Origin of the sequence: Pseudomonas edaphica (genome assembly GCF_965277385.1) — a bacterium.
GTDB classification, from domain to species: Bacteria; Pseudomonadota; Gammaproteobacteria; order Pseudomonadales; family Pseudomonadaceae; genus Aquipseudomonas; species Aquipseudomonas edaphica.
This window is the reverse complement of record NZ_OZ255725.1, coordinates 2,267,154-2,378,749: the sequence shown is the minus strand read 5'-3', so window position 1 is coordinate 2,378,749 and position 111,596 is coordinate 2,267,154. Positions and strand designations below refer to the sequence as shown.

Here is a 111,596-nt window from a genome sequence, read left to right as displayed (position 1 = left end):
GCCAGGCGGCTGTTGCCGGCCAGGGGTGATAGGCCGAGCACTTCGTCTTGTTCGCTCAAGTCCAGGTACAGCAGGCCGATGCGGTAGCGAAAGGCGTGGGCCTTGGGCGCAAACCGGCGATGGGCGATCCAGCCGCTGTACAGGGCGCTGTTCATAGGGTTTCGCCAAAGGCCTGGGCCACGCGTAATGCGCTGCTCACGCCGTCTTCATGAAAACCGTTGGCCCAGTAGGCGCCGCAGTAAAAGGTGTGCCGCGCGCCGTGCAATTCTTCCCAGCGGTTTTGTGCGGCCACTGCCGCCAGGCTGTATTGCGGATGCGCATAGGTGTAGCGCGCGAGGATCTTCAGCGGGTTGATCATCGGCGTCTGGTTGAGGCTGACGCAAAAGGTGGTGTCGCTGTGGATGCCTTGCAGGATGTTCATGTCGTAAGTGACGGCCGCCTGGGTTTGCGCGCTGCCGCTCAGGCGATAATTCCAGCTGGCCCAGGCCAGTTTGCGATCGGGCAGCAGGCGCGTGTCGGTGTGCAGCACCACGTCATTGTCGGCGTAGGGCAGGGCACCAAGAATGTCCTGCTCAGCCTGGCTCGGGTCGGCCAGCAACGCCAGGGCCTGGTCGCTGTGACAGGCGAACACCACGCGGTCAAAGGTCTCGCTGCCGGCAAGGCTGTGGATAACCACGCCGTCGCCTGTGCGTTCGACTTTATCCACAGGGCAGTTCAGGCGGATCTGCTCGCGAAAACTGCGGGTCAAAGGTTCGATATAACTGCTGGAACCACCTTCGATCACGCACCATTGCGGCCGATTGTTCACCGACAGCAACCCGTGGTTCTTGAAGAACCGCACAAAGAACTGCAACGGAAAACCGAGCATGTCCGCCAGCGACATCGACCAGATCGCCGCGCCCATCGGCACGATGTAATGGCGGATAAAGCGTGGGCCATAACCCCCGGCCTCGAGGTAGTCGCCCAGGGTCATATCGGCACTGATGCGTTGCTCTTGCAGGTCCAGCGGTGCCTGGCGGTTAAAGCGCAGAATGTCGCGCAACATGCCCCAGAATCCCGGCGAGAGAATATTGCGGCGCTGGGCAAACAGGCTGTTGAGGTTATTACCGTTGTACTCGAAACCTGCGTTCTGGTCGCACACCGAAAAGCTCATTTCGGTGGGCTTGAAGGTCACGCCAATCTGCCCGAGCAGACGGATGAAATTAGGGTAGGTCCAGTCGTTGAAAACGATAAAACCGGTGTCCACGGCATAGGGTTTACCTTTGACCGTGACGTTGACCGTGTGGGTGTGCCCGCCAATGCGCTCGCCCGCCTCAAACAGCGTGATGTCGTGGCGCCGACTGAGCAGGTAAGCGCTGGTCAGCCCGGCGATACCGCTGCCGATGATGGCGATCTTCACAGGTCGTCCTTCTTCGGTGGCGGGCTGCGCAGCATGCGTTTGCCGATAATCAGTTGCGCGCGGTTGGGCAGCTTCGACAGTGGCCACAAGGTGGCGATAAACATCGCGGGGAAGGCGATTTCCAGCGGGCGCTTTTCCAATTTGGCGAAGATATGCCTGGCAGCCTTTTCGGCGGACCAGCTCAGCGGCATCGGGAAATCATTGCGTTCGGTCAGCGGGGTGTCGACAAAGCCCGGGCTGATCACCGTGACGTCGATGTTCTCCGGCGACAGGCTGATGCGCAGCGATTCGAACAGGTAACGCAGCCCGGCCTTGGACGCGCCATAGGCTTCGGCGCGTGGCATTGGCAGGTAGGTCACGGCGCTCGCAACGCCGACCAGATGTGGGGTGAGCCCTTTGCGCAACAGCGGCAGTGCAGCTTCGATGCAATAGCTGCTGGCAAGCAGGTTGGTGCGCACCACATGCTCGACGATGGAGGAGTCGAATTGCCGGGCGTCGACATACTCACAGGTGCCGGCGTTGAGGATCACCGTGTCCAATGAACCCCAGACCTCGCCGATGCGTTCGCCGATCTCGCGCACGGTCTGGCTGTTGGTCAGGTCGCCGGCTACCACCAGCACTTGGCCTGGATAACGCTGGGCGAACGCTTCCAGCGGGCCTTTGCTGCGCGAGCTGAGCGCCACATGCGCGCCACTGTTGAGCAGTTCGACGGCCAGTGCGGCACCGATGCCACTGCTGGCGCCGGTCAACCAATAACGGCGGGGCGGTACAAGGCTCATCCCATTCTCCTTTTTAGCCAACTGACCACACGGCCGACTACCGGTAAGTGTTCATAGAGCAACGCGCCCGCGTCGAAATAATCGCGATGGCGGTAGACCTTGTCGCGCCACATCAGGTGCGAGCAACCTTCCACCCGGATTACCTTGCCATTGGCCAGGCGTGGGTGGCAAAAACTCATTTTCCAGCGCAGGTAGCCTTCACCTTCGGCGACCTGGTCGAAGCCATGGAAGTCAAAACGCAACTGGCTGATGTTGCTGTACATCTCGGTGAAGTAACCGCGCAAAGCGGGCAGCCCATGCACTTCGTGCAGCGGATCGGTGAAGGCAATGTCCTGGCTGTACAAGCTGTCGAGCAGGTGCAGGTTGTGCTTGTCCAGCGTGGTAAAGGCTTGGGCGAACCGGTGCAGGAAGTCACTCATGTTCGGCGACCTCCTGGCGTGAAGGCAGGTTGCGGAAGGCGGCGAGGGCGCGCTCGCGGGATTTTTTCAGGTCGACAATCGAGCGTGGGTAATCTGCCGCGCCGAACAGGCCACCGGCGGCTTCGGGGTTGTGCACTTCTTTTTTGTTCAGCGCCGCCAACTCTGGCAGCCAGTGCTTGATGAACACCCCTTCGCTGTCGAACTTTTCCGACTGGCTCAACGGGCTGAAAATCCGGAAATACGGCGCCGCGTCGGTGCCGGTGGACGAACTCCACTGCCAGCCGCCGTTATTGGCGGCCAGGTCGCCGTCGATCAAGTGGCGCATAAAGAAGCGCTCGCCTTCGCGCCAGTCGATCAGCAGGTTCTTGGTCAAAAACATCGCCACCACCATGCGCAGGCGGTTGTGCATCCAACCGGTTTCCAGCAGTTGGCGCATGGCTGCGTCAATGATCGGCAGGCCGGTGCGCGCTTGCTGCCAGGCGGCCAAGTCCTTGGGCGCATCGCGCCAGGCCAGCGCCTCGGTTTCGGGGCGGAACGCACGGTGGCGTGAGACCCGTGGGTAACCGACCAGAATGTGTTTATAGAACTCGCGCCACAGCAACTCGTTGATCCAGGTGATGGCGCCGATATCGCCGCTTTCGAACTCGCCCTGGTTGGTTTGCAGGGCGGCGTGCAGGCACTGGCGCGGCGAAACCACCCCGGCGGCGAGGTAGGCCGAGAGCTGGCTGGTGCCGGGTTTGGCCGGGAAGTCGCGTTCGTCTTTGTAGTAGCTGATCTGTTGGTCGGCGAAGGCGTCGAGGCGGCGCCGGGCTTCTTCTTCACCGGCCGGCCAGAGGGCGCGCAAGGTCTCGCTGGGTGGCGCGAAACCGTCGACCTGATCCGGGATGGCGTCGCTGTGCACATCCTGCGGTGCCTGTTGTTGCGGCGTGGCCACCAGGCGCGGCAAGGCGCTGTGCAGGCGGTTGTAGCAGACCTTGCGGAACTGACTGAACACCTGAAAGTAAGTGCCGGTTTTGGTCAGCACGCTGCCGGGTTGGAAAAACAGTTGGTCGAGGTAGCTGTGGAACGTCACACCGTCAGCCTCCAGGGCGTTGGCCACGGCCACATCGCGACGGCTCTCGTGGATGCCGTATTCCTCGTTGACGTGCACCGACTCCACTGACAGTTCCCGGCACAGTTTGCCCAGCACGGCGGGCGCCTGGTCCCAGGTGTCGGCGGTGCGAATCAGCAAGGGAATGTTCAGTTCGCCAAGGGCCTGGCTCAGGTGCTTGAGGTTACGCAGCCAGAAATCGACTTTGCAGGGTGCATCATCATGGGCCAGCCATTGCTGCGGCGTGATCAGGTACACGGCGGCAACCGGGCCGCGCTGGCAGGCGGCGGCGAGGGCGGTGTTGTCGTGTAGGCGCAAGTCGGTGCGCAGCCAGATCAAATGCATTTAGACAATTCCACGCTGGATCAGTAACTGGTGGGCTGACAAGGGGTCTTCGGCCACGAACAATTCAGGAGTGTCACGGGTTAATACGGCTAACTCGTCCTGGTGGATGCATACCGTTGGTCCGGCAATCAAAATTGGGCAACTGATGCCGCCCAACAGTTTGCCGAGTGCCGACAAGTGGAGGGCTTTGCTTGAGTACAGCAGCACCGCACGCGGTTGCAGGTGTTCCACGGCCAGGGCCAGTTCGCCGGTCGGCAAAGGCCAATCAAAAACCTCCACGGGGCAGTCGGCGCTGCTGGCCAGCCAGGCGCTAAGCCACAGGTGTGGCTCCATGGGCACGTCTGACTGGTTGACCAGCAGCAACGGCGCGCCCTGGAGCTGGCGGTTGTTGTGGTAAATGCGCGCGCCGAACTTGCTGCGCAGCCAGGACAGAAAAAACACTCGCTCCATTTGCGCGCCGAACTGGCCCTGCCAGCGTTGCTCCAGCGCGTTGAGCAGCGGCAGCATCAATTGCTCACACAAGGTGCGCGGCGGGTACAGCGCCATGGCCTGGTTGAACAGGTCGTCGACCCGGCGTTCGGCCAATTCGCTGATTGCGGTGAGCAGTTTATGACGCAGCACATGCCATTCATTTTCGACGCTGTCGGGGCTGGCCTGGGCGGAATCGATCAAGCCTTTGACCTGGCTGACCGGCACGCCACGGTTGAGCCAGGTCAGAATGGTATGGATGCGTTGTACATGTTCGGCGCTGAACAACCGATGGCCCTTGGGCGTGCGCTGGGGCACGATCAGGCCATAACGGCGCTCCCAGGCGCGCAGGGTCACGGCGTTGACGCCGGTCTGGCGCGCCACTTCGCGAATCGGCAGCCAGCCGTCTTCGATGGCTTGGGCGATGTCTTCGACAGGGTCGTCTTGCAGGGCAGGTGTCATGGTCTAGATCGCATTACGCAGGCTGAGGTTTTCCGGGTGCGGCTGCAGGTACGCCTGCTGCGCGATGTAGCGGTCCGGGTGTTGGCGAAAGTGATGTTTGAGCAAGGTCAGCGGCACCACCAGCGGCACGATGCCGGTGCGGTATTGGCCGATGACGGTTTGCATTTCCTGCTTGTCATCGGCGCTGATGGCTTGTTTGAGGTAGCCGCTGATGTGTTGCAGCACATTGGTGTGGGTGCCGCGTGTGGCGCACTTTTTCAGGCCGGTCATCAACTCGCTGAAATAGCCGGCGGCCAGTTCATCCAGGTTGATGCTTTTGCCCATGCTGCCCAGCAGGTGGCCAAGGCTTTTGTAATGCACAGGGCTGTGGGCCATCAGCAGGTATTTGTAGCGCGCGTGGAACGCCAAAAGGCGGTGACGGGTGATGCCCTCAGCCAGCAATTCTTGCCAGCTGGCGTACACGAACACGCGGGTGAGGAAGTTCTCGCGCAGCACCGGGTCATTCAACCGGCCGTCTTCTTCCACCGGCAGGTTGGGGTGGCGTGCGCAAAACGCCTGGGCATAAATGCCGCGCCCGCCGCCATCAACGGGCGTGCCGTTGTCGCGGTAGACCTTGACCCGCTCCAGCCCGCACGACGGCGACTTCTGCATGAAGATGTAGCCGCACAGGTCTGTGTGTTCCACAGCCATCTGCTGGCCGTAATCATCCAATGGCTGCGTCACATTGAGGTCACGGTGCACGGTGCCGACAGCCTGCGGGTGGGCAGGGTCGCCCACCAGGCGAATCGGTTCGCGGGGGATGCCCAGGCCGATCGCCACTTCGGGGCACAACGGCACGAAGTCGAAATAGTCGGCGAGCGTTTGGCTGCACAGCAGGGATTGTTTGTGTCCGCCGTTAAAGCGCACGTTCTCGCCGAGCAGGCAGGCACTGATGGCGATCTTCGGTTTTGCGCTGCTGGACATGCTCAACCCTCTGCGAAATTCCTATACAGATTTATAACTCTGTACAACTAAATCTCATCATAGGTTTGATGCTGTACAAGTCAAATTGTTTGTATAAGTATTTTCAGCGCCCGCTATTTCCAACCCATGCGCCAGTCTTCGGCATTTTGCAGGGTTTGCCACGGGAGGCGTTCGGCGCGGCGGGTCATGACCGCTTGCAGCTCGATTTCGAGCACGGTGCCTTCGTCATCACGGAACAGTTCGGTGACGAGGAAGTGTTTTTCCTTGTTGCGCGGGCGTGCTGCTGTCCACTTCGACAACAGCAATTTCGTCGGGTTGAGACGGTTCATTGCAGGTGTTCGATCAGGCGGCGTGCGGCCTCCTGGCCGCTGAGCCACGCGCCTTCGACCCGCCCGGACAGGCACCAGTCACCACACACATACAAGCCCAGGTCGGCGTCGGCCAGCACGCCAAATTCATGCCGCTCCGACGGCCTGGCGTAAAGCCAGCGATGGGCCAGGCTAAAGGACGGTGCGGGCATGGCGCTGTGCAGCAGTTCGGCGAAGGCGCCGTGCAGGTGTTCGATCACCGCCTCTTTGGGCAAGTCGAGATTGGCCTTGCTCCAGGCGCTGGTGGCGTGCAGCACCCAGGTGTCGAGGGTGGCGTCACGCCCGGGTTTACTGCGGTTGCGCGCCAGCCAGTCGAGCGGGCTGTCTTGCACAAAGCAGCCTTGCATCGGCGTATCCAGCGGCGTGTCAAAGGCCAGCGCGACGGCCCAGGTGGGGTCCATCTTCACCCCGGCGGCGGCACTTGCAAGCTTGGGCGCGGCGGCCAGCAGGGCGGTGGCCTGGGGCGCCGGCGTGGCAATGACTACGTGGCTGAACGGGCCATGATTGCCGCCGTCGGCGTCCAGCAGGTTCCAGTGCTGCTTGCCTTGGAACACTTCGGTGATGCGGCAACCGAACTCAACCGGCAAGTCGTCAAGCAGTGCGCGGGTAATGGCGCTCATGCGCGGCGTGCCGACCCAGCGGATCTGCTCGTCGGGGGAGGGCGTGAGCTGGCCGGACTTGAAGTTGTACAGCTGCGGTTTCCACTGTTCGGCCCAGCCGTTGCTTTGCCAGCGCTGTACTTCGTTGACGAAGCGCCGGTCGCGGGCGGTGAAGTATTGTGCGCCCATGTCCAACGCGCCGGCATCGCTGCGCTTGCTGGACATGCGGCCACCACTGCCACGGCTTTTATCAAAGAGTTGTACAACGTGCCCCGCGTCTCGTAACGCTCGGGCGGCGGAAAGACCGGCGATGCCGGTGCCGATGATCGCGATGGGAACAGTCATTGGGGGCCTCGTTTTACCTTTGGGTACAGACTACGCCGACACCCATAGCTGTACAATATTGTTTTTTGGTATAAGTTTTGGCGTACCTGTTCTAACGGCGTGACCTAAGGTTAAGGGTGAGGGGTTAAGAAGGAGGCCTGAACCGGCCTCTGAAACCAACGTAACGCCCACTTACAAAAGATCCATGCTTATAAAATAGACTAGCGATGGGCGGCAAACGTTACATGAGGAGAAACCCATGCATATTTTGCTGACCGGCGGTACGGGCTTGATCGGTCGTCAACTCTGTCTGCACTGGCTTGCCCAAGGGCATCGCCTGACCGTGTGGAGCCGCGAGCCGGATACCGTGGCCAAATGGTGCGGTGCCGAGGTGCTCGGTGTTGGCCGCTTGCAAAACGTGATCGGCACGGTGGATGCGGTGGTCAACCTGGCGGGCGCGCCGATTGCCGATCGCCCATGGACCAAAAAGCGCAAGGCATTGCTGTGGAGCAGCCGCATCGGCCACACCGAAACCTTGCTGGCTTGGATGCAAGGCCTGGCGCAAAAGCCGGCGGTGTTGATTTCCGGCTCTGCAGTGGGCTGGTATGGCGACGGCGGCGAGCGCGAACTGACCGAAGCCAGTGGCCCGGTGCAGGATGATTTCCCCAGCCAACTGTGCATCGCCTGGGAAGAAACCGCGTTGCGCGCCGAAGCCTTCGGCACCCGCGTGGTGCTGGTGCGCACTGGCCTGGTGTTGGCGGCCAAGGGCGGCTTTTTGTCGCGCCTGCTGCTGCCGTTCAAACTGGGGCTGGGCGGGCCGATCGGCAATGGTCGGCAGTGGATGCCGTGGGTCCATATCAAAGATCAAATCGCCCTGATTGATTTTCTTCTGCACAACGACGACGCCAGCGGTCCTTATAATGCCTGCGCGCCACACCCGGTACGTAATCGCGAGTTTGCCAACACCTTGGGCCAGGTGCTGCACCGCCCAGCGTTCATGCCGATGCCGGCGTTTGCCTTGAAGGTCGGCCTGGGCGAGTTGTCCGGGTTGTTGCTGGGCGGGCAGAAGGCCGTCCCCGAACGGTTGCTGGCCGCCGGTTTCACTTTTCAGTTCACTGAGTTGCACGCGGCACTGGAAGACTTGTCCAGCCGCCTCTAGCCATAGGATGTTGCATGACGGATCACGCGTTGTTACTGGTCAACCTGGGTTCACCGGCGTCCACTTCGGTGGCCGATGTGCGCAGCTACCTTAATCAGTTCCTGATGGACCCTTATGTGATCGACCTGCCGTGGCCGGTGCGGCGCTTGCTGGTGTCGCTGATCCTGATCAAGCGCCCTGAGCAATCGGCGCATGCCTACGCCTCGATCTGGTGGGAAGAGGGTTCGCCGCTTGTGGTCCTGAGCCGTCGCTTGCAAGCGCAAATGACCCAGCAGTGGACCCACGGCCCGGTGGAGCTGGCGATGCGCTACGGCGAGCCGTCGCTTGAAACCACCCTCACGCGCCTCGCGGCTCAAGGCATTCAAAAAGTCACCCTGGCGCCGTTGTATCCGCAGTTCGCTGACAGCACCGTGACCACGGTGATCGAAGAAGCCAAGCGTGTGGTCCGCGACAAGAAGCTCAACGTGCAGTTTTCTATCTTGCAGCCGTTCTACGATCAGCCGGAATACCTCGACGCCTTGGTCGCCAGCGCCCGGCCGTACGTGGCACAGGAATTCGATCATTTGTTGCTGAGCTTCCATGGGTTGCCTGAGCGCCATCTGAAAAAACTCGACCCCACAGGCCAGTATTGCTTCAAGGATGCTGACTGCTGCAAGAACGCTTCGCCCGAGGTGCTTGCCACCTGCTACCGCGCCCAGTGCTTCAGCGTGGCGCGCGACTTTGCCGCGCGCATGGGCTTGCCGGAGGGCAAGTGGTCGGTGGCGTTCCAGTCACGGCTGGGCCGCGCCAAGTGGATCGAACCCTACACCGAGGCCCGCCTGGAGACCTTGGCCCAGCAAGGCGTGAAAAAACTGCTGGTGATGTGCCCGGCGTTTGTCGCCGATTGCATCGAGACCCTGGAGGAGATTGGTGATCGCGGGCTGGAGCAGTTCCGCGAGGCAGGGGGCGAGGAGTTGGTGTTGGTGCCGTGCTTGAACGATGAGCCGCAGTGGGCGGTGGCGCTTAATACGCTGTGCGAGCGGGCGCCAGTAGCGCTGTAGTCCGAGTGTCGAAACGATAGAGATCAACTGTGGGAGCCGGGCTTGCCCGCGATGGCGGTTTGTCAGTCGACATATTTGGTGACTGATAGGCCGCCATCGCGGGCAAGCCCGCTCCCACAGTGTTTTTCAGGGTTTATTCGTGGTGCGGTTCACCGAGGAAGGTCAACGAAGTAAACAGCCCGCGGGTGGCCACGTCGGCGTTGTCCTTGAGCGGAATCTCCACCTGCGCGGCAATCACATTCAACCCTTCATTACGCACCAGCACCTGGGCGCGGCCGTCCTTGTCGGTCTCAGTGCTCAAGGTGTTCGGCGCATTGCGATAATCGCCCACCAGCTTGATCCCCGCCGCCGGTTTGCCGTCCAGCAGTACCCGCACCGGCAGTGACTTGCCTGGCCCTACGGTCAGCGGGTCGACTTCCGGCAGGATCAGCAGCTTGATCTGGTCCAGCTTGGGCAGCTTCGCCCCAGGCTGGTAAATCGCCAGGCTGTACTTGAAGGTCTGGGTCGAACCAATCGCGCCTGGCACTTGGCTACGGCCCTGGTTGATCCACTTCTTGTCCGGCGTCTGCGACCACATCCCGTTATCCAACGCCACGGCTAAAACGGCGGGCGATTTGAGTGGCTTGAGGCGTGCGTGGTCGGCCAGGGGCTCCACGGTGACCGGGATCATTTTGCCGCTGGCGTCATACGCCCAGGCGCCGCTGATTTTTTGCGCCTTGAAGGCATTGTCTTCGGCGCCGTGGCCGTAGATCACTTCGATATTGCCGCGTCGTTGTTCGGTCCACAGGCCGTGGGCGGAGACTTGGCTGGCAAACAGCAGGCCGATCACGGCCAGGGATTTGAAGGCTTGCATGGGGCATCCTTTTACAGGTTAAGGGTCAGGCTGACGGTGAAGTTGCGCGGCTCGCCGGGAGTGACCCAGTAATTGCTGTAGGAGCGCTCGTAGTACTTTTCGTCGAATAGGTTGTTGAGGTTCAGGCCCACCGTGACGCTATCGCTGGCCTTGTAATGCGCCAGCAGGTCGACGGTGTGGTAGGCGGGCAGTTCGAACTGGCTGCCGGCCTCGCCGGAGCGATCACCGACGTAGGTAAACGCCGCGCCCAGGTCCGAGCCACGCAGCGCGCCATTCTGGAATTCATACACACCCAGCAGACTGCCGCTGCGCTTGGCTACGCCCAGAATCCGGCTGCCGGTGGGGATGGATTTGTCGCCCTTGGTCACTTCGGCGTCGATGTAGGCAAAGGCGCCGATCACGCGTACCGCGTCCGTCACTTGCCCGCTCAGTTGCAGGTCAAAGCCCTGGCTGCGCGCCTTGCCTATGGCGCGGCTGTTGTTGAGGGTGGCCGGGTCCTGGGTCAGAACATTTTCTTTTTCGATATGGAAGGCGGCGAGCGTGGTGCTCAAACGGTCGTCGAACAGCTCGCTCTTGATCCCCACTTCATAGCCCACGCCTTCTTCGGGCTTGAAGGATTTGCCGCCGGCATCCACACCGTTGTTGGGTTTGAACGAGGTTGACGCGTTGGCGAACACCCCGACTTGCGGCGTTAGCTGATAGAGCAGACCGGCGCGTTGAGTCAGGGCATCGTGGGTTTGCCGGCTCTTGGCGTGGTTGCGGGTGAAGTCGTCGGTGCGTTGTTCGACATGCTCGAAGCGCGCACCGAGCATGCCGCGCAGGCGGTCGGTGAAGATGATCTGGTCTTGCAGGTTCAGCGCCTGGCTTTTCGTCTGTTCGAAGACGTCGGTGCCGGTGCGTGCGCCGTTGGGTTTGGTCTGGCCGTAGATCGGGTTATAGATGTCGATGGGGTAGAGGCTGCCGGCAACCGCCGACACGCGTTCCTTCTTGCGGTAGTCCTCGTATTCGCCGCCGATCAACAGTTCGTGCTGCCAGCTGCCGATGTCGAACTGGCCGCGCAGTTCCAGCTGGGTGATGCTGTCGTGCCAACCGGTGGAGCGTTCGCGCAGGCGGCGGTTAACGGTATGGCCGTTGGCATTCAGCGCACGACTTTCCGAGGCGTCACCCCACAGGCTGCCCTGTTTGTAGTGGCTGGCCAGGCGCAGTTTCCAGGCGTCATTAAGGTGATGTTCCAACGCGGCCTGGATGCGATTGTTGTGGTTGCGGATATTGCCGTCGTTGGGTTCGCCGAGGAAGGTCGAGCGGGACATGCCATGGTTGGCGACGATGCCCCGGTCGAAGGTGGAGCTGTGGCGCACGAACTCGCTTTCTACGAGAAGACTGGTGTCGGGGTCCAACTGCCAACTGAATGATGGCGCGACGAATACGCGCTGGGCGTCGACGTGATCGCGGAAGCTGTGGTTGTCTTCCACGGCCAGGTTGACCCGCGACAGCACGCGGCCTTCGCTGTCCAGCGGGGTGTTCACATCCAGTGCGGTGCGATAGCGGTCCCAGCTGCCAGCACTGGTTTGCACGGTGGTAAAGGCTTCGGGCTGCGGCTTCTTGGTGACAATGTTCACGGTGCCGCCGGGATCGCCACGGCCGTACAGGCTGGCTGCGGGGCCTTTGAGCACTTCAATGCGCTCGATGTTGGCCGCGTCCGGGGTGCTCGGGTAGCCACGGTTGGCGCTGAAACCGTCCTGGTAGAACTCCGACGTGGTGAAGCCGCGCACGCTGTACTCGTAAAGCGTCAGGCCGCCGAAGTTGTTTTGCTTGGACACGCCGCCGGCAAACTCCAGAGCACGTTCCACGCTGGTGCTGCCCAGGTCCTTGAGCACCGTGGCAGGAATCACGCTGATTGATTGTGGGATGTCGCGCAGATCGGTGTCAGTTTTGGTCGCGCTGGCGGAACGGGTGGCGCGGTAGCCTTTGACGGGGCCGGTGGCGGATTCATAGGCGTCGGAGGTGACGCTGATGGTGTCCAGTTCGACAGTGTTGTCATCGGCGTAGGCGGGGTCCAGCAGCAAACCCAAGGCCAGGCCAGCCACGGGGGCGAATCTTTGAGACGGCATGATAGAGCGTTCCAATAGCGATATTGAAACAATATAACATGACCATTGAGAATGAATTTCTTTTGAAATATTCGGTAACAGGAGCCCGCGAACGGGCTCCCGTAGCCGTTATTCCTCTTCTTTCACCGGGGCGGGTGGCGGGCGCAGGCCGATCTCTGCCGACAGCTTGATCTCTTTGCCGTTGCGCATTACCAGGATCGACACCTTATCGGTCGGCTTGATCCGCGCCACCTGGTTCATCGACTTGCGGCCATCACCGGCCGGTTCGCCATCGATGCTCAGGATCACATCGCCCAATTGCAGGCCGGCTTTCTGCGCCGGGCCGTCGCGGAAGATCCCGGCCACCACGATGCCCGGGCGCCCGGTCAAGCCGAACGACTCGGCCAGTTCCTTGGTCAACGGCTGTACTTCGATACCCAGCCAGCCACGGATTACCTGGCCGTGCTCGATGATCGACTTCATCACTTCCATTGCCAGCTTCACCGGGATCGCAAAGCCGATGCCCTGGGAACCGCCGGACTTGGAGAAAATCGCCGTGTTGATACCGGTCAGGTTGCCATTGGCATCCACCAATGCGCCGCCAGAGTTCCCCGGATTGATCGCCGCGTCAGTCTGGATAAAGTCTTCGTAGCTGTTGAGCCCCAACTGGTTACGCCCGGTGGCGCTGATGATGCCCATGGTCACGGTCTGGCCGACGCCGAACGGGTTGCCGATGGCCAGCGCGACATCACCGACGCGTAGCCCTTCGGAGCGGCCGATGGTGATCGAGGGCAGGCTCTTGAGGTCGATCTTCAGCACCGCAAGGTCGGTTTCCGGGTCGCTGCCGACCACGCGGGCCAGGGTTTCACGGCCGTCGCGCAGGGCCACCACAATCTGGTCGGCGCCGGTGGTCACGTGGTTGTTGGTGAGGATGTAACCTTCCGGGCTCATGATCACCCCGGAACCGAGGCTGGATTCCATCCGGCGCTGCTTGGGCCCGTTGTCGCCGAAATAGCGGCGAAACTGCGGGTCTTCAAACAACGGATGCGCCGGTTTATTGATGACCTTGGTGGTGTACAGGTTGACCACTGCAGGCGCGGCGATGACCACCGCGTCGGCGTAGGTCACCGGGCCTTGTACCACCGAGCTGCTTTGTGGGGCCTGTTGCAGGTTCACATCAAGGCTGGGTAAGCCCACCCATTGGGGATAACGCTGAATAATCAGCATCGCGATCAGCACGCCAGCCAACAATGGCCATCCAAAAAAACGCAGTGCCTTGAGCATCAAGTAAGTCCTGACAGGTTGCAGGGGGCGGGATAGCGCCCATAATGTCGCGCATTATACGAGGCTGCGAGCGCCTCGGAACGGGATATTTAGGAGTCTTTTATGGCTGTCCCCCTTAGCACCCTGGTCGAGGAAGCGGACCGCTACCTTGGCAGCGCAAAAATTGCCGATTATTGCCCCAATGGCTTGCAGGTCGAGGGGCGCCCGCAGGTGATGCGCATTGTCAGCGGCGTCACGGCCAGCCAAGCGTTGCTGGACGCCGCCGTCGAAGCCCAGGCCGACCTGGTGCTGGTGCACCATGGTTATTTCTGGAAGGGCGAAAACCCGTGCATCACCGGCATGAAGCAACGCCGCCTGAAAACCCTGCTCAAGCACGACATCAGCCTGCTGGCCTACCACCTGCCGCTGGACCTGCACCCGGAGGTGGGCAACAACGTGCAACTCGCCCGTCAGTTGGACATCACCGTCGAAGGCCCGCTGGATCCGAACAACCCGAAAATCGTCGGCCTGGTCGGCTCCCTGGCCGAACCCTTGTCGCCGCGTGATTTTGCCCGACGCGTGCAGGATGTAATGGGTCGCGAGCCACTGTTGATCGAAGGCAGCGAGATGATCCGCCGGGTGGGTTGGTGCACGGGCGGCGGGCAAGGTTACATCGACGATGCGATTGCCGCCGGCGTCGACCTGTACTTGAGTGGCGAAGCGTCCGAGCAGACCTTCCACAGCGCGCGGGAAAACGACGTCAGCTTTATTGCAGCGGGCCATCACGCTACTGAGCGTTATGGCGTGCAGGCACTGGGTGACTATCTGGCACGGCGTTTCGCGCTGGAACATCTGTTCATCGATTGCCCCAACCCAATCTAAAGAACACCAAGGCTCAAATGTGGGAGCTGGCTTGCCTGCGATTGCATCACCTCGGTTTGCCTGAATGACCGAAGTGCCTGTATCGCAGGCAAGCCAGCTCCCACACAAGCCAGCTCCCACAAGCCTGCTCCTGCAGCCAAACTCGGGGGCATATTCATATACCGTTTCGATCTAGCTGGCTCCCTGAATAGAAGAAGGTGCTGTGCTAGCATGCCCCGCTCGAACACGGCCCGCTGGCCGTCCATAAGATCGTTTTTCCGTGAGTAGCCATGGTCGACAAACTGACGCATCTGAAACAGCTGGAGGCGGAAAGCATCCACATCATCCGCGAGGTCGCCGCCGAGTTCGACAACCCGGTGATGCTCTACTCGATCGGTAAAGACTCCGCCGTGATGCTGCATCTGGCGCGCAAGGCCTTCTTCCCGGGCAAATTGCCGTTCCCGGTGATGCACGTCGACACCCGCTGGAAATTCCAGGAGATGTACAAGTTCCGCGACAAAATGGTCGAAGAACTGGGCCTGGACCTGATCACCCACGTCAACCCTGATGGTGTGGCGCAGGGCATCAACCCGTTCACCCACGGCAGCGCCAAGCACACCGACATCATGAAGACCGAAGGCCTCAAGCAGGCCTTGGACAAGCATGGTTTCGACGCAGCCTTCGGCGGTGCCCGTCGCGATGAAGAGAAGTCCCGCGCCAAAGAGCGTGTGTACTCGTTCCGTGACAGCAAACACCGCTGGGACCCGAAGAACCAGCGCCCGGAACTGTGGAACGTCTACAACGGCAACGTCAACAAAGGCGAGTCGATCCGTGTGTTCCCGCTGTCCAACTGGACCGAGCTGGACATCTGGCAGTACATCTACCTGGAAGGCATCCCGATTGTGCCGCTGTACTTCGCCGCCGAGCGCGACGTGATCGAGAAGAACGGCACGTTGATCATGATCGACGACGACCGCATCCTCGAGCACTTGTCCGACGAAGACAAAGCCCGAATCGTCAAAAAGAAAGTACGTTTCCGTACCCTTGGCTGCTACCCGTTGACGGGCGCGGTGGAGTCCGAAGCCGAGACGCTGACGGACATCATTCAGGAAATGCTCCTGACGCGAACTTCCGAGCGCCAGGGCCGGGTCATCGACCACGATGGCGCAGGCTCGATGGAAGATAAAAAACGTCAAGGGTACTTTTAAGCTTCGAGTTACAAGCGGCAAGCTGCAAGTTAAAGGCGGTACGCGTAATTTTGCAGCTTGGTGCTTGCAGCCGGTTGTTGCGAGCCGCTATTGAGTGACTCGTAATGGATTTCGAGAAATTGGTTGTCTGGCAGAGAAGTAAGTGTTTGGCGGTGGGGATCTATAGAGCGTTTGCGCAGTGCGGGGATTTTGGCTTCAAGGATCAAATCACCCGGTCTGCACTTTCGGTGCCTTCCAATATTGCTGAAGGCATGGAACGTCGTGGCAGCAAAGAGAAAGCTCACTTTCTTTGGATTGCGAAAGCTTCTTGTGGAGAGCTACGAACTCAGATTCTCATCGGTCGTGACATCGCTTACATCGCCCGCCCGCTGGCTGAAAACTGGATTACAGAAACTCGCGAGCTCTCAAAAATGCTCTGCGGCTTGATCAACAAAATTTCTGACTAGCTGTACGCCGACAAGCTTGCCGCTTGAAGCTTACAGCTTGGAGCTTGAACGCAATGAGCCATCAATCTGATTTGATCAGCGAGGACATCCTCGCCTACCTGGGCCAGCACGAGCGCAAAGAGATGTTGCGCTTCCTGACCTGCGGCAACGTCGACGACGGCAAGAGCACCCTGATCGGGCGCCTGCTGCACGACTCCAAGATGATCTACGAAGATCACCTGGAAGCCATTACCCGTGATTCGAAAAAATCCGGCACCACGGGCGATGATATCGACCTGGCCTTGCTGGTTGACGGCCTGCAGGCCGAGCGTGAACAGGGCATCACCATTGATGTTGCCTACCGCTACTTCTCCACCGCCAAGCGCAAATTCATCATCGCCGATACCCCTGGCCATGAGCAGTACACCCGCAACATGGCCACCGGTGCGTCCACCTGTGACCTGGCGATCATTCTGATCGACGCCCGCTACGGCGTGCAGACCCAGACCCGCCGCCACAGCTATATCGCCTCGTTACTGGGCATCAAGCACATCGTGATTGCCGTCAACAAGATGGACATCAATGGCTTTGACCAAAGCGTGTTCGAGTCGATCAAGGCCGATTACCTGAAGTTTGCCGAGGGCATTGCGTTCAAGCCGAGCACCATGGCGTTTGTACCGATGTCGGCGCTCAAGGGCGACAACGTGGTGAACAAGAGCGAGCGCTCGCCCTGGTACACCGGCCAGTCGTTGATGGAGATTCTTGAAACCGTCGAGATCGCCAACGACCGCAACTACACCGACCTGCGTTTCCCGGTGCAGTACGTCAACCGTCCGAACCTGAACTTCCGCGGTTTCGCCGGCACCCTCGCCAGCGGCATCGTGCACAAGGGCGATGAAGTCGTGGTGCTGCCGTCGGGCAAGAGCAGCCGCGTCAAATCCATCGTCACCTTCGAGGGCGAGCTGGAACACGCAGGCCCAGGCCAGGCCGTGACCCTGACCATGGAAGACGAGATCGACATCTCCCGTGGCGACCTGTTGGTGCATGCCGACAACGTGCCGCAAGTCACCGATGCTTTCGACGCCATGCTGGTCTGGATGGCCGAAGAGCCGATGCTGCCGGGCAAGAAATACGACATCAAGCGCGCCACCAGCTACGTGCCGGGTTCGATCACCAGCATCGTGCACCGCGTGGACGTGAACACCCTGGCCGAAGGCCCGGCAAGTTCGCTGCAACTGAACGAGATTGGCCGGGTCAAGGTCAGCCTCGACGCCGCCATTGCGTTGGATGGCTATGACAGCAACCGCACCACTGGTGCGTTTATCGTCATCGACCGTTTGACCAACGGTACTGTGGCTGCGGGCATGATTATTGCGCCGCCGGTGGGCCATGGTGGCGCTGCGCAACACGGCCGCCTTGCTCATGTAGCCACCGAAGAGCGCGCCCAACGCTTCGGCCAGCAACCGGCTACCGTGTTGTTCAGCGGCCTGTCCGGCGCCGGCAAAAGCACCTTGGCCTACGCGGTTGAGCGCAAGCTGTTTGACATGGGCCGTGCGGTATTCGTACTGGATGGCCAGAACCTGCGCCGCGACTTGAACAAGGGCTTGCCGCAGGACCGCGTCGGGCGTACCGAAAACTGGCGCCGTGCTGCTCACGTGGCGCGTCAGTTCAACGAAGCCGGCCTGCTGACCCTGGCCGCGTTTGTTGCCCCGGATGCCGAAGGCCGTGAACAGGCCAAGGCGTTAATCGGCAGCGACCGCTTGCTCACCGTCTACGTGCAGGCCTCGCCGCTGGTGTGCGCCGAGCGTGATCCGCAAGGCCTGTACGCGGCGGGCGGGGACAACATCCCAGGCGAGTCCTTCCCGTACGACGTGCCGTTGAATGCCGACTTGGTGATCGACACCCAGGCCACGTCGCTGGAAGACAGCGTCAAGCAAGTGCTGGAGCTGTTGCGCCAGCGCGGCGCGATCTAAACCTCGCCGCCACAAAAAAGCCCGCCACCGATCATTCGGTGGCGGGCTTTTTACTTTCTCAAGGTCTGGCGCGGTCACTGTGGGAGCTGGCTTGCCTGCGATAGCGGTGGGTCAGCAACATACCCATCAACTGACACTCAGCTATCGCAGGCAAGCCAGCTCCCACATTAGATTGCATTCACAGGTCGGTCAGTGGCGGCCTGGGTATTCCGTGTGAAGCTTATCCAGCAGCGCATCCTTGTCTTCCCACAGCTGGTTGATCCACCCCTGGAACGCCAACCGATACTCCCCATCCTGCTCATAATTCTTGCCGATAAACCCGGCTGGAATCTGCACTTCCTCAAAGCGCACCACCACGTCTTTCACATTCCCGCACAACAAATCCCAATACCCTGGACGCCCGGCCGGGTAGTGGATGGTCACGTTCACCAATGACTTGAGCTGCTCGCCCATGGCATCCAGCACAAACGCAATGCCACCGGCCTTGGGCTTGAGCAGGTAACGGAACGGCGATTTCTGCTGTGCGTGCTTGCCCGGCGTAAACCGCGTGCCTTCGGCAAAGTTGAAAATACCCACCGGGTTGTCGCGAAACTTCGCGCAGGTCTTGCGCGTGGTTTCCAGGTCTTTGCCTTTCTTCTCCGGGTGCTTCTCCAGGTAAGCCTTGGTGTAGCGCTTCATAAACGGGAAGCCCAGCGCCCACCATGCCAGGCCAATCACCGGCACCCAGATCAGTTCCTGCTTGAGGAAGAACTTCAGCGGCCGAATCCGGCGATTGAGCACGTATTGCAGCACCATGATGTCGACCCAACTCTGGTGGTTACTGGTCACCAGATACGAGTGCTGGTAGTCCAGGCCTTCAAGGCCAGTCAGGTGCCAGCGTGTGCGTCGCACCAGGTTCATCCAGCCCTTGTTGTTGGTCACCCAGGCTTCGTGGGTGTGGTTCATCAGCCATTCGCTGAAGCGTTTGGCAAATGGCAGCGCCTTGAACAGCGCGACAACAAACAGGAACGAACACAGCAGGATCGTGTTCAGCGCCAACAACAAGGACGCGATTACCCCGCGTACGGCGGCAGGTAGAAAATCCAGCATTTAGATATCCATAGGTCGGTTGGCGGCTTGAATCGCCGTCAGGGCGATGGTGTACACGATGTCGTCCACTTGTGCACCGCGCGGCAGGTCGTTCACCGGTTTGCGCAAGCCTTGCAGCATGGGGCCCAGGCTTACGCAGTCGGCGCTGCGCTGCACGGCCTTGTGCGTGGTATTGCCAGTGTTCAGGTCCGGGAACACAAACACCGTGGCTTTACCGGCGACCTGGCTGTTGGGCGCCAACTGCCGGGCGACGGTTTCATTGGCGGCGGCGTCGTATTGCAACGGCCCATCGATCAGCAGCGAGCTTTGCTGTTCGTGGGCGAGCAAGGTGGCTTCGCGGACTTTCTCCACTTCTTCGCCGCTGGCCGAATCACCGCTGGAATAGCTGATCATCGCCACCCGTGGCGTAATGCCGAAGGCAGCGGCGGAGTCGGCACTTTGCAGGGCGATTTCCGCCAGTTCCACGGCGCTTGGGTGCGGGTTCATCACGCAGTCGCCGTACACCAGCACCTGCTCGGGGAACAGCATAAAAAACACCGACGACACCAAGGTGCAGCCCGGCGCCGTTTTAATCAGCTGCAGGGCAGGGCGGATGGTGTTGGCGGTGGAGTGAATAACCCCGGAAACCAGGCCGTCCACTTCATCCAGCGCGAGCATCATGGTGGCGATCACCACCGTATCTTCCAATTGTTGCTCGGCCATCGGCGCGTTGAGGCTCTTGCTCTTGCGCAGTGCGACCATTGGCTCGACATAGCGCTGGCGAATCAGGTCCGGGTCGAGAATCTCCAGGCCTTCGGGCAATTCGATGCCGTGGGCGCGGGCGACGGCTTCCACGTCGGCAGGTTTGGCCAGCAGCACGCAGCGCGCAATGCCCCGGGCCTGGCAGATGGCGGCGGCCTGCACGGTCAACGGCTCGCTGCCCTCGGGCAACACGATGCGTTTGTTGGCGGCCTGGGCGCGCTGGATCAACTGATAGCGGAACACCGCGGGCGACAGGCGCATTTCCCGTGGCGTGCCGCAGCGTTGGTGCAGCCAGCGTGCATCGAGGTGGCTGGCGACGAAATCGGTGATGATCTCCGCGCGCTCGCGGTCATCAATCGGGATTTCTTTGTTCAGGCTGTTGAGCTGGTTGGCCGTGTCGTAGGAACCGGTGCTCACGGAAAGGACTGGCAGCCCGGCCTGGAAGGCGCCACGGCACAGGTCCATGATGCGCGGGTCGGGCAGGGTGTCGCTGGTCAGCAACAGGCCGGCCAAGGGGACGCCGTTGATCGCGGCGAGGCTGACGGCCAGGATGATGTCGTCACGGTCGCCCGGCGTTACCACCAGCACGCCCGGCTTTAGCAGCTCCACGGTGTTACGCATGGTGCGCGCGCAAATGATGATCTTGGTCATGCGCCGGGTTTCGTAGTCGCCGGCGTTGAGGATCTGTGCGCCCATCAGGTCGGCCACGTCGCGGGTGCGCGGGGCGTTGAGTTCGGGCTGGTAAGGGATGCAGCCGAGCAGGCGGAAATCGCCGCTGCGCAACAGGGGCGAATGCTCTTTTAGGCGCGCCGAGAAGGCTTCCATGCTTTCGTCGGTGCGCACTTTGTTGAGGATCACGCCCAGCACTTTCGGGTCTTTGGGGCCGCCGAACAGTTGGGCCTGCAATTCCACGCGGCCCGATAGCTCGGTGAGCACTTCGTTTTCCGGTGCCGACACCAGGATCACTTCTGCGTCGAGGCTCTTGGCCAGGTGCAGGTTGACCCGGGCCGCATAGCTGGCGCTGCGGGTCGGCACCATGCCTTCGACGATCAGCACGTCTTTGCCCACGGCGGCTTGCTGGTACAGGGTGATGATTTCTTCGAGCAGCTCGTCGAGCTGGCCGTCACCGAGCATGCGTTCCACATGGGCCAGGCCCAAGGGTTGTGGTGGCTTAAGGCCGTGGGTGCGCGCCACCAGTTCGGTGGAGCGCTCGGGGCCGGTGTCACCCGGATGTGGCTGGGCAATCGGTTTGAAGAAGCCGACTTTCAGCCCGGCCCGCTCAAGGGTGCGCACCAGCCCAAGGCTGATGGAGGTCAGACCCACACCAAAATCGGTGGGCGCGATAAAAAAAGTCTGCATGCGAATTCTCTGGAGGTGCATGGCTTCGGTGGCGCTCTATGGCTGAGCGCCTACCGGGAATCAGGCACCAAGGTTATCGTTATTCAGGCGCTTGCGCACACCAGCCGCACGTAAAGGGTTGGCCTACTTTTTCAAGACGTTGCGCGGTATCGAGTACCCAGGCGCGCGACTGCCATGGCGGCTGGTGGCGCAGGTGCTGGGTGTGGCCGCAAGACAGCTCGGCCACCCAATGGTTGTCCTCATCCTGATGGAAACCGATGATGAAGGATGCCGTTGATCGGTTCCGTCTGTCCGGGTTCTGTTCGCTTTCGGGCAAATCCTTGTTTAGACTTGTCCGTTCTTCATTCTTATGCAAAAGGTCTCGCCCCATGACGATCGCCGCTAACAAGGCTGTCTCCATCGACTATACCCTGACCAACGACGCTGGTGAGGTCATCGACAGCTCCGCCGGCGGCGCGCCGCTGGTCTACCTGCAAGGTGCAGGTAACATCATCCCGGGCCTGGAGAAGGCTCTGGAAGGCAAGAACGTCGGTGACGAACTGACTGTCGCCGTAGAACCTGAAGATGCTTACGGCGAATACTCCGCCGAACTGGTCAGCACCCTGAGCCGCAGCATGTTCGAAGGCGTTGATGAGCTGGAAGTGGGCATGCAGTTCCACGCATCCGCTCCGGACGGCCAGATGCAGATCGTCACCATCCGCGATCTGGACGGCGACGACGTGACTGTCGACGGCAACCACCCTCTGGCTGGTCAGCGCCTGAACTTCCAAGTGAAGATCGTTGCCATCCGCGACGCCTCCCAGGAAGAAGTGGCCCACGGCCACGTCCACGGTGAAGGCGGTCATCACCATTGATTGTGGTTTGATCAATAGGTAGCAAAAACGCCCCGACTGGTTCGGGGCGTTTTTTTTGCGCCCGAAAATACACTGCAGTTCAAGTGTGGGAGCGGGCTTGCCCGCGATGAGGGCGTGTCAGCCGCCTTATACATCACTGACCCACCGCAATCGCGGGCAAGCCCGCTCCCACATTTTTGATCTTATCGCGCACAAACAAAAATGCCCCGGACCTTTCGGTTCGGGGCATTTCTTAACTGTTACGTAACCTGAGTTACGCGGCAGTTGTTACCACTTAGGCTGCTGCAGCGACGTTCAGAGCCTTGATGTGGCCATTCAGGCGGCTCTTATGACGAGCGGCTTTGTTCTTGTGGATGATGCCTTTATCGGCCATACGGTCGATAACAGGCACAGCCATGTGGGAGCGGGCTTGCCCGCGATGGGGGCGTGTCAGCTGGCCTGTTCACCACTGACCCACCGCAATCGCGGGCAAGCCCGCTCCCACATTTTGATCCGTGCGCCCAAGTTATTGGGCACAAACAAAAATGCCCCGGACCTTTCGGTTCGGGGCATTTCTTAACTGTTACGCAACCTGAGTTACGCGGCAGTTGTTACCACTTAGGCTGCTGCAGCGACGTTCAGAGCCTTGATGTGGCCATTCAGGCGGCTCTTATGACGAGCAGCTTTGTTCTTGTGGATGATGCCTTTATCGGCCATACGGTCGATAACAGGCACAGCCATGTGGGAGCGGGCTTGCCCGCGATGGGGGCGTGTCAGCTGGCCTGTTCACCACTGACCCACCGCAATCGCGGGCAAGCCCGCTCCCACATTTTGATCCGTGCGCCCAAGTTATTGGGCACAAACAAAAATGCCCCGGACCTTTCGGTTCGGGGCATTTCTTAACTGTTACGCAACCTGAGTTACGCGGCAGTTGTTACCACTTAGGCTGCTGCAGCGACGTTCAGAGCCTTGATGTGGCCATTCAGGCGGCTCTTATGACGAGCAGCTTTGTTCTTGTGGATGATGCCTTTATCGGCCATACGGTCGATAACAGGCACAGCCAGAACGTAAGCAGCTTGAGCTTTTTCAGCGTCTTTGGTGTCGATGGCTTTAACTACATTCTTGATGTAGGTACGAACCATGGAACGCAGGCTGGCGTTGTGGCTGCGACGCTTCTCAGCCTGTTTTGCACGTTTTTTGGCGGAAGGTGTGTTGGCCACCGTCGAGCTCCTCGAAAGACTTTTTAGGAAATAGCAAACAAAATAGGCCGCGAATCATGCCGATGACTTGATGGGTTGTCAAGGGCGGCTGATGCGAACTGCTGAGTGGTCGATCTGAAGAGGCGGGTGATTTATTTCCGGCGCTTGACCTGTAAACTCGCGAGCTTTGGCTCTGTGCTGTTGCAGGCGCGCAGTATCGCATAAGTGGGCGCTTTGTTCGCCTGCTCTTTATCTAAAGGCGCAAACTCTTTCAATGAATCTGCTCAAATCGTTGGCTGCCGTCAGCTCTATCACGATGATCTCCCGGGTTTTAGGGTTTGTGCGTGACACCCTGCTGGCACGCATTTTCGGCGCCAGCATGGCCACGGATGCGTTCTTTATTGCCTTTAAACTGCCCAACCTGTTGCGGCGGATCTTCGCCGAGGGCGCATTCTCCCAGGCTTTCGTGCCGATCCTGGCCGAATACAAAACCCAGCAGGGTGAAGAGGCGACCCGTACCTTTATTGCCTATGTCTCGGGCTTGCTGACCCTGGTACTGATGCTGGTAACCCTCGTCGGCATGCTTGCCGCGCCCTGGGTGATCTGGGCCACGGCCCCCGGTTTTGCCAATACCCCGGAAAAATTCGCGCTGACCACTGACCTGTTGCGGGTGACCTTTCCTTATATATTGCTGATTTCGCTGTCTTCCCTGGCCGGGGCGATCCTCAATACCTGGAACCGTTTCTCGGTGCCGGCCTTCGTGCCGACATTACTGAACGTCAGCATGATTATTTTTGCGCTGTTCCTGACGCCGTACTTCGACCCGCCGGTTATGGCCCTGGGCTGGGCGGTACTGGCCGGCGGCCTGGCGCAGCTGCTGTACCAACTGCCGCACCTGAAAAAAATCGGCATGCTGGTGCTGCCGCGGCTGAACCTCAAGGACACCGGCGTATGGCGCGTGATGCGCAATATGCTGCCGGCGATCCTGGGCGTGTCGGTGAGCCAGATTTCCCTGATCATCAACACTGCGTTCGCGTCCTTGCTGGTGTCCGGTTCGGTCTCCTGGATGTACTACGCCGATCGCTTGATGGAGTTGCCGTCCGGCGTACTGGGTGTAGCCTTGGGCACAATCTTGCTGCCGACGCTGTCGCGCACCTATGCCAGCAAGGACCGCCAGGAGTACTCGCGCATCCTCGACTGGGGCCTGCGCCTGTGCTTTATGCTGGTGTTGCCGTGTTCCCTGGCCCTGGGCATTCTGGCTGAGCCGTTGACCGTGTCGCTGTTCCAATACGGCCAGTTCAGCGCGTTTGACGCGTCAATGACCCAGCGCGCACTGGTCGCCTACTCCGTCGGTCTGCTCGGCATTATCGTGATCAAAGTGCTGGCGCCGGGCTTCTACGCCCAGCAAAACATCCGCACGCCGGTCAAGATCGCAATCTTCACCCTGATCGTCACGCAACTGCTCAACCTGGTGTTTATCGGCCCGTTGGCCCATGCCGGCCTGGCCCTGGCCATCAGCGCGGGTGCCTGCATCAACGCGGGCCTGCTGTTTTATCAACTGCGCAAGCAGCAGATGTATCAGCCGCAGCCGGGCTGGGGCCTGTTTGCCCTCAAGCTGCTGGTGGCGGTGGCGATGATGTCGGCGGTGTTGTTGGGCCTGATGCACTTCATGCCCGCCTGGGATCAAGGCCATATGCTTGAACGCTTCATGCGCCTGGGTGTTCTGGTCGTGGCAGGTGTGGTGGTGTACTTCGGGATGTTGCTGTTGCAAGGCTTCCGTCTGCGTGATTTCAATCGAAAGTCGCTTGGCTAGAGACTTTGCCGTGATAAAACGGTTGTTTTATCGATTCGATCCATTTGGCCTGCGCTGTTGCCTGTCGTCCGGGGCCGGGTGTGGTTATAATCGACCACTTTATGAGCAAGAAGCGCGTTATGCAGCTGGTTCGAGGTCTCCACAACCTGCGCCCCGAGCATCGGGGCTGCGTCGCCACTATTGGCAACTTTGACGGTGTTCACCGTGGCCACCAGGCTATCCTGGGCCGGCTGCGTGAACGTGCGGTCGAGTTGGGCGTGCCCAGCTGCGTGGTGATTTTTGAGCCACAGCCGCGGGAATACTTTACCCCCGAGACGGCTCCGGCGCGCTTGGCCCGCCTGCGCGACAAGCTGCAACTGCTGGCTGAAGAGGGCGTGGACCGTGTGCTGTGCCTGGCCTTCAATCAGCGTTTGCAAAGCCTCAGCGCCGCCGAGTTCGTTGACCGTATCCTGGTAGATGGCCTGGGCGTGCAGCACCTGGAGGTCGGCGACGACTTCCGTTTCGGCTGCGACCGCGTCGGCGATTTCGACTTCCTGCAACACGCTGGTGTGAATCAAGGTTTTACCGTCGAAGCCGCGCAAACCGTCGAACTGGACGGCCTGCGCGTGAGCAGTACCCAGGTGCGTAACGCACTGGCGGCTGCCGACTTCGCCTTGGCCGAGCGTTTGCTCGGTCGCCCGTTCCGCATTGCCGGACGGGTATTGCACGGCCAGAAGCTGGCGCGCCAACTGGGTACGCCAACCGCCAACGTGCAGCTCAAACGTCGTCGTGTGCCACTCACCGGGGTTTACCTGGTAAGTGTCGACATCGACGGCCAATCGTGGCCGGGAGTCGCCAACATAGGCGTCAGGCCCACGGTTGCAGGTGATGGCAAGGCCCACCTGGAAGTTCACCTTTTGGATTTTGCCGGTGATTTGTATGACCGGCGTTTAACGGTGGTTTTCCACCAGAAGCTGCGTGAAGAGCAGCGTTTCGCCTCCCTTGAGGCGTTGAAAACGGCGATCAATGCGGATGTCGCCGCCGCCCGTGCACTAGCCGCACCTAGCGCCCATCGCTAACCGAAGAGCCTTAAATGACCGACTATAAAGCCACGCTAAACCTTCCGGACACCGCCTTCCCAATGAAGGCCGGCCTGCCACAGCGCGAACCGCAGATCCTGCAGCGCTGGGACAGTATTGGCCTGTACGGAAAGTTGCGCGAAATTGGCAAGGATCGTCCGAAGTTCGTCCTGCACGACGGCCCTCCTTATGCCAACGGCACGATTCACATCGGTCATGCGCTGAACAAAATTCTCAAGGACATGATCCTGCGTTCGAAAACCCTGTCGGGCTTCGACGCGCCTTATGTTCCGGGCTGGGACTGCCACGGCCTGCCGATCGAACACAAAGTCGAAGTGACCTACGGCAAGAACCTGGGCGCGGATAAAACCCGCGAACTGTGCCGTGCCTACGCCACCGAGCAGATCGAAGGGCAGAAGTCCGAATTCATCCGCCTGGGCGTGCTGGGCGAGTGGGACAACCCGTACAAGACCATGAACTTCAAGAACGAGGCCGGTGAAATCCGTGCCTTGGCCGAGATCGTCAAAGGCGGTTTCGTGTTCAAGGGCCTCAAGCCCGTGAACTGGTGCTTCGACTGCGGTTCGGCCCTGGCTGAAGCGGAAGTCGAGTACGAAGACAAGAAGTCCTCGACCATCGACGTGGCCTTCCCGATCGCCGACGACGACAAGCTGGCCCAAGCCTTTGGCCTGTCCAGCCTGCCAAAGCCTGCAGCCATCGTGATCTGGACCACCACCCCGTGGACCATCCCGGCCAACCAGGCGCTGAACGTGCACCCGGAATTCACCTATGCCCTGGTGGACGTCGGTGATCGCCTGCTGGTGCTGGCTGAAGAAATGGTCGAAGCCTGCCTGGCGCGCTACGAGCTGCAAGGTTCGGTCATCGCCACCACCACCGGCACTGCGCTGGAACTGATCAATTTCCGTCACCCGTTCTATGACCGTCTGTCGCCGGTGTACCTGGCTGACTACGTTGAGCTGGGTTCGGGTACGGGTGTGGTTCACTCCGCGCCGGCCTACGGCGTTGATGACTTTGTGACCTGCAAAGCCTACGGCATGGTCAACGATGACATCCTCAACCCGGTGCAGAGCAATGGCGTGTACGCGCCGTCGCTGGAGTTCTTTGGCGGCCAGTTCATCTTCAAGGCCAACGAGCCGATCATCGACAAACTGCGTGAAGTCGGTTCGCTGCTGCACACCGAAACCATCAAGCACAGCTACATGCACTGCTGGCGTCACAAGACCCCGCTGATCTACCGCGCTACCGCGCAGTGGTTTATCGGCATGGACAAAGAGCCGACCAGCGGCGACACCCTGCGTGTGCGCTCGCTCAAAGCCATCGAAGACACCAAGTTCGTCCCGGCCTGGGGCCAGGCGCGCCTGCACTCGATGATCGCCAACCGCCCGGACTGGTGCATCTCCCGCCAGCGCAACTGGGGCGTGCCGATTCCGTTCTTCCTGAACAAGGAAAGCGGCGAGCTGCACCCACGTACCGTTGAACTGATGGAAGCAGTGGCGCTGCGCGTTGAGCAGGAAGGCATCGAAGCCTGGTTCAAGCTGGACGCCGCCGAACTGCTGGGCGACGAAGCGCCGCTGTACGACAAGATCAGCGACACCCTCGACGTGTGGTTCGACTCGGGTACCACCCACTGGCACGTGCTGCGCGGTTCGCACCCGATGGGTCACGCCACCGGCCCGCGTGCCGACCTGTACCTGGAAGGCTCGGACCAACACCGTGGCTGGTTCCACTCGTCGTTGCTGACCGGCTGCGCCATCGACAACCACGCGCCGTACCGCGAACTGCTGACCCACGGCTTCACCGTCGACGAGACGGGCCGCAAGATGTCCAAGTCGCTGAAAAACGTGATCGAGCCGAAAAAGATCAACGACACCCTGGGCGCCGACATCATGCGTCTGTGGGTAGCGTCGACCGATTACTCGGGCGAAATCGCCGTGTCGGACCAGATCCTGGCCCGTAGCGCCGATGCCTACCGCCGTATCCGTAATACCGCACGCTTCCTGCTGTCGAACCTGACCGGTTTCAACCCGGCCACCGACATCCTGCCGGCCGAGGACATGCTCGCCCTGGACCGTTGGGCCGTGGACCGTACGCTGTTGCTGCAGCGCGAGCTGCAGGAACACTACGGCGAATACCGTTTCTGGAACGTGTACTCCAAGATCCACAACTTCTGCGTGCAGGAGCTGGGTGGTTTCTACCTCGATATCATCAAGGACCGCCAGTACACCACCGGCGCCAACAGCAAGGCGCGCCGCTCGGCGCAGACCGCGCTGTACCACATCTCTGAAGCGCTGGTGCGCTGGATCGCACCGATCCTGGCCTTCACCGCCGACGAACTGTGGGAATACCTGCCGGGCGAGCGTAACGAATCGGTGATGCTCAACACCTGGTACGAAGGCCTGACCGAATTGCCGGCCAACTTCGAACTGGGCCGCGAGTACTGGGAAGGCGTGATGGCCGTCAAGGTTGCGGTGAACAAGGAGCTGGAAGTTCAGCGCGCGGCCAAGGCCGTCGGTGGCAACCTGCAAGCCGAAGTCACCCTGTTTGCCGAGGAAGGCCTGACCGCCGACCTGGCCAAGCTGAGCAACGAACTGCGCTTCGTACTGATCACCTCGACCGCGAGCCTGGCACCGTTTGCCCAGGCACCTGCGGACGCAGTGGCCACCGAAGTGCCGGGCCTCAAGCTCAAAGTGGTCAAGTCGGCCTTTCCTAAGTGCGCCCGTTGCTGGCACTGCCGTGAAGACGTCGGCGTGAACCCAGAGCATCCGGAAATCTGCGGTCGTTGCGTCGACAACATCAGCGGTGCTGGCGAGGTTCGCCACTATGCCTAATGCTTCCAGTCGTTTCGGACGTCTGGGTTTGCTCGTGCTGAGCGTGCTGGTCCTGGTCATTGACCAGGTCAGCAAGGCTCATTTCGAAGGCTCCCTGCAGATGTTCCAGCAGATTGTGGTCATTCCTGACTACTTCAGCTGGACCCTGGCCTACAACACCGGTGCTGCCTTCAGCTTCCTGGCGGACAGCGGCGGCTGGCAGCGCTGGCTGTTTGCCTTGATCGCGGTGGTTGTCAGCGCTGTGCTGGTGGTCTGGCTCAAGCGTCTGGGCCGTGATGATACCTGGCTCGCCATTGCCCTGGCCTTGGTGCTGGGCGGCGCGCTGGGCAACCTGTACGACCGCATTGCCCTGGGCCATGTGATCGACTTTATTCTGGTGCATTGGCAGAACCGCTGGTACTTCCCGGCGTTCAACTTTGCCGACAGCGCCATCACCGTCGGTGCAATCATGCTGGCGTTGGACATGTTCAAAAGCAAGAAAACCGGAGAGACCGTCAATGACTGATCAGGTATTGGCTGAGCAACGCATCGGCCAGAACACGGAAGTCACTTTGCATTTCGCACTGCGCCTGGAGAATGGCGACACGGTCGACAGCACGTTCGACAAAGCCCCGGCGACCTTCAAAGTCGGTGATGGCAACCTGCTGCCGGGTTTTGAAGCGGCACTGTTCGGTTTCAAGGCCGGCGACAAGCGCACCTTGCAGATCCTGCCGGAAAACGCCTTTGGCCAGCCCAACCCGCAAAACGTGCAGATCATCCCGCGCTCGCAGTTCCAGGACATGGACCTGTCGGAAGGCCTGTTGGTGATCTTCAACGATGCGGCGAACACCGAGCTGCCCGGCGTGGTTAAAACCTTCGATGACGCGCAAGTGACCATCGACTTCAACCACCCGTTGGCCGGTAAAACCTTGACGTTTGACGTTGAAATCATCGACGTTAAAGCGCTCTGACTGACGAAACCGGCGCTTATGGGGCCGGCTTGTGTGGGAGCTGGCTTGCCTGCGATAGCATCACCTCGGTGTACCTGATACACCCGGTCGTTTGCATCGCGGGCAAGCCCGGTTCCCACAGGGGCTTACTCCTGTAGAGTTGAGTTGATCCAATTTCTTGCCCTGCAAGACACGAGGCACAGCATGCAAATCAAACTCGCCAACCCCCGTGGCTTCTGCGCCGGTGTGGACCGGGCGATCGAAATCGTCAATCGCGCCCTGGAAGTGTTCGGGCCGCCGATTTACGTGCGCCATGAAGTCGTCCACAACAAATTCGTGGTTGAAGACCTGCGCGCACGCGGGGCTATCTTTGTCGAAGAACTCGACCAAGTGCCGGACGACGTTATCGTCATCTTCAGCGCCCACGGCGTGTCCCAGGCAGTACGTACCGAAGCGGCGGGCCGTGGCCTCAAGGTGTTTGACGCCACCTGCCCGCTGGTGACCAAGGTGCATATCGAAGTCGCGCGCTATAGCCGCGACGGCCGTGAATGCATCCTGATCGGCCACGCCGGTCACCCGGAAGTCGAAGGCACCATGGGGCAGTACGACGCCAGTAATGGCGGCGCCATCTACTTGGTAGAAGACGAAAAAGACGTGGCCGAGTTGCAGGTTCAAAACCCTGATCGCCTGGCCTTCGTGACGCAAACCACCCTGTCGATGGACGACACCAGCCGTGTGATCGATGCCCTGCGCACGCGTTTCCCGGCAATTGGCGGCCCACGTAAGGATGACATCTGCTACGCCACGCAAAACCGCCAGGACGCGGTCAAGCAACTGGCCGACGAATGCGATGTGGTTCTGGTGGTCGGCAGCCCCAACAGCTCCAACTCCAACCGCTTGCGCGAACTGGCTGAACGCATGGCCACGCCGGCCTACCTGATCGATGGCGCTGAAGACATGCAGCGCAGTTGGTTCGACGGCGTTGAGCGTATTGGCATCACCGCAGGGGCTTCCGCTCCAGAAGTGCTGGTGCGCGGTGTGATCCAGCAACTGCAGGCCTGGGGCGCCACCGGCGCGGATGAATTGGCCGGTCGCGAAGAGAACATCACGTTCTCCATGCCCAAAGAGCTGCGGGTTCGTTCGCTGCTCTGAGTGCCACGGTGCCGGAGCCGCACAGCGCCTGCTCGGTGGCCTCACTGCGCAGGCTGATGCGCCCGCTGGGCGCCAGCACCACTTGATAGAGGCTCTGTACCGGGTCGGTGCCGCAGATGTGCACCGTACCGGCGCGGAAGCCACCTCCCGCAAACACCGGCTCACCCAGCCCGCTGAAGCGTACCTGGCTCTTGACTGGCCCATTGCCCGCCATCAGCACGCGCCCATTGCCCTGCCGTTCCAGCAGTATAGGGTTGTCGGTACCCGGCTCGCCGCGCCCGCTTGTATCCACGATGATTTGCCATCCTCGGCTCCAATCGTTCTCCAGCGCCTGAATGATCACTGCGCGATTGCGGGTGATTGCCTCAGTGCGCGCCAACCGCAGGCCTTCGGCAAGTGAGTGTGCCGCGCTGCGTTGCTGCTGCGACGCAAGCAACCCCTTGAAGGCGGGCACTGCCACGGTCACCAGGATGCCGCCCAGTAACAGGCCGAACAGAAGTTCGATCAGGGTGAAACCGCGTTGTTGCATAGTCTGTCCCTCCATGGGCAAGGGTAAAAATGGGTTTGGAGACCTAGGTATAGCGCCCGGCGGCGGGGCTGAATGATGGCCTTTATGTCCAAAGTATTTCCCTTTGTTCCGATAGCAGCGCGAGCCAAAAACCGGCGCTAGTCTTGGGTCTCACAGCAGCATTGCGCTGCTTTTTTCAGCCTTCGACACGGATGACGACGGTAATGCTTGCCTGCCCGAACAGACTTTTTCCCTGCGTGCTGCCTCGACAGCAAACCGGCATGACCTTGATCGAAGTGCTGGTGGCGGTGCTGATTCTCGCCGTCGGGTTGCTGGGCGCCGCAGTGACCCAGCTCAATGCACTCAAGTACACCGACAGCTCAAGGATGACCAGCCAGGCCAGTTTCATTGCCTACGATATGCTCGACCGAATCCGCGCCAACTCAGGTGCCGACTACGCATGGGGGTTCGCGCAAACCGCCCCCGTCCTTAGCGCGACGGCCAGCGTGCGGGACCTGGACCTGCATGACTTCGAAGCCAATATCATCGGCTTCGCCGGCGAGGACGCCAAAGGCTCGGTGGTGATCAGCGATGGCGAGGTAACCGTGAGCATCAGTTGGGATGATGCCCGTGGGGCGAATACGCCCGGGGCGCGGGAAACCTTCACCCTCACCAGCCGGATTACCAGCGACCCGCAGGCGCCTCAATGAGAAGCTTTGTCCGTGGCTTCAGCCTGGTGGAGTTGTTGCTCGCGCTGGCTGTCGGGTTGCTGCTGGTGCTGGGTGTCAGCCAGGTGACGATCAGCGCTCGCACGACTCAAGCCAGCCAACAGGCCGCCATGCTGCTGCAGGATGACGCGCGGTTTGTGCTGGGCAAGATGATCCGGGATATCCGCCAGGCGGGCATGTTCGGCTGCCTGGCGACAGCCTCTATCGACAACGCACCCCCAGCCTTTGATCAACCTGTGGGTTGGCATTCTGCAGGCAGTTCCTGGTCGCTGACGCTGGTCACCGCCGATGTCGCAGGTGAGGGCGGCACGCCTGACTGGACGGTGCTCTCTGACTGCCTCGGCACGGCCCAGGCCTACGCGGGGAATTCACCGCCACCGACGCCAGGGCAGATCCGCTTTGCGCTGCGCCAACTCACCTACACCTATGAAACTGGGCAATTGAAGGTCAGTACGCCTGCGGCGCCGGCCAAGGCGGTGCTGTTGGACAACGTGCAGGCCTTCGACATCAGTTTCGGCGTGGCGGGCAAACCAGGTTCGCCTCAGGTAGCGCGCTATGACGCCAGCCCGGCGGATGAATCGCTGATCCGCAGCGTACGCCTGCGCATGACGCTGCAAGACCCGACCGGGCGCGTGAAAGATCAGGCCTACAGCGTCGTCGCAGCCCTGCGAAACCGGTTGGGGTAGGGCAGCATGTTCAATCATCAACGCTTTTATGCAGGGCAAGCCGGCATGGTTTTACTGATCAGCCTGGTGTTTCTGCTGGTGCTGTCACTGATCGGCCTGGCATCGATGCAAGGGGCGGTGTCCCAACAAAAGATTACCGGCAGCGTATGGCATCGAAACCAGTCATTCCAAAGCGCCGAAAGTGGCCTGCGGTTGGGTGAGTCGGTGATCCGGCGGGCAGGCGCGACACTGCCGGTGTGTCGGGCAATCCATTCCTGTGCGCCGCCGGTCGAGTCGTCGCAGGTGATAGAGGCTGGCACAAACCCCGTGTCAGCGGTCACTTGGGTTGCCCTGAAGGGCGGCCTGTATGGCGTGCAATCCCTGGGAGTGGGCGTGGGGATGGCGGGTTTGCCTGCCGAAACACCGGCCGCGTTGTACCGCGTGACGGCGGTTGGGAGCAGTGGCCAAGTGCGCACGGTGCTGGAGGCGGTCTATGCACAGGCAGAGGGCGGTCTGAGCGTTCATCGGGTGCTATGGCGACAACTTCACTAGTAAGGAGCGTATCAATGGGCAAGGATTGCCAAGGTTTTACCCTGATCGAGTTACTGGGCGCGGTCGCGATCATCGCGTTTTTGGCCGGGATTGCTTACCCCGCGTATACCGGGCAGGTGAAAAAAGCCTACCGCGCGCAGATCGTTGCGCTGTTGATTGAGCAGGCGCAGCACCTCGAACGTTTTTACACGCGCCACGGCACTTTTATTGATGCAAGCGGCGCCAGTGCCGGCAATGATCACTATAGAATCAGCACTGCATTGAGCCCCCAGTCATTCACACTGGTCGCCTCGCCTGCAGTCGGCGCCATCATGGCAAATGACCCATGCGGTGAGTTCAGTTTGTCCAGCACCGGCGTGCGCAGCAACCCGGGCGCGATACCTGAAATGTCGCGCCATGCGTGTTGGGGGCAATGATGAGAGTACTGGATGAATGGGCGCCGGGTGCGCTTTTCCCTTTTTATCGGCTGGATCAAATGATGGCTAAGCAACAGCAAGTGGTGATTGTCGGTGGCGGTGTCATCGGCTTGTTGACCGCGTTTAACCTGGCCACGGAGGGGCAGGCCGTGGTGCTGCTGGAGCGGTCGGGGCTTGGGCAGGAGTCTTCCTGGGCGGGTGGCGGCATTGTTTCGCCGCTGTATCCATGGCGCTACAGTCCGGCGGTCACCGCATTGGCCCATTGGTCGCAGGATTTTTACCCGCAGTTGGCAGAGCGGCTGTTTGCGGCCACCGGGGTTGATCCAGAGGTTCACACCACAGGCCTGTACTGGTTGGACCTGGAAGATGAAGCCCAAGCGTTGGCTTGGGCTGCCCGAGAAGGTCGCCCGTTGAGCAAGGTAGATGTGTCGGCCGCCCATGATGCCGTGCCGGTGCTGGGCGGTGGATATTCCCAGGCGATCTACATGGCGAACGTGGCCAATGTGCGCAACCCGCGTCTGGTCAAATCCCTCAAGGCTGCGCTGTTGGCGTTGCCGGGCGTGACCCTTCATGAGCAGTGCGAAGTGGAGGGGTTTGTTATTGAAGGTGGCAACGTCGTGGGTGTAAATACCGCTGCGGGGCCGATCCTGGGCGATCAGGTGGTGCTGGCTGCGGGCGCCTGGAGCGGCGAAATACTCGGCAAGCTGGGCCTGTCGCTGCCAGTGGAGCCGGTCAAAGGCCAAATGATTTTGTACAAATGTGCGTCGGATTTTTTGTCGAGCATGGTGCTGGCCAAAGGGCGTTATGCGATCCCGCGGCGTGACGGGCACATTCTGATCGGCAGCACGCTGGAGCATGAAGGGTTCGACAAGACCCCGACCGAGTCGGCCTTGGAAAGTCTCAAGGCGTCGGCGGTGGAGTTGATTCCCGCGCTGGCAGATGCGCAGGTCGTAGGTCACTGGGCCGGTTTGCGCCCCGGTTCACCGGAAGGTATCCCTTACATCGGTGAAGTGCCCGGTTTCAAAGGGCTTTGGCTCAACTGCGGGCATTATCGCAATGGGCTGGTGCTCGCGCCGGCATCCTGTCAACTGTTCGCTGACTTGCTGTTGGGGCGTCCCCCGATCATTGACCCGGCGCCGTATGCGCCCGCCGGTCGGATCAACGCTGAATAGACTTCGGCCCTTGTTCCAGGTGCGCCTGGGTGCAGTACCACTCCTGGCGTGAATTGAGTGCGCGATCCTGCGGCAGGTGCACGCCGCAGTGGGCGCAGCGCACCATCAGGGCCGCGCCCGGCTCGGCGGAGCGTTGCTGTTTAGCCGCCGGGCTTTTGAATTTGCGCCAGAACCATACCGCGGCAGCAATGACGGCAATCCAGAACAGTAGACGAAGCATGATGGGCAGTTTCTCGACAGGGAATGCGCCAGTTTAGCCAAGCGCGTGGCAAGCGCACAGCGCAATAACAAGACGCCCACAAAAAAGGAGCCTCGAGAGGCTCCTTCTTGATGACGCTGTGTGCAATCAGTCAAACACGCCGAAGGTCATGTAGCTGAACCACGAACGGTCTTCATTGTTGCCCAGGGCCTGCGGTGCTTCTTCTTCGATCACGTCGCCATTGGCGTCATGCGGCTTGAGCTCCGAAGGAATGGCTTCCTTGGCGTCCTGGAACTGCTTCATCACGTCCTGGTTGGCGCGGGTTTCGCCCGGCGGCAATGGTGGGCGGGAACTGATCAGGCCCAGGGTGTATTTGCTCAACCAGGAACGGTTGTCTGCTTCAGCTACCCGAGGCACGAACTGGCCGTCTTTCAGACTTGGGGAGTCCGGGTAGTTGAGCTTCAGGGTTTCCAGGCTGGTGGTTGCCAATGCATCCAGGTGCAATGCCTGGTAAGCCTGGGTCATCACCGCCAGGCCATCACCCACGGATGGGGTCTCCTGGAAGTTCTCAACTACATAACGACCACGGTTGGCGGCAGCTACATACGCCTGACGGGTCAGGTAGTAGTCGGCCACGTGAATCTCGTAGGACGCCAGCAGGTTGCGCAGGTAGATCATGCGCTGCTTGGCGTCCGGCGAGTAGCGGCTGTTGGGGTAGCGGCTGGTGAGCTGGGCGAACTCGTTGAAGGAGTCGCGGGCAGCACCAGGGTCACGCTTGGTCATGTCCAGCGGCAGGAAGCGCGCCAGCAGGCCAACGTCCTGGTCGAACGAGGTCAGGCCCTTCATGTAGTAGGCGTAGTCCACGTTCGGGTGCTGCGGGTGCAGGCGGATGAAACGCTCGGCGGCGGATTTTGCAGCTTCCGGCTCCGCGTTCTTGTAGTTGGCGTAGATCAGCTCGAGCTGTGCCTGGTCGGCATAGCGCCCGAACGGATAGCGCGACTCCAGGGCCTTCAGCTTGGCTGTGGCACTGGTGTAGCTATTATTGTCCAAGTCTTTTTGAGCTAATTGATACAGCTCGACTTCGCTCAGGTTTTCGTCGACGACTTCCTTTGTTGACGAGCAAGCAGCAGTCATGGCGAGGATGGCGATCAGCAGCAGGTGTTTCACTTGCATGGCGGCTTGCGTCCCTATGACGGCCGCTGTCTTGGGCGGGGCCGTCCTGTTATGATGAGCGCCCCGTTGAAAGCCTCGGGGCAAAAGACGCCGTATTTAACCACAAGCGCGCAGCCGAAACCAAAGGCTGTGCCACGCCTAGTCTGAGCATGTCCGATAAAATTGAACTTCGCGCAGAGGTGCCGTCCGAATTGGGCGGCCAACGCCTCGATCAAGTCGCCGCACAATTATTCGCTGAGCACTCGCGCTCGCGCCTTTCCGCCTGGATCAAAGACGGCCGCCTGACTGTGGATGGAGCGGTTATCCGCCCGCGAGACATAGTCCATGGCGGTGCGATTCTTGAGCTGACTGCCGAGCAGGAAGCCCAGGGAGAATGGGTCGCCCAAGACATCGAGCTGGATATCGTCTATGAAGACGATGACATCCTGGTCATCAACAAACCTGCAGGCCTGGTGGTTCACCCGGCGGTCGGGCACGCTGATGGCACTTTGCTCAATGCCTTGTTGCACCACGTGCCGGACATCGTCAACGTGCCGCGCTGCGGCATCGTGCACCGCCTGGACAAGGACACCACCGGCTTGATGGTGGTGGCCAAGACCATTCAGGCGCAGACGCAGTTGGTCACACAATTGCAGGCCCGCAGTGTCAGCCGGATCTACGAATGCATCGTGATCGGCGTGGTGGTGGCGGGTGGCAAGATCAACGCCCCGATCGGCCGCCACGGCCAGCAGCGCCAGCGTATGGCGGTGATGGAAGGCGGCAAGCCGGCCGTCAGCCACTACCGTGTTCTGGAGCGTTTCCGCTCCCACACGCATGTGCGGGTGAAGCTGGAGACCGGCCGCACGCACCAGATTCGCGTGCATATGGCGCACATCAACTTCCCGTTGGTCGGAGATCCGGCCTACGGTGGTCGCTTCCGTATTCCGCCAGCGGCCAGCCAGACCATGGTTGAATCGCTGAAAACCTTCCCGCGCCAGGCACTGCATGCACGTTTCCTGGAGCTGGATCATCCGACGAGCGGTAAGCGGATGAGCTGGGAATCGCCTCTGCCGGACGATCTGGTCTGGTTGTTGTCGCTGCTCAAGCAGGATCGCGAGGCGTTTGTAGGATGAGTGACTGGCTGATTCCTGACTGGCCCGCGCCGTCGGGAGTCAAAGCCTGCGTCACCACCCGTGCGGGCGGCGTCAGTCTGGCGCCGTTCGACAGCCTTAACCTGGGTGATCACGTCGAGGATGACCTTGGGGCTGTCCTTGAAAATCGTCGCCGTCTTACCGACGCTTTTACTATCCAGCCTGCCTGGTTACGCCAGGTTCACGGGATAACCGTGGTGGAGGCTGACCCTTCGCGTATCGCTGAAGCCGACGCCAGTTGGACCAGCACACCCGGCATTGCCTGCACCTCGATGACCGCCGACTGCCTGCCCGCGTTGTTCTGCAACCGCGCCGGCACCCGCGTGGCGGCTGCCCATGCCGGTTGGCGCGGGTTGGCGGCCGGTGTATTGGAAGCTGCGTTTGAAAGCTTGAATGCCGAGCCCGGCGAAGTGCTGGTGTGGCTAGGCCCGGCCATCGGCCCGCAAGCCTTTGAAGTCGGCCCCGAAGTGCGTGAAGCCTTCATGCAGCAACTGCCAGCCACGGCCGAGGCCTTTGTACCTAGCCGCAACCCCGGCAAGTACATGGCCGATATTTACCAGCTGGCGCGCCTGCGCCTGGCCGCGCGCGGTGTCACTGCTGTATATGGTGGCGGTTTATGCACCGTTACCGACCCACGCTTCTTTTCCTATCGTCGCAGCCCGCGCACCGGTCGGTTCGCCTCCCTTATCTGGCTTGAGCGCTAGACTCTCCTGACTTGGGTCAATGCTGATCCACATCAAGGATCAGTTGCTTGAATCTTCCAGAATCCACCCCATCTATAAGGGTATCTGGCAGGTTTCTTCATTCAGGATGTGTATTTCTAGCTCCGGCCTGCTCAAAAGGAAGGTGACTAATGCGTATTGATCGTTTAACCAGCAAATTGCAGTTGGCACTCTCGGATTCCCAATCCCTGGCGGTCGGCCTCGACCACCCGGCGATTGAGCCTGCGCACTTGATGCAGGCGCTCCTGGAACAGCAAGGTGGTTCTATCAAGCCCTTGCTGATGCAGGTGGGCTTTGACGTCAACAGCCTGCGCAAGGAGTTGAGCAAAGAGCTCGACCAACTGCCGAAAATCCAAAACCCTACCGGCGACGTGAACATGTCGCAGGACTTGGCGCGCCTGCTTAACCAGGCCGATCGCCTGGCCCAGCAGAAAGGTGACCAGTTCATCTCCAGCGAACTGGTGCTGCTCGCCGCGATGGACGACAACAGCAAGCTTGGCAAATTGTTGCTGGGCCAGGGCGTGAGCAAAAAAGCCCTGGAAAACGCCATCAACAACCTGCGTGGCGGCGAGGCGGTGAATGACCCCAATCATGAGGAGTCGCGCCAGGCCCTGGACAAATACACCGTCGACCTGACCAAGCGCGCCGAAGAAGGCAAGCTGGACCCGGTGATCGGCCGTGACGACGAAATTCGTCGCACCATCCAGGTGTTGCAACGCCGCACCAAGAACAACCCGGTGCTGATCGGTGAGCCTGGCGTGGGTAAAACCGCGATTGCCGAAGGCCTGGCCCAGCGCATCATCAATGGTGAAGTGCCGGACGGCCTTAAAGGCAAGCGCTTGTTGTCGCTGGACATGGGTTCGCTGATCGCCGGTGCCAAGTTCCGTGGCGAGTTCGAAGAACGCCTGAAGTCCCTGCTTAATGAACTGTCGAAACAGGAAGGGCAGATCATTCTGTTTATCGATGAACTGCACACCATGGTCGGCGCCGGCAAGGGCGAAGGTTCGATGGATGCCGGCAATATGCTTAAGCCCGCATTGGCTCGGGGTGAGTTGCATTGCGTTGGCGCGACCACGCTCAACGAATACCGCCAGTACATTGAAAAGGACGCGGCCCTTGAGCGCCGCTTCCAGAAAGTATTGGTGGAAGAACCGAGTGAAGAAGACACCATCGCCATCCTGCGTGGCCTCAAAGAGCGTTATGAGGTGCACCACAAGGTGGCGATCACTGACGGCGCGATCATTGCGGCGGCCAAACTGAGCCATCGCTATATCACCGACCGTCAGTTGCCGGACAAGGCCATCGACCTGATCGACGAAGCGGCCAGCCGCATTCGCATGGAGATCGATTCCAAGCCGGAAGTGCTCGACCGCCTGGATCGGCGCCTGATTCAGTTGAAAGTTGAATCCCAGGCACTTAAGAAAGAAGAGGACGACGCAGCGAAGAAACGCCTGGAAAAACTTCAGGAAGAAATCCTGCGTTTGGAGCGTGAGTATTCGGACCTCGAAGAAATCTGGACCTCGGAAAAAGCCGAAGTGCAGGGTTCTGCGCAGATCCAGCAAAAGATCGAGCAGTCCCGTCAGGAGCTGGAAGCGGCGCGCCGTAAAGGCGACCTGAACCGCATGGCCGAGTTGCAGTACGGGGTGATCCCGGACCTGGAGCGCAGCCTGCAAATGGTTGACCAGCACGGCAAGCCCGAGAATCAGCTGCTGCGCAGCAAGGTGACCGAGGAAGAAATTGCCGAAGTGGTCTCCAAGTGGACCGGCATTCCCGTGTCGAAAATGCTTGAAGGCGAGCGCGACAAGCTGCTGAAAATGGAAAGCCTGCTGCACCAGCGCGTCATCGGCCAGGAAGAGGCCGTGGTGGCAGTGTCCAATGCGGTACGGCGTTCGCGGGCCGGTTTGTCCGACCCGAATCGTCCGAGCGGCTCGTTTATGTTCCTCGGCCCAACCGGCGTGGGTAAGACCGAGCTGTGCAAGGCATTGGCCGAGTTCCTCTTTGATACTGAAGAGGCCATGGTGCGCATCGATATGTCCGAATTCATGGAGAAACACTCGGTGGCTCGCCTGATCGGTGCTCCACCAGGCTATGTGGGCTATGAAGAAGGCGGTTACCTGACCGAAGCCGTGCGGCGTAAGCCTTACTCGGTGATCCTGCTGGATGAGGTCGAGAAGGCCCACCCGGATGTGTTCAACATCTTGCTGCAGGTGCTGGAAGATGGTCGGTTGACGGACAGCCACGGGCGCACTGTGGACTTTCGCAATACGGTGATCGTGATGACCTCTAACCTGGGCTCGGCGCAGATCCAGGAGCTGGTCGGTGATCGTGAGGCCCAGCGCGCGGCGGTGATGGATGCGCTGACCTCGCACTTCCGCCCGGAATTTATCAACCGGGTCGATGAAGTGGTGATCTTCGAGCCTCTGGCGCGGGATCAGATCGCGGGTATTACCGAGATCCAGCTGGGCCGTCTGCGTAGCCGCCTGGCCGAGCGTGAGCTTGACCTGGAGCTGAGCAGCGAGGCGTTGGACAAGTTGATCGCGGTGGGTTACGACCCCGTGTACGGCGCACGGCCTCTGAAACGTGCGATTCAGCGCTGGATCGAGAACCCGTTGGCGCAGTTGATCCTGTCGGGCAGCTTCATACCGGGGACCAGCGTGGCGGCCACGGTGGAAAACGACGAAATCGTCTTCCACTAAGCCCGGCCTGTATGGCGATAAGAGGAGGCCCCGCATTGCGGGGCCTTTTTTTTCGATAGGGCGTTGAACTGTAAGGCAAAGGCTTGTAAAGTGCGCCCCGCAGCAACGTCAGCCCACGGGTTTCTTCTCCCCAAGAAGAAATCAGAAACAAGCGCAAATCATTGTCTTAAAAGCAATTTAAAGGGTTGACAGGGGTTTTTAAGATTGTAGAATAGCGCGCCTCAGAGACGTGAACGTAGCGATACGGACAAGCCGATGAGAAGGTTGTAAAGCAGTAGAAGTTGTAAATTTGAAATATGTAGTTCCGTGATAGCTCAGTCGGTAGAGCAAATGACTGTTAATCATTGGGTCCCAGGTTCGAGTCCTGGTCACGGAGCCAATTTCAAAACCGGGGTATAGCGCAGTCCGGTAGCGCGCCTGCTTTGGGAGCAGGATGTCAGGAGTTCGAATCCCCTTACCCCGACCATTTTTGGGTCGTTAGCTCAGTTGGTAGAGCAGTTGGCTTTTAACCAATTGGTCGTAGGTTCGAATCCCACACGACCCACCATTTTTGAGACCAGTTAACGCTGGAATCGAATCTTAAGATCAGAGGCCAAAAGCACTGATCGAAGAAGGCGACTGAAAGGTCGCCTTTTTTTACCGGGGTATAGCGCAGTCCGGTAGCGCGCCTGCTTTGGGAGCAGGATGTCAGGAGTTCGAATCCCCTTACCCCGACCATATTAAAAATCCTCGTATCGAAAGATACGGGGATTTTTTTTGTGCGCGAAAATCTTAGATATTACGCAAAAAAATGTGGGAGCTGGCTTGTCGAATCGTCGCACCGCTGCGATAGCGGTGTATCAGCCTGTGCATCTTGTGCTGATCGATCGCCATCGCGGGCAAGCCCGCTCCCACATTAGTTTGTGCTGTTAATGGAGCTTGAGCCGCGGCTCAGTCCCACGCCCAATCTTGCTGCCCAGCATCAGCATCGCCGTGCGAAAGAACCCGTACAGCGCCATCTGGTGCATGCGGTACAGCGACACATAGAACATCCGCGCCAGCCAGCCTTCGAGCATCACGCTGCCTGTCAGGTTGCCCATCAAGTTACCCACTGCCGAAAAACGCGACAGCGAAATCAGCGAACCGTAGTCGGTGTACTTGTAGCTCGGCAGGTCCTTGCCTTCGATCCGCAGTTTCAGCGACTTGGCCAGCAGTGAAGCCTGCTGGTGAGCGGCCTGGGCGCGTGGCGGCACATTGCGGTCGGTGCCTGGTTGCGGGCAGGCGGCGCAGTCGCCAAAGGCGAAGATATTTTCGTCGCGAGTGGTTTGCAGGGTCGGCAACACCTGCAATTGATTGATGCGGTTGGTTTCCAGCCCGTCAATATCCTTGAGGAAGGCCGGTGCGCGGATACCCGCAGCCCATACCTTCAGGCTCGCTGGAATGACCTGGCCGCTGCTGGTGATCAACGCATCCGCGGTCACTTCGCTGACCGCCGAGTTGGTCAGTACCGTTACCCCAAGTTTCTCCAGGGTTTTGTGCACAGGCCCGCCGATCCGCTCCGGCAGCGCGGGCAATACCCGTGGGCCGGCTTCGATCAGGGTGATGTGCATGTTTTCCGGTTTGATGCGGTCCAGGCCATAGGCAGCCAGCTCATGGGCGGCGTTGTGCAGTTCAGCGGCCAATTCGACGCCCGTCGCACCAGCGCCGACGATAGCGACGCTGATGTTCTCTTCCACGTCGGTCTGGCCCGCATGGGCGCGCAGATAGTGGTTGAGCAATTGTTGATGGAAGCGCTCGGCCTGTTTGCGGGTGTCGAGGAACAGACAGTGTTGCGCCGCGCCCTCGGTGCCGAAATCGTTGGTGGTGCTGCCGACCGCGATCACCAGGCTGTCATAACCCAGCACGCGCGCAGGCACCAGCTCACGGCCTTCTTCATCGAGGGTCGCGGCCAGCTGGATTTTTTTCTGTTCACGGTCAAGCCCGCTCATGCGCCCCAGTTGGAACTCGAAGTGGTTCCATTTGGCCTGGGCGACATAATTGAGCTCGTCTTCCGAAGAGTTCAGCGAACCGGCGGCCACTTCGTGCAGCAGCGGTTTCCAGATATGGGTGAGGTTGGCGTCCACCAGCGTGATGCTGGCGGTGCCGCGCTTGCCCAGAGTCTTACCCAGGCGGGTAGCCAACTCCAGGCCGCCGGCGCCGCCGCCGACGATAATAATACGATGGGTCATGGGGATATCTCGCAAGGCTAAAAGAAATCGGAGCAGTTACCCTCGCGAGCGCGATGCAGCTCATAGCGTCAGGTAACTCAAAAGGCGGCTCAGCAGGCCGAGCCCGATCACCACCAACAGCACCACACCCAGGAGCAGCCACGGCCGGAAAGGCTTGCGCTCGACTCGGTTTTGGGAGAGTTGCAGGTACTCTTCGACATGCTGTTGGTCATCGGGGTTCAGGCGGCTGGTCATAAAGGCCTCGTCAGGTAGACGTTGCAAAAGGGCGCCACGTTACAGCCAGAAGGTTGGCGGGCTCGCCACAAGCGTAGCCGGTGCCCGCGTCACAGGCTGATGCCCACGTCGAATACTATGCTGCGACCCAGGTTGTTGCGCAAGAAGTCCGGTGCGTCCGGGTGGGCAAACAGTACGCGCGCAAAGGTCGGGCCTACCAACGACAGCGAGCGCCAGCCTTGGCGCAGGTATTCGGTAGGCGGTGGGAAATGGCTGTTGAGGTCCAGCACTTCACGCTTGAGGCTGGTGAAGGCAATCAGGTCCAACTCGCCCAGGTCTATGCCGCGTTCTTTGTAGTTATGTGCCTTTTTGCGCAACGTCGGCGCCAGGCGCAGCAGGAATTCATGGGCCGGAATGCGCCGTGGCTTGGCTTCGCGTCGCACCAACTGGCTCAAGGAAAACGCACTGCGCCGCCGCAGCAACTCATCACGCCATTCGTCGTTCAGGCGCCGGCCTTCATCCAATACGAAAAAAACTTCGAAACTGGCGTCGCGAAACAACACGTCCGGCGGCTCTTGGCCGGCGGGGTGAAACTCTTCGGCACGGTAAGGCACGTTCAAGCCTTGCAGCAGGCGCTGGCAGACCCAACGCTCACGCTCCCATTTGCGGGCATTGGACAGGAACGCATTGGCTTGTTCGGCCGCTACGGTGAGCAGGCGCAAATAATCTGAGTCATCCATATTGGCAGCTTAGCGTCCAATTGATGACCGCAGGAAGTCTTGCTTTGAAACGCCGGTGTAGACTGCTCATTCAACAGCAACTGCATGGACGAGGTGTGTGGTGAGGTTTTCTGCAAAGGCATTACGCTCGTGATCAGCGCTGCAGTGTTGGCGCCGGAAACGCTCATCATTGGCTGGCTGTTGTACGCGCCATTGGTCATGTGGGCGATCCTGCGCGCACCGTGGGTCGAGTTGTTTGCCGACCGGCGGCGCCAGCATTTGCTGTTCGGCACCGTGTTTGCCCTGTTTATGCTCTGGCTGGTACGGCGGGATTTCGACACCGGTGTGTCTTACCACTTTATCGGCATGACCGCCGTGACCCTGCTGCTGGATTGGCCCCTGGCTATCGTCGGCGGGTTGGCCGCGCAATTGGGTTTGGTGTTGCTGGGGCGCCAGGACCTGGCGGCGGTCGGGGTCAATGGTTTGCTGCTGATTGGCTTGCCGGTGCTGGTCACCGAGACCTGCGCGCTGCTGGTGGAGCGGGCGCAACCGCGAAACCCCTTTGTGTATATCTTCTGTTCCGGCTTTTTCGCCGCAGCGCTGTCGGCACTGCTGTGCCTGCTGGCGGCGTTGGGATTGTTGTGGTTTGACGGCCGTTTTGCCATGCCCGAGTGGCTGGAAGACTTCGTCGGTTACCTGTGGCTGATCATCTTCCCCGAGGCGTTTATCAACGGCATGGTCATCACTGCCCTGGTGGTGTTCTGCCCGGAATGGCTGGAGACCTTCAACCGTACGCGCTACCTGTCGGCGCCGTGGAAGGATGACGATTCGCGGCGTTGATCCAGATCAAATCCCAGGCGGCCGCGCAGGCCCATGCTCTGCGAAATTTTACTGAGCAGGGCGGGGCACAGACTATGAGTGTGTACGAATGGGCGCGGCAAGAGTTGCGCAGAAGCCAGGATGCGGCACAGGAAATCGGTTTTGACCCAGGCCTTACCCTGCGCGCCATGCTCAGTGCGGTGGTGCAGCAGAGCAAGGGTGTGCGCAGTTTTGAAGACCTGGCCGACGAGCTGCAATACCTTGCAGAAAACCTCGACGACCAGCAGGAATACGCCTTTATGCGGCCTTAGTGGCGCGGCGGCAGGTCTTCTGAGAACAGCTCGTCCTCGGCATCCGGGCTCACCGGAATCTTGTGTTCTTCCGCGGCCCAGGCGCCAAGGTCGATAAGCTTGCAGCGGTCCGAGCAGAACGGCCGGTTGAGGTTGTCGGGTTTCCATTCCACGGGTGCGCCGCAGGTTGGGCAGTCGACGGTCAAGGGTTGGCTCATGATCGGCCTCCACGCAAAGTAAGGTAAAAGTGGTGCAGTCGCTCGACCTCGCTGTGCAGCCAGGCGAGGTCCTTGTCGTTGACCAGCACGTCATCGGCATGGTTCAGACGGTCTTCACGGCTGGACTGAGCCTTGAGGATCGCCTGCACCTGCTGTTCGCTGATGCCGTCGCGCTGCAGGGTACGCTGAATCTGCAGCGATTGCGGCACGTCGATCACCAGGATGCGCTGGGTCATGCTGTACTGGCCGGACTCGATCAGCAGCGGTGAGACCAGGATCGCGTAAGGCGATTGGGCGCGCGCCAGATGGCTGCGAATTTCTTCGCCAATCAACGGGTGCAGCAGGGCTTCCAGCCAGCGACGTTCTTCGGGAACTTCAAAGATCAGCTTGCGCAGGGCCGCGCGGTCCAACTGGCCGTCCGCCTGCAACACGCCTGCACCAAAATGCTCGGCAATGCGTGCGAGTGCTGGCCGGCCGGGTTCGACCACCCAGCGTGCGGCATGGTCGGCATCGACCAGGTCAATGCCCAGGTCGATAAAGTGCTGGGCGGCCGCGCTTTTACCGCTGCCGATGCCGCCGGTGAGGCCTAAAATCCAGGGTGTTGCGACACAAGTGGTCATCTGAAACCGACAGACTGCAAATAGAAGTCGGTTATTTGACCACCCCAGAGCAATGCAATCCAGCCGGCAATTGCCAGGCACGGGCCAAATGGCATCGGCACCGATGCCTGGGACTTGCGCAAACGCATCAGGACAAGGCCTGCGAACACGCCCAGCAGCGACGCTATCAGCAGCGTCATCGGCAGAATCTGCCAACCACCCCAGGCACCGAGCAGGGCCAATAGCTTGAAGTCGCCATAACCCATGCCGTCCTTGCCGGTGACCACTTTGAACACCCAGAACACGCTCCACAGGCACACATAGCCTACGACTGCGCCCCATAGCGCATCGGGCAGCGTCGCCAACAAACCGCCGCTATTGAGGACCAGCCCCAGCCACAGCAGTGGCAACACCAGCACATCCGGCAGCAGTTGATGATCGATGTCGATCAGGCTCATCGCCAGCAGGCCCCAACTCAGCAGCATCACTGCGCCAGCTTGCCAGCCGAAGCCAAAATGCCAGGCGACCATGGCCGAGAGCAGCGCACAGGCCAGTTCGGTAAAGGGGTAACGCGCGCTGATAGACTCGCGGCAGCGGGCGCAGCGCCCCTTGAGTAGCAGGTAGCTGAGTACCGGGATATTTTCCCAGGGGCGAATCGGCTGGCTGCAATGCGCACAGCACGAGTTGGGATGCATCAGGTTGTAGACAGGGCCGGCGGGGTCGGCCGGCAGGCCGAGTATTTCCTGGGCCTGGGCGCGCCATTCGCGTACGAGCATCTTCGGCAGGCGCCACACCAGCACATTGAGAAAGCTGCCGACGATCAGGCCGAGCACCAACGCCATCCCGACAAAGACCCAGGGTTGTTCACCCAGCAGCAGGCTCAAAACGCCGACCCCAACTGGAACACCGGCAGATACATCGCAATCACCAACGCGCCGACAATGCCCCCCAACACCACCATGATCAGTGGCTCCATCAGGCTGGTGAGGTTATCGACCAGGTTTTCCACATCGGCTTCATAGTGGTTGGCGACTTTATCCAGCATGAGGTCCAGGGTGCCCGACTCTTCACCGATGGCCGTCATCTGGATGGCCATGCCGGGGAACAGCCCGCTGTGGGCCATGGACTGGTTCAACGGCACACCTGTGGATACATCGTGCCGCATATGTTCGATCGCCTTTGTGAACAACCCATTACCTGCCGCGCCTGCCACGGAGTCCAGAGCCTGCACCAATGGCACGCCCGCGGCAAAGGTGGTTGAAAGTGTACGGGCGTAACGGGCGATGGCTGAGCGCCTCAGCAGTGTGCCAGCCAGGGGCGCGTTCAACAAAGCGGCATCCAGCCCGTCACGAAACCCCGGGTAAGCCCGATAGGCATGGCGCAGCGCAGTTATTGCCATACCCAGCCCCAGGGCAAGCATCCACCAGGCGTGCTGCAGGAAGTTGGACAGCGCAATCACCAGCAAGGTAAAGCCTGGTAGTTGGCCGTTTACCCCGGCGAAGAGGTTCTGGAACTGCGGCACCACGTGGATAAGCAAAACTGCACTGACCAGGCAGGCGACGACGATTACGGCGATAGGGTAGGTCATGGCTTTTTTGATTCGCGCCTTGAGCTGCTGGCTTTTTTCCAGGTGAATCGCCACCCGTTCGAGCAATGTTTCCAGGGCGCCTGCCTGTTCGCCTGCGGCAATCAGGTTGCAATACAAGTCATCAAAGTGACGCGGCTGTTTGCGCAGCGCTGCTGCCAGGCTACTACCGGCGGCAATCTCCTGCTTCAAGCCTTTTATCAACGCGCGCATCTGCCGGTTTTCGAAGCCTTCGCAGATGATGTCGAACGCCTGCAGCAGCGCAATGCCTGCCTTTAACAGGGTCGCCAATTGGCGCGTGAACAGCGCGATGTCGGCGGGTTTTATCGGCGCGGCAAAATATGGCCGGTGCGAAGCCTTTTTGCGCACGCGTCCGGGGTAAATCCCCTGCTGGCGCAGCTGTGCCTTGATCAGTGCCAGGTTATGCCCGGTGGCTTGCCCGGACACCCGGCGGCCTTTGCGGTTGGTGCCTTCCCAGGCGTAGATCGTTGAAGCGTCATTCATGGCACAGGTCCGCACACAGGTCGTCGTAGATTTATAGCTTAGTCAGATGACGGATTCGGACCGCTCGTGGGCGCACGATAAAATGTCAGAATGTGCGTCTTACCCACAATTGGGCGCTCACGGATGAGTACACTGGCGCCGCTGCACACTGCGGGGCGCAGGACGCGCCTTGATAAGGTTTTTATTCTGGAGAGTGAATGTGATGCGTCAGAAAGGCTTTACCTTGATCGAGTTGTTGATCGTCGTGGCAATCATCGGCATTTTGGCCACCATCGGTCTGCCCATGTACACCAAGCACCAGGCCAAGGCCAAGTTCACGGCGGGGCTGGCTGAAATTGCGGCGTTGAAGGCCGGTTTTGAAGACACCCTTAACCAGGGCACTGTGCCGACCTTGCCTTTGATTGGTGGCACCAGCCCGACTGCCAACTGCACGATCACCCTAACCGGCGATGTGGCCACGGGCGTCGGTTCCATTACCTGCGAAATCCTCGACGCGCCGGCGCCGGTACTGGGCAAGACCATCACCTTGACGCGCAGCGCCACCCAGGGTTGGGCCTGTGCCACCACGGTCGAGGCGCAGTACGCCGCCAAGGGTTGCGGCGCCGACGGGGCGTAATGCCTGCCGGCGGTCAGCGAGTTTGTTGCTGCCTGCCCAATGCGGTGCTAGCTTTAGCCCACCGCCCGTGTAGCTCAGTTGGTAGAGCAGCGCACTCGTAACGCGAAGGTCGCAGGTTCGACTCCTGTCTCGGGCACAAGGCAACACTGTTTCAACGGCGACACTGTTTCAAAGGCAACGTTTTCAGATGATCCCAGAATGGTTCTGAAGGCCAGACGAGGCGGCATTCGTGCCCACTCTTTTGTATCTGCGCAACCTTGATGACCCAGATGCATCCCCATTCCATGATCTAAGAGAACAACATGACCACACAAGAAATGACCCAGGAACAGCGGCACGAAGCAGCCCTCAAAAAATACGTCGCGGAATCCCCGGAACTGCTCGACGAGATCAAGGACCTGAGCGCCGATGATCAAAAGGACCAGATCCAGTGGGCCTTCGAGGATGAGGCCGAGGCCCAGGGCCTGCAGCCATGGGAACTGACCCTCAAGTACACCTCGACGCCGCAAGAGTTCGAAGCGGCGCGCCTGGCCTTGCACAAGGAGGCCGCCGAGGTACTGGGCGTTGACTGGAACGAGTATTGCGGGATGAATAATCTCGCGATCTGAGCGCGAAATTGAAGGAGCGAGCAACCTCGCTCCTTTTGCTCGGATGTTGCTTGCTCAGATGCTCAGTCGCATCGACAAATCCACCGCCTTCACATCCTTGGTCATCGCACCGATGGAAATGTAGTCCACCCCGGTCTGCGCGATAGGCAGCAAGGTGGTTTCATTGATCCCGCCGCTGGCTTCCAGCTTGGCCTTGCCGGCATTCAGGCGCACGGCCTCACGCATGTCATCCAGGCTCAACTCGTCGAGCATGATGATATCGGCGCCCGCCGCCAAAGCTTCACGCAGCTCCTCCAGGCTTTCCACTTCGATTTCCACCGGCTTGCCCGGCGCGATCTTGTGGGCGGCGGTAATCGCCTCGGCAATCCCGCCACAGGCGGCGATATGGTTTTCCTTGATCAGGAACGCGTCATACAACCCGATGCGATGGTTGTGGCAACCGCCGCAAGTCACGGCGTACTTCTGCGCCAGGCGCAGGCCCGGCAGGGTTTTGCGGGTGTCCAGCAACTTGACCTGAGTGCTGGCGACAAAGTCCGCCAAGTACTGCGCGCGCGTGGCGACACCTGACAACATCTGCAGAAAATTCAGCGCACACCTTTCGCCGCTCAGCAGTGAGCGTGCCGGGCCTTCAAGGTGGAACAGCACTTGATTGGGGCTCACACGCTCACCGTCGGCCACCTGCCAATGCACCGCAACCCGTGGGTCGAGCTGGCGGAACACCGCGTCCACCCAGGCGGTGCCGGCGATAACGGCTGCGTCGCGGGTAATGATGGTGGCCTTGGCCAGCCGTTCGGCCGGGATCAGTTGCGCAGTGATGTCGCCGCTGCCGATGTCTTCCAGCAGTGCGCGGCGCACGTTGGCTTCGATTTCGGCGGTGAGGTCGGCAAGACGGAGATTCGGCATAACAGGCTCCACAAACAAAGTGCCTCGATTATAGGGGCAGCGCGCTGCCGAACCCATACTCGCCACTCATTTACAGCGCATTGGCAGAGTTCACTGGCGCAACAGCCCCCATTTGCAAGATAATCTCGCGCCTTGCGATTGGCGTCATAGCTTTGACGTCCTTGGAGATAACCGGTGTTTGCAGCCCGATGGGGCCTGTAGCCGATTTTTCCCCAACTCAACACCGCCGTTTCAGGAGGCCAGGATGCACATTGACGGAAAGGTGGTGCCCATCAATCGGGCACAGGCCACGCCATCGCCGCTCGCGCGCCTGCCGGTGGTGTTGCTGCAGGTTCGCGACAAGGCTGCACAGCAGTTGCAGCAAGGTTTGCAGGAGCTGTTCGATAACGCTGACGACACCTTGTTTGAAATGGCCGACAAGGCCCGCAGCAACGTCGACCACCATATTTTCTTTGAAGCCATGCGTGACCTGCGCCTCAAGCGCAAGAATTTCGAGCGCGTGTTCATGGAGCAATTGTTCGCCGCATTTATCGACCTGGGCCAGGCCGAGCGCGGTGAGTTTCACCTGGTGCCGGTGGTGTCCTATGAGGCGGCGCCGGGTACGTCCAGTGATGAGCTGGAAAAAGCCGTCGCGCTGGAGGCCATGCTCGGCCGGGTGCGCCATCGCGATGGCCTGGCGCTGGGGCAATTGACCGCGCGCCTGGGTGCGTTGCTCGGCAACCCCCTGGATGAGCGCGATAACCCGCTGGGCCCGGCACTGCTGTGCGAGTTCTTCCTGCGTGCGGGGCGCAGCCTGGGGGTGGAGATTCGCGTCAAGCTGATCATGCTCAAGCTGTTCGAAAAGTATGTGCTCAGTGACGCCGACCAACTGTACGCCGAGGCCAACCAACTGCTGGTTGCCACTGGCGTTTTGCCGCAGCTCAAGGCTGTGCCGTCACGCCGCCCAGGTGGGCGTGAAGCTCGCGAGCAGCAGCGCGAAGGCAGTGTGCAGGCCGTTGATCAGCCCTTGGATGAAAACGGCCAGCAAGCCTTCGCCGCGTTGCAGAAGTTGCTCGCTGCCGTGCGTGGCAGCGTCGCGCCCACCCTGGAAGCCAGCGCCGAACCCCAGCCCATCGCCACCCGCGATTTGCTGCGCCTGCTCTCCCACCTGCAACAATACGTGCCGGAGCCAGAAGCCGAAGACGACTTCGACCTGCGTAACCAGCTTGAACAGTTGTTGACCCGCGTGAGCGTCAAGAGCGGTAAATCCCGTGTGGTGGAAAACGCCGATGAGGATGTGATCAACCTGGTCGCGCTGTTGTTCGAGTTCATCCTCACTGACCACTGCGTGCCTGACGTATTCAAGGCCTTGATCGCACGCTTGCAGATTCCGTTGTTGAAAGTGGCGGTGCTGGACAAGAGTTTTTTCAGCCGCGCCAGCCACCCGGCGCGACGTCTGCTCAATGAAATCGCCAGCGCCGCCATGACATGGAGCCCGCGCGATGATTATCAGCGTGACAGCCTGTACCTGCGCACTGAGCAGGTGGTGCAACGGCTGTTGAATGAGTTCGTTGAAGACCTGGCGATTTTCCCCCAGGTGCTGGCGCAGTTCAGTGCCTCTACTGCCGACGAGCGCCACCGCAGCGAATTGCTCGAACAGCACACCTGTGAGGCCGAAGAAGGCCGGGTGCGCAAAGACGCCGCGCGTCAGCGGGTGGCCGAGGTGCTCAATCGACGGTTGGTGGGCCGAGTGTTGCCGCAGTCCGTGGTGCAGTTTATCCAGCAGGCCTGGAGCCAGGTGCTGTTGCTGGCCAGCCTCAAGCAGGGCGAGCAGTCAGTGCAATGGCAGGCGGCCGTGCGCACCATGGACGAATTGATCTGGAGCGTCAGCCTGCAAAAAGACACCGAGGCCGGCCGGCACTTGCTTGAGCAACTGCCCGGCCTGCTCAAAGCCTTGCGTGATGGGTTGACCAGTGCTGCGTTCGACCCCTTCAGCACCCGCGAATTTTTTGTACGTTTGCAGGCCATGCACCTGCAGTCGTTCGAAGGCGAGCGCCTGGACACGCTGATCGAGGTGCGTGAGCCGTTTTCGCTCAGTAGCGAGGTGCCTGACGCCATCCCGAGTCTGCCCAGTGATGATCCGGAGTTGCTCAAGGTCCAGCAGTTGCACATTGGTCACTGGTTTGAGTTCCAGCAGGAGGACGGCAGCCGGCTGCGTTGCAAGCTGAAGGCCATCATGGCGCCGGCCAACCGCTATATTTTTGTCAGCCGCACCGGGCTCAAAGCCCTCGAGAAAAGTGCCGGCCAATTGGCCATGGCCCTCAAGCAGGGCGCGCTGCGCAGCCTTGATGAGGGGCTGCTGTTCGACCGCGCGCTGACGTCGGTGATTGGCACGCTGCGCCAACTCAATCGCGGCAAGTGATCGCAACCGCAGGGCTGAACGCGGCATACTGGTAACACCTCGTCTCATTCAAGGAACCCGTATGCAGTTGGACCCCACCAGCGGTTGGTGCCAGGGCATCCGTCATTGCCCGTCGCCCAACTTCAACGAGCGCCCCGCCGGCGAGATCTCACTGTTGGTGGTGCATAACATCAGCCTGCCACCGGGGCAGTTTGCTACTGGCAAAGTGCAGGAGTTTTTCCAGAACCGCCTGGACGTCACGGAGCATCCCTACTTTGAAAGCATTGCCAGCCTACGGGTGTCTGCGCATTTTCTGATTGAGCGCGACGGCTTGGTGACACAATTTGTGTCGTGCCTGGAGCGTGCCTGGCATGCCGGGGTGTCCAGTTTCGAGGGGCGTGAAGTGTGCAATGACTTTTCCCTCGGGATCGAACTGGAAGGCACGGACGAGCTACCGTTCACCGATGCGCAATATGTGTCGCTGATCGACCTGGCCCGGCAACTGTTGTCGGCCTACCCAGGCATTACCCAGCAGCGTATTTGTGGTCACAGTGATATCGCACCGGGACGCAAGACCGATCCGGGCCCGGCTTTTGATTGGACGCGCTTTCGCAGCGCCCTGCAGGATGGAGGACACGCACGATGAGTTTCCTGGTGTTGGTGCTGGCGGTGTGGATCGAGAAGTTCTCGGCCCTGCGTCGGCGGTTGCAACGTGACGGCGGATGGCTGCGCGAGCTGGCCAAGCTGGAGTCGAGCCCGCGCATGGGCAAGCAGCCTTGGCTGATCCTGGTACTGCTGGTGTTGTTGCCGGTGGCCGTGCTGGGGTTGTTGCTGTTGGTGCTGGAGCCCGTGGCTTATGGCCTGTTGGCGCTGCCGGTGCATTTGCTGGTGGTGATCTACAGCCTGGGGCGCGGCGACCTGCTGGGCGAGCTTGGGCCGTTTCGCGACGCTTGGCGGCGCGGTGACCTGCAAGCTGCCGAGCACGTTGCCGAGCGCGACCTGAAGGTGGCCGCCGACAGTGGCGAGCAACTGTTGGAGCGGGTTCAAGGCCATTTGCTGTGGCAGGCCTACCAAAGTTTTTTTGCGGTGATTTTCTGGTATTTCCTGCTTGGTCCGGTCGCGGCCCTGGCTTATCGCCTGTTGGCATTGGCCAGCGAGAACAGCCAGAACCCGCTGGTCGCCGAACGCGCCGGGCAATTGCGTCACGCATTTGATTGGCTGCCGGTGCGTCTGTTGGCGGCCAGCTTTGCCCTGGTGGGTAACTTTGTCGCGGTCAGCCGGGTGATGCTGCATGAGCTGTTGAGCTGGGACATCAGCGCTGCGCAACTGATGGAAAAAGTTGGCTTGGTGGCGGCTGAAATTCCACCACCGGTGGTGGGGGCCGATGGCATCAACAGCCTGGATCGTCTGTGGGAACTGCTGCTGCGGGCCGCGGTGCTGTGGTATGCCGGGTTCGCGATCTGGACGGTGTTGCCTTAGCTCCTCGCAACAGGATGGCTGCATGCGGTCAAAGTGTGGCAGCTGGCTTGCCTGCGATGGCCATAGGTATCTACACAACCGGTTAGGCTGTTGTGGCGAGCAGGCTTGCCCTGCGTTGGGCTGCGAAGCGGCCCCAAACCCAGACGCTGAGTTCTTTCAGGAAAATTGCAGTGCCTTTACTGGGGCTGCTTCGCAGCCCAACGCAGGGCAAGCCTGCTCGCCACAGGAGAAAGTGGCTGCCTTCAAAAGTTGTGTAGATACCTATGCTGCGATGGCATCAACTCGGTATGCCTGATACACCAAGGTGCCTGCATCCCCACATTGGGTCTGTGGTGAATTTCCAAGCCATTAACCTTACGTTACAAAACTCCCTTTCAAATTGAGCTATACAGTCAGAGCGCCAAATAGTGGCTATCTGCCGCCGCCCTGCGCCTCAATAAAAATAAGAAAGGGAGCTCACCCGTGAAGCGCTTGCTCTATCCCGCTGTCGCCCTGATGAACCGCCTGAGTTTTGGCATGAAGTTCAGCCTGATCAGCGTGCTGTTCCTGCTGCCGATGCTGGCGACCAACTATTTTCTGGTGCGTGACTCCTGGTCGCAATTCCAGGGCACCCGCATTGAACTGCAAAGCCTCGATTTGCTCGGCAGCAGCCTGGCCCTGCGGCGCGATCTGGAGACCCTGAACAATCAGGTGCAGATCAACGCGGTGCTGGGGCAATCAGGTAAGGCCGGCGACCTCGAAGGCAAGATCAGTGCCCTGGAGCAGGGCGTGCTGAGCCGTCTGCAAAGTCTCAATGCCATGACCGTCGACCCTGAGCAAGCCAGCGCCTTCGAGGGCAAACGCGACGAGTTGATCGCCGCCTTCAAGGCCCAGCAGCAGGAAACCTCGCTGCTGAGCAAAAGCGCGCTGATCGGCAAATTACTCAACAAGGCGCAGATGTTGAGCCAGATCATCGCCAGCCAGTCCGGCTTGAGCCGCGACCCTCAAAGTGATTTGCGCCAGCTCAGCGAGCTGCTCACCAGCGTCACCGCGCAAGTCACCCAAACCCTCGGCGAGGGGCGGGCCATGGGCGCGTACTCCCTCGGCCAGGGCTTTCTCAATTCATCCTCCAGCACGCGCTTTGACGAACTGTTGCAACAGTTAGAAAAACTCCAGGCTGAATACGCCTTGAAGCTGCAGGATGCCCTTGGCGCCAGTACCGCCGCGCACACGGCGCTCGACAGCTTGGCCCAGGCCAGCAGTGCCAGCCTCAAACAAGGCAGCGAGTTGTTTGAAGAGCAGGTCGTCATGGCGCAAACCCTCGACGCGCCGTGGCAGGGGTTCTACGACGATGTCAGCCGACTGATGGCCCAGACCTACCAGCTCAATGACGCCACCCTGACGTTCCTTGAGCAGCAACTGCAGCAGCGCCTGGCGCAAAACCGCACGCACATGGTGGTGCTGGTGTGTGCCCTGGTGGCGGTGTTCTTGCTGATCTTCTATTTGTATGCAGGCTTCTATGCCTCCACGCGCACTACCTTGCGCCGATTGGGCGCGATGATGGACAAAGTGGCGGCCGGCGACATGACCGTCACGTTTGTGGCCCACAGTCGCGATGAACTGGGCGACCTGGGCCAAGTGTTCAACGGCACCGTGGCCAAGATCCACGACCTGATCGAACGTGTGGGGCACACCGTCAGCCAGGTCGAGCTGCAAGCCGGCCAGGTGCAGGCCGTCTCCTCGCAAAGTAACCAAGCGGTGTCCGGCCAGCGTAGCCAGATTGAACAGGTGGCGACGGCGATGAACCAGATGTCTTCCACCGCCCAGGAAGTGGCACGCAGCGCGGCGGCGGCGGTCAACAGCGCCCATAGCGTCAACGACGAAACCGTCACCGGCCGTGGCCTGGTGCAATCCCAGCAGGGCAGCATTGCGCGCCTGGCGTCGGAGATTGATGAATCGGTGCGGGTGATCAATCAACTGGCCGCCGACAGCCAGTCCATCAGCAGCGTGTTGGAAGTGATCAAAAGCATCGCCGAACAAACCAACCTGCTGGCGCTCAATGCGGCGATCGAGGCGGCGCGCGCCGGTGAGCAGGGGCGTGGTTTTGCGGTGGTGGCCGATGAGGTGCGCACCCTGGCCCGACGCACCCAGCATTCCACTGAAGAAATCGAACAGATGATCAGCCGTTTGCACGGCGGTGTAGGCGCGGCGGTGAAGGCCATGGGCACCAGCCATACCATGGCAAACGGCACCGTGGCTCAGTCGGAAAAGGTCCAGCAGGCCCTGGAAAATATCCTTGGCGCCGTGGGCATGATCGTCGATCAGAACCAGCAGATCGCCGCCGCCGTCGAGCAGCAAACCGCAGTCGCGCAGGATATCGACCAAAACATCGTCGAAATCAATCGAGCCGGCGAACATGCGGCCCAGGGCGCGCAGCAGACCGAGGCCGCCAGCCGGCAGCTGTCGTTGCAGGTCATTGAACTGAAGCACTTGATCGGGGCGTTTCGCGTGTAAGACCTGCGCGTAGGAATAGGCTTGATGGTTTGTGGTGCCTGTCCTGATTTTTCGGTGTGCCTGTTTTGAAGCCGTGATTGGGTGAGAATTTGTTTCACCCACTCAGGGGTCTCGGGAGGCAACGCGATGACGGCGGTTATCGGCATCAAAGGGCACTGCGCCCATTGCGACATCACCTTCGAACTCAAGCCCTGGCAATTGAACGCGATTGCCATCCGTGAGCCGTTTGATTGCCCGTATTGTCAGTGGGTCCTGGAATTGAATTGCCCCAGGCAGCTGCGCCAGTTCAAATCCCTGGATCACTGGGCCATGGTGCACCCAAGCTTGATGGTATTGACCAGCGTGGTGCTGATCGTGGCGATGGTGGCCGAGTGGCTCGGCCTGATCAGTATGGTCGGGCAGCTCAACGTTTCATTGATAGTGGTACTTATGCACTTTCTGACGCTGCGTTACGTGCGCCACCGGCAGCGACTGACCTTGGATTTGCAGGTGGTCAACGTGCTACCAGTTGAACAGCTCGCACGCGTTGCGTGTGCTCGTTTCGGCCAGCACTGAAGGGCTGATGCCCATGCGTTCGGCCAAGGCGTCGCAGATAGCCGGCAGGTGTTGCGGGCTGTTGCGCTGGCCGGGGTACATGGCCGGCGCCATGTCCGGCGAATCAGTTTCCAGCACCAGCGCCTCAAGCGGCAGCTGGGTCAGCACCTTGTGCATACGCAGCGCCTGGGGCCAAGTGGCCGCGCCGCCCAGGCCCAGTTTAAAGCCGAGTTTGATGTATTCGCGGGCCTCCTCAACGCTGCCGGCAAACGCATGAATGATGCCGCCGCGCGGCAGGCGGATGCGTTTGAGGGTGGCGATCACTGCCGCGTGGCTGCGGCGCACGTGCAGCAGGGCTGGGAGCTGGAAATCCACAGCCAGTTTCAGCTGCGCTTCAAACAGGCTTTGCTGACGTTCGCGGTCCAGCTGTTCGAGGAAGTAATCCAGCCCGATCTCACCGACGGCGCACAGTTGCCGATGGCCCTGTAGACGGGTCAGCCAATCACCCAACTCGATCAGGTCGGCGGGGCGATGATCTTCCAGATACACCGGGTGCAGGCCGAAGGCGGCAAATAAACTTTCATCGTCCTGCACCAGATCCCACAGCCGTTGCCAGTTCTGCTGATACACACCCAGCACCACCATGCGCTGCACGCCGAGTTGGCGGCTGTGGGCGAGGACTTCCCGGCGATCCGTGTCGAAATCCGGGAAGTCCAGGTGGGTGTGGGTGTCGATCAGCTCCACGCTCAAGCCTCGTGAATGCGCTGCTTGAAGGTTCGGCCGATGGCATGCACGCCGGGCTCATACTGTTCTTCTTCGATGGCCGCCAGGGCCAGGCGCAGGGCGGTGTCGGCGATCAGTTGATGCTGCTGGGCCATGGCGTTGACCGGCAGGGGCAGGAAGTCGAGCAGTTGGGTGTCGCCGAACGTGCCCAGGCGCAACGGCCGGGACTTGAGCGGGAAGTCATGCAACGCGTCGAACACACCTTGCAGCAGCACGTAGGAAGTCGTCACCAGCGCGTCAGGCAAATGCCCCAGGCGTTGCAGGAGTTCTTCCATCAGTTGGCGGCCACAGTCACGGCTGAAGGCTTCACCCTGCTCGATCAGCACGTCGCCCTTGAAGTCTCTCAAGGCTTCACGGAAACGCGGCAGCGCGTTCCTGGCTGATGCTCAGTTCGGGGTGTGCGCCGATCAGCGCGATCTGCTTGGGCAGCGGCTGCAACAGGCTGCTGGTGAGTTGCTGGCAGGCCTGGCGGTCGTCGCTGACCACCGAGCAGAACTGCCCGGGTTCCATCACCCGGTCGATGGCGATCACCGGTAGGCCCTTGGCTTGCAGCTCACGGTAGCTGTCATCGCTGGCCGGCAAACAACTGGCCACGAACAGTGCATCGCAGCGCCGCGCGCGGAACAGTTGCAGCAGTTGGCGTTCGCTGTCGGCTTCATCATCGGAGCTGGCGATCAGCAGTTGGTAGCCGCGCGCCCGCGCGCCTTGTTCCAACAGCTTGGCGATGCGTGCGTAGCTGGGGTTTTCCAGGTCGGGCAAGATAAAGCCCAAGGTGCGCGTGTGCCGACTGCGCAGCCCGGCGGCCTGAGGGTTGGGCGTAAAGCCATGGGCTTCGACCACAGCACGCACACGCTCGACGGTGGCGCTGCTGATGCGTTGCTGTTCGGCCTTGCCGTTGATGACATAGCTGGCGGTGGTAACGGACACACCGGCCAGACGTGCGATATCACTGAGTTTCAAACCGGGATTTCCTTGTTTTTTAGAGCTTGCCCCGACATTTTGTCCAATCGTAACCGATTCCTGCACACGACTATTGTCTGAGCTCAAGTGCCGAGTGGTCCTTCAAGCTTGCATAATTAGCGCATAATCTGCCATAAATTCTAGATTAAACGTTTCAGCAAGCGTATTTTTACGATGTTCGCCACTGAGTGACTACTGCCAATTGACCACTCAGTCAGTTATTTATGAACGCGCCTGCGCTGATTTATTCAAAACAATACCTAGTGCCCACAGTGCACTAACTAGGAGAACGGCATGCTTGAGCTCACTGTAGAGCAGATTTCCATGGGCCAGGTGGCTGTGGATAAATCTGCTGCCTTGCACCTGCTCGCGGACAAACTGGTGGCCGATGGCCTGGTCGCCGAGGGTTATCTGAGCGGCTTGCAAGCCCGTGAAGCCCAAGGCTCGACTTTTCTCGGCCAAGGTATTGCCATCCCCCACGGTACGCCGGAAACCCGTGACCAAGTGTTTTCCACGGGCGTACGCCTGCTGCAATTTCCCGAAGGGGTGGATTGGGGCGACGGCCAGATCGTCTACTTGGCGATCGGCATCGCGGCCAAATCCGATGAACACCTGCGCCTGCTGCAACTGCTCACCCGCGCCCTCGGAGAAACCGACCTGGGTCAGGCGCTGCGGCGTGCCGGCTCCGCCGAAGCCTTGCTGAAACTGCTGCAAGGCGCACCACAGGAACTGGCGCTGGACGCGCAGATGATCAGCCTGGGCGTATCGGCCGACGATTTTGAAGAGCTGGTCTGGCGTGGCGCACGCCTGTTGCGTCAGGCCGATTGTGTCAGTAATGGTTTCGCCGCCGTGTTGCAGCAAGTCGACGCGCTGCCGTTGGGCGATGGCCTGTGGTGGCTGCACAGCGAGCAGACGGTGAAGCGCCCAGGCCTTGCGTTCGTGACGCCGGACAAACCGATGCGTTACCTCGGCCAGCCCCTGAACGGCCTGTTCTGCCTGGCCAGCCTGGGTGAGGCGCATCAAACCTTGCTCGAACGCCTGTGCGCCTTGTTGATTGAAGGTCGCGGCCAGGAATTGGGCCGCGCTACCAGCAGCCGCGCGGTGCTTGAGGTGCTCGGCGGCGAATTGCCACCGGACTGGCCGAGTGCGCGCATCACCCTGGCCAATGCCCATGGTTTGCATGCACGGCCGGCGAAGATCCTCGCGCAGTTGGCAAAAAGTTTTGACGGCGATATCCGCGTGCGCATCGTCGACGGCCCGGTAGGTGCCGTCTCGGTGAAAAGCCTGAGCAAGTTGCTGAGCCTCGGCGCCCGTCGCGGCCAGGTGCTGGAGTTTGTCGCCGAGCCTGTGATTGCCGGTGATGCATTGCCCGCGCTGCTGGCAGCGGTGGAGCAAGGGCTCGGTGAGGAAGTCGAGCCGCTGCCGACCGTGAGTGCCCAACCTGCCATCCTTGATATTGAACCCGCGATCAGCGCGCCTGTGTCCGGCAGCCAGGTCCAGGCCATCGCCGCCGCGCCTGGCATTGCCATTGGCCCGGCGCATATCCAGACCCAACAGGTTTTCGATTACCCGCTGCGTGGCGAGTCTGCGGCCATTGAGCGCCAGCGCCTGCACGCCGCGCTCACCGAGGTGCGCGCTGATATCCAGGGTTTGATCGAGCGCAGCCAATCCAAGGCGATTCGCGAGATTTTCATCACCCACCAGGAAATGCTCGACGACCCGGAGCTGACCGACGAGGTCGACACGCGCCTCAAGCAGGGCGAAAGCGCCGAAGCTGCGTGGATGAGCGTGATCGAAGCCGCGGCCAAACAGCAAGAGTCGCTGCAGGATGCCTTGCTCGCTGAGCGCGCCGCCGACCTGCGCGACATTGGCCGCCGGGTGCTGGCGCAATTGTGCGGCCTTGAAACCGCCCAGGAGCCGAGCGAGCCTTACATTCTGGTGATGGACGAAGTCGGCCCCTCTGACGTTGCCCGCCTGGACCCAACCCGCGTCGCCGGCATCCTCACCGCCCGTGGCGGCGCCACGGCCCACAGTGCCATCGTTGCGCGTGCCTTGGGCATTCCTGCTTTGGTAGGCGCCGGCGCGGCGGTGTTGTTGCTGGCCGCTGGCACACAGCTATTGCTCGACGGCCAGCGCGGCCGCCTGCATGTCGACCCCGACGCGGCCACGCTGCAACGCGCCACGGTCGAGCGCGACACCCGCGAACAGCGCCTGCAAGCGGCCTCGGCCCAGCGTCATGAACCGGCACTGACTCGCGACGGCCATGCCGTGGAAGTGTTCGCCAATATCGGTGAAAGCGCCGGCGTTGCGGCGGCAGTGGAGCAGGGCGCCGAAGGCATTGGGCTGTTGCGCACCGAACTGATTTTTATGGCTCACCCGCAAGCACCGGATGAAGCCACCCAGGAAGCCGAATACCGCCGCGTGCTCGACGGCCTTGGCGGTCGCCCGCTGGTGGTGCGCACCCTGGACGTGGGCGGCGACAAACCGCTGCCGTATTGGCCGATTGCCGAGGAAGAAAACCCCTTCCTCGGTGTGCGCGGCATTCGCCTGACCTTGCAGCGCCCGCAGATCATGGAAGCGCAATTGCGTGCGCTGTTGCGCTCGGCGGACAACCGCCCGCTGCGCATTATGTTTCCCATGGTCGGCAGTGTCGATGAATGGCGAGCCGCCCGCGATATGACCGAGCGCCTGCGCCTGGAAATCCCGGTGGCCGACCTGCAACTGGGCATCATGATCGAAGTACCGTCTGCCGCTTTGCTCGCGCCGGTACTCGCCAAGGAAGTCGACTTTTTCAGCGTCGGCACCAACGACCTCACCCAGTACACCCTGGCCATCGACCGTGGCCACCCAACCCTGTCGGCCCAGGCCGATGGCCTGCACCCGGCCGTGTTGCAACTGATCGACATCACCGTGCGCGCCGCCCATGCCCATGGCAAATGGGTCGGCGTGTGTGGCGAACTGGCGGCGGACCCGCTGGCGGTGCCTGTGCTGGTCGGGCTGGGTGTGGATGAGTTGAGTGTGTCAGCCCGCAGCATTCCCGAAGTGAAGGCGCGGGTGCGTGAATTCAGTCTGAGCGAGGCCCAGGGCCTGGCGCAAAAAGCGCTTGCGGTGGGTTCGCCCGCGCAAGTTCGAGCCCTAGTGGAGGCCGTGTAAATGGCGAAGATTCTGACCCTGACGCTGAACCCGGCGTTGGACCTTACGGTACGCCTGGCACACCTGGAGCCCGGTGCAGTCAACCGCAGCGAAACCCTGTTGACCCATGCTGCCGGCAAGGGCGTGAATGTTGCCCAGGTGCTGGCGGACCTCGGGCATGAGGTGAGCGTGGGCGGTTTTCTCGGCGCCTCAAACCCTGAGGCTTTCGAGGCATTGATCGCCAGCCGCGGGTTTGGCGACGCGTTCATCCGCGTGCCGGGCGAAACACGTAGCAACATCAAGATTGCCGAGCAGGATGGTCGGGTCACCGACATCAATGCGCCGGGGCCGCTGGTGAGTGAGCAGGCGCAAAAACAACTGCTCAAAATGGTCGCGATCATCGGCCCTGAATTCGATGCGGTGGTGGTCGCCGGCAGTTTGCCGCGTGGCGTCAGCGCACAGTGGTTTCAGGAACTGATACACGCGTTGAAAGACCTTGGTTTGAAAGTCGTCCTCGACACCAGCGGCGAAGCCTTGCGCGCGGGCATCAAGGCCGGCCCGTGGTTGATCAAACCCAACACCGAAGAACTCGCCGAAGCCCTCGATTGCGCCACCGACTCCATCGCACAGCAGGCCCAGGCCGCCGAGCGTTTGCATGCTCAAGGCGTGGAGCATGTGGTGGTCTCCCACGGCGCCGAGGGCGTGAACTGGTTCAGCCCAGGCACCGCGCTGCATGCCACGCCGCCCAAGGTCAGCGTCGCCAGCACGGTGGGTGCGGGCGATTCGTTGCTGGCCGGGATGCTGCACGGTCTGCTCAGGTTTGATCTGCCGGAAACCACCTTGCGCCGGGCCACGGCGATTGCCGCCATGGCGGTCACGCAGATCGGTTTTGGCATCAGCGATGACGCGCAGTTGGCGCGCCTCGAAAGCGGCGTCCATGTGCGCGCGCTGACAGAACAATAAGAGGGTTTGTGATGAAGTTAGCCATTGTTACCGCCTGCCCGAACGGCATGGTCACCAGTGTGCTGTGCGCCCGCTTGTTGGACGCCGCCGCGCAGCGCCAGGGCTGGAGCACCAGCACCGAAGTCGTGGATGTGCAGCACCCGGAGCGGGCGTTGTCCCAAGCGACTATCGACGCGGCCGAGTGGGTATTGCTGGTCAGCAGCACGCCGGTGGATATGCAGCGGTTTGTCGGCAAGCGTGTATTCCAGAGCACGCCGGCCCAGGCGCTGGCGGATGTCGACGCGGTGCTGCGCCGTGGTGCCGAAGAGGCCCAGGAATACGTCGCCAGCCAAGCGCCGGTGGCGGCGAAGAATGCCCCGCGTATCGTCGCGATCACGGCCTGCCCGACCGGCGTGGCCCACACCTTCATGGCCGCCGAAGCCTTGCAGCAAACGGCCAAGCGCCTGGGCTATGACTTGCAGGTCGAGACCCAGGGGTCGGTGGGCGCACGCACGCCGTTGAGCGCGCAGGCCATCGCCGATGCCGATGTGGTGTTGCTGGCGGCGGATATCGAAGTCGCCACTGAGCGTTTCGCCGGCAAAAAGATTTACCGCTGCGGTACCGGCATCGCCCTCAAGCAGTCCGAGGCCACGCTCAACAAGGCGCTGGCCGAAGGCGCGGTAGAAAACGCCGCCAGCGGTGCGGTCGGCAAAAAAGAAAAAACCGGCGTGTACAAGCACCTGCTCACCGGCGTGTCGTTCATGTTGCCGATGGTGGTGGCGGGCGGGCTGTTGATCGCTTTGTCGTTTGTGTTCGGCATCCATGCTTTTGAAGAAAAAGGCACCTTGGCTGCCGCCCTCAAAACCGTCGGCGACCAGGCCTTTATGCTGATGGTGCCGTTGCTGGCGGGCTACATCGCTTATTCGATTGCCGACCGTCCGGGCCTGGCGCCGGGCATGATCGGCGGCTTGCTGGCGGGCACCTTGGGCGCCGGGTTTATCGGCGGCATCCTCGCCGGTTTCCTTGCCGGTTACTGCGTCAAGCTGATCACCCGCGCGGTGCAATTGCCGCAAAGCCTGGAGGCGCTCAAGCCGATCCTGATCATCCCGCTGCTGGCGAGCTTGTTCACGGGCCTTGCGATGATCTATCTGGTTGGACCGCCGGTGGCGCGGTTGCTCACGGGGCTGACGGATTTTCTCAGCACCATGGGCACCACCAATGCGGTGCTGCTGGGCATTTTGTTGGGCGGCATGATGTGTGTGGATTTGGGCGGGCCGATCAACAAGGCGGCGTATGCGTTTTCTGTTGGCCTGCTGGCCGCGTCCAGTGGTGCACCGATGGCGGCGACCATGGCCGCTGGGATGGTGCCGCCAATCGGCATGGGCATCGCCACCTTGCTGGCGCGGCGCAAGTTCGCCCAGACCGAGCGCGAGGCGGGCAAGGCGGCAATGATCCTGGGGCTGTGCTTTATCTCTGAAGGCGCGATTCCATTTGCCGCCAAAGACCCGCTGCGGGTGATCCCGGCCAGCATCGCCGGTGGCGCGTTGACCGGCGCGCTGTCGATGTATTTCGGCTGCAAACTCGCCGCGCCCCATGGCGGTTTGTTTGTGTTGGTGATTCCGAATGCGATGAACCATGCGCTCCTGTATTTGCTGGCGATTGTGGCGGGCAGCTTGGTGACTGGGCTGGTGTATGCGCTGATCAAGCGTCCGGAGGCGGCGGAGCTGTCGGTCACTTCAGCCAAGGCCTGACACTGTTCAAAATGTGGGAGCTGGCTTGCCTGCGATTGCTTTCTGTCAGTCACCCTTTCAGTGACTGATTCACCGCTATCGCAGGCAAGCCAGCTCCCACCTTTGATCTCCAGTGTTCTTACGGTCGGTGTCACATCCGCTTCATGCTCCCGTGTTTAAGTTGCCCTTTTGATACTCAAGAGGGCACCTGCATGAGCCACTTCGATCTCGGCCGTCGCCGCGTGATGCAAGCCGTTGGCGCCGGTTTGTTGCTGCCGGGCCTGGCGCCGGCAGTGATCGCCTCGGTCAAGGACCGCCCCCAACTCACCGACGGCGTGCAGTCCGGCGACTTGCTGGGCGATCGGGCGATGATCTGGAGCCGCAGCGACCGCCCGGCGAAGATGGTGGTGGAGTGGGACACCCGCAGTGTGTTCAGCAACCCGCGCAAATTTATCTCGCCCCTGGCCGACAGCCGCACCGACTTTACCGCCCGCGTCGAACTCACCGGGCTGCCGGTCGATCAGGCGATTTTCTACCGTGTGCACTTTGAAGACGCCCAGACCGGCGTGGCCAGCGAGCCGTGGTTCGGCCACTTGCGCAGCGTGCCGCAGCAGCGTCGTGATATCCGTTTTGTGTGGAGCGGCGACACTGTCGGCCAGGGCTTCGGCATCAACCCGGACATAGGCGGCATGCGCATTTACGAAGCCATGCGCCTGCGCCTGCCGGACTTTTTTATCCACAGTGGCGACACCATCTACGCCGACGGCCCGGTGCCGGCCCAGCTGACCGTTGAAGACGGGCGCATCTGGCGCAACATCACCACTGAAGCCAAGAGCAAAGTCGCCGAAACCCTCGACGAATATCGCGGCAATTATCGCTACAACCTGCTGGATGAAAACGTGCGCCGCTTCAATGCCGAAGTGCCGCAGATCTGGCAGTGGGACGACCACGAGGTGATCAACAACTGGTCGCCGAGCAAGGTGCTCGATGAGCGTTACCAGACCAAGGACATCAACACCTTGGTCGGCCGCGCACGCCAGGCCTGGCTGGAGTATTCACCGATGCGCCGCCAGAGCGCCGATGGCGGTGGGCGCATCTATCGCAAGCTCAGCTACGGGCCGTTGCTGGATGTGTTCGTGCTGGACATGCGCAGCTATCGCGGGCCTAACGACGACAACCTGGGCGGCGAAAAGCCTTTTATGGGCCGTGAGCAGTTGGACTGGCTCAAGCGCGAACTCAAGGCCTCCCAGGCGCAGTGGAAAGTCGTGGCTGCCGACATGCCTATCGGCCTCGGCGTGCCCGACGGCGAAGTCAGCCCCGGCGTGCCACGTTGGGAAGCCATCGCCAACGGCGACCCAGGCCCGGCCCAAGGTCGTGAGTTGGAGATTGCCGAACTGTTAGGCTTTTTGCGCGCGCAGCAGGTGCGCAACCATGTGTGGCTGACGGCGGATGTGCATTACTGCGCGGCGCATCATTACCACCCGGACCGCGCGGCGTTTCAGGATTTCGAGCCGTTCTGGGAGTTTGTGGCCGGGCCGCTGAATGCGGGGAGCTTCGGGCCTAATCAACTGGACAAGACCTTTGGACCGGAGGTGGTGTTCCAGAAGGCTCCGCCTGCGCAGAACACTTCGCCGTTTGCCGGTTTTCAGTTTTTTGGTGAAGTGCAGATTGACGGGCAGACGGCGGAGTTGACCGTGATCTTGCGGGACTTGGATGGGGTCTCGGTGTTCGAGCAAAAGCTGCAGCCCGCCTGACCTGCAATGCACGTAAAACTGTGGGAGCTGGCTTGCCTGCGATGGCATCACCCTGGTGTCACTGATACACCGAGGTGCCTGCATCGCAGGCAAGCCAGCTCCCACAGTTGCTCCTCGGTGTTTATGAGGGCTTAGTACACATCCCGACGATAGCGGCCCTGCTCAATCAAACGCTCCACCGCTTCGCTGCCCAGCACCTCGTGCAGCACTTGATCCACACCCGTGGCCATGCCCTGCAAGCTGCCGCACACATAAATCGCGGCGCCTTCGGCCAGCCATCTACGCAATACGTCTGCCGACTCGCGCAGGCGGTCCTGTACGTAGATTTTCTCTGCCTGGTCGCGGGAAAACGCCAGGTCCAGCAGGGCCAGGTCACCGCTGGCCAGCCAGCCTTGCAGCTCGTCCTGGCACAGGTAGTCGTGGGCAATATTGCGTTCGCCGAACAACAGCCAGTTGCGCTGCTGGCCATCGGCGATGCGCGCTTTAAGCAAACTGCGCAGGCCGGCCAGGCCGGTGCCGTTGCCCAGCAGGATCAGCGGCACCGGCGCTTCGGGCAAGTGGAAGCCACTGTTGCGGCGCAGACGCAGGCTGACGCCGGAGCCGATGGCGGCGTATTCGGTCAGCCAGCCCGAGCCCAGGCCCAGGCTGCCGTCGGGGTGGCGCTCCTGGCGCACGATCAGCTCCAGCACACCGTCGCTGGCGATCGAGGCGATGGAGTATTCGCGCATGCCCAAGGGCACCAGCGCGTTGACCAGCGCTTGTGCGTGCAGGCCCACCAGATGCGCGCGGTTGTCCGGCAGTTGGCGGGTGGCCAAAGCCTGGTTGAGGGTTTGCGCCAGGCCGTCGATCAACACACCATCGCTGCCGACCAGGCCCAGGCCTGCGAGGAAATGCTCGATGGCCCACGGGCAATTGCGCGGCAGCACTTCCACCAGGTCACCGGCCAGCCAGCTTTGCGACGCGGGCGGCGTGAGGCCCAGCAGGTAGATGTCTGAGCCAACGCTGTCGCGGTTAAGCAGGGTACGATGGGTGAGGGTCCAGTTTTCAAACTGAGGCGCTTGCCAGGCCGCTGCCGGTGCTTGGCCGGTGATTTGGCCCAGTTGTTGTTGCCACATCAGCAGCGCTTCGCTGTCGCCGCTGTCGACTTCCACCGGCGCGAATAACGGCGTGCCGCCCTGGTGGGTCAGCCAGAAGTGCAGGCGCCGGGCAAAACCGCAGAAGTGTTCATACTGGCGATCACCGAGGGCCAGCACCGAGTAGTTCAAGCCTTTGAGCGACAGATCCTGGCCGAGCACGCTGCGCTCAAACCCCCGGGCGCTGTCTGGGGCTTCGCCGTCGCCGAAGGTGCTGACCACGAACAGCGCATGCTGCGATTGGCTCAGGTCGTGCTGGCTGACGCTGCCCAGCGGCTGCACTTTCACCGGCAAGCCGGCGGCCTGCAATTGCCCGGCGGTTTGCCAGGCCAACTGCTCGGCAAAACCGCTCTGGCTGGCAAAACCGATCAGCCAGGCCGGCGCATCGCTGTGGTTGGCGCCGAGGCCGTTGCGGGCGTCGCGCACCTGGCGCTTTTTGCGGCGACGGTCCAGGTACAGCAGCCAGCCGGTGATAAAGAACAACGGCATCATCAGCGAGCTGAGGGTGAGGAGGATGCGCCCGGTCCAACCGAAGTAGCTGCCGGTGTGCAACGCATAAATGCTGGTGAGCAATTGGGACTTGAGCGTCTTGCTGGCGTACGGGGCGTGGGTTTTGACCTCGCCGGAGGACGGGTCCAGGTTGATCTGGTTCAGCGCGCGGTCGTGGGGCGATGTGTTGAGCAGGTAATACACGATGGCCGGCTGCCCGGCGACGGCCGGCATGCGAATGTTGTAGGCGATCAAACCGGGGCCGGCGTTGGCGTAGATGCTGCTCCATATGGCGTCGTAGTTGGCCACCGGCGCCGGGCCTTCGGGCGGCGGGCCGCGTTTGCGCAGGCGCTCGTTTTGCGGCGCGTCGGACAGCAGTTTGTTCAGGCCCTGGCTGTACCAGTCGTAGGACCAATACAGGCCGGTGAGCGCCGAGAACAGATAGAACAGCAGGCACCAGGTGCCGAACACCGAGTGCAGGTCCCAGTTGAAGCTGCGACCTTTCTTGCGCCAGTCCAGCGTCAGCCAGGCGCGCCAGCTTGCCACTTGGCGCGGCCAGCGCAGGTACAGGCCCGAGAGGCAGAAGAACACCAGAATGAGGGTGCAGGCGCCGGTGATGTTACGCCCGGTTTCGCCCATGGCGAGGAAACGGTGCAGCTGCAAGATAAAGCCGAGCACATCCTGGCCGACGGCGTCACCCATGTAGTCGCCGGTGTAGGGGTCGAAGTAGCGCATCTGGCCACGCCGTTCGCCCGGCGGGGCGGTGAAGAACACGCGCGCGGCGTTGCCGCTGTCGCTTTCCACCCACAACATCGATACGGTCTTGCCTTCGGTGGCCTCAAGCTTGCGCACCAGTTCGGCAGGCGGCAGCACACCGGCTTCGCGTTTTTCGACCTTCAAGACTGTGGGGTTGAGCGCCCGCAGGATTTCATCCTGAAACGAGACCGCAGCCCCGGTCATCCCCATCAACGCCAGCACCAGCCCGGCAGTGATGCCGAAGAACCAGTGCAATTGGAACAGGGTTTTTTTCAACACGTCGGACCGCCTCGCTCATCTGGATGTCGTTGTCACGGCGCGCATTATGCCGTGGGTTAACGAGAAAAATTCTGTTTTACACGCAAAAGCCCCACGCATCCGATGCGTGGGGCTTTTGGCTGAACGTTGACCGGGTTTAGAAGTGGAAACTGGTGGTCAACAGCGCCGTACGCCCGGCGGCCTGGTTGGCGAAGTGCGCCGCATAGGCCTTGTCGTAGTAGGTCTTGTCGGTCAGGTTTTGCACGTTCAATTGCAGGTCGACGTTCTTGGTCAGCTTGTAGCTGGCCATCGCGTCGTAGCGGGTGTAGGCCGGTACGTACACAGTGTTGGCTGGGTCACCGTAAACCTGATCGACATAGAACGCGCCGCCGCCGATGGTCAGTTTTGGCGTGATGTCGTAAGTAGTCCACAAGCTGAAGGTGTTCTTCGGCGTGTTGGGCATTTGGTTGCCTTTGTTGGAGCCTGCAGACACTACGTTTTGACGGTTGCCGATCTTGCCTGGGTCGACCAGTTCGCTTTTCAGGTAGCTGTAGCCGGCAAATACTTGCCATTGATCGGTGAGCTTGCCGCTGGCCGACAGTTCCAGGCCATCAACACGGGATTCGCCGCCGTTTTCGAAGGTGTTGGAGTCCACCAGGATTCGCGTGTTTTTCTTCTCGGTACGGAACACTGCTGCCGTCAACGACAGGCGGTTGTGGAACAGGTCCCACTTGGTGCCCAACTCGTAGTTGACGGTCTCTTCGGGTTTCAGGTCGCTGGTGTTGATGCCGGTAACGAAGCCATTGGTTTCTTGCCCTTCACCCACCAGGCCGCCAACCGGCTGCGCCGAGGTGGCATAGGAGGTGTAGATGCTGCCGTTTTCCAGCGGCTTCCAGACCAGACCCGCCTGCCAGTTGAAGAACTGGCTGTCGTCCTTGAGCTTGCTGCGCCCGGCTACGGCGTTGGTATTGGCTTGTGTATCAAAGGTGTCGTAACGCAAACCGACGTTCAGCAGCCATTTCGGGTCCAGCTCGATGGTGTCGAACACATAGGCGGCGCGGCTGGTGGCCTTGGTGTTGGTGCCCATGTAGTTGCGTGCCACGCTGCCGGTCCAGGCGTCATCCGGTGTCGGGTTGCTCAGCGAGGTGCACTGGCCGCCCAGGCTGCCTTTGGCCACGGTGCAGGTCGGGTTGCTGTTCGGGCTGACGGTGTAGCTGCTGACGCGGGTTTCTTCACCGGTGAATTCCAGGCCGGTGGAGTACGAGTGTTTCATGCCCGCCAGTTGGAAGTTGCCGAACAGATCAGTCTGGTTGGTGGTGGTGTCGGTGGTCGACACGCGGGTGTTGGCGCGGCGCCACACGGTGCCGAAACGGCTGACGTTGCGCTGGCTGTCATCCGGCTGAGTGAGTACGTAATCCTGGCCGGTGCTGCCATGGCGCAGGGTGTTTTTCAGCGTCATGTTGTCGTTCAGGTCGTGCTCGATGGAGAACGTGCTGATGTCGGCGCGGGTCTTGCGGAAATCGCGGTCTTTCAAACCGTAGAAGTTGTTGCTGTCGCCGCCGTCGGTGGGTTTGTCATGCCCGTGGGCAGTGGCGGTCGGCGAGCTGTAGCCATACGGAATGCCCGAGTCCGGCAGGTCGTCGCTTTCCATGTGGTAGTAGCTGAAGTTGACGCGGGTCGGTGTGCCCAGGCCGAAAGTCAGCGACGGTGCCACGCCCCAGCGGTCGTAGTTGATGGTGTCGCGGCCGGCCACATTCTGCTCGTGGCTCATCAGGTTCAAACGGAACGCGGCGTTGTCGAGGAACTGACGGTTCACGTCGAGTACGTAGCGGCGGGTCTGGTCGGAGCCGTAAGTGAAACCGCCGTTGGTGAAGTCACGCGCCTGTGGCGTCTTGCTCACCAGGTTGATGCTGCCGCCGGCCGAGCCACGGCCGCCGAACGAGGAATTGGGACCTTTGCTGACTTCGATCGACTCGATGTCGAAGATCTCGCGGCTCTGGCCGCCAGTGTCGCGCACGCCATCCAGGTAGGTGTCGCCCTGGGCGTCAAAACCACGGATGAACGGGCGATCGCCCTGGGGGTTGCCGCCTTCACCGGCGCCAAAGGTGATGCCCGGCACGGTGCGCAAGGCATCCTGCAGCGAGGTGGCGGCAGTGTCTTTCAACACTTGCTGCGGCACCACGGTGACCGAGCGCGGGGTGTCCACCAGCGGCGCGGTATATTTTTGCGACGAGGCTTTTTCGACCTGGTAGGAGGTGTTGTCCTGTTCCTGGCCGGTGATGCTGGTGGCGCCGAGGGAGATGCTGTTGCGCTCGCCTTTTTGTTCGGTGCTTTCGGCCGCTTGCGCCAGTTGGGCAGCAGAGCTGGCACTGAGTGCAACGCCAATGGCCGAAGCCAGCATGCGCGGTGAACTGGCAGGTGTTTTTAGCGTGGTGCGCGACATAACGAGTCCTTTCCCCAAGGAGGTGAGGCCGCGGAATATAGGGTCAACAAGACTTTCTATCAATTGCGATACATTACTATTCGCACTAAATTTACATTCTTTACACTTTTGCCTTACGGTTTTTACCCACTCATTCGTCCGCCGCGTTTTACAGGGCAGATAAGAATCAATACCATTAGCGCCTCTCTGTTTTCAGGTATTGCCCCATGTTGCTGCATATTCCCGGCCTGTTCTCTCGCGAGGAGGTGCTGCGCATTCGCCAAGCCCTGGAAAACACTGAGTGGGCCGACGGTAAAATCACCGCCGGGCACCAATCCGCCAAGGCCAAGCACAACCTGCAATTGCCCGAAGGCCACCCGCTGGCCAAGGAAATCGGCGCGGCGATGCTGGAGCGTTTGTGGAACAACCCGCTGTTTATGTCGGCGGCACTACCGCACAAAGTCTTCCCGCCGTTGCTCAACTGCTACACGGCCGGTGGCAGTTTCGATTTTCACATCGACAATGCCGTGCGCCAGGCGCGCGGCAGCCACGAGCGGGTGCGCACGGATCTGTCGTCCACGCTATTCTTCAGCGACCCGGAGGAATACGACGGCGGCGAACTGGAGATTCAGGACACTTTTGGCCTGCAACGGGTAAAACTGCCGGCGGGCGATATGGTGCTGTACCCCGGCTCCAGCCTGCACAAAGTCAACGCCGTGACCCGTGGCGCGCGCTATGCCTCGTTCTTCTGGACCCAAAGCCTGGTGCGCGAAGACAGCCAGCGCACCTTGCTGTTCGAAATGGACGGCGCCATCCAGCAACTGACCACGGACGTACCCGACCACCCGGCGCTGATCCAGCTCACCGGCACCTACCACAACCTGCTGCGCCGCTGGGTTGAGGTGTAAGCATGGGCTTTTTATTGCGCCGTGAAGAAGTGCTCAATGTCGAGCAACTGCAAAGCATGCTCGACGACTCCCCGGTGCGCGCTGCGCAGGCGATCCTCGTGGCGGCGAAGGAAGGCGTGGTCGACGCTCAAGCGTTGCTCGGGCAAATCCTGCTGGAAGGGCGCGGCATTGCACGCGATGAAGCGCTGGCACTGCGCTGGTTCCAGATCGCGGCCCATGGCGGGCATTGGATGGCGCGCAATATGACCGGGCGTTGCCTGGAGCATGGTTGGGGTTGCGCCGTCGATGAAGCAGCGGCTGCGCGCAATTATCGTCTGGCGGCAGAAGCTGGATTGGATTGGGGGCAGTACAACTACGCCAACTTGCTGGCGACCGGCCGCGGTGTTGCGCAAGACCGAGCGCAAGCGTTGGCGTTTTACCGGCTGGCCGCAGAGCAGGGCCATGCCAAGTCGATGAACCTGCTGGGGCGTTATCTGGAGGACGGCCAGTATTGCCCTCAGGATCTGGATGCGGCCGTAGCGTGGTATCGCCGTTCAGCCGAAGGCGGGGATTTTCGCGGGCAGTTCAGTTATGCGGCGGTGTTGGCTGATAGGGGCCAGATCGAGGAGGCGCTGGGTTGGCTGCGCCAGGCACTGGCTGGAGGGAACCTCAAGTTTTTGCGCACCGCGCACAAGGCGCTGTTAAATGCAGCGCAGCCGGAAATCAGGTCTTTGGCTAAAGATTTCGAGCAGCGAGTGGCCCAATTAAACGATGAGCGGCATGGGTTAGCAGTTGCTGCACCGCTCTAAATCACTATGATTGAAGCTGATTCAGATTTAATCATATGTTTCGCAATGCTGCGAAGAGAGGATTTATGGGCGCCGACACTAAAGTACTGACCGCTCACGTCCCCACCGCCTTGGCGCAAAAAGTCGATCAGATGGCGGCACGGATGGATCGTTCGCGGGGCTGGATCGTTAAGCAAGCGCTCGCCGATTGGGTCGATATGGAGGAAGCACGCAGCCGGCTGACACGAGAGGCCATGGCCGATGTCGATGCCGGTCGGGTGATTGATCAGCAAGCGGTTCAAGCCTGGGCGGATAGTTTAAGCACTGATTCGCCGCTGCCGGTACCTCGCTGATGGAGTTGAAGTGGACCAGTAAGGCCTTATCGGATCTGGCTCGACTTTTCGACTTCCTGGCCGTCGTAAATCGCATGGCGGCGGCGCGTACGGTGCAGTCACTTTCCCAAGCACCTTTGAGCTTGTTAAGTACCCCGCGCATCGGTGAACGCGTTGAAGAATTTGAACCGCGGGACGTAAGACGACTGTTGGTTGGTCATTACGAAATGCGCTACGAAATTCAAGAATCAACACTCTATATTTTGCGTTTATGGCACGTGCGCGAAGATCGCTGAAACGTAGCCCCCATAAAAAAACCCATGACATGTCATGGGTTTTTTGTGTGCAGCGTGCTTACACGTAGTAAGACTTCAGCGGCGGGAAGCCATTGAATTCAACCGCGCTGTAGCTGGTGGTGTACGCACCGGTCGACAGCCAGTACAAACGATCACCAATCGCCAGGTTCAGCGGCAGGCCGTACTTGTAGTTTTCGTACATGATGTCGGCGCTGTCGCAGGTAGGACCGGCGATGACCACTTCTTCCATCTCGCCTTTTTTCTCGGTCCAGATCGGGAACTTGATGGCTTCGTCCATGGTTTCGATCAGGCCGGAGAATTTGCCCACATCCGTGTACACCCAACGCTCGACGGCGGTGCGCGATTTACGTGCAACCAGTACCACTTCGCTGACCAGGATACCGGCGTTGGCGATCAACGAACGGCCCGGTTCCAGGATGATTTCCGGCAGGTCGTCGCCGAAATCTTCCTTGAGGAAGCGGATGATTTCTTCGGCATAGGTTTCCAGGCTGTTGGTACGGGTGATGTAGTTGGCCGGGAAGCCGCCGCCCATGTTGATCAGCTTGAGGTGGATGCCGTCTTCTTCCTTCAGGCGTTCGAAGATCACTTTGACCTTGGCGATGGCGGCATCCCACACGCTGATGTCGCGCTGTTGCGAGCCGACGTGGAAGGAGATGCCGTAAGGCACCAGGCCCAGGTCGCGGGCGAGGATCAGCAGGTCCATGGCCATGTCGGTCTGGCAGCCGAATTTGCGCGACAACGGCCAGTCAGCCGTGGTCGAGCCTTCGGTGAGGATACGCACATACACTTTCGAACCCGGCGCGGCCTTGGCGATGTTGCGCAGGTCGGCTTCGGAGTCGGTGGAGAACAGGCGCACGCCTTTATCAAAGAAGTAGCGGATGTCCTTGGATTTCTTGATGGTGTTGCCGTAGCTGATACGGTCCGGGCTGACGCCACGGTCCATCACTTTATCCAGCTCGTAGATCGAGGCGATGTCGAAGCTCGAACCCTTGTCTTTCAACAGGTCGATGATCTCGACGGCCGGGTTGGCCTTGACCGCGTAATAGACTTTGGCGAATTCGAAACCGGCGCGCAGGTCATCGTAGGCCTGGCTGATCATCGCGGTGTCGATCACCACGAACGGGGTTTCTTGCTTGTCGGCGAACGCCTTCATTTTGTCAAAAGTGGCGCGCGCGAAATAATCTTCGACGTTGATCGACATGCTGGGAACTCCTAAGGGCAAACTGTAGTAATCAATGGGTGCAACTGAACGTCCTCCGTATCCCCACTTTGGTTCGCCTACTTCCCAAGGCATGTCGCCGAAAGCAAAAAGGCCATGGGATAACCGCGTCCCTTGGCCTTGCTGTCTCGTCGTCAGTACTTGAGCCGGATGGATCGTTTCCAGCATGGACGTTCGGCGCGAACTTTAGGACGTGAGGGGCCATAGATCAACTAAAAATGTCGCGTTTTTGCACGCGTTCGTCGCGGGACCCGGTGCAGCTACTTATGTAACCGACAGGTGTGACGGATTGATGTTCCCCCGGGAGTGTTATTTGAGGGGGATTTGGAGCGCTTTGTGGCGAGGGAGCTTGCTCCCGCTGGGGCGCGAAGCGGCCCCAAAATCAGTCAACCCCGTTTACCTGAAACTATTGAGTCGTCTGTTCTGGGGCTGCTGCGCAGCCCAACGGGAGCAAGCTCCCTCGCCACAGAAGTTAATCAGGCCAGTGCTGTCTCGGCAGGCGACACGATACTGGTCTTGCCCCCACGCGACTTACCGGAACTCAGGTACTCGGCAATCGATTCCTGGGTCACTTCACCGAGGAACACCCGCTCCGCATCCATCACCGGCAACCACGAACGGTTGAACTCATACATACGCGACAACAGGATGCGCAAATGCTCGTCGTACGCCGCCGTGGCGTTGAACTCGCGCAGGTACTGCCCGCAGGTGCCGGTCTGACGGTGCAGGTCGCGACGTCGTACATACCCCAGTGCCTTGTTCTCGGCGCAGGTGACCACCACATAACGGCGGTCAGTTTCATCCATCAGCTCCAGCGCATCCGCCACCGGAGTTTCCGGGCTCACCGACGGGGCGTTGTCGGCTGCATCTTCGGCTTTGACCAGCAGCAGGCGCTTGAGGGTGCTGTCCTGGCCGACGAAGTTGCTGACGAACTCGTCAGCCGGATGCGCCAGCAAGGTGTCCGGATGGTCGATCTGCAGCAGCTTGCCGGCGCGGAAGATCGCAATCTTGTCGCCCAGCTTGATGGCTTCATCGATGTCGTGGCTGACCATGATCACGGTCTTGTTCAGCGCCCGTTGCATCTCGAAAAACTCGTTCTGGATCATCTCGCGGTTGATCGGGTCGACTGCGCCGAACGGTTCGTCCATCAGCAGCAACGGTGCATCGGCCGCCAAAGCGCGGATCACACCGATCCGCTGTTGCTGGCCACCCGACAGTTCACGCGGGTAACGGTGCAGGTACTGCTTGGGTTCGAGCTTGATCATGCTCATCAACTCGCGGGCGCGGTCGTGGCATTTCTGCTTGTCCCAGCCGAGCAGCTTGGGCACGACCACGATGTTTTCCTCGATGGTCATGTTCGGGAACAGGCCGATCTGCTGGATCACATAGCCGATGTTGCGACGCAGGGTCACTTCGTCGAGGTCGGTGGTGTCCTCGCCGTTGATCAGAATCTTGCCCGAGGTGGGCTTGATCAAGCGGTTGATCATTTTCAGCGTGGTGCTCTTGCCGCAGCCCGACGGGCCGAGGAATACGCAAATTTCGCCTTCGTTGACGGTCAGGCTTACGTCGTTCACGGCGGAGACAGTCTTGCCGTTGCTTTGAAAAGTCTTGGTCAGGTTTTGAAGTTCGATCATTTGAGCAGTCCTTTTGGAGTCAGCGAGCGTTGCAGCCATTGCAGAAGCAGGTCGGCGAAGATGGCCAGGAGACTGACCAGCACGGCGCCCACGATCAGCATCGACATGTCGCTGCGGCTGATGGAAGCCAGAATAAGTACACCCAGGCCACCGGCGCCGATGGTGGCGGCGATGGTCATTACACCAATGTTCATCACCACGGCGGTGCGCACACCGGCGAGGATCACCGGCACGGCAATCGGCAGTTCGACCATGCGCAGGCGCTGGCCGAAGGTCATGCCGATGCCTTTGGCGGCTTCGCGAATGCCAGGCTCGACGCCGGTCAGCGCCAGGTAGGTGTTACGCATGATCGGCAGCAGTGAGTAGAGGAACACCGCGGTAATCGCCGGCATCGGCCCCAGGCCCTGGCCGAACTTGGAGTAGAACGGCAGCAGCAGGCCGAACAGCGCGATGGACGGCACGGTCAGCAGCACCGTGGCGCTGGCTTGCAGCGGGCCGGCCAGGGTCGGGAAGCGTGTCATCAGCACGCCCAGCGGCACGCCCACGACAATCGCGAGAATGACCGCAATGCCGACCAGGGTGATGTGCTGCCAGGTCAGTTGCAGGACAAGTGCCCAATCAAGATGGGAAAAGGCGTTCAGGAATTCCATGTCTTCTCCTCTTATTGGCTGATGGGATGTTGGCGCAGAAAATCTGCGGCCACGGCGGATGGGCTTTCATGGTCGACGTCGACCCGCGCGTTTAACTGGCGCATGGTTTTATCGTCGAACAACGCGGCCAGCGGTTTCAGGTCGGCGGCCAATTGCGGGTGAGCGTCCAGATAAACCTGACGCACCACGGGCGCTGCGGTGTAGTCCGGGAAGTAGTGCTTGTCGTCTTCCAGCAGCTTCAATTTGAAGGCGTTCAGGCGACCGTCGGTGGTGTAGACCAACCCGGCAAACACCTGGCCATTACGCAGCGCGGTGTAGACCAGGCCGGCGTCCATCTGCCGAGTGTTTTTACGCGTGAGGTTCATGTCATACAGCTTGACCATGCCGGCCATGCCGTCGGAACGGTTGGCGAACTCGGTGTCCAGGGCTACCAGGCGGTTTTCCTTGGTTTTTTCCGCCAGGGCTTGGGTCAGGTCGCTGATGCTATTGACCTGCGGGAACTCCTTAGCCACGTTCTCCGGCAATGCCAGGGCGTAGGTGTTGCTGAATTTCGACGGCGACAGCCAGACCAGGCCTTTTTTCGCGTCGAGTTCTTTCACCCGAGCGTAAGACTGTTCGCTGTCGAGCTTCTCGTCGATATGGTTGTAAGCCACCAGCGACACGCCGGTGTACTCCCAAATTAAATCAAGCTGCCCGCTTTCCTGGGCACTGCGCGCCAGGTTACTGCCCAGGCCGCCGGTCACACGGGTGTCGTAGCCCTTGGTGCGCAGGTACTGGGAAGTGATTTCGGCGAGCAGGGTCTGTTCGGTGAACACCCGGGCGCCGATGCGAATCACCGGTTTTTCGGCGGCTTGCGCAATGCCTGCAAACAGCAGGACGCAGCTCAATATCAAAGTCAGTTTTTTCATGTGATTTCCTTTGCCAAGCCTTAAGACGCACGCACTCCGCGTTCCAGCCAGAGGCGGCTGGCCATGGTCACCAGACCGTCGAGCAGCAATGCCAGCAGCGCGGTGCACGCGGCGCCGAGCAGCAGTTGCGGCTGATTGTTCAGGGCGATGCCGGGGAAAATCAGGCTGCCCAGGCTGTTGGCGCCAATCAGGAACGCCAGCGGTGCGGTGCCGACGTTGATCGCCAGGGCCACGCGCACGCCGCCGATGATGATCGGCACGGCGTTAGGCAGCTCCACGCGAAACAGCACCTGGCGCGGCGTCATGCCGATACCGGTGGCAGCTTCTTTGAGTGAGCCTTGAACGTTTTTGAGGCCTTCGTAGGTGTTGCGCACGATGGGCAGCAACGAGGCGAGGAACAACGCGAAGATGGCCGGGCCACTGCCGATGCCGAGGACGCCGAGGGCGATGGCCAGTACGGCCAGGGGAGGGACGGTGTTGCCGATGTTGAAGATCTGCATGAAGCGTTCTGCGCGCCCGACCATGTTCGGTCGGCTGAGCAGGATGCCGGCGGGGATGCCCACAACGAGGGCGGCCAGCATGGAGACTAGAACGAGGATCAGGTGTGCTTGCAGGTAAAACAACAAATCGTCGCGGTACAGTTCGATCGTGTTGATGCCGATCCAGTGGACCAGCAGGGCCAGGAGTGCGACGACAACCGCACCTCCTATCAGCCCTTTGCCATAGCGAATAGCCACAGGCGGACTCCTTTTTTCTTTTGTCGGCGAACACATTCTCCGGCGGCAATGCCATTGCTGGCTGCCTTCGAATGTGTTCGCGAAAAGCAGCTCGCCGATACCGGCAACGCGGTATGCGATCGAGCCATGAGCGCAGCCTCGTCAGGCTAACTTGCTGATTTTTCAGCCCCTGTTCCGAGTGCGGTAGCAGGGGAGTGGACGTCTCTACCTTTTAAAAGGTTCCATACTTGGCAGCATTTAGCCACCCCCAATCGGGTGAACGGTGGTCCGGCGCCTGGGGTTTGCGCTATACTCGCCGCCCTTTTTTGACTCACCTGCCAGGCGATTTCCCATGACCCACCAGGCCGCCGAAGTCGCGAAACGCCGCACTTTCGCCATTATTTCCCACCCCGATGCCGGTAAAACCACCATCACCGAGAAGCTGTTGCTGATGGGCAAGGCAATCGCTGTGGCCGGCACGGTGAAATCCCGCAAATCCGACCGCCATGCGACATCCGACTGGATGGAAATGGAAAAACAACGGGGTATTTCCATTACCACGTCGGTCATGCAGTTCCCGTATCGCGACCACATGGTCAACCTGCTCGACACCCCCGGCCACGAAGACTTCTCCGAAGACACCTACCGCACCCTCACCGCGGTGGACTCGGCCTTGATGGTTCTCGATGGCGGTAAGGGCGTTGAGCCACGGACCATCGCGCTGATGGACGTGTGCCGTCTGCGTGATACGCCAATTGTCAGCTTCATCAACAAACTCGACCGCGATATCCGCGACCCGATCGAGTTGCTGGATGAAATCGAAGCCGTCCTGAAGATAAAGGCCGCGCCGATCACCTGGCCGATCGGCTGCTACCGCGACTTCAAGGGTGTGTACCACCTGGCCGACGACTACATCATTGTCTACACCGCTGGCCACGGTCACGAACGCACCGAAACCAAGATCATCGAGAAGCTCGACTCGGACGAAGCCCGCGCCCACCTGGGTGACGAGTACGACCGTTTTGTCGACCAGCTGGAACTGGTGCAGGGCGCCTGCCACGAGTTCAACCAGCAGGAATTCCTCGACGGCCAGCTGACGCCGGTGTTCTTCGGTACTGCACTGGGCAACTTCGGTGTCGACCACGTGCTCGACGCCGTGGTGGATTGGGCACCCAAGCCTCTGGCCCGGGTTGCCAACGAGCGCACCGTGGAACCGGTCGAAGAGAAATTCACCGGCTTCGTGTTCAAGATCCAGGCGAACATGGACCCCAAACACCGCGACCGTATCGCCTTCATGCGCATCTGCTCCGGCAAATACGAAAAAGGCATGAAGATGCGCCACGTGCGCACCGGCAAGGACGTGCGCATCGGCGACGCCCTGACGTTCTTCTCCTCCGAGCGTGAGCAACTGGAAGAGGCGTTTGCCGGCGACATCATCGGTTTGCACAACCACGGCACCATCCAGATCGGCGACACCTTCACCGAAGGCGAAGCGCTGGGCTTTACCGGTATCCCGCACTTCGCCCCGGAACTGTTCCGCCGCGTACGCCTGCGTGACCCGCTCAAGTCCAAGCAACTGCGCCAAGGCTTGCAGCAATTGGCCGAAGAGGGCGCCACCCAGGTGTTCTTCCCCGAGCGCAGCAACGACATCATCCTCGGCGCCGTCGGTGTGCTGCAGTTCGATGTGGTCGCCAGCCGCTTGAAAGAGGAATACAAGGTCGAATGCTCCTACGAGCCAATCACCGTGTACTCCGCGCGCTGGATCGATTGCAGCGATAAGAAGAAGCTGGAAGAGTTCTCCAACAAGGCCGTAGAAAACCTCGCGATCGACGGCGGTGGTCACCTGACCTACCTGGCACCGACGCGGGTCAACCTGGCGCTGATGGAAGAGCGCTGGCCGGATGTGAAATTCCGGGCGACCCGCGAACACCACTAAGGTCTGCGCGGTACACCAAAGGGCGAAGCTGTCATGGCTTCGCCCTTTTTTGTGTGCGCGACGCTGGTCCATTGTGGGAGCTGGCTTGCCTGCGATGGCGGTCTGTCAGTAACCCTATCAGTGGCTGGCCCACCGCTATCGCAGGCAAGCCAGCTCCCACATTTTGATCTTCATCTGTCCGGGCCATTGGCGCGAACCCCGCATCCGGTCTAGTGTTTTCAAATGCTTCACCCACTCACCGACGGATCCGGAGGCGACCTTGCGTATAACTCAACGTGCCGTCCAGCTGATGTTGCTGGCAGCCCCAGGCTCAGCCCGCGCCCAAGGAATATCAAGAAAACCCCTACAATGACGGTGAGGACAGGATACGTGAGGCCTGATTGGCATAAACCCGAGAACGGAACTAGCTTCATTCACAGCGCCGGTCGAACGCTGGCGCACGTGTTTCACTGACTGGACGGAAATCGACCATGACTATCTTTCAACGTTTGGTGCTGTTGCTGAAAGTGTTGGTGATGTTATCGCTGGGCGCTTCTTCGGCGTGGGCCAGTACGGCTGTGCAGAGCCAGGCCCCAGGCTATGTGGCGGCGAAGACGGCGCAGGTGGGTGGTTTGCAGTTGGCCAAGAGCGAGTCTGAGGCCGGTGATGAGGACCAGGGCGGTTCCAAGGATGATGATGACCAGCAAGCGCCGCCAGATGACGATGACAACTCTGAAGGTGACAGCGATACCTGAGTCGAGATGAAAAAAAGCCCCGCCTGCCGGACTGATGCGCAATCCGACGGGTGGGGCGGTAGAACTCCTCTAAGTCGATCGTTCCCACGCTCCGCGTGGGAATGCATCCTGTGACGCTCTGCGTCACGCCTTAATCGAGCGACGGGACGCAGAGCGTGGGAACGATCCAGCGATCTCGTCAGGCCACGAATTGCTCCGCATAGTGGCAAGCCACCTGACGGTTATCCAACGCTCGCAACTGCGGCTCCTCACTGCTGCACCGCGCCGTGGCATACGGGCAACGCTTGTGGAACGCGCAGCCAGGCGGCGGGTTCAGCGGGTTGGGCAGTTCGCCGACGATCTTGATCTTCGGCTTGTTCGGGTCCGGGTGGATGGTCGGGGTGGCCGACAGCAGCGCCTGGGTGTAGGGGTGCAGCGGGCGCGCGTAGATGTCTTCCTTGGGGCCGACTTCCACGGGGCGGCCGAGGTACATCACCATCACGTCGTCGGCGACGTGTTGCACCACCGCCAGGTTGTGGGAGATGAACACGTAGGCGGTGTTGAATTCCTGCTGCAGGTCCATGAACAGGTTGAGTACCTGGGCCTGGATCGACACGTCCAGCGCCGAGGTCGGCTCATCCGCCACCAGCACTTTAGGCTGCAACATCATGGCGCGAGCCAGGGCGATGCGCTGGCGCTGGCCACCGGAGAACATGTGCGGGTAGCGCTGATAATGCTCAGGGCGCAGGCCCACTTGCTTCATCATGGCCTGCACTTTCTCGCGGCGTTCGGCGGCGGACAGGTTGGTATTGATCAGCAGCGGCTCGCCGAGCTGGTCACCGACCTTCTGGCGCGGGTTCAACGAGGCGTACGGGCTCTGGAACACCATCTGCACGTCTTTGCGCAATTGTTTGCGCTGGGCCTTGTCGGCGCCGGCGACTTCCTGGCCGGCGATTTTCAAGGAGCCGGACGACGGCTCTTCAATCAGCGTGAGCGCACGGGCCAGGGTGGATTTACCGCAACCCGACTCGCCTACCACGGCGAGGGTCTTGCCGGCTTCCAGTTCAAACGACACGCCATTGAGCGCGCGCACCAGTGCATGGCCCTTGAACAGGCCACGGGACACTTCGTAGTGACGGGTGAGGTCGCGGGCGGTAAGAACGACGGCCATTACGCCACCTCCTGGTTCAAGGGGTAGAAGCAGCGCGCGAGGCTGTTGCTTTTCGGGTCAAGGCCGGGGCGCTGGGCACGGCAGGATTCCTGCACGTACGGGCAACGTGGCGACAGCAGGCAACCCTGCGGGCGGTCATAACGACCAGGCACGATACCCGGCAGCGTGGCCAGGCGCGTGGCGCCCAGGCTGTGCTCGGGAATGGCCTTGAGCAGTGCTTCGCTGTACGGGTGCGCCGGAATGTCGAACAGTTGCGGCACCTGACCGACTTCCACGGCCTGGCCGGCGTACATCACGCACACGCGCTGGGCGGTTTCAGCCACGACCGCGAGGTCGTGAGTGATCAGCACCAGGCCCATGTTCTGCTCTTTTTGCAGGGCCAGCAGCAGTTCCATGATCTGCGCCTGGATGGTCACGTCCAATGCCGTGGTCGGCTCATCGGCGATCAGCAGCTTCGGCTCGCCGGCAATCGCCATGGCGATTGCCACGCGCTGGCTCATACCGCCGGACAGTTGGTGCGGGTAAGCATCCATACGGCTGGCGGCGCCTGGGATTTCTACCTTTTCGAGCAGTTCGATAGCGCGTTTGCGGGCTTGCTTGCCGGACATTTTCAGGTGCAGGCGCAGCACTTCTTCAATCTGGAAACCCACGGTGTAGCTGGGGTTCAGCGCGGTCATCGGGTCCTGGAACACCATCGCCAGGTCTTTGCCGACGATCTGGCGACGCTGGCGGTTGCTCAGCTTGAGCATGTCCTTGCCGTCAAAGTTCAGCGCGTCGGCAGTAACGATACCGGGGTGCTCGATCAGGCCCATCAGCGCCATCATGGTCACGGATTTACCCGAGCCCGACTCGCCAACGATCGCCAGTACTTCGCCTTTGTCGACGGAAATGTCGAGGCCATCGACCACCGGCACGGCGGTCTTGTCGCCGAAGCGCACGTTGAGATTCTTGATTTCTAACAGTGACATGGGAATCTCCTCAGGCGGCGTTCTTGAGTTTCGGGTCCAGCGCATCGCGCAGGCCGTCACCCATCAAGTTGATTGCCAGCACGCTGAGCAAAATGGTCAAACCAGGCAAGCTCACCACCCACCAGGCGCGTTCGATGTAGTCACGGGCCGAAGCCAGCATGGTGCCCCACTCAGGGGTTGGCGGTTGTACGCCAAGGCCAAGGAAGCCCAGGGCGGCAGCATCGAGGATCGCCGAGGAGAAGCTCAAGGTGGCCTGTACGATCAGCGGCGCCATGCAGTTGGGCAGCACGGTGATGAACATCAGGCGTGGCAGGCCGGCGCCGGCGAGGCGGGCGGCAGTCACGTAGTCGCGGTTCAGTTCGCCCATTACCGCAGCGCGGGTCAGACGGACATAAGACGGCAGCGACACGATAGCGATGGCGATGACGGTGTTGATCAGGCCAGGGCCGAGGATTGCGACGATGGCAACAGCCAGCAGCAGCGATGGCAGGGCCAGCATGATGTCCATCAAGCGCATGATGGTCGGGCCAAGCACGCGTGGGAAGAAACCGGCGAACAGGCCCAGCAGGATGCCCGGGATCAGCGACATCACCACCGACGACAAGCCGATCAGCAACGACAGGCGCGAACCCTGGATCAGCCGCGAGAGCAGGTCACGGCCCAGCTCGTCAGTACCCAACAGGAACTGTATTTGCCCACCTTCCAGCCAGGCCGGTGGGGTGAGCAGGAAGTCGCGGTATTGCTCGCTGGGGTTATGTGGCGCAACCCACGGGGCGAAAATCGCGCAGAACACGATCAGCAACATAAACAGCAGGCCGGCAACCGCGCCTTTGTTTTTGGAAAAGGCTTGCCAGAATTCTTTGTACGGGGACGGGTACAGCAGGCTTTGATCGACTGCTACCGCTTGAGTAGGTGTGCTCATGGTCATGATCTCAGCGCTGGTGACGGATGCGTGGGTTGGCGAAGCCGTAGAGGATATCCACCACGAAGTTCACCATGATCACCAGGCAGGCGATCAGCAAGATGCCGTTTTGCACCACCGGGTAGTCCCGCGCGCCAATGGCTTCGATCAGCCATTTGCCGATGCCGGGCCACGAGAAGATGGTTTCGGTCAGGACCGCACCGGCCAGCAGGGTGCCGACTTGCAGGCCGACCACGGTCAGTACCGGGATCAGCGCGTTACGCAGGCCGTGCACGAATACCACGCGCGCCGGCGACAGGCCTTTGGCCTTGGCGGTGCGGATGTAGTCTTCACGCAGTACTTCGAGCATCGACGAACGGGTCATGCGCGCAATCACCGCCAGCGGGATGGTGCCGAGCACGATGGCCGGCAGGATCAGGTGGTGCAGGGCATCCCAGAACGCGTCCGGCTCGTCAGCCAGCAAGGTGTCGATCAGCATGAAGCCAGTGCGCGGCTCGATGTCGTAGAGCAGGTCGATACGCCCGGAAACCGGGGTCCAGCCCAGGCTCACCGAGAAGAACATGATCAGGATCAGGCCCCACCAGAAGATCGGCATCGAATATCCCGCAAGGGAGATGCCCATCACCCCATGGTCGAACAGGGATCCTCGTTTAAGGGCCGCGATCACCCCGGCCAACAGGCCCAGGATACCGGCGAACAACAGGGCGGCCATGGACAGTTCCAGGGTCGCAGGGAAGAGGGCGGTGAATTCGGTCCACACGCTGGTGCGTGTGCGCAGGGATTCGCCGAGGTCGCCGTGGGCGAGCTTGCCTACATAGTCAAAGTATTGCGCATAGAGCGGCTTGTTCAGGCCAAGGCGTTCCATTGCCTGTGCGTGCATCTCGGGGTCGACACGGCGTTCGCCCATCATGACTTCTACGGGGTCGCCGGGAATCATGCGAATCAACGCAAACGTGAGCAACGTGATGCCGAAAAACGTGGGGATCAATAACCCCAATCGGCGGGCAATAAAACTAAACATCTTGTTGTGTACCTCAATCAGCCGGTTAGGCAGGTTCGGCACCGTCAATGTCGACGGTGCCGAGCGTCTTCTCTTATTTACTTCACCTGGGTGGTGGCGAAGTTATTTGTACCCAGAGGGCTTTGGGTAAAGCCTTCTACGTTCTTGCGCATGGCGGTGAACAATTTCGGGTAAGCCATGGGAAGCCATGGTTGATCTTTTTCGAAAACGTCCTGTGCTTGTTCATAGAGCGCAGCGCGCTGGCCGGGTTCAGCGATCGCGCGCGCTTTGTCGATCAAGTCTTGAAACTCTTTGTTACACCAGCGGGCGTAGTTTTCGCCGTTTTTCGCTGCATCGCAACTCAGGTTTGGCGTGAGGAAGTTATCCGGGTCGCCGTTATCACCGACCCAACCGGCCGAAACCATATCGTGCTCACCGTTTTTGGCACGCTTGAGCATCTCGCCCCATTCCATCACTTTGATGTTCACTTTCAGGCCGATCTGCGCCAGATCCGCCTGCATGCGCTGGGCGCCGAGCATCGGGTTGGGGTTGGTCGGGCCGCCACCGTTACGGGTGAACAGGGTGAACTCGGTGCCTTCCGGCACGCCGGCTTCCTTGAGCAGGGCGCGGGCCTTGTCGAGGTCACGGGTTGGGTTTTTAAGCTTGTCACTGAAACCCAGCAAGGTTGGCGGGTAAGGGCCGGTGCCCACCACGGCATTGCCTTTGCCGAACAGGGCTTCGGTATAGCCGGCCTTGTCGAATGCGATGTTGATCGCGTGACGCACCCGTGCATCGCTCATGTACTTGTGGGTGGTGTTAAGTGCGGTGTAGCTGGTGGTCATCGCCGCCAGTTCATCGACTTTCAGGTTCGGGTCTTTCTTGATGCTTGGAATGTCATCCGGCTTGGGAAACAACGCGATCTGACATTCGTTGGCCTTGAGCTTCTGCAGGCGCACGTTGTTGTCGACGCTGATCGCCAGGATCAGCGGGTCGACTGCCGGTTTGCCGCGGAAGTAGTCGGGGTTGGCCTTGAACCGCGCCTGGGCGTCTTTCTGGTAACGGATGAAGACGAACGGGCCAGTGCCGATCGGCTTGGCGTTGAGGTCTTCGGTCTTGCCGGATTTGAGCAACTGGTCAGCGTATTCCTTCGAGTGGATTGAAGAGAACGCCATGCCCAGGTCGGCAAGGAAAGGTGCTTCAGGACGGGTCAGGGTAAAGACGACGGTGTGATCGTCGGTCTTCTCTACGCTCTTGAGCAGTTCCTTGAAGCCCATGCTTTCAAAGTACGGGTAGCCCACGAGGGACTTGTTGTGCCAAGGGTGATTCGGGTCCAGCTGGCGCTGAAAGCTCCAAAGCACGTCGTCGGCGTTCATGTTGCGCGTGGGTTTGAAGTAGTCGGTGGTGTGGAACTTTACATCGTCACGCAGGTGGAAGGTGTAGGTCAGGCCATCAGCGCTGATCTCGGGCAGGGCCTTGGCCAGTGCCGGTACAACTTCGGTGGTGCCGGGCTTGAAGTCCACCAGGCGGTTGAACATGGTTTCAGCGGCGGCGTCGGCGGTTACTGCGGTGGTGTACAGAACCGGGTCAAAACCTTCCGGGCTGGCTTCGGTGCAGACCACCAGCGGTTTGGCCGAAACGCCGATCGCAACGCTCAACAGCGCAGCGGCAATGGCAGCTTGTAGCGGGAGCATTTTCATTCAGAGCCCTCTGCAATCGATTAAACCAGACAAGCGTAGACGGCGGGCTCGTGATGAGCCCGCCGTCTACCTGGCGCTAATTAAAGAATGTTGAACGGGATGGTGGTGACCAGGCGGAACTCACGGATGTTGCCGTCAGCCTGGTTGGCGCTGGCACGGTGAGTCACGTAGGTACCACGGATGGTGGTGGCCTTGAGTGGGCCGCTCTGCAGGGCGTAGGAAGTACCGATGCCGTATTCCTGGTGTTTCTCGCCATCCTGATTCTGGATGCCGTTGTAAGCGAAGCCTTTCACGCCGCCGTCGCCGGTGTAGTGAGTGCCGTCGATGCCCCAGCCGCGAGCCGAGTAGATGTTGAACTTCAGGCCAGGCACGCCGTATTCGGCCATGTTGAGGCCGTAAGCGACCTGGAACGATTTCTCGTTCGGACCGTTAAAGTCGGACGTCAGGGAGTTGGCCAGGTAGATGCCGTTGGTTTCGTGCAGGTAGTCGAAGTACTCGTTACCGTTCACTTCCTGGTACGAGAAGGTCAAGCTGTGAGCCTGGTGAGTCAGGCCCAGCGACAGCGAGTAGGTGTCGTTGTCGATCTTGCCCATCAACTTTTTGCCTTCGTCGACGGTCTTGTAGTAGTTCAGGCCAGTGGTCAGGGCCAGGGTCTGAGCATCACCCAGTTCGTGGGTGGCGCCGAAGTAGTACTGGTTCCAGAAGTCTTTGACTTGAGCGCCAAAGAAGCTGGTTTTCAGGCTCTTGAACGGCTGGTAGTTCACGCCGGCGGTGTAGACGTGATCCGCTTCCTGGCCATTGCCGTATTCACTGCGGAATTTCGACAGGCTCTGTTCGGTACGTGGCGACACGCGGTCGAAGTAAGCGCCCTGGAACGACAGGTTGCTGAATTCTTCGCTGTTCAGGGCGAAACCTTCGAAGCTCGATGGCAGCGCACGGTTGCCGATGGTGTCGACGATGCCGCTGCTGAAGTTCTGGCGACCGGCGGTCAAGGTGGTGTTCGACACACGGAACTTCACGTTGGCCAGGCCCAGTTTGCTCCACTGGTCGACTGCATCACCGTTGGAGTCGGCCAGGGTACGGTTGGAACCACCCTTGATGTCGCGCTTGCTGCGGTCCAGAACCAGAGCGTTGTAGGCCGCGACTTCGGTAGCGACGCCCACGGTGCCTTGGGTAAAGCCCGAGCTCAGGTTGAGGATGGTGCCCTGTACCCAGTTGGTACGGTAAGCGTCAGTGCGCGCTTCGCCGTGCTTCTGGTAGGTGAACTTGCCGCCACGGAACTTCTGTTCGTTGGAGAACCAGTTACGGGTGGTACCGCCCAGGCTTGCGCCGTCGACAAAGCCTTTGGCCTCGCTTTGGGCACTGGTGCCGGCCAATGTGGTTGGAACGAAGTCCTGGCTCTGGGTTTCAGCGAAGGCGGTTGCCGTGATGCTGCTGATGGCCAGGGCCAGAAGCGCTTTGCTGCTCAGTTTCATGGGTGGAGCTCCTTTGGTTCTCTTTTTAATGCCGGTCTTTTTAGGTGAACCGGCTATTGGGTGTGTAACTCGTTCAAGCTATTGCAAACGTTTGCCGTAGGATAAATCCCAACAAAAGGCTGCACGTTTGCTACGGAGCCGATTTGGCTCCGCACCATCCGGTTATTTTCTTATGGGTTGAAACTGACGCCCGAGAACACGTTGCGGCCGAAGGGGCTGACTTTGAAACCTTCGACTTTGGCGCTTAACGGCTGGTTGACCGTCGAGTGGGCGACTGGCGTGATCGGCACTTGCTGTTTAAGCAATTGCTGCGCCTGTTTGTACAGAACAGTCCTTTGTTCGCGGTCGGTCACGACCTTGGCTTGCTTGATCAGCTTGTCGTACGCCGGGTCACACCACATGGAGTAGTTGTTCCCGCCGATGGCGTCGCAGCTGTAGAGGGTGCCCAGCCAGTTGTCCGGGTCACCGTTGTCGCCGGTCCAGCCGATCAGGCTGATATCGTGCTCGCCGTTTTTGGTGCGCTTGATGTACTCGCCCCATTCGTAGCTGACGATCTTGACCTTGAGGCCGATCTTGGCCCAATCGCTTTGCAGCATTTCGGCCATCAGCTTGGCGTTGGGGTTGTACGGGCGCTGCACCGGCATGGCCCACAGGGTGATCTCGGTGCCTTCTTTAACGCCGGCGGCCTTGAGCAGTTGCTTGGCTTTTTCCGGGTTGTAGGCGGCGTCCTTGATGCTGTCGTCGTAGGACCACTGGGTCGGCGGCATGGCGTTGACCGCCAGTTGGCCCGCGCCCTGGTACACGGCATTGAGGATACTTTGCTTGTTCACCGCCATGTCCAGCGCCTGGCGCACTTCGAGCTGGTCGAAAGGTTTGTGGCGCACGTTGTAGGCGATGTAGCCGAGGTTGAAACCTGGCTTGGTCAACAGTTGCAGGTTTGGATCGGCCTTGAGCGCGTCGACGTCAGCGGGGCGCGGGTGCAGGGTCACCTGGCACTCGCCAGCCTTGAGCTTCTGCACCCGCACCGAGGCGTCGGTGTTGATGGCGAAAATCAGTTGGTCCAGCTTGACGCGGCTCGGGTCCCAGTACTGCTTGTTGCCCACATAACGGATCTGCGAGTCTTTCTGGTAGCGCTGGAATACGAACGGGCCAGTGCCGATCGGCTTCTGGTTGATGTCGCTGGGTTTGCCTTGTTTAAGCAACTGTTCGGCGTACTCGGCCGACAGGATCGAGGCAAAGCTCATGGCGATGTTTTGCACAAACGCGGCATCAACCGTGTTCAGGGTCATCACCACGGTGTAAGGGCCGGTCTTCTCGACCTTGGCGATGTTCTTGTTCAGGCTCATCCCGTTGAAGTATGGAAACTCGGTGGGGTAGGCCTTGCGAAACGGGTATTCAGGGTCAAGCATGCGGTTGAAGGTGAACAGCACGTCGTCGGCGTTGAAGTCGCGCGTCGGCTTGAATTCCTTGTTGCTGTGGAACTTCACCCCTTCACGCAGGTGAAAGGTGTAAGTCAGGCCGTCTTCGGAAATATCCCACTTGGTTGCCAGCCCAGGCACCACGTCAGTCGCGCCTTTTTCGAATTCAACCAGGCGGTTGTACAAGGGCTCCGCCGCGTCGTTGTCGGTGGCGGTGGTGTACTGCGCGGTGTCGAACCCGGCCGGGCTGCCTTCAGAGCAGAACACCAGGCTCTTCTTTTCGGCGGCTTGGCCCATCGTGGCCACAGCCAGCAGGCTGGTGCCAAAAATTGCGGATAGAACAGTGGTATGGCGCATGACGATCCCGATCCTTGTTTGTTGTTGTCACCAGCGAACAATCACCCAGGCGTCAGGCCTGGGCGACATCACTGATCCCACATACAGCAAGTGCCTTTCCTAGGTTGGAGCCTCTGCTGTCCTACGACGGTATGGGTCGCGGAGCTTGCAGTAAATGCGCCAAAACGGATTGACCTTGTAGGCAACGGATGCACATGCCGCAGTTCATTGCTGTAGGACGGCAATGTTGCGGATGTGGTCTGTTTCCTACGGTCTGGGCGGATGCAATAACGGCGACGTTATGAAACGTCGCCGCTACTGAGCCTTACTTGCCGCTTACGCTAACGCCGTAGAAGGAGTTCAAGCCAAACGGGCTGATCTTGAAGTCCTGCACGGTGTTGCGCATGGGTTGATACACCGTCGAGTGCGCGATAGGTGTCATCGGGACTGCATCTTTGAGGATATGTTGCGCCTGCTTGTACAGCTCGGTGCGTTTGGCGACATCCGATGTGGCTTTGGCTTCTTTGACGATGCCGTCGAATTTCTTGTCGCACCATTTGGAGAAGTTGTTACCGGACAGCGAGTCGCAGCCGAACAGCACGTTCAGCCAGTTGTCCGGGTCACCATTGTCACCGCTCCAGCCAATGATCATGGCCTGGTTCTCGCCGCCTTTGGAACGCTTGATGTACTCGCCCCACTCGTAGCTGACAATGTTGACCTTCAGGCCGATCTGTTTCCAGTCGTTCTGCAGCATCTCGGCCATCAGCTTGGCGTTCGGGTTGTACGGACGTTGAACCGGCATGGCCCACAGGGTGATTTCGGTGCCTTCCTTGACGCCCGCTTCCTTGAGCAAAGCCTTGGCTTTGGTCACATCATACGGGGCATCCTTGATGGTGGTGTCGTAGGACCACTGGGTCGGCGGCATGGCGTTGACGGCCAGTTGGCCTGCGCCCTGGTACACGGAGTCGATGATCTGCTGCTTGTTCACCGACATGTCCAGCGCTTCACGTACACGCAGGTCAGACAGTGGGTTGGCGGCGGTCTGGCCCTTGAGCACCGGCATAACGTTGTAAGCGATGTAGCCCAGGTTGAAACCGGCCTGGTGCGGCAGTTTCAGGTCCTTGTCTTCACCCAGCGCCTTGAGGTCGGCTGGACGCGGGAACAGGGTCACCTGGCATTCGTTTTTCTTCAGCTTCTGGATACGCACCGACGGGTCAGTGGTGATGGCGAAGATCAGGTTGTCGATCTTCACGTCTTCAGGCTTCCAGTAATCCTTGTTGCCGGTGTAACGGATGTTGGAGTCTTTCTGGTAGCTCTTGAACACGAACGGGCCAGTGCCGATTGGCTTCTGGTTGATGTCCTGTGCCTTGCCTTCTTTCAACAGTTGGGCGGCGTATTCAGCCGACTGGATCGACGCGAAGCTCATCGCCAGGTTCTGGATGAAAGCGGCGTCCACAGTGCCAAGGGTGAACTTGACGGTGTGGTCATCGACTTTCTCGATGTTCTTGATGTTGGTGTCCATCCCCATGTCCGTGAAGTACGGGAACTCGGTGGGGTAGGCTTTGCGGAACGGGTCGTCCTTATTGATCATGCGGTTGAACGTGAACAGCACGTCATCAGCATTGAAGGTACGGGTCGGCTTGAAGTACGAGGTGGTGTGGAACTTCACGCCATCACGCAGGTGGAAGGTGTACGTCAGGCCATCCGGGGAAACGTCCCAGCTGGTGGCCAGCCCAGGAATCACAGCAGTGCCGCCGCGTTCGAACTGGGTCAGACGGTTGAACATGGTTTCGGCCGAGGCATCGAAGTCTGTTCCGGTGGTGTACTGGCCTGGGTCGAAACCGGCCGGGCTCCCTTCGGAGCAGAACACCAGGTTAGTCGCCGCTTGGGCGAATGGAGCTGCGGCCATAAGGCCAGCACTCACTAAAAGCGGAAGGACTGCGTGTTTAAGCATGTTGGCCTCATGATTTGTTGTCATTTTTGGTGGTGAGGGCGACCTCGTGAGTCGGCCTGCGGATACTTATGCAGGGGCCATACCCATTGCAAGATGCTGAACCGTTGCGAGAGGCAAACTGTGGTACGAACGTACAGGAATGTCGCATTTATGAAAGTTTGTACATAAATGCATATATATAGAGGGTTTTTTCGGTGCATTGCGCGCACCAAAAAGGCCCAACCGAAGCGTCTGGCGCACTCGGTTGGGGCGGTGATGTTACTTATCTAGACTGACACCATAGAACGGCGTAAGCCCAAACGGGCTGATCTTGAAGTTTTGCACTTCCTTACGCAGTGGCTGGAAAACCGTCGAGTTCGCAATAGGCGTTATAGGTACTTGTTCCTTAAGTATTTTTTGCGCCTGTTGATACCACTTGATGCGTTGCTCGCGGTCGTTGCTGGCCTTGGCTTGTTGCACCAGCTTGTCGTAGGCCGGGTTACACCATTTGGCGTAGTTACTGCCCTTGACGGCGGCACAACTGTAGAGCACGCCGAGCCAGTTATCCGGGTCGCCGTTGTCGCCGGTCCAGCCATAAATCATGGCGTCATGCTCGCCATTTTTGGCGCGCTTGATGTATTCGCCCCATTCGTAGCTGATTATGTTGGCCTTGATACCGACCTTCGCCCAATCCTGCTGGATCATTTGTGCCGACATGCGTGCGTTGGGGTTTGAAGCGCGCTGTACCGTCATGGCCCACAAATTGATGGTGGTACCTGGTGCAACCCCTGCTTCTTTTAGTAGCGCCCGGGCCTTGGTCGGATCGTAGGGCGCATCCTTGATAGTGGGGTCATAAGACCACTGCGCCGGTGGCAGTGCGTTCTGCGCCAATTGTCCGGCGCTTTGGTAAACAGCCTTGATAATTGCCGGCTTATCGATGGCCATGTCCAGCGCCTGGCGCACTTTGAGCTGGTCCAGCGGCGGATGCGTCACGTTGTAGGCCAGGAAACCCAAGTTGAAACCGGCCTGTTGCAGCACGCGCAGGTTGGGGTCTTGTTTCATTATTTCAATGTCGGACGGACGCGGGTAACCGCTGACCTGGCATTCACCGGCCTTGAGTTTCTGCAGGCGCGCGGCGGCGTCCGGGGTGATGGCGAATACCAGATTGTCGAGCTTCACATCCTCGGGCTTCCAATACTGCTTATTGGCCACGTAGCGAATCTGCGAATCTTTCTGGTAGCGCTTGAACACAAACGGGCCTGTACCCACCGGCTTCTGGTTGATCTCTTCGGCTTTGCCTTCTTTGAGCAACTGAGCGGCGTACTCGGCTGATTGCACCGAAGCGAAGCTCATGGCCAGGTTCTGTACGAACGAGGCATCGACATTGTTCAGGTTGAACTGCACGGTGTGCTCGTCGAGTTTCTCGACGGTTTTGATCGTGGTGTTCAGGCCCATGTCAGTGAAGTAGGGCGACTCGGACGGGTAAGCCTTGCGAAACGGGCTGTCGGCATCCAGCAGGCGATTGAACGTGAACAGCACATCATCCGCATTGAAGTCGCGGGTAGGGGTGAAGTAGTCGGTGGTGTGGAATTTGACGCCATCGCGCAGGTGGAAGGTGTAGGTCAGGCCGTCTTTGGAGACCTCCCAGCTTGTTGCAAGGCCAGGTTCTACCTCGGTGCCACCGCGCTTGAACTGGGTCAGGCGGTTAAAGACGGTTTCGGCTGAGGCATCGAAGTCGGTGCCGCTGGTGTACTGGCTGGGGTCGAAGCCGGCGGGGCTGGCTTCGGAGCAGTAGACCAGGGTAGTCGCCGCCTGAGCGGTCGGCATCAAGGCCAGGAGGCCGGCGGCAAGGAGCAACGGTTTTAAGGTGATTCTTTCCATGGAGACCCCTGAAGTGGCAGGCATATAAAAGCTGCCCAAACGAAAACGGCGGTCACCGAGGTTACCGCCGTTCAGGGTTGTCAGGTAGGGGTCACTGCATCTGTACTTCAATCACCCCATCAGCGCTCATGTTGACTTGACTGGTGCCGGCTTCTACTTCTGGCGTTGGCGCCGAATCCGCCATGGCCGCCTTCATCATCATCCCGCCATTGCGGGCGTAAGGCATCGGGTAACCATTGGTGTTGAAGTTCAGGTTGACGATCTTGTAGCCCTTGCCACCCAACGCGTCAGTTGCGAGCTGGGCACGGGCCTTGAACGCGGCGACCGCATCCTTGAGCAACGCATCTTCGCTGGCCTTGCGCGTGGTGTCGGCGATGGCGAAGTCCATGTTTTCCATTTTCAGGGTGTTCAACAGCTCGCCAGTGAGTTTGGACAGTGCCGGGAAGTCGGCGCTTTCCAGACGCAGTTCGGCGCGTTCGCGCCAACCGGTGATCTTCTGGTTCTTGCTGTCGTAGATCGGGTAGCTGTTGCGGCTGCCTTGGCGCAGGGTTACGGCTTTGACTTCACGTGCCTGGCCCAACGCCTTGTTCATGGTGTTGGTGATTTCGGCAGCAAGCTTGGCCGGGTCAGCATTTTGCGATTCGGTGTACAGCGTGACGATCATCTTGTCGCGGGCAACCTCCTGGCTGACCTCGGCGCGCAGGGAAATCTGGTTGTAGTTCAGCCCTTCGGCTGCCAAAGCGGGGAGGCTGGCAAGGGTGGCGACGCCCAGGGTGATAACAGCTGCACTGCGAGTGAAACGAGACATGGAAGCTCCTTAAGGTGTTCGTATCGGGTATGACTGTAGACGGTGGCATCGGGTTCTTCGGGTTTACACATTCGCTACAAGTTGTGATGGCGCCGACGAACGGTCGTTTGGCCGGCCTGCGTCAAAGAGCCACACGCGCCGTGCCAGCGGGTCTGCTTCGTTTATACTCGTGCCGATCCGCCTGCAGCGCTCACCGGGAGAGCTCATGCTCGCCGCCGTAAAACTGACTTCCGCCACACGCCAGAACCTCTGGCGCCTGACGTTCATCCGCACCCTGGTACTGGCCGCACAGGCCGGCTCCGTCGGGCTTGCCTATTGGTTCGACCTACTGCCGCTGCCGTGGCTGCAACTGGGTGTGACCCTGGCGTTTTCCACTGTGCTGTGCGCGTTCACGGCCATCCGCCTGCGTACCACGTGGCCTGTGACCGAGCTGGAATACGCACTCCAGTTGGCCTGCGATCTGTTTATCCACAGTGTGTTGCTTTATTTCTCTGGTGGTTCCACCAACCCGTTTGTTTCTTACTACCTGGTGCCACTGACCATCGCCGCCGTGACCTTGCCATGGCGCTATTCGGTAGTGCTGTCGGGTATTGCGCTGACGCTCTATACCTTGCTGCTGGCGCAGTTCTATCCGTTGCAAACCTTTCCCATCGCTCGCGAAAACCTGCAGATCTACGGGATGTGGCTGAGCTTTGCGCTGTCTGCTGCAGTGATCACGTTCTTCGCTGCACGCATGGCCGAAGAACTGCGCCGTCAGGAAGAACTGCGCGCCATACGCCGCGAAGAAGGCCTGCGCGATCAGCAATTGCTGGCCGTCGCCACCCAGGCCGCGGGTGCCGCCCACGAGTTGGGCACGCCGCTGGCGACCATGAGCGTGCTGCTTAACGAAATGACCCAGGACCATCACGACCCGGTGTTGCAAGAAGATCTCGGCGTGCTGCGCGAACAGGTCAAACAATGCAAGCAGACCTTGCAGCAACTGGTGCGCGCCGCCGAAGCCAATCGCCGCCTGGCGGTGGAGATGCAGGACGTGACCCAGTGGCTCGACGAAGCCCTGAATCGCTGGCACCTGATGCGCCCCGAAGCCAGTTACCGTTTTCATCTATTAGGGCAGGGCAGTGTGCCGCGCATGGCGCCGCCGCCGGACCTGACCCAGGCCTTGCTCAACCTGCTGAACAACGCCGCCGACGCTTGCCCCGAAGGCTTGGGCGTGCAGTTGGACTGGGACGCCGAAAACGTCACCATCAGCATTCGTGACCACGGCGCGGGCGTGCCGCTGGCCATTGCCGAACAGATCGGCAAACCCTTCTTTACCACCAAGGGCAAAGGCTTCGGCCTCGGCCTGTTTTTGAGCAAGGCCAGCGTGACCCGCGCGGGCGGCTCAGTGAAGCTCTATAGTCATGAGGAAGGTGGCACGCTCACCGAGCTGCGCCTGCCCCGTGTCGCACGAGGAGATATCGATGAGTGACGAGATCCAAGTCGAAGGCGAAGAACTGCCGCACCTGTTGCTGGTAGATGACGACGCCACCTTTACCCGCGTGATGGCGCGCGCCATGAGCCGTCGTGGCTTTCGCGTGAGCACCGCAGGTTCGGCTGAAGAAGGCCTGACCATCGCCCAGGCCGACCTGCCGGACTACGCCGCGCTCGACCTGAAAATGGATGGCGACTCCGGCCTGGTGCTGCTGCCCAAGCTGCTGGAGCTCGACCCGGAAATGCGCGTGGTGATCCTCACCGGTTACTCCAGCATCGCCACCGCCGTCGAGGCCATCAAGCGCGGCGCCTGCAACTACCTGTGCAAGCCGGCGGATGCCGACGACGTGCTGGCTGCCTTGCTCTCCGAGCACGCCGACCTCGACACCCTGGTGCCGGAAAACCCGATGTCGGTGGACCGCCTGCAGTGGGAACACATCCAGCGCGTGCTCACCGAACACGAAGGCAATATCTCCGCCACTGCCCGTGCCCTGGGCATGCACCGTCGCACCCTGCAACGCAAGCTGCAGAAGCGTCCTGTACGGCGCTGAACAAAGTCTGAACAATCTGCTTCAGGCTGCACAGCGCGCTGAACCGATCGTCTATGATCGGTTCAAACGCCTGTCACATTTTCTTACAGAGCCTGAACGATGAATCAGAACGCTGAGTATTCCGCGGTCAACGACGCGGTGCGTGGGCAATTCTTGCGCCGAACCTGGGCGATGATCACACCGTATTGGCGCAGTGAAGAGAAGGGCAAGGCCTGGTTGTTGCTGGCTGTGGTGATTGGTCTGACGCTGTTCAGCGTGGCGATTTCCGTGTGGCTTAACCACTGGTACAAGGATTTCTACAACGCCCTGGAAAAAAAGGACACTGCGGCCTTCTGGCAACAGATCATCTATTTCTGCGGCATCGCTGCAGTGGCTATTCTCGGCGCGGTCTACCGCCTCTATCTGACCCAGATGTTGACCATTCGCTGGCGCGCGTGGCTCACCGAAAAGCACTTTGCACGCTGGCTTAACAACAAGAACTACTACCAGTTGGAGCAGGGCGGCTACACCGATAACCCGGACCAGCGGATTTCCGAAGACCTCAATAGCTTTACCTTGAACACATTAGCTCTGGGTTTGGGCCTGCTGCGCAATGTGGTCAGTCTGGTGTCGTTCTCGATTATCTTGTGGGGCGTGTCGGGCAGCATCGAAGTCTTCGGTATCACCATCCCCGGCTACATGTTCTGGTGCGCATTGCTGTATGCCGCCGTCGGCAGTTGGCTGACGCACCTGATCGGCCGTCGTTTGATCGGCCTTAGCAACCAGCAGCAACGGTTCGAAGCAGACTTGCGTTTCTCCATGGTGCGCGTGCGGGAAAATGCCGAAAGCATTGCTTTGTACAATGGCGAGTCAAACGAGAATCAACGTTTGAGTGCGCGGTTCGGCAAGGTCTGGCACAACTATTGGGACATCATGAAGGTGTCCAAGCGCCTGACATTCTTCACCGCAGGCTATGAGCAGATCGCGGTTGTCTTTGCATTTATCGTGGCGGCACCGCGCTATTTCGCCGGCAAGATCGAACTGGGCGAGCTGATGCAAATCAACTCGGCGTTCGGCAATGTGCAGGGCAACTTCAGTTGGTTTATCACCGCTTACTCCGACCTCGCCAGCTGGCGTGCCAGCAGTGACCGTCTGCTGAGTTTTCATGAGGCCATGAGCCGCAACGAACAACGTGCTCCGGCCATCGATGTGCGCCCGCAAGGCGAGCAACTGGTGGTCAAAGACCTGGGCATGGACCTGGCCGACGGCCGCCACCTGCTCACCGACGCCGACATGACGGTAGAGCCTGGCCAGCGCGTGATGCTCAGTGGGCGTTCCGGTAGCGGTAAAAGTACGTTGCTGCGCGCCATGGGCAACTTGTGGCCGGCGGGCCACGGCAGCATTTGCCTGCCGGCGGCGCGTTATCTGTTCCTGCCGCAAAAGCCTTACTTGCCGATTGGCAGCCTGAAGGCCGTGTTGAGTTATCCACAAGACGACAGCACCTACCCGGCCGAACGTTATGCACAGGTCCTGGAAACTTGCCGCTTGCCGCATCTGGTCAGCCGTCTGGATGAGGCCAACCATTGGCAACGCATGCTCTCGCCCGGTGAGCAGCAACGTCTGGCCTTTGCGCGTGCCTTATTGTTCGCGCCGCAGTGGCTGTACATGGACGAAGCCACCTCGGCGATGGATGAAGAGGATGAAGCGAACCTGTATCAAGCGCTGATCGATGAACTGCCGGGCCTGAGCATCGTCAGTGTCGGCCATCGCAGCAGCCTCAAGCGTTTTCATGGGCGGCATGTGCGGATTGAAGGCGGGCTGTTGCAGGAGCAACAACCGGCTTAAGGTCTTACGCGGTCAATGTGGGAGTCGGGCTTGCCCGCGATGGCGGTGTGTCAGGCAATGGAAGCTTTGCTGATACACCGCTATCGCAGGCAAGCCAGCTCCCACAGTTGACCGGTGTCGCCTGCTTGATTGAGGCCCACAAAAAAGCCCGGCTGATCATCGATCAACCGGGCTTTTTAGTGTTTGAAAAAACTTACTTCTTCAAACCGTAATGCTCATCCAGCATGCCTGGGGCGTTCGGCGTTTTTGGCGCGTAGTCCCGTGGTGGCTCCTGGTTTTCCCGCGGTGGCGTCAGGCGCTCCCGTGGGGCTTGCGGTGCATCGGAATGCAACGCGGCCAGCAGGCGCTGGCGGGTGATGTCGTCGAGGGCGAGGCGGTTGGCGCCATCGGCGAGATGATCCTGTACTTCCTGGTAGCTCTGGGTGAGCTTCTTGACCAGGGTCGCGGTGCTGTTGAAGTGGGTAACAACCTCGTTCTGATAACTGTCAAAACGTTCCTGAATGTCATCCAGCTGACGCTGCGTGCGGTTAGGCGCGGCATTCGGCAGCAGGCGGGCAACCAGGAATCCAATGGCGACACCGGCAACCAGGGCAAGAGTCGGCAACAACCAAACTAAGAGCGAGTGTTCCACGAGTCCTTCCTCTATAAACGGCTTTGCTTTACGTTAACGGCTCAAACCTGCGCTGTATACCGCGATTAAGCTCGCAATGATGCCATGCACAGACTTTTAGCTAGACGAGTCGACCCTTTGAGAGGTCACGGAGTTCATTCCTTGCTCATGCGTGAAACCCCCGTTTTGATCGCTGGCCCGGTGGGCCAATTGGAAGCCTTGTACCTGGATCACCCCGAGCCACGTGGCCTGGCGCTGATCTGCCACCCTAACCCGGTGCAAGGCGGGACCATGCTCAATAAAGTCGTTTCGACCCTGCAACGCACTGCCCGCGATGCTGGTTTGATTACTTTACGTTTCAATTACCGTGGCGTCGGCTCGAGCGCCGGTACTCACGACATGGCCACCGGTGAGGTGGATGATGCCGAGGCGGCCGCCACCTGGCTGCGGGAAAAGCACCCCAACCTGCCGATCACCTTGCTCGGCTTTTCCTTCGGCGGCTACGTCGCGGCCAGCCTCGGTGGCCGCCTGGAAGCCAAGGGCGAAAAGCTTGCGCACCTGTTCATGGTTGCCGCTGCGGTGATGCGCCTGCGCGATAGCGACGTGCTGCCCCAAGGCTGCCCGTTAACCCTGATCCAGCCGGAAACCGACGAAGTGGTCGACCCACAGACCGTGTACGACTGGTCCGCCGCCCTGAAACGCCCCCATGAGCTGCTGAAAGTGGCAGAATGCGGACACTTTTTTCATGGCAAGCTCACCGACCTCAAGGATCTGGTGCTGCCGCGCCTCTCGAATTGATAGCAGTCTGATAAGCGATTACCCATGACGACTCGTACCCGTATCCTCACCGGCATCACCACCACCGGCACGCCGCACCTGGGCAACTACGCCGGTGCGATCCGCCCTGCGATCCTCGCCAGCCAGGACGCGAATGCCGATTCCTTCTACTTCCTGGCCGACTACCACGCCCTGATCAAGTGCGATGACCCGCAGCGCATCCAGCGCTCGCGCATGGAAATCGCCGCGACCTGGCTGGCCGGTGGCCTGGATGTGAACCGGGTGACCTTCTATCGCCAGTCCGACATCCCGGAAATCCCAGAACTGACCTGGCTGCTGACCTGTGTTGCCGCCAAGGGCCTGCTCAACCGCGCCCACGCCTACAAGGCCTCGGTGGACAAGAACGTTGAAGCCGGCGAAGACCCGGACGCGGGCATCAGCATGGGCCTGTACAGCTACCCGGTGCTGATGGCGGCGGACATCCTGATGTTCAACGCGCACAAGGTGCCGGTCGGCCGTGACCAGATCCAGCACGTGGAAATGGCCCGCGACATCGGCCAGCGTTTCAACCACCTGTTCGGCAACGGTAAAGAATTCTTCACCATGCCTGAGGCGTTGATCGAAGAAAGCGTCGCCACCTTGCCGGGCCTCGATGGCCGCAAGATGTCCAAGAGCTACGACAACACCATCCCGTTGTTCACCAGCGCCAAGGACATGAAAGACGCGATCTCGCGGATCGTCACCGACTCGCGTGCACCCGGCGAAGCCAAGGACCCGGACAATTCGCATCTGTTCACCTTGTTCCAGGCGTTTGCCAGCAAGGCTCAGGAACAAGAGTTCCGCGCCGATCTGCTGCAAGGCCTGGGCTGGGGCGAGGCGAAGAGCCGCCTGTTCCAACTGCTCGACAGCCAACTGAGCGAGCCGCGTGAGCGTTACCATCAGTTGATGTCGCGCCCCTCGGACATGGAAGACCTGCTGCTGATCGGCGCCAAGAAAGCCCGCGCCGTGGCCGCGCCGTTCCTTGCCGAGCTGCGTGAAGCCGTGGGCCTGCGCTCGTTCGTCAACCGGGCCGCCGCGCCGGTGGCGGCCAAGAAGAAAGCCGCGAAGGCTGCGCGCTTCGTGAGCTTCCGTGAAGACGACGGCAGCTTCCGCTTCCGCCTGCTGTCGGCCGATGGCGAGCAATTGCTGTTGTCGCGCAACTTTGCCGACGGCAAAGCGGCGGGCGCAGTGACCAAGCAACTGCAAAGCGGCGACGCGCTGGATGTGCGCAATGAGGCCACAGGCTTCAGCGTATGGCTGGACGGTGCTGCCGTGGCCGACAGCGCTGAATTTGCCGACGAAACGTTGCGTGATGCTGCCATCGCCGCCTTGCGCGTTGCGTTGACCCCCATCGAGGATTAACCCGACCAAGGGTTGATTGCCATTATCCAGGGCCGTCGTTACAGTGACGGCCCGTTTTTGTTGCCTTGCTAACGAAATTATGACGCCCCTAGAACGATATCAAGCTGATCTGAAACGCCCTGAGTTCTTCCATGACGCGGCCCAGGAAAATGCGGTGCGTCATTTGCAGCGCCTGTACGACGACCTGGTCGCGGCCTCGCACAACAAGCCAGGGATGTTCAGCAAGCTGTTTGGCAAGAAAGACCACACGCCGGTCAAAGGCCTGTATTTCTGGGGTGGCGTGGGCCGCGGCAAGACTTATCTGGTCGACACCTTCTTCGAAGCGCTGCCGTTCAAGGAAAAGGTCCGTACGCACTTCCACCGCTTCATGAAGCGTGTACACGAAGAGATGAAGACCCTGCCGGGCGAGAAAAACCCGCTGACCATCATCGCCAAGCGCTTCTCCGAAGAGGCAAGGGTGATCTGCTTCGATGAGTTCTTCGTCTCCGACATCACCGATGCCATGATCCTCGGCACCTTGATGGAAGAGCTGTTCAAGAATGGCGTGACCCTGGTCGCGACCTCGAACATCGTTCCCGATGGCTTGTACAAGGACGGCCTGCAACGCGCACGTTTCCTGCCGGCCATCGCGCTGATCAAGCAGAACACCGAAATCGTCAACGTCGACAGCGGCGTCGACTACCGTTTGCGTCACCTTGAGCAGGCCGAGCTGTTCCACTTCCCGCTGAACGAAGCGGCGCATGAAAGCCTGAAAAAGAGCTTCCGCGCGCTGACGCCGGAATGCACCCAGGCGGTGGAAAACGACAAGCTGATAATCGAGAACCGCGAAATCATCGCCCTGCGTACCTGCGATGACGTGGCCTGGTTCGAGTTCCGCCAGCTCTGCGACGGCCCGCGTAGCCAGAACGACTACATCGAGCTGGGCAAGATCTTCCACGCGGTGATCTTGAGCGGTGTGGAGCAAATGAGCGTCACCACGGACGACATTGCGCGCCGGTTCATCAACATGGTCGACGAATTCTACGACCGTAACGTCAAGCTGATCATCTCGGCCGAAGTCGAGCTCAAGGACCTCTACACGGGCGGTCGCTTGAACTTCGAATTCCAGCGCACCCTGAGCCGCTTGCTGGAAATGCAATCCCACGAGTTCCTGTCGCGTGGGCACAAGCCGTAAGCGATGTGCATGAAATGACCAAGGCCTGCAGTGATGCAGGCCTTTTTTATGGGTGTTCTCCATAACAATGGAGATCACCTGTGGGAGCTGGGCTTGCCCGCGATGGCGGTGGTTCAGGAACAAATGTACTCACTGATACACCGCTATCGCAGGCAAGCCAGCTCCCACATGGGTTTGTGGTTACCTTGGCTTACGCGGTCTGCAGTGATGCAGGCCTTTTTTATGGGTGTTCTCCATAACAATGGAGATCAAATGTGGGAGCCGGGCTTGCCCGCGATGGCGGTGGGTCAGGAACAAATGTACTCACTGATACACCGCCATCGCAGGCAAGCCAGCTCCCACATGGGTTTGTGGTTACCTTGGCTTACGCGGTCTGCAGTGATGCAGGCCTTTTTTATGGGTGTTCTCCATAACAATGGAGATCAAATGTGGGAGCCGGGCTTGCCCGCGATGGCGGTGGTTCAGGAACAAATGTACTCACTGATCCACCGCTATCGCAGGCAAGCCAGCTCCCACATGGGTTTGTGTTTACCTTGGCTTACGCGGTCTGCAGTGATGCAGGCCTTTTTTATGGGTGTTCTCCATAACAATGGAGATCAAATGTGGGAGCCGGGCTTGCCCGCGATGGCGGTGGTTCAGGAACAAATGTACTCACTGATCCACCGCTATCGCAGGCAAGCCAGCTCCCACATGGGTTTGTGGTTACCTTGGCTTACGCGGTCTGCAGTGATGCAGGCCTTTTTTATGGGTGTTCTCCATAACAATGGAGATCAAATGTGGGAGCCGGGCTTGCCCGCGATGGCGGTGGTTCAGGAACAAATGTACTCACTGATCCACCGCCATCGCAGGCAAGCCAGCTCCCACATGGGTTTGTGTTTACTTTGGGTCAGGCGGCTTGCTGGAACTGCTGGCGATACTGGTTCGGCGACAGCTCGGTGTGCTGCCTGAACAGCCGCGCGAAGAAGCTCGCATCGTCGTATCCCACTTCATAGCTGATGGTCTTGATGCTCTTGCGGCTGCCTGAAAGCAGGCCTTTGGCCGTCTCGATGCGCAGCCTTTGCAGGTAATGCAGCGGCTTGTCGCCGGTGGCCGTCTGGAAGCGGCGCATGAAGTTACGGATGCTCATGCCGTGTTCCCGGGCGACGTCTTCGAAGCGGAACTTGTCGGCAAAGTGCTCTTCGAGCCAGTGCTGGATCTGCAGGATGATCACGTCCTGGTGCAGCTTCTGCCCGCCAAAACCGATGCGCCCTGGCGCGTAGCTGCGCTGCACTTCGTAAAGAATGTCGCGGGCCACGGCCTGGGCAATGTTGGCGCCGCAGAAGCGTTCGATCAGGTAGATGTAAAGGTCGCACGCTGAGGTAGTGCCGCCGGCGCAGTACAGGTTGTCGGCGTCGGTGAGGTGCTTGTCCTGGTTGAGCTGTACCTTGGGGAAACGCTCGCTGAAGGCGTTGAAGAAGCGCCAGTAAGTGGTCGCCTCCTTGCCATCGAGCAACCCGGCTTCGGCGAGCCAGAACACCCCGGTGGCTTCACCGCACAACACCGCGCCACGTGCATGTTGCTCGCGCAGCCAGGGCAGTACTTGCGGGTAACGGGTGCACAGCGCGTCGAAGTCGTCCCAGAAGGCCGGCAACACGATGATGTCGGCGTTTTCCAGGCCGCCGTCCACCGGCATGATCACATCGCTGAAGCTGCGTACCGATTGCCCGTCGGGGCTGACCAGGCGTGTTTCAAATGCCGGGGTCAGGCCCAGGCCTTGCTGCTTGCCGTAACGCAGGCTGGCGAGGTGGAAGAAATCCTTGGCTTGCATGAGGGTGGAAGCGAATACCCGATCAATGGCCAAAATGCTGACGCGCCGCAAGGGCGTGGAGATTTGGTTAGACATAATTTCATTTATTCTTATAGGGGAAAGTGGTCACCAGACGGCTGGATCGTCTTATTTTTTGTCGCATGTGTCCAGTGTCCTGTGACGCCTTCGCGGCATAGGCTCTGTGGGCTGGTCTTTGTCCGACAATCCACGCAGGTGACCCATGATCCCCAGAACCTTGTTCAGCTCGGAGCACGAACTCTTCCGCGAGAGCGTGCGTACCTTCCTCGAAAAACACGCCGCGCCGTTCCACGGAGAGTGGGAAAAGCAGGGTTACATCGACCGTAACCTGTGGAGCAAGGCGGGGGAGGCGGGGATGCTGTGCTCCCACCTGCCGGAAGAATATGGCGGGCTGGGCGCGGACTTTTTGTACAGCGCGGTGGTGATCGAAGAGATCAGCCGCCTGGGCCTTACCGGCATTGGCTTTTCCCTGCATTCGGACATCGTCGCGCCGTACATCCTGCATTACGGCAGTGAGGCGCTGAAGCAAAAGTACCTGCCCAAATTGATTTCCGGCGAGATGGTCACGGCCATTGCGATGACCGAACCGGGCGCCGGCTCTGACTTGCAGGGCGTCAAGACCACCGCCGTGTTGGACGGCGATGAGTATGTGATCAACGGCTCCAAAACCTTCATCACCAACGGCTACCTCGCCGAGCTGGTCATTGTCGTGGCCAAGACCGACCCCAAGGCCGGCGCCAAGGGCACCAGCCTGTTTCTGGTGGAAGCCGATACGCCGGGCTTCGACAAGGGCAAGCGCCTGGAGAAGGTCGGCATGAAGGCCCAGGACACCTCGGAACTGTTCTTTCAGGATGTACGCGTGCCCAAGGGTAACCTGCTGGGCCAGGCAGGCATGGGCTTCGCCTACTTGATGCAAGAACTGCCTCAGGAGCGCCTGACGGTGGCGATTGGCGCGCTGTCATCCGCCGAAGCCGCGCTGCAGTGGACCCTGGACTACACCCGCGAGCGCAAGGCGTTCGGCAAGGCGATTGCCGACTTTCAGAACACTCGATTCAAACTGGCGGAGATGGCCACCGAGATTCAGATCGGCCGCGTGTTTGTCGACAAATGCATGGCGCTGCACCTGGAAGGCAAGCTTGATGTGCCCACTGCCGCGATGGCCAAGTACTGGGCCACGGACCTGCAATGCAAGGTGCTCGACGAGTGCGTGCAGTTGCACGGTGGCTACGGCTTTATGTGGGAATACCCGATTGCGCGGGCTTGGGCAGATGCGCGGGTGCAGCGCATTTATGCGGGGACCAATGAGATCATGAAGGAGATTATTGCGCGGGCGCTTTGATGGTCCTGTGGTGCTGCTTGAGGCCCCATCGCAGCGATGCGGCGACCCGACAAGCCAGCTCCCACATTTGACTGTGTTCACAGTTCAAAGTGTGGGAGCTGGCTTGCCTGCGATAGCTATCTAAAGATCAATCAAGGCGCAGGATTCGGATGATCCTTCTGAATCGCCTCAATCCCTTCCAGCACTTCCTTGGACAGCTTCAAATCAGCACTGGCAATGTTGCTGTCCAGCTGCTCCAGGCTCGTGGCCCCAATAATATTACTGGTCACAAACGGCTGTTGCGTCACAAATGCCAGCGCCATCTGCGCCGGGTCCAGGCCATGTTCCCGCGCCAGGGCCACATAACGGCTGCACGCGGCTTCCGACTGCGGGTTGAAGTAGCGGCTGAAACGGCTGTACTCGGTGAGGCGCGCCTTGGCCGGGCGTGCGCCATTTTCGTATTTGCCGCTGAGCATGCCGAATGCCAGCGGCGAATAGGCCAGCAAGCCGCATTGCTCGCGAATAGCCACTTCCGCCAAACCCACTTCAAAGCTGCGGTTGAGCAGGTTGTAGGGGTTCTGGATCGACACGGCGCGGGTCCAGCCACGGGCTTCGGCCAGGGCCAGGAACTTCATGGTGCCCCACGGGGTTTCGTTGGACAGGCCGATGTGGCGGATCTTGCCGGCTTTTACCTGCTCGTCCAGCGCCTCGAGGGTTTCTTCCAGCGGGGTCAGGTCGTCTTCGTCCTTGTGCTTGTAGCTCAGTTGGCCAAAGAAGTTGGTGCTGCGCTCCGGCCAGTGCAACTGGTAGAGGTCGATCCAGTCGGTTTGCAGGCGCTTGAGGCTGGCATCCAGGGCGTCGACGATGTGCTTGCGGTTGTGGCGCAGGTGGCCGTCGCGGATGTAGTCGATGGTATTGCCGGGGCCGGCGATCTTGCTGGCGAGGATCCAGTCGGCACGGTCGCCGCGGCTCTTGAAGTAATTACCGATATAACGCTCGGTGGTGGCATAGGTGTCGGCCTTGGGCGGCACCGGGTACATTTCTGCGGTGTCGAGGAAGTTGATCCCTGCGGCCTTGGCCCGTTCGATCTGTGCGAAGGCCTCTGCCTCGCTGTTCTGCTCACCCCAAGTCATGGTGCCCAAGGCGATCGCGCTTACGTTCAGATCGGTGCGGCCCAGCTGTCGATAATCCATCGGGTACTCCTTCGGGGAAAACAATCATAAAAGCAGGTTGAATTTTTTTTCGCAATCTGCATAATTGCCCACCTCTTTCTGCAGTGGAAGTGATGCGCCGCCTGCCGAAGAATCTTGCCGTTGAACGGACGCGCCGACCCGAGCCCCCGATAGCGTCTGTATCCGGCTGCCTTTGACTTGTCAAAGTACGCACTATTCAGTAAGATCCGCCGTCTAATTTACAGGGCGGCCCCTGAGGCTATTAAAGAATGACAACTTTTACTGCAAAACCGGAAACAGTTCAGCGCGACTGGTTTGTCGTCGACGCCGCTGGTCAGACCCTGGGTCGTCTGGCCACTGAAGTCGCCAGCCGTCTGCGTGGCAAGCACAAGCCTGAGTACACCCCTCACGTTGACACCGGTGACTACATTGTCATCATCAACGCCGAGCAGGTACGTGTTACCGGCAACAAAGCGCAAGACAAAATGTACTACCGTCACTCCGGTTTCCCAGGCGGTATCAAGTCTTCGAACTTCGAAGGCCTGATCTCCAAGAAGCCTGAAGCCCCGATCGAAATCGCGGTCAAAGGTATGCTGCCTAAGGGCCCACTGGGTCGCGATATGTTTCGCAAGCTGAAAGTCTATGCGGGCGCTGTACACCCTCATGCTGCTCAGCAGCCCCAAGAACTGAAGTTTTAACGGAATAGTTCATTATGTCGGCGACTCAAAATTACGGCACTGGCCGTCGCAAAACCGCTACCGCTCGCGTTTTCCTGCGTCCGGGTACTGGTAACATCTCGATCAACAACCGCACTCTGGAAAACTTCTTCGGTCGCGAAACTGCCCGCATGGTAGTTCGTCAGCCGCTGGAACTGACCGAGACTGTTGAAAAGTTCGACATCTACGTCACCGTTATCGGTGGCGGTGTAAGTGGTCAAGCTGGCGCAATCCGCCACGGTATCACTCGCGCTCTGATGCAGTACGACGAAACCCTGCGTGGCGCTCTGCGCAAAGCTGGCTTCGTAACTCGCGATGCTCGTGAAGTTGAACGTAAGAAAGTCGGTCTGCGTAAAGCGCGTAAGCGTCCGCAGTACTCGAAGCGTTAATTCGCTTTACGTTCCACAAAAACGCCCAACTCCTCACGGAGCTGGGCGTTTTTTATTGCCTGCGATTTATGCATAAATTTCGCCGTGACAACTTGCCACATCCGTAGACGCCCTATACTACAAGGCCTGGAGGCTGAGCCCAGGGCAATTCCCTTGTCATACGTGGGGCTTTTCATTACCATCCGACAAAATTTTTATAAGTAAAGATTCAACACTTAGTAGACGCCTGATTTAACAGGCCAAAAAGCTGATGGGAGAGGACTGAATGAGCAATGACGGCGTGAATGCAGGCCGGCGTCGCTTCTTGGTAGCAGCCACATCCGTGGTGGGTGCTGCAGGAGCGGTGGGGGCTGCGGTCCCGTTCGTGGGGTCATGGTTTCCCAGTGCCAAGGCGAAAGCCGCAGGTGCACCGGTGAAGGTGAATGTCAGCAAGATCGACCCAGGCCAGCAGATGATTGCTGAGTGGCGCGGTCAGCCGGTCTTCATCGTTCGTCGTACTGAGGAGATCCTGGGGAATCTGAAGAAAATCGAAGGTCAGCTGTCTGACCCCGACTCGAAGAACTCCGACCAGCCCGCCTACGTCGATAAGGAAATCCGTTCGATCAAGCCAGAGATCCTGCTGCTGATCGGTATCTGCACCCACTTGGGTTGCTCGCCTACCTTCCGCCCGGAAGTTGCTCCTGCCGACCTTGGCAAGGATTGGGTCGGTGGCTACTTCTGCCCTTGCCACGGCTCCCATTACGACCTCGCCGGTCGCGTCTACAAGTCACAACCCGCACCACTGAACCTGCCAGTGCCGCCACATCACTACGAGACTGACAGTGTCATTGTCATTGGCGTCGACGAGGGGGAGAAAGCCTGATGAGCAAGTTCATGGATTGGGTGGATGCGCGCTTCCCCGCCACTAAAATGTGGGAAGACCATCTCAGCAAATATTACGCGCCAAAAAACTTCAACTTCTTCTACTTCTTCGGCTCGCTGGCCTTGCTGGTGCTGGTCAACCAGATCGTCACCGGTGTGTGGCTGACGATGAGCTACACGCCGTCGGCGGAAGAGGCGTTCGCCTCCGTCGAGTACATCATGCGTGACGTCGAGTACGGCTCGATCCTGCGCCTGCTGCACTCCACCGGCGCATCGGCGTTCTTCATCGTCGTGTATATGCACATGTTCCGCGGCCTGCTCTACGGCTCGTACCAGAAGCCACGCGAACTGGTGTGGGTCTTCGGCATGCTGATCTACCTGGCGCTGATGGCCGAGGCCTTCATGGGTTACCTGCTGCCGTGGGGCCAGATGTCGTACTGGGGCGCCCAGGTGATCATCTCGCTGTTTGGTGCGATCCCGGTGATCGGCAACGACCTGACCCAGTGGATTCGCGGTGACTACCTGATCTCCGGCATTACCCTGAACCGCTTCTTTGCGTTGCATGTCGTTGCATTGCCTATCGTGATTCTGGGCCTGGTGGTGCTGCACATCCTGGCGCTGCACGAAGTGGGTTCGAACAACCCCGATGGTGTGGACATCAAGAAGCACAAAGACGAAAACGGCATCCCGCTGGATGGCATTCCGTTCCATCCGTATTACACCGTCAAAGACATCGTCGGCGTGGTGGTCTTCCTGTTCATCTTCTGCTCGATCGTGTTCTTTTTCCCGGAGATGGGTGGTTATTTCTTGGAGAAGCCTAACTTCGAACAGGCCAACGCCTTCAAGACGCCTGAGCACATTGCACCGGTCTGGTACTTCACGCCGTTCTACGCGATCTTGCGTGCTATCCCCGACAAGCTCATGGGCGTAATGGCCATGGGCGCGTCGATTGCGCTGCTGTTCGTACTGCCATGGCTCGACCGCAGCCCGGTCAAGTCGATGCGCTACAAAGGCTGGCTGAGCAAGATCTGGTTGTGGGTGTTCTGCATTGCATTCGTGATCCTGGGTGTGTTGGGCGTATTGGCGCCGACCCCTGAGCGCACGCTGCTGTCGCAGGTCTGCACCTTCCTGTACTTCGCCTACTTCATTCTGATGCCGTTCTACACCCGGCTCGAGAAGACCAAACCGGTTCCGGAAAGGGTGACTGGCTGATGAAAAAGTTATTCGTTGCTTTGATCCTTGCGGCGCTGCCGCTACTGTCCTTCGCTGCCGAGCACGGCGCGGAGCTGGAAAAAGTCGATATCGACGTGTCCGACAAGGCCGCCATGCAAGATGGCCTGCGCACGTTCACCAACTACTGCATGGGCTGCCACAGCGCCAAGTTCCAGCGTTACGAGCGTGTCGCCGATGACCTGGGCATTCCCCATGACGTGATGCTCAGCCACGCCGTGTTCACCGGCGCCAAGATCGGCGACCACATGAACATCGGCATGCAGCCTGCGGATGCCAAGGCCTGGTTCGGCGCTGCGCCGCCCGACCTGACCCTGGTGGCGCGCGTGCGCGGCACCGATTGGCTCTATGGCTACCTCAAATCCTTCTACGAAGACCCGGCGCGCCCTTACGGCGTGAACAACAAAGTCTTCCCGAACGTCGGTATGCCTAACGTTCTGGTCGGCCTGCAGGGTCGCCAAGTGGTAGGATGCAAGCAGGTTCAGGTCGTTGAAGACGGCAAGAAGCAATATGATCCGTTGACCGGCACGCCTTTGACACACGAAGCGTGCGATCAACTGACCATCGTGCCCAAGACCGGTACGCTGAACGAAGAGCAGTTCGACGAGAAGGTCAAGAATCTGGTGACCTTCCTGGCCTACTCGGCCAACCCGGTCAAATTGCAGCATCAGCGCATCGGTACGTATGTGTTGCTGTACCTGGCCTTCTTCTTCGTATTCGCTTATCTGCTTAAACGCGAATACTGGAAGGATGTGCATTGATCCAACCGTAAGCAATTGCTGTTAATCTTGCGCGCCCAGCGGCATCTCTGAATACGTAGCGGTCTGGTTGAACCAGGCACTACAGGGATGCTCTCTGGGCGCGCTCGTTTTTGAGCTTTCCATAATTTCAACAAGCGAGGAGGACCGCCATGGGCGTGACCAATCGGTTGGCCTGTTACTCCGACCCCGCCGACCACTATTCCCACCGAGTACG

The 111,596-nt window shown here is 60.1% G+C and carries 102 protein-coding genes, 5 tRNA genes and 4 pseudogenes (2 of these 111 cut by a window edge); 60 read left to right on the top strand and 51 right to left on the bottom strand.

Going from position 1 to position 111,596, the window contains the following annotated elements:
• The 9 genes from ACQY47_RS10845 to ACQY47_RS10805 form a co-directional block, all read right to left on the bottom strand.
• Positions 1-155, bottom strand: partial view of a DUF1365 domain-containing protein gene (locus ACQY47_RS10845; protein ID WP_017137629.1) — the start only. 655 nt of this gene lie to the left of the window's left edge; the window shows 155 of its 810 coding nt (coding positions 1-155); its start codon is at positions 153-155; the stop codon falls past the left edge of the window.
• Positions 152-1,399 carry an NAD(P)/FAD-dependent oxidoreductase gene (locus ACQY47_RS10840; RefSeq protein ID WP_176991535.1) on the bottom strand — a complete coding sequence of 416 codons (1,248 nt, stop codon included), beginning with the start codon at positions 1,397-1,399 and terminating at the stop codon, positions 152-154. The genes ACQY47_RS10845 and ACQY47_RS10840 overlap by 4 nt, the downstream gene beginning before the upstream one ends.
• Positions 1,396-2,178: an SDR family NAD(P)-dependent oxidoreductase gene (locus tag ACQY47_RS10835; RefSeq protein WP_017137627.1), complete on the bottom strand. Its 783-nt coding sequence runs from the start codon at positions 2,176-2,178 to the stop codon at positions 1,396-1,398. The genes ACQY47_RS10840 and ACQY47_RS10835 overlap by 4 nt, the downstream gene beginning before the upstream one ends.
• Positions 2,175-2,597 (bottom strand): nuclear transport factor 2 family protein, encoded by a 423-nt coding sequence (locus ACQY47_RS10830; RefSeq protein WP_017137626.1) that lies wholly within the window; start codon positions 2,595-2,597, stop codon positions 2,175-2,177. Before ACQY47_RS10830 ends, ACQY47_RS10835 begins: the two co-directional genes overlap by 4 nt.
• Entirely contained in the window at positions 2,590-4,032 is a 1,443-nt protein-coding gene (phrB, locus tag ACQY47_RS10825; RefSeq protein WP_428557077.1) for a deoxyribodipyrimidine photo-lyase, read from the bottom strand. The genes ACQY47_RS10830 and phrB overlap by 8 nt, the downstream gene beginning before the upstream one ends.
• Positions 4,033-4,962 carry a MerR family transcriptional regulator gene (locus ACQY47_RS10820; RefSeq protein WP_428557076.1) on the bottom strand — a complete coding sequence of 310 codons (930 nt, stop codon included), beginning with the start codon at positions 4,960-4,962 and terminating at the stop codon, positions 4,033-4,035.
• 3 nt (positions 4,963-4,965) lie between these two features.
• Positions 4,966-5,925, bottom strand: coding sequence for a YbgA family protein (locus ACQY47_RS10815; protein WP_186618170.1), 960 nt, complete (start codon positions 5,923-5,925; stop codon positions 4,966-4,968).
• Between the two features lie 113 nt (positions 5,926-6,038).
• The gene (locus tag ACQY47_RS10810) at positions 6,039-6,254 is read right to left on the bottom strand and encodes a TIGR02450 family Trp-rich protein (protein ID WP_017137622.1); all 216 of its coding nucleotides are present in this window, start codon (positions 6,252-6,254) and stop codon (positions 6,039-6,041) included.
• On the bottom strand, positions 6,251-7,237 hold the full coding sequence (locus tag ACQY47_RS10805; RefSeq protein ID WP_017137621.1) for an NAD(P)/FAD-dependent oxidoreductase: 987 nt from the start codon (positions 7,235-7,237) through the stop codon (positions 6,251-6,253). Before ACQY47_RS10805 ends, ACQY47_RS10810 begins: the two co-directional genes overlap by 4 nt.
• Before the next feature lie 238 nt (positions 7,238-7,475).
• Here ACQY47_RS10805 and ACQY47_RS10800 point away from each other — a divergent pair, with 238 nt between their 5' ends.
• Positions 7,476-8,375 carry a TIGR01777 family oxidoreductase gene (locus ACQY47_RS10800; RefSeq protein ID WP_428557075.1) on the top strand — a complete coding sequence of 300 codons (900 nt, stop codon included), beginning with the start codon at positions 7,476-7,478 and terminating at the stop codon, positions 8,373-8,375.
• 14 nt (positions 8,376-8,389) lie between these two features.
• Positions 8,390-9,415 carry a ferrochelatase gene (hemH, locus tag ACQY47_RS10795; protein ID WP_428557074.1) on the top strand — a complete coding sequence of 342 codons (1,026 nt, stop codon included), beginning with the start codon at positions 8,390-8,392 and terminating at the stop codon, positions 9,413-9,415.
• Positions 9,416-9,548: 133 nt separating this feature from the next.
• Here the strand turns inward: hemH and ACQY47_RS10790 are convergent, their stop codons facing one another.
• From ACQY47_RS10790 to algW, 3 genes are all read right to left on the bottom strand, one after another.
• The gene (locus ACQY47_RS10790; RefSeq protein WP_428557073.1) at positions 9,549-10,268 is read right to left on the bottom strand and encodes a DUF4198 domain-containing protein; all 720 of its coding nucleotides are present in this window, start codon (positions 10,266-10,268) and stop codon (positions 9,549-9,551) included.
• 11 nt (positions 10,269-10,279) lie between these two features.
• Positions 10,280-12,379, bottom strand: a complete 2,100-nt coding sequence (locus ACQY47_RS10785; protein WP_428557072.1) for a TonB-dependent siderophore receptor — start codon at positions 12,377-12,379, stop codon at positions 10,280-10,282.
• A gap of 108 nt (positions 12,380-12,487) precedes the next feature.
• Positions 12,488-13,642, bottom strand: coding sequence for a Do family serine endopeptidase AlgW (gene algW, locus ACQY47_RS10780; RefSeq protein ID WP_017137616.1), 1,155 nt, complete (start codon positions 13,640-13,642; stop codon positions 12,488-12,490).
• A gap of 102 nt (positions 13,643-13,744) precedes the next feature.
• Here algW and ACQY47_RS10775 point away from each other — a divergent pair, with 102 nt between their 5' ends.
• From ACQY47_RS10775 to cysN, 4 genes are all read left to right on the top strand, one after another.
• Entirely contained in the window at positions 13,745-14,503 is a 759-nt protein-coding gene (locus tag ACQY47_RS10775) for a Nif3-like dinuclear metal center hexameric protein (RefSeq protein WP_138452862.1), read from the top strand.
• Between the two features lie 269 nt (positions 14,504-14,772).
• Positions 14,773-15,690, top strand: a complete 918-nt coding sequence (gene cysD / locus ACQY47_RS10770) for a sulfate adenylyltransferase subunit CysD (protein ID WP_017137614.1) — start codon at positions 14,773-14,775, stop codon at positions 15,688-15,690.
• A gap of 104 nt (positions 15,691-15,794) precedes the next feature.
• Positions 15,795-16,136: a four helix bundle protein gene (locus ACQY47_RS10765; protein WP_338479546.1), complete on the top strand. Its 342-nt coding sequence runs from the start codon at positions 15,795-15,797 to the stop codon at positions 16,134-16,136.
• A 53-nt stretch (positions 16,137-16,189) separates the two neighbouring features.
• The gene (cysN, locus tag ACQY47_RS10760; protein ID WP_017137613.1) at positions 16,190-18,088 is read left to right on the top strand and encodes a sulfate adenylyltransferase subunit CysN; all 1,899 of its coding nucleotides are present in this window, start codon (positions 16,190-16,192) and stop codon (positions 18,086-18,088) included.
• Positions 18,089-18,277: 189 nt separating this feature from the next.
• Here the strand turns inward: cysN and ACQY47_RS10755 are convergent, their stop codons facing one another.
• From ACQY47_RS10755 to ACQY47_RS10745, 3 genes are all read right to left on the bottom strand, one after another.
• Positions 18,278-19,177, bottom strand: a complete 900-nt coding sequence (locus ACQY47_RS10755) for an acyltransferase (RefSeq protein ID WP_017137612.1) — start codon at positions 19,175-19,177, stop codon at positions 18,278-18,280.
• Positions 19,178-21,277: a phosphate acetyltransferase gene (gene pta / locus ACQY47_RS10750; RefSeq protein ID WP_056859109.1), complete on the bottom strand. Its 2,100-nt coding sequence runs from the start codon at positions 21,275-21,277 to the stop codon at positions 19,178-19,180.
• 79 nt (positions 21,278-21,356) lie between these two features.
• Positions 21,357-21,647 carry a DUF3565 domain-containing protein gene (locus tag ACQY47_RS10745; protein ID WP_428557354.1) on the bottom strand — a complete coding sequence of 97 codons (291 nt, stop codon included), beginning with the start codon at positions 21,645-21,647 and terminating at the stop codon, positions 21,357-21,359.
• Between ACQY47_RS10745 and ACQY47_RS10740 the strand changes: the two genes are divergently transcribed.
• Positions 21,646-22,131, top strand: a complete 486-nt coding sequence (locus tag ACQY47_RS10740; protein ID WP_003188398.1) for an FKBP-type peptidyl-prolyl cis-trans isomerase — start codon at positions 21,646-21,648, stop codon at positions 22,129-22,131. The genes ACQY47_RS10745 and ACQY47_RS10740 overlap by 2 nt on opposite strands.
• 274 nt (positions 22,132-22,405) lie before the next feature.
• Here ACQY47_RS10740 and rpsT (ACQY47_RS10735) read toward each other — a convergent pair.
• The 3 genes and pseudogenes from rpsT (ACQY47_RS10735) to rpsT (ACQY47_RS10725) form a co-directional block, all read right to left on the bottom strand.
• Positions 22,406-22,534 (bottom strand): annotated as a pseudogene (gene rpsT, locus ACQY47_RS10735) (30S ribosomal protein S20); the annotation flags it as partial.
• Between the two features lie 194 nt (positions 22,535-22,728).
• Positions 22,729-22,857 (bottom strand): annotated as a pseudogene (gene rpsT, locus ACQY47_RS10730) (30S ribosomal protein S20); the annotation flags it as partial.
• 194 nt (positions 22,858-23,051) lie between these two features.
• Complete coding sequence (gene rpsT / locus ACQY47_RS10725; protein WP_003171647.1) at positions 23,052-23,330, bottom strand: 30S ribosomal protein S20; 279 nt, start codon at positions 23,328-23,330, stop codon at positions 23,052-23,054.
• A 253-nt stretch (positions 23,331-23,583) separates the two neighbouring features.
• On the opposite strand from rpsT (ACQY47_RS10725), the gene murJ reads away from it, so the two are divergent.
• The 6 genes from murJ to ispH all read left to right on the top strand — a co-directional run bounded on the left by murJ (position 23,584) and on the right by ispH (position 31,107).
• Positions 23,584-25,122 carry a murein biosynthesis integral membrane protein MurJ gene (gene murJ, locus ACQY47_RS10720; RefSeq protein WP_056859107.1) on the top strand — a complete coding sequence of 513 codons (1,539 nt, stop codon included), beginning with the start codon at positions 23,584-23,586 and terminating at the stop codon, positions 25,120-25,122.
• A gap of 119 nt (positions 25,123-25,241) precedes the next feature.
• Positions 25,242-26,180 carry a bifunctional riboflavin kinase/FAD synthetase gene (ribF, locus tag ACQY47_RS10715; protein WP_016971190.1) on the top strand — a complete coding sequence of 313 codons (939 nt, stop codon included), beginning with the start codon at positions 25,242-25,244 and terminating at the stop codon, positions 26,178-26,180.
• 14 nt (positions 26,181-26,194) lie between these two features.
• Positions 26,195-29,026 (top strand): isoleucine--tRNA ligase, encoded by a 2,832-nt coding sequence (gene ileS / locus ACQY47_RS10710; RefSeq protein ID WP_017137608.1) that lies wholly within the window; start codon positions 26,195-26,197, stop codon positions 29,024-29,026.
• On the top strand, positions 29,019-29,531 hold the full coding sequence (gene lspA / locus ACQY47_RS10705; protein WP_017137607.1) for a signal peptidase II: 513 nt from the start codon (positions 29,019-29,021) through the stop codon (positions 29,529-29,531). The genes ileS and lspA overlap by 8 nt, the downstream gene beginning before the upstream one ends.
• Positions 29,532-29,538: 7 nt before the next feature.
• Positions 29,539-29,976 carry an FKBP-type peptidyl-prolyl cis-trans isomerase gene (gene fkpB, locus ACQY47_RS10700; RefSeq protein ID WP_010213263.1) on the top strand — a complete coding sequence of 146 codons (438 nt, stop codon included), beginning with the start codon at positions 29,539-29,541 and terminating at the stop codon, positions 29,974-29,976.
• Positions 29,977-30,159: 183 nt separating this feature from the next.
• A complete protein-coding gene (ispH, locus tag ACQY47_RS10695) occupies positions 30,160-31,107 on the top strand; it encodes a 4-hydroxy-3-methylbut-2-enyl diphosphate reductase (protein ID WP_017137605.1) in 948 nt (315 codons plus the stop codon).
• On the opposite strand, the gene ACQY47_RS10690 is transcribed toward ispH, so the two are convergent.
• A complete protein-coding gene (locus tag ACQY47_RS10690) occupies positions 31,061-31,636 on the bottom strand; it encodes a GspH/FimT family pseudopilin (protein WP_138451313.1) in 576 nt (191 codons plus the stop codon). The genes ispH and ACQY47_RS10690 overlap by 47 nt on opposite strands.
• A 203-nt stretch (positions 31,637-31,839) precedes the next feature.
• Here ACQY47_RS10690 and pilV point away from each other — a divergent pair, with 203 nt between their 5' ends.
• From pilV to thiO, 5 genes are all read left to right on the top strand, one after another.
• Positions 31,840-32,325, top strand: a complete 486-nt coding sequence (pilV, locus tag ACQY47_RS10685) for a type IV pilus modification protein PilV (protein ID WP_428557071.1) — start codon at positions 31,840-31,842, stop codon at positions 32,323-32,325.
• Entirely contained in the window at positions 32,322-33,029 is a 708-nt protein-coding gene (locus ACQY47_RS10680; RefSeq protein ID WP_428557070.1) for a prepilin-type N-terminal cleavage/methylation domain-containing protein, read from the top strand. The genes pilV and ACQY47_RS10680 overlap by 4 nt, the downstream gene beginning before the upstream one ends.
• Before the next feature lie 6 nt (positions 33,030-33,035).
• Entirely contained in the window at positions 33,036-33,560 is a 525-nt protein-coding gene (locus tag ACQY47_RS10675) for a pilus assembly PilX family protein (protein WP_428557069.1), read from the top strand.
• 14 nt (positions 33,561-33,574) lie between these two features.
• Positions 33,575-33,976 carry a type IV pilin protein gene (locus tag ACQY47_RS10670; RefSeq protein WP_428557068.1) on the top strand — a complete coding sequence of 134 codons (402 nt, stop codon included), beginning with the start codon at positions 33,575-33,577 and terminating at the stop codon, positions 33,974-33,976.
• Positions 33,977-34,038: 62 nt separating this feature from the next.
• Complete coding sequence (gene thiO / locus ACQY47_RS10665) at positions 34,039-35,148, top strand: glycine oxidase ThiO (RefSeq protein WP_017137599.1); 1,110 nt, start codon at positions 34,039-34,041, stop codon at positions 35,146-35,148.
• Here the strand turns inward: thiO and ACQY47_RS10660 are convergent.
• Positions 35,135-35,368 (bottom strand): PP0621 family protein, encoded by a 234-nt coding sequence (locus tag ACQY47_RS10660; RefSeq protein WP_017137598.1) that lies wholly within the window; start codon positions 35,366-35,368, stop codon positions 35,135-35,137. The two genes, thiO and ACQY47_RS10660, sit on opposite strands and share 14 nt — an antisense overlap.
• Before the next feature lie 126 nt (positions 35,369-35,494).
• A complete protein-coding gene (locus ACQY47_RS10655; protein WP_017137597.1) occupies positions 35,495-36,520 on the bottom strand; it encodes an outer membrane protein assembly factor BamD in 1,026 nt (341 codons plus the stop codon).
• 149 nt (positions 36,521-36,669) lie between these two features.
• Here ACQY47_RS10655 and rluD point away from each other — a divergent pair, with 149 nt between their 5' ends.
• The 7 genes from rluD to ACQY47_RS10620 all read left to right on the top strand — a co-directional run bounded on the left by rluD (position 36,670) and on the right by ACQY47_RS10620 (position 41,785).
• A complete protein-coding gene (rluD, locus tag ACQY47_RS10650; RefSeq protein ID WP_017137596.1) occupies positions 36,670-37,632 on the top strand; it encodes a 23S rRNA pseudouridine(1911/1915/1917) synthase RluD in 963 nt (320 codons plus the stop codon).
• Positions 37,629-38,354, top strand: a complete 726-nt coding sequence (gene pgeF, locus ACQY47_RS10645; RefSeq protein ID WP_428557067.1) for a peptidoglycan editing factor PgeF — start codon at positions 37,629-37,631, stop codon at positions 38,352-38,354. The genes rluD and pgeF overlap by 4 nt, the downstream gene beginning before the upstream one ends.
• A 149-nt stretch (positions 38,355-38,503) precedes the next feature.
• Positions 38,504-41,068 carry an ATP-dependent chaperone ClpB gene (gene clpB, locus ACQY47_RS10640; RefSeq protein WP_428557066.1) on the top strand — a complete coding sequence of 855 codons (2,565 nt, stop codon included), beginning with the start codon at positions 38,504-38,506 and terminating at the stop codon, positions 41,066-41,068.
• A 303-nt stretch (positions 41,069-41,371) separates the two neighbouring features.
• Positions 41,372-41,447 (top strand) — tRNA-Asn (locus tag ACQY47_RS10635).
• A 10-nt stretch (positions 41,448-41,457) separates the two neighbouring features.
• Positions 41,458-41,534: transfer RNA gene (locus tag ACQY47_RS10630), tRNA-Pro, on the top strand.
• A 5-nt stretch (positions 41,535-41,539) separates the two neighbouring features.
• Positions 41,540-41,615 (top strand) — tRNA-Lys (locus ACQY47_RS10625).
• Between the two features lie 93 nt (positions 41,616-41,708).
• Positions 41,709-41,785, top strand: a tRNA-Pro gene (locus tag ACQY47_RS10620).
• A gap of 191 nt (positions 41,786-41,976) precedes the next feature.
• On the opposite strand, the gene ACQY47_RS10615 is transcribed toward ACQY47_RS10620, so the two are convergent.
• The 3 genes from ACQY47_RS10615 to ACQY47_RS10605 form a co-directional block, all read right to left on the bottom strand.
• On the bottom strand, positions 41,977-43,275 hold the full coding sequence (locus ACQY47_RS10615; RefSeq protein WP_017134502.1) for an NAD(P)/FAD-dependent oxidoreductase: 1,299 nt from the start codon (positions 43,273-43,275) through the stop codon (positions 41,977-41,979).
• Between the two features lie 60 nt (positions 43,276-43,335).
• Entirely contained in the window at positions 43,336-43,509 is a 174-nt protein-coding gene (locus ACQY47_RS10610; RefSeq protein ID WP_017134503.1) for a DUF3094 family protein, read from the bottom strand.
• Positions 43,510-43,598: 89 nt separating this feature from the next.
• Positions 43,599-44,228 carry a DUF1780 domain-containing protein gene (locus ACQY47_RS10605; protein ID WP_017134504.1) on the bottom strand — a complete coding sequence of 210 codons (630 nt, stop codon included), beginning with the start codon at positions 44,226-44,228 and terminating at the stop codon, positions 43,599-43,601.
• Positions 44,229-44,357: 129 nt separating this feature from the next.
• Here ACQY47_RS10605 and ACQY47_RS10600 point away from each other — a divergent pair, with 129 nt between their 5' ends.
• Both ACQY47_RS10600 and ACQY47_RS10595 read left to right on the top strand, forming a co-directional pair.
• The gene (locus ACQY47_RS10600) at positions 44,358-45,047 is read left to right on the top strand and encodes an energy-coupling factor ABC transporter permease (protein WP_428557065.1); all 690 of its coding nucleotides are present in this window, start codon (positions 44,358-44,360) and stop codon (positions 45,045-45,047) included.
• A gap of 74 nt (positions 45,048-45,121) precedes the next feature.
• Positions 45,122-45,337 (top strand): hypothetical protein, encoded by a 216-nt coding sequence (locus ACQY47_RS10595; protein WP_003171680.1) that lies wholly within the window; start codon positions 45,122-45,124, stop codon positions 45,335-45,337.
• Here the strand turns inward: ACQY47_RS10595 and yacG are convergent.
• From yacG to ACQY47_RS10575, 4 genes are read right to left on the bottom strand one after another with little or no spacing between them, the layout of a single operon-like run.
• Positions 45,334-45,534: a DNA gyrase inhibitor YacG gene (gene yacG, locus ACQY47_RS10590; RefSeq protein WP_017134507.1), complete on the bottom strand. Its 201-nt coding sequence runs from the start codon at positions 45,532-45,534 to the stop codon at positions 45,334-45,336. The two genes, ACQY47_RS10595 and yacG, sit on opposite strands and share 4 nt — an antisense overlap.
• Positions 45,531-46,154: a dephospho-CoA kinase gene (gene coaE / locus ACQY47_RS10585; protein ID WP_017134508.1), complete on the bottom strand. Its 624-nt coding sequence runs from the start codon at positions 46,152-46,154 to the stop codon at positions 45,531-45,533. The genes yacG and coaE overlap by 4 nt, the downstream gene beginning before the upstream one ends.
• Positions 46,151-47,017 (bottom strand): prepilin peptidase, encoded by an 867-nt coding sequence (locus ACQY47_RS10580; protein ID WP_305729033.1) that lies wholly within the window; start codon positions 47,015-47,017, stop codon positions 46,151-46,153. The genes coaE and ACQY47_RS10580 overlap by 4 nt, the downstream gene beginning before the upstream one ends.
• Positions 47,014-48,222, bottom strand: a complete 1,209-nt coding sequence (locus ACQY47_RS10575) for a type II secretion system F family protein (RefSeq protein WP_428557064.1) — start codon at positions 48,220-48,222, stop codon at positions 47,014-47,016. Before ACQY47_RS10575 ends, ACQY47_RS10580 begins: the two co-directional genes overlap by 4 nt.
• Before the next feature lie 202 nt (positions 48,223-48,424).
• On the opposite strand from ACQY47_RS10575, the gene ACQY47_RS10570 reads away from it, so the two are divergent.
• The 3 genes from ACQY47_RS10570 (at position 48,425) to ACQY47_RS10560 (ending at position 49,446) form a co-directional block, all read left to right on the top strand.
• A complete protein-coding gene (locus tag ACQY47_RS10570) occupies positions 48,425-48,838 on the top strand; it encodes a pilin (RefSeq protein WP_268934985.1) in 414 nt (137 codons plus the stop codon).
• A gap of 63 nt (positions 48,839-48,901) precedes the next feature.
• A tRNA-Thr gene (locus ACQY47_RS10565) sits at positions 48,902-48,974 on the top strand.
• A 166-nt stretch (positions 48,975-49,140) separates the two neighbouring features.
• Positions 49,141-49,446 carry a DUF6388 family protein gene (locus ACQY47_RS10560; protein WP_017134512.1) on the top strand — a complete coding sequence of 102 codons (306 nt, stop codon included), beginning with the start codon at positions 49,141-49,143 and terminating at the stop codon, positions 49,444-49,446.
• Between the two features lie 54 nt (positions 49,447-49,500).
• Here the strand turns inward: ACQY47_RS10560 and nadC are convergent, their stop codons facing one another.
• Positions 49,501-50,349 (bottom strand): carboxylating nicotinate-nucleotide diphosphorylase, encoded by an 849-nt coding sequence (gene nadC / locus ACQY47_RS10555; RefSeq protein WP_026013482.1) that lies wholly within the window; start codon positions 50,347-50,349, stop codon positions 49,501-49,503.
• 244 nt (positions 50,350-50,593) lie between these two features.
• On the opposite strand from nadC, the gene ACQY47_RS10550 reads away from it, so the two are divergent.
• The 6 genes and pseudogenes from ACQY47_RS10550 (at position 50,594) to ACQY47_RS10525 (ending at position 57,256) form a co-directional block, all read left to right on the top strand.
• Positions 50,594-52,750: a DUF1631 domain-containing protein gene (locus ACQY47_RS10550; RefSeq protein WP_428557063.1), complete on the top strand. Its 2,157-nt coding sequence runs from the start codon at positions 50,594-50,596 to the stop codon at positions 52,748-52,750.
• Between the two features lie 61 nt (positions 52,751-52,811).
• Complete coding sequence (ampD, locus tag ACQY47_RS10545) at positions 52,812-53,375, top strand: 1,6-anhydro-N-acetylmuramyl-L-alanine amidase AmpD (protein ID WP_099550501.1); 564 nt, start codon at positions 52,812-52,814, stop codon at positions 53,373-53,375.
• Complete coding sequence (gene ampE, locus ACQY47_RS10540) at positions 53,372-54,208, top strand: regulatory signaling modulator protein AmpE (RefSeq protein WP_138451122.1); 837 nt, start codon at positions 53,372-53,374, stop codon at positions 54,206-54,208. The genes ampD and ampE overlap by 4 nt, the downstream gene beginning before the upstream one ends.
• 495 nt (positions 54,209-54,703) lie before the next feature.
• A pseudogene (locus tag ACQY47_RS10535) lies at positions 54,704-55,843 on the top strand (HAMP domain-containing protein); the annotation flags it as partial.
• Positions 55,844-55,987: 144 nt separating this feature from the next.
• On the top strand, positions 55,988-56,701 hold the full coding sequence (locus ACQY47_RS10530; RefSeq protein ID WP_428557353.1) for a methyl-accepting chemotaxis protein: 714 nt from the start codon (positions 55,988-55,990) through the stop codon (positions 56,699-56,701).
• A gap of 126 nt (positions 56,702-56,827) precedes the next feature.
• Entirely contained in the window at positions 56,828-57,256 is a 429-nt protein-coding gene (locus tag ACQY47_RS10525) for a hypothetical protein (RefSeq protein ID WP_428557062.1), read from the top strand.
• On the opposite strand, the gene ACQY47_RS10520 is transcribed toward ACQY47_RS10525, so the two are convergent.
• The gene (locus ACQY47_RS10520; protein WP_428557061.1) at positions 57,203-57,979 is read right to left on the bottom strand and encodes a TatD family hydrolase; all 777 of its coding nucleotides are present in this window, start codon (positions 57,977-57,979) and stop codon (positions 57,203-57,205) included. The genes ACQY47_RS10525 and ACQY47_RS10520 overlap by 54 nt on opposite strands.
• A 2-nt stretch (positions 57,980-57,981) precedes the next feature.
• Positions 57,982-58,978 (bottom strand): annotated as a pseudogene (cra, locus tag ACQY47_RS10515) (catabolite repressor/activator).
• 294 nt (positions 58,979-59,272) lie between these two features.
• Here cra and ptsP point away from each other — a divergent pair.
• The 4 genes from ptsP (at position 59,273) to ACQY47_RS10495 (ending at position 66,536) form a co-directional block, all read left to right on the top strand.
• Entirely contained in the window at positions 59,273-62,131 is a 2,859-nt protein-coding gene (gene ptsP, locus ACQY47_RS10510) for a phosphoenolpyruvate--protein phosphotransferase (protein WP_428557060.1), read from the top strand.
• Positions 62,132-63,073 carry a 1-phosphofructokinase gene (pfkB, locus tag ACQY47_RS10505; RefSeq protein ID WP_186616752.1) on the top strand — a complete coding sequence of 314 codons (942 nt, stop codon included), beginning with the start codon at positions 62,132-62,134 and terminating at the stop codon, positions 63,071-63,073.
• A gap of 11 nt (positions 63,074-63,084) precedes the next feature.
• On the top strand, positions 63,085-64,803 hold the full coding sequence (locus tag ACQY47_RS10500) for a PTS fructose-like transporter subunit IIB (protein WP_428557059.1): 1,719 nt from the start codon (positions 63,085-63,087) through the stop codon (positions 64,801-64,803).
• A 191-nt stretch (positions 64,804-64,994) separates the two neighbouring features.
• Entirely contained in the window at positions 64,995-66,536 is a 1,542-nt protein-coding gene (locus ACQY47_RS10495) for an alkaline phosphatase D family protein (RefSeq protein WP_099548346.1), read from the top strand.
• A 131-nt stretch (positions 66,537-66,667) separates the two neighbouring features.
• Here ACQY47_RS10495 and ACQY47_RS10490 read toward each other — a convergent pair whose 3' ends face one another.
• Together ACQY47_RS10490 and ACQY47_RS10485 are read right to left on the bottom strand one after the other, a co-directional pair.
• On the bottom strand, positions 66,668-69,193 hold the full coding sequence (locus tag ACQY47_RS10490; protein ID WP_428557058.1) for a PepSY domain-containing protein: 2,526 nt from the start codon (positions 69,191-69,193) through the stop codon (positions 66,668-66,670).
• A gap of 136 nt (positions 69,194-69,329) precedes the next feature.
• The gene (locus tag ACQY47_RS10485) at positions 69,330-71,615 is read right to left on the bottom strand and encodes a TonB-dependent receptor (protein ID WP_138452769.1); all 2,286 of its coding nucleotides are present in this window, start codon (positions 71,613-71,615) and stop codon (positions 69,330-69,332) included.
• Between the two features lie 206 nt (positions 71,616-71,821).
• Between ACQY47_RS10485 and ACQY47_RS10480 the strand changes: the two genes are divergently transcribed.
• The 4 genes from ACQY47_RS10480 (at position 71,822) to ACQY47_RS10465 (ending at position 73,897) form a co-directional block, all read left to right on the top strand.
• On the top strand, positions 71,822-72,502 hold the full coding sequence (locus ACQY47_RS10480; protein ID WP_176991552.1) for a Fe2+-dependent dioxygenase: 681 nt from the start codon (positions 71,822-71,824) through the stop codon (positions 72,500-72,502).
• A gap of 2 nt (positions 72,503-72,504) precedes the next feature.
• Positions 72,505-73,290 carry a tetratricopeptide repeat protein gene (locus tag ACQY47_RS10475; RefSeq protein WP_138452771.1) on the top strand — a complete coding sequence of 262 codons (786 nt, stop codon included), beginning with the start codon at positions 72,505-72,507 and terminating at the stop codon, positions 73,288-73,290.
• A gap of 65 nt (positions 73,291-73,355) precedes the next feature.
• Positions 73,356-73,622: a CopG family ribbon-helix-helix protein gene (locus tag ACQY47_RS10470; protein WP_017138296.1), complete on the top strand. Its 267-nt coding sequence runs from the start codon at positions 73,356-73,358 to the stop codon at positions 73,620-73,622.
• Positions 73,622-73,897: a type II toxin-antitoxin system RelE/ParE family toxin gene (locus ACQY47_RS10465; RefSeq protein WP_428557057.1), complete on the top strand. Its 276-nt coding sequence runs from the start codon at positions 73,622-73,624 to the stop codon at positions 73,895-73,897. Before ACQY47_RS10470 ends, ACQY47_RS10465 begins: the two co-directional genes overlap by 1 nt.
• Before the next feature lie 58 nt (positions 73,898-73,955).
• On the opposite strand, the gene ACQY47_RS10460 is transcribed toward ACQY47_RS10465, so the two are convergent.
• The 5 genes from ACQY47_RS10460 to ACQY47_RS10440 form a co-directional block, all read right to left on the bottom strand.
• The gene (locus ACQY47_RS10460; protein ID WP_017138295.1) at positions 73,956-75,119 is read right to left on the bottom strand and encodes a type III PLP-dependent enzyme; all 1,164 of its coding nucleotides are present in this window, start codon (positions 75,117-75,119) and stop codon (positions 73,956-73,958) included.
• Between the two features lie 494 nt (positions 75,120-75,613).
• On the bottom strand, positions 75,614-76,771 hold the full coding sequence (locus tag ACQY47_RS10455; RefSeq protein WP_017138294.1) for a betaine/proline/choline family ABC transporter ATP-binding protein: 1,158 nt from the start codon (positions 76,769-76,771) through the stop codon (positions 75,614-75,616).
• Positions 76,768-77,421: an ABC transporter permease gene (locus tag ACQY47_RS10450; RefSeq protein WP_017138293.1), complete on the bottom strand. Its 654-nt coding sequence runs from the start codon at positions 77,419-77,421 to the stop codon at positions 76,768-76,770. Before ACQY47_RS10450 ends, ACQY47_RS10455 begins: the two co-directional genes overlap by 4 nt.
• Positions 77,422-77,432: 11 nt before the next feature.
• A complete protein-coding gene (locus tag ACQY47_RS10445; RefSeq protein ID WP_428557056.1) occupies positions 77,433-78,329 on the bottom strand; it encodes a glycine betaine ABC transporter substrate-binding protein in 897 nt (298 codons plus the stop codon).
• 20 nt (positions 78,330-78,349) lie between these two features.
• Positions 78,350-79,102, bottom strand: a complete 753-nt coding sequence (locus ACQY47_RS10440) for an ABC transporter permease (RefSeq protein ID WP_428557055.1) — start codon at positions 79,100-79,102, stop codon at positions 78,350-78,352.
• A 295-nt stretch (positions 79,103-79,397) separates the two neighbouring features.
• Here ACQY47_RS10440 and ACQY47_RS10435 point away from each other — a divergent pair, with 295 nt between their 5' ends.
• The gene (locus tag ACQY47_RS10435; RefSeq protein ID WP_017138290.1) at positions 79,398-80,981 is read left to right on the top strand and encodes a peptide chain release factor 3; all 1,584 of its coding nucleotides are present in this window, start codon (positions 79,398-79,400) and stop codon (positions 80,979-80,981) included.
• Between the two features lie 470 nt (positions 80,982-81,451).
• Entirely contained in the window at positions 81,452-81,715 is a 264-nt protein-coding gene (locus ACQY47_RS10430) for a hypothetical protein (protein WP_017138289.1), read from the top strand.
• Positions 81,716-81,893: 178 nt separating this feature from the next.
• Here the strand turns inward: ACQY47_RS10430 and ACQY47_RS10425 are convergent, their stop codons facing one another.
• The 10 genes from ACQY47_RS10425 to ACQY47_RS10380 all read right to left on the bottom strand — a co-directional run bounded on the left by ACQY47_RS10425 (position 81,894) and on the right by ACQY47_RS10380 (position 95,303).
• Positions 81,894-82,865, bottom strand: a complete 972-nt coding sequence (locus ACQY47_RS10425) for a peptide ABC transporter ATP-binding protein (RefSeq protein ID WP_017138288.1) — start codon at positions 82,863-82,865, stop codon at positions 81,894-81,896.
• Complete coding sequence (locus ACQY47_RS10420) at positions 82,865-83,833, bottom strand: ABC transporter ATP-binding protein (protein ID WP_017138287.1); 969 nt, start codon at positions 83,831-83,833, stop codon at positions 82,865-82,867. Before ACQY47_RS10420 ends, ACQY47_RS10425 begins: the two co-directional genes overlap by 1 nt.
• 10 nt (positions 83,834-83,843) lie before the next feature.
• Positions 83,844-84,755 carry an ABC transporter permease subunit gene (locus tag ACQY47_RS10415; RefSeq protein WP_017138286.1) on the bottom strand — a complete coding sequence of 304 codons (912 nt, stop codon included), beginning with the start codon at positions 84,753-84,755 and terminating at the stop codon, positions 83,844-83,846.
• Between the two features lie 10 nt (positions 84,756-84,765).
• Positions 84,766-85,776, bottom strand: a complete 1,011-nt coding sequence (locus tag ACQY47_RS10410) for an ABC transporter permease subunit (RefSeq protein WP_026013789.1) — start codon at positions 85,774-85,776, stop codon at positions 84,766-84,768.
• A 77-nt stretch (positions 85,777-85,853) separates the two neighbouring features.
• Complete coding sequence (locus ACQY47_RS10405; RefSeq protein WP_428557054.1) at positions 85,854-87,452, bottom strand: ABC transporter substrate-binding protein; 1,599 nt, start codon at positions 87,450-87,452, stop codon at positions 85,854-85,856.
• An 80-nt stretch (positions 87,453-87,532) separates the two neighbouring features.
• Positions 87,533-88,927 (bottom strand): OprD family porin, encoded by a 1,395-nt coding sequence (locus ACQY47_RS10400; RefSeq protein WP_017138283.1) that lies wholly within the window; start codon positions 88,925-88,927, stop codon positions 87,533-87,535.
• Between the two features lie 170 nt (positions 88,928-89,097).
• A complete protein-coding gene (locus tag ACQY47_RS10395) occupies positions 89,098-90,642 on the bottom strand; it encodes an ABC transporter substrate-binding protein (RefSeq protein WP_370589437.1) in 1,545 nt (514 codons plus the stop codon).
• 364 nt (positions 90,643-91,006) lie between these two features.
• Positions 91,007-92,635, bottom strand: a complete 1,629-nt coding sequence (locus ACQY47_RS10390) for an ABC transporter substrate-binding protein (protein ID WP_428557053.1) — start codon at positions 92,633-92,635, stop codon at positions 91,007-91,009.
• Positions 92,636-92,893: 258 nt separating this feature from the next.
• Positions 92,894-94,495: an ABC transporter substrate-binding protein gene (locus ACQY47_RS10385; protein WP_428557052.1), complete on the bottom strand. Its 1,602-nt coding sequence runs from the start codon at positions 94,493-94,495 to the stop codon at positions 92,894-92,896.
• 91 nt (positions 94,496-94,586) lie between these two features.
• Entirely contained in the window at positions 94,587-95,303 is a 717-nt protein-coding gene (locus ACQY47_RS10380) for an SIMPL domain-containing protein (RefSeq protein WP_428557051.1), read from the bottom strand.
• Between the two features lie 205 nt (positions 95,304-95,508).
• Between ACQY47_RS10380 and ACQY47_RS10375 the strand changes: the two genes are divergently transcribed.
• The 3 genes from ACQY47_RS10375 to ACQY47_RS10365 all read left to right on the top strand — a co-directional run bounded on the left by ACQY47_RS10375 (position 95,509) and on the right by ACQY47_RS10365 (position 99,148).
• Positions 95,509-96,771, top strand: coding sequence for an ATP-binding protein (locus tag ACQY47_RS10375; protein WP_017138277.1), 1,263 nt, complete (start codon positions 95,509-95,511; stop codon positions 96,769-96,771).
• Entirely contained in the window at positions 96,764-97,324 is a 561-nt protein-coding gene (locus tag ACQY47_RS10370; RefSeq protein ID WP_003171731.1) for a response regulator transcription factor, read from the top strand. The genes ACQY47_RS10375 and ACQY47_RS10370 overlap by 8 nt, the downstream gene beginning before the upstream one ends.
• A gap of 99 nt (positions 97,325-97,423) precedes the next feature.
• Positions 97,424-99,148, top strand: a complete 1,725-nt coding sequence (locus ACQY47_RS10365; RefSeq protein WP_428557050.1) for an ABC transporter ATP-binding protein/permease — start codon at positions 97,424-97,426, stop codon at positions 99,146-99,148.
• Between the two features lie 193 nt (positions 99,149-99,341).
• Here ACQY47_RS10365 and ACQY47_RS10360 read toward each other — a convergent pair whose 3' ends face one another.
• A complete protein-coding gene (locus ACQY47_RS10360; protein WP_017138275.1) occupies positions 99,342-99,779 on the bottom strand; it encodes a YhcB family protein in 438 nt (145 codons plus the stop codon).
• Between the two features lie 147 nt (positions 99,780-99,926).
• Between ACQY47_RS10360 and ACQY47_RS10355 the strand changes: the two genes are divergently transcribed.
• The 4 genes from ACQY47_RS10355 to ACQY47_RS10340 all read left to right on the top strand — a co-directional run bounded on the left by ACQY47_RS10355 (position 99,927) and on the right by ACQY47_RS10340 (position 104,058).
• The gene (locus ACQY47_RS10355; RefSeq protein WP_428557049.1) at positions 99,927-100,556 is read left to right on the top strand and encodes an alpha/beta hydrolase; all 630 of its coding nucleotides are present in this window, start codon (positions 99,927-99,929) and stop codon (positions 100,554-100,556) included.
• Between the two features lie 24 nt (positions 100,557-100,580).
• Positions 100,581-101,936: a tryptophan--tRNA ligase gene (locus ACQY47_RS10350; protein WP_428557048.1), complete on the top strand. Its 1,356-nt coding sequence runs from the start codon at positions 100,581-100,583 to the stop codon at positions 101,934-101,936.
• 79 nt (positions 101,937-102,015) lie between these two features.
• The gene (zapE, locus tag ACQY47_RS10345; RefSeq protein ID WP_428557047.1) at positions 102,016-103,110 is read left to right on the top strand and encodes a cell division protein ZapE; all 1,095 of its coding nucleotides are present in this window, start codon (positions 102,016-102,018) and stop codon (positions 103,108-103,110) included.
• Between the two features lie 33 nt (positions 103,111-103,143).
• A complete protein-coding gene (locus ACQY47_RS10340) occupies positions 103,144-104,058 on the top strand; it encodes a hypothetical protein (RefSeq protein ID WP_428557046.1) in 915 nt (304 codons plus the stop codon).
• Here ACQY47_RS10340 and ACQY47_RS10335 read toward each other — a convergent pair.
• Complete coding sequence (locus ACQY47_RS10335) at positions 103,997-104,917, bottom strand: GlxA family transcriptional regulator (RefSeq protein WP_169986983.1); 921 nt, start codon at positions 104,915-104,917, stop codon at positions 103,997-103,999. The two genes, ACQY47_RS10340 and ACQY47_RS10335, sit on opposite strands and share 62 nt — an antisense overlap.
• Positions 104,918-105,137: 220 nt before the next feature.
• Here ACQY47_RS10335 and ACQY47_RS10330 point away from each other — a divergent pair, with 220 nt between their 5' ends.
• Positions 105,138-106,274: an acyl-CoA dehydrogenase family protein gene (locus ACQY47_RS10330; protein WP_428557045.1), complete on the top strand. Its 1,137-nt coding sequence runs from the start codon at positions 105,138-105,140 to the stop codon at positions 106,272-106,274.
• 131 nt (positions 106,275-106,405) lie between these two features.
• Here ACQY47_RS10330 and ACQY47_RS10325 read toward each other — a convergent pair whose 3' ends face one another.
• Complete coding sequence (locus ACQY47_RS10325) at positions 106,406-107,446, bottom strand: NADP(H)-dependent aldo-keto reductase (protein ID WP_017138269.1); 1,041 nt, start codon at positions 107,444-107,446, stop codon at positions 106,406-106,408.
• A gap of 248 nt (positions 107,447-107,694) precedes the next feature.
• Here ACQY47_RS10325 and rplM point away from each other — a divergent pair, with 248 nt between their 5' ends.
• The 6 genes from rplM to ACQY47_RS10295 form a co-directional block, all read left to right on the top strand.
• Positions 107,695-108,123 carry a 50S ribosomal protein L13 gene (rplM, locus tag ACQY47_RS10320; protein ID WP_003171742.1) on the top strand — a complete coding sequence of 143 codons (429 nt, stop codon included), beginning with the start codon at positions 107,695-107,697 and terminating at the stop codon, positions 108,121-108,123.
• A gap of 14 nt (positions 108,124-108,137) precedes the next feature.
• The gene (gene rpsI / locus ACQY47_RS10315; protein ID WP_003216038.1) at positions 108,138-108,530 is read left to right on the top strand and encodes a 30S ribosomal protein S9; all 393 of its coding nucleotides are present in this window, start codon (positions 108,138-108,140) and stop codon (positions 108,528-108,530) included.
• A 265-nt stretch (positions 108,531-108,795) separates the two neighbouring features.
• Positions 108,796-109,392, top strand: coding sequence for a ubiquinol-cytochrome c reductase iron-sulfur subunit (petA, locus tag ACQY47_RS10310; protein ID WP_003216040.1), 597 nt, complete (start codon positions 108,796-108,798; stop codon positions 109,390-109,392).
• Positions 109,392-110,603 carry a cytochrome b gene (locus tag ACQY47_RS10305; protein ID WP_017138268.1) on the top strand — a complete coding sequence of 404 codons (1,212 nt, stop codon included), beginning with the start codon at positions 109,392-109,394 and terminating at the stop codon, positions 110,601-110,603. The genes petA and ACQY47_RS10305 overlap by 1 nt, the downstream gene beginning before the upstream one ends.
• Positions 110,603-111,382 (top strand): cytochrome c1, encoded by a 780-nt coding sequence (locus ACQY47_RS10300; RefSeq protein ID WP_017138267.1) that lies wholly within the window; start codon positions 110,603-110,605, stop codon positions 111,380-111,382. Before ACQY47_RS10305 ends, ACQY47_RS10300 begins: the two co-directional genes overlap by 1 nt.
• 149 nt (positions 111,383-111,531) lie before the next feature.
• Positions 111,532-111,596 carry the beginning of a glutathione S-transferase N-terminal domain-containing protein gene (locus ACQY47_RS10295; RefSeq protein WP_017138266.1) on the top strand. The gene runs 553 nt beyond the window's last position, so only the first 65 of its 618 coding nucleotides appear in the window; its start codon is at positions 111,532-111,534; its stop codon lies beyond the right edge, outside the window.

What these genes read in the sequence shown, in the direction of transcription:
- ACQY47_RS10835 (WP_017137627.1), bottom strand. Translation starts at nt 2,178, where the DNA reads ATGAGCCTTGTACCGCCCCGCCGTTATTGGTTGACCGGCGCCAGCAGT.
- ACQY47_RS10830 (WP_017137626.1), bottom strand. Translation starts at nt 2,597, where the DNA reads ATGAGTGACTTCCTGCACCGGTTCGCCCAAGCCTTTACCACGCTGGAC.
- phrB (WP_428557077.1), bottom strand. Translation starts at nt 4,032, where the DNA reads ATGCATTTGATCTGGCTGCGCACCGACTTGCGCCTACACGACAACACC.
- ACQY47_RS10820 (WP_428557076.1), bottom strand. Translation starts at nt 4,962, where the DNA reads ATGACACCTGCCCTGCAAGACGACCCTGTCGAAGACATCGCCCAAGCC.
- ACQY47_RS10815 (WP_186618170.1), bottom strand. Translation starts at nt 5,925, where the DNA reads ATGTCCAGCAGCGCAAAACCGAAGATCGCCATCAGTGCCTGCCTGCTC.
- ACQY47_RS10810 (WP_017137622.1), bottom strand. Translation starts at nt 6,254, where the DNA reads ATGAACCGTCTCAACCCGACGAAATTGCTGTTGTCGAAGTGGACAGCA.
- ACQY47_RS10805 (WP_017137621.1), bottom strand. Translation starts at nt 7,237, where the DNA reads ATGACTGTTCCCATCGCGATCATCGGCACCGGCATCGCCGGTCTTTCC.
- ACQY47_RS10800 (WP_428557075.1), top strand. Translation starts at nt 7,476, where the DNA reads ATGCATATTTTGCTGACCGGCGGTACGGGCTTGATCGGTCGTCAACTC.
- hemH (WP_428557074.1), top strand. Translation starts at nt 8,390, where the DNA reads ATGACGGATCACGCGTTGTTACTGGTCAACCTGGGTTCACCGGCGTCC.
- ACQY47_RS10790 (WP_428557073.1), bottom strand. Translation starts at nt 10,268, where the DNA reads ATGCAAGCCTTCAAATCCCTGGCCGTGATCGGCCTGCTGTTTGCCAGC.
- ACQY47_RS10785 (WP_428557072.1), bottom strand. Translation starts at nt 12,379, where the DNA reads ATGCCGTCTCAAAGATTCGCCCCCGTGGCTGGCCTGGCCTTGGGTTTG.
- algW (WP_017137616.1), bottom strand. Translation starts at nt 13,642, where the DNA reads ATGCTCAAGGCACTGCGTTTTTTTGGATGGCCATTGTTGGCTGGCGTG.
- ACQY47_RS10775 (WP_138452862.1), top strand. Translation starts at nt 13,745, where the DNA reads ATGGCTGTCCCCCTTAGCACCCTGGTCGAGGAAGCGGACCGCTACCTT.
- cysD (WP_017137614.1), top strand. Translation starts at nt 14,773, where the DNA reads ATGGTCGACAAACTGACGCATCTGAAACAGCTGGAGGCGGAAAGCATC.
- ACQY47_RS10765 (WP_338479546.1), top strand. Translation starts at nt 15,795, where the DNA reads ATGGATTTCGAGAAATTGGTTGTCTGGCAGAGAAGTAAGTGTTTGGCG.
- cysN (WP_017137613.1), top strand. Translation starts at nt 16,190, where the DNA reads ATGAGCCATCAATCTGATTTGATCAGCGAGGACATCCTCGCCTACCTG.
- ACQY47_RS10755 (WP_017137612.1), bottom strand. Translation starts at nt 19,177, where the DNA reads ATGCTGGATTTTCTACCTGCCGCCGTACGCGGGGTAATCGCGTCCTTG.
- pta (WP_056859109.1), bottom strand. Translation starts at nt 21,277, where the DNA reads ATGCAGACTTTTTTTATCGCGCCCACCGATTTTGGTGTGGGTCTGACC.
- ACQY47_RS10740 (WP_003188398.1), top strand. Translation starts at nt 21,646, where the DNA reads ATGACGATCGCCGCTAACAAGGCTGTCTCCATCGACTATACCCTGACC.
- ACQY47_RS10745 (WP_428557354.1), bottom strand. Translation starts at nt 21,647, where the DNA reads ATGGGGCGAGACCTTTTGCATAAGAATGAAGAACGGACAAGTCTAAAC.
- murJ (WP_056859107.1), top strand. Translation starts at nt 23,584, where the DNA reads ATGAATCTGCTCAAATCGTTGGCTGCCGTCAGCTCTATCACGATGATC.
- ribF (WP_016971190.1), top strand. Translation starts at nt 25,242, where the DNA reads ATGCAGCTGGTTCGAGGTCTCCACAACCTGCGCCCCGAGCATCGGGGC.
- ileS (WP_017137608.1), top strand. Translation starts at nt 26,195, where the DNA reads ATGACCGACTATAAAGCCACGCTAAACCTTCCGGACACCGCCTTCCCA.
- lspA (WP_017137607.1), top strand. Translation starts at nt 29,019, where the DNA reads ATGCCTAATGCTTCCAGTCGTTTCGGACGTCTGGGTTTGCTCGTGCTG.
- ispH (WP_017137605.1), top strand. Translation starts at nt 30,160, where the DNA reads ATGCAAATCAAACTCGCCAACCCCCGTGGCTTCTGCGCCGGTGTGGAC.
- ACQY47_RS10690 (WP_138451313.1), bottom strand. Translation starts at nt 31,636, where the DNA reads ATGCAACAACGCGGTTTCACCCTGATCGAACTTCTGTTCGGCCTGTTA.
- pilV (WP_428557071.1), top strand. Translation starts at nt 31,840, where the DNA reads ATGCTTGCCTGCCCGAACAGACTTTTTCCCTGCGTGCTGCCTCGACAG.
- ACQY47_RS10680 (WP_428557070.1), top strand. Translation starts at nt 32,322, where the DNA reads ATGAGAAGCTTTGTCCGTGGCTTCAGCCTGGTGGAGTTGTTGCTCGCG.
- ACQY47_RS10675 (WP_428557069.1), top strand. Translation starts at nt 33,036, where the DNA reads ATGTTCAATCATCAACGCTTTTATGCAGGGCAAGCCGGCATGGTTTTA.
- ACQY47_RS10670 (WP_428557068.1), top strand. Translation starts at nt 33,575, where the DNA reads ATGGGCAAGGATTGCCAAGGTTTTACCCTGATCGAGTTACTGGGCGCG.
- thiO (WP_017137599.1), top strand. Translation starts at nt 34,039, where the DNA reads ATGGCTAAGCAACAGCAAGTGGTGATTGTCGGTGGCGGTGTCATCGGC.
- ACQY47_RS10660 (WP_017137598.1), bottom strand. Translation starts at nt 35,368, where the DNA reads ATGCTTCGTCTACTGTTCTGGATTGCCGTCATTGCTGCCGCGGTATGG.
- ACQY47_RS10655 (WP_017137597.1), bottom strand. Translation starts at nt 36,520, where the DNA reads ATGCAAGTGAAACACCTGCTGCTGATCGCCATCCTCGCCATGACTGCT.
- rluD (WP_017137596.1), top strand. Translation starts at nt 36,670, where the DNA reads ATGTCCGATAAAATTGAACTTCGCGCAGAGGTGCCGTCCGAATTGGGC.
- pgeF (WP_428557067.1), top strand. Translation starts at nt 37,629, where the DNA reads ATGAGTGACTGGCTGATTCCTGACTGGCCCGCGCCGTCGGGAGTCAAA.
- clpB (WP_428557066.1), top strand. Translation starts at nt 38,504, where the DNA reads ATGCGTATTGATCGTTTAACCAGCAAATTGCAGTTGGCACTCTCGGAT.
- ACQY47_RS10615 (WP_017134502.1), bottom strand. Translation starts at nt 43,275, where the DNA reads ATGACCCATCGTATTATTATCGTCGGCGGCGGCGCCGGCGGCCTGGAG.
- ACQY47_RS10610 (WP_017134503.1), bottom strand. Translation starts at nt 43,509, where the DNA reads ATGACCAGCCGCCTGAACCCCGATGACCAACAGCATGTCGAAGAGTAC.
- ACQY47_RS10605 (WP_017134504.1), bottom strand. Translation starts at nt 44,228, where the DNA reads ATGGATGACTCAGATTATTTGCGCCTGCTCACCGTAGCGGCCGAACAA.
- ACQY47_RS10595 (WP_003171680.1), top strand. Translation starts at nt 45,122, where the DNA reads ATGAGTGTGTACGAATGGGCGCGGCAAGAGTTGCGCAGAAGCCAGGAT.
- yacG (WP_017134507.1), bottom strand. Translation starts at nt 45,534, where the DNA reads ATGAGCCAACCCTTGACCGTCGACTGCCCAACCTGCGGCGCACCCGTG.
- coaE (WP_017134508.1), bottom strand. Translation starts at nt 46,154, where the DNA reads ATGACCACTTGTGTCGCAACACCCTGGATTTTAGGCCTCACCGGCGGC.
- ACQY47_RS10575 (WP_428557064.1), bottom strand. Translation starts at nt 48,222, where the DNA reads ATGAATGACGCTTCAACGATCTACGCCTGGGAAGGCACCAACCGCAAA.
- ACQY47_RS10570 (WP_268934985.1), top strand. Translation starts at nt 48,425, where the DNA reads ATGCGTCAGAAAGGCTTTACCTTGATCGAGTTGTTGATCGTCGTGGCA.
- ACQY47_RS10560 (WP_017134512.1), top strand. Translation starts at nt 49,141, where the DNA reads ATGACCACACAAGAAATGACCCAGGAACAGCGGCACGAAGCAGCCCTC.
- nadC (WP_026013482.1), bottom strand. Translation starts at nt 50,349, where the DNA reads ATGCCGAATCTCCGTCTTGCCGACCTCACCGCCGAAATCGAAGCCAAC.
- ACQY47_RS10550 (WP_428557063.1), top strand. Translation starts at nt 50,594, where the DNA reads ATGCACATTGACGGAAAGGTGGTGCCCATCAATCGGGCACAGGCCACG.
- ampD (WP_099550501.1), top strand. Translation starts at nt 52,812, where the DNA reads ATGCAGTTGGACCCCACCAGCGGTTGGTGCCAGGGCATCCGTCATTGC.
- ampE (WP_138451122.1), top strand. Translation starts at nt 53,372, where the DNA reads ATGAGTTTCCTGGTGTTGGTGCTGGCGGTGTGGATCGAGAAGTTCTCG.
- ACQY47_RS10530 (WP_428557353.1), top strand. Translation starts at nt 55,988, where the DNA reads ATGAACCAGATGTCTTCCACCGCCCAGGAAGTGGCACGCAGCGCGGCG.
- ACQY47_RS10525 (WP_428557062.1), top strand. Translation starts at nt 56,828, where the DNA reads ATGACGGCGGTTATCGGCATCAAAGGGCACTGCGCCCATTGCGACATC.
- ptsP (WP_428557060.1), top strand. Translation starts at nt 59,273, where the DNA reads ATGCTTGAGCTCACTGTAGAGCAGATTTCCATGGGCCAGGTGGCTGTG.
- pfkB (WP_186616752.1), top strand. Translation starts at nt 62,132, where the DNA reads ATGGCGAAGATTCTGACCCTGACGCTGAACCCGGCGTTGGACCTTACG.
- ACQY47_RS10500 (WP_428557059.1), top strand. Translation starts at nt 63,085, where the DNA reads ATGAAGTTAGCCATTGTTACCGCCTGCCCGAACGGCATGGTCACCAGT.
- ACQY47_RS10495 (WP_099548346.1), top strand. Translation starts at nt 64,995, where the DNA reads ATGAGCCACTTCGATCTCGGCCGTCGCCGCGTGATGCAAGCCGTTGGC.
- ACQY47_RS10485 (WP_138452769.1), bottom strand. Translation starts at nt 71,615, where the DNA reads ATGTCGCGCACCACGCTAAAAACACCTGCCAGTTCACCGCGCATGCTG.
- ACQY47_RS10480 (WP_176991552.1), top strand. Translation starts at nt 71,822, where the DNA reads ATGTTGCTGCATATTCCCGGCCTGTTCTCTCGCGAGGAGGTGCTGCGC.
- ACQY47_RS10475 (WP_138452771.1), top strand. Translation starts at nt 72,505, where the DNA reads ATGGGCTTTTTATTGCGCCGTGAAGAAGTGCTCAATGTCGAGCAACTG.
- ACQY47_RS10470 (WP_017138296.1), top strand. Translation starts at nt 73,356, where the DNA reads ATGGGCGCCGACACTAAAGTACTGACCGCTCACGTCCCCACCGCCTTG.
- ACQY47_RS10465 (WP_428557057.1), top strand. Translation starts at nt 73,622, where the DNA reads ATGGAGTTGAAGTGGACCAGTAAGGCCTTATCGGATCTGGCTCGACTT.
- ACQY47_RS10460 (WP_017138295.1), bottom strand. Translation starts at nt 75,119, where the DNA reads ATGTCGATCAACGTCGAAGATTATTTCGCGCGCGCCACTTTTGACAAA.
- ACQY47_RS10455 (WP_017138294.1), bottom strand. Translation starts at nt 76,771, where the DNA reads ATGATCGAACTTCAAAACCTGACCAAGACTTTTCAAAGCAACGGCAAG.
- ACQY47_RS10450 (WP_017138293.1), bottom strand. Translation starts at nt 77,421, where the DNA reads ATGGAATTCCTGAACGCCTTTTCCCATCTTGATTGGGCACTTGTCCTG.
- ACQY47_RS10445 (WP_428557056.1), bottom strand. Translation starts at nt 78,329, where the DNA reads ATGAAAAAACTGACTTTGATATTGAGCTGCGTCCTGCTGTTTGCAGGC.
- ACQY47_RS10440 (WP_428557055.1), bottom strand. Translation starts at nt 79,102, where the DNA reads ATGTGTTCGCCGACAAAAGAAAAAAGGAGTCCGCCTGTGGCTATTCGC.
- ACQY47_RS10435 (WP_017138290.1), top strand. Translation starts at nt 79,398, where the DNA reads ATGACCCACCAGGCCGCCGAAGTCGCGAAACGCCGCACTTTCGCCATT.
- ACQY47_RS10430 (WP_017138289.1), top strand. Translation starts at nt 81,452, where the DNA reads ATGACTATCTTTCAACGTTTGGTGCTGTTGCTGAAAGTGTTGGTGATG.
- ACQY47_RS10425 (WP_017138288.1), bottom strand. Translation starts at nt 82,865, where the DNA reads ATGGCCGTCGTTCTTACCGCCCGCGACCTCACCCGTCACTACGAAGTG.
- ACQY47_RS10420 (WP_017138287.1), bottom strand. Translation starts at nt 83,833, where the DNA reads ATGTCACTGTTAGAAATCAAGAATCTCAACGTGCGCTTCGGCGACAAG.
- ACQY47_RS10415 (WP_017138286.1), bottom strand. Translation starts at nt 84,755, where the DNA reads ATGAGCACACCTACTCAAGCGGTAGCAGTCGATCAAAGCCTGCTGTAC.
- ACQY47_RS10410 (WP_026013789.1), bottom strand. Translation starts at nt 85,776, where the DNA reads ATGTTTAGTTTTATTGCCCGCCGATTGGGGTTATTGATCCCCACGTTT.
- ACQY47_RS10405 (WP_428557054.1), bottom strand. Translation starts at nt 87,452, where the DNA reads ATGAAAATGCTCCCGCTACAAGCTGCCATTGCCGCTGCGCTGTTGAGC.
- ACQY47_RS10400 (WP_017138283.1), bottom strand. Translation starts at nt 88,927, where the DNA reads ATGAAACTGAGCAGCAAAGCGCTTCTGGCCCTGGCCATCAGCAGCATC.
- ACQY47_RS10395 (WP_370589437.1), bottom strand. Translation starts at nt 90,642, where the DNA reads ATGGGCCAAGCCGCCGAAAAGAAGAGCCTGGTGTTCTGCTCTGAAGGC.
- ACQY47_RS10390 (WP_428557053.1), bottom strand. Translation starts at nt 92,635, where the DNA reads ATGCTTAAACACGCAGTCCTTCCGCTTTTAGTGAGTGCTGGCCTTATG.
- ACQY47_RS10385 (WP_428557052.1), bottom strand. Translation starts at nt 94,495, where the DNA reads ATGGAAAGAATCACCTTAAAACCGTTGCTCCTTGCCGCCGGCCTCCTG.
- ACQY47_RS10380 (WP_428557051.1), bottom strand. Translation starts at nt 95,303, where the DNA reads ATGTCTCGTTTCACTCGCAGTGCAGCTGTTATCACCCTGGGCGTCGCC.
- ACQY47_RS10375 (WP_017138277.1), top strand. Translation starts at nt 95,509, where the DNA reads ATGCTCGCCGCCGTAAAACTGACTTCCGCCACACGCCAGAACCTCTGG.
- ACQY47_RS10370 (WP_003171731.1), top strand. Translation starts at nt 96,764, where the DNA reads ATGAGTGACGAGATCCAAGTCGAAGGCGAAGAACTGCCGCACCTGTTG.
- ACQY47_RS10365 (WP_428557050.1), top strand. Translation starts at nt 97,424, where the DNA reads ATGAATCAGAACGCTGAGTATTCCGCGGTCAACGACGCGGTGCGTGGG.
- ACQY47_RS10355 (WP_428557049.1), top strand. Translation starts at nt 99,927, where the DNA reads ATGCGTGAAACCCCCGTTTTGATCGCTGGCCCGGTGGGCCAATTGGAA.
- ACQY47_RS10350 (WP_428557048.1), top strand. Translation starts at nt 100,581, where the DNA reads ATGACGACTCGTACCCGTATCCTCACCGGCATCACCACCACCGGCACG.
- zapE (WP_428557047.1), top strand. Translation starts at nt 102,016, where the DNA reads ATGACGCCCCTAGAACGATATCAAGCTGATCTGAAACGCCCTGAGTTC.
- ACQY47_RS10340 (WP_428557046.1), top strand. Translation starts at nt 103,144, where the DNA reads ATGCAGGCCTTTTTTATGGGTGTTCTCCATAACAATGGAGATCACCTG.
- ACQY47_RS10335 (WP_169986983.1), bottom strand. Translation starts at nt 104,917, where the DNA reads ATGCAAGCCAAGGATTTCTTCCACCTCGCCAGCCTGCGTTACGGCAAG.
- ACQY47_RS10330 (WP_428557045.1), top strand. Translation starts at nt 105,138, where the DNA reads ATGATCCCCAGAACCTTGTTCAGCTCGGAGCACGAACTCTTCCGCGAG.
- ACQY47_RS10325 (WP_017138269.1), bottom strand. Translation starts at nt 107,446, where the DNA reads ATGGATTATCGACAGCTGGGCCGCACCGATCTGAACGTAAGCGCGATC.
- rplM (WP_003171742.1), top strand. Translation starts at nt 107,695, where the DNA reads ATGACAACTTTTACTGCAAAACCGGAAACAGTTCAGCGCGACTGGTTT.
- rpsI (WP_003216038.1), top strand. Translation starts at nt 108,138, where the DNA reads ATGTCGGCGACTCAAAATTACGGCACTGGCCGTCGCAAAACCGCTACC.
- petA (WP_003216040.1), top strand. Translation starts at nt 108,796, where the DNA reads ATGAGCAATGACGGCGTGAATGCAGGCCGGCGTCGCTTCTTGGTAGCA.
- ACQY47_RS10305 (WP_017138268.1), top strand. Translation starts at nt 109,392, where the DNA reads ATGAGCAAGTTCATGGATTGGGTGGATGCGCGCTTCCCCGCCACTAAA.
- ACQY47_RS10300 (WP_017138267.1), top strand. Translation starts at nt 110,603, where the DNA reads ATGAAAAAGTTATTCGTTGCTTTGATCCTTGCGGCGCTGCCGCTACTG.